Annotated in this window: 108 protein-coding genes and 1 pseudogene (1 of these 109 cut by a window edge); 63 read left to right on the top strand and 46 right to left on the bottom strand. The window is 71.3% G+C overall.

The genetic code is table 11. The features are described 5' to 3' along the window. The first annotated feature begins 4 nt into the window (after positions 1-4). The 4 genes from uvrC to whiA are packed head-to-tail and all read left to right on the top strand — an operon-like array spanning position 5 to position 4,851. On the top strand, positions 5-1,966 hold the full coding sequence (gene uvrC / locus QSK39_RS40170; RefSeq protein WP_285483066.1) for an excinuclease ABC subunit UvrC: 1,962 nt from the start codon (positions 5-7) through the stop codon (positions 1,964-1,966). 41 nt (positions 1,967-2,007) lie between these two features. Continuing rightward, complete coding sequence (gene rapZ, locus QSK39_RS40165; RefSeq protein WP_003101350.1) at positions 2,008-2,865, top strand: RNase adapter RapZ; 858 nt, start codon at positions 2,008-2,010, stop codon at positions 2,863-2,865. Position 2,866: 1 nt separating this feature from the next. Next, the gene (locus QSK39_RS40160; protein WP_285483619.1) at positions 2,867-3,859 is read left to right on the top strand and encodes a gluconeogenesis factor YvcK family protein; all 993 of its coding nucleotides are present in this window, start codon (positions 2,867-2,869) and stop codon (positions 3,857-3,859) included. Further along, complete coding sequence (gene whiA / locus QSK39_RS40155; RefSeq protein WP_285483065.1) at positions 3,859-4,851, top strand: DNA-binding protein WhiA; 993 nt, start codon at positions 3,859-3,861, stop codon at positions 4,849-4,851. Before QSK39_RS40160 ends, whiA begins: the two co-directional genes overlap by 1 nt. Here the strand turns inward: whiA and QSK39_RS40150 are convergent. After that, entirely contained in the window at positions 4,817-5,683 is an 867-nt protein-coding gene (locus tag QSK39_RS40150) for a hypothetical protein (RefSeq protein ID WP_285483064.1), read from the bottom strand. The genes whiA and QSK39_RS40150 overlap by 35 nt on opposite strands. After that, positions 5,680-6,090 (bottom strand): DUF6086 family protein, encoded by a 411-nt coding sequence (locus QSK39_RS40145; RefSeq protein ID WP_285483063.1) that lies wholly within the window; start codon positions 6,088-6,090, stop codon positions 5,680-5,682. The genes QSK39_RS40150 and QSK39_RS40145 overlap by 4 nt, the downstream gene beginning before the upstream one ends. 177 nt (positions 6,091-6,267) lie before the next feature. On the opposite strand from QSK39_RS40145, the gene QSK39_RS40140 reads away from it, so the two are divergent. Further along, positions 6,268-7,302: a glucosyl-3-phosphoglycerate synthase gene (locus tag QSK39_RS40140; RefSeq protein WP_285483062.1), complete on the top strand. Its 1,035-nt coding sequence runs from the start codon at positions 6,268-6,270 to the stop codon at positions 7,300-7,302. Between the two features lies 1 nt (position 7,303). On the opposite strand, the gene QSK39_RS40135 is transcribed toward QSK39_RS40140, so the two are convergent. Next, complete coding sequence (locus QSK39_RS40135; protein ID WP_285483061.1) at positions 7,304-8,173, bottom strand: sterol desaturase family protein; 870 nt, start codon at positions 8,171-8,173, stop codon at positions 7,304-7,306. A gap of 70 nt (positions 8,174-8,243) precedes the next feature. Here QSK39_RS40135 and QSK39_RS40130 point away from each other — a divergent pair, with 70 nt between their 5' ends. Beyond that, positions 8,244-8,852, top strand: coding sequence for a TetR/AcrR family transcriptional regulator (locus QSK39_RS40130; protein ID WP_285483060.1), 609 nt, complete (start codon positions 8,244-8,246; stop codon positions 8,850-8,852). A gap of 10 nt (positions 8,853-8,862) precedes the next feature. Here the strand turns inward: QSK39_RS40130 and QSK39_RS40125 are convergent, their stop codons facing one another. Together QSK39_RS40125 and QSK39_RS40120 are read right to left on the bottom strand one after the other, a co-directional pair. Beyond that, entirely contained in the window at positions 8,863-9,291 is a 429-nt protein-coding gene (locus QSK39_RS40125; protein ID WP_285483059.1) for a hypothetical protein, read from the bottom strand. 158 nt (positions 9,292-9,449) lie between these two features. After that, entirely contained in the window at positions 9,450-9,686 is a 237-nt protein-coding gene (locus QSK39_RS40120) for a hypothetical protein (RefSeq protein ID WP_285483058.1), read from the bottom strand. Positions 9,687-9,782: 96 nt separating this feature from the next. Between QSK39_RS40120 and QSK39_RS40115 the strand changes: the two genes are divergently transcribed. Further along, positions 9,783-10,151 carry a hypothetical protein gene (locus QSK39_RS40115; protein WP_285483057.1) on the top strand — a complete coding sequence of 123 codons (369 nt, stop codon included), beginning with the start codon at positions 9,783-9,785 and terminating at the stop codon, positions 10,149-10,151. A 54-nt stretch (positions 10,152-10,205) separates the two neighbouring features. On the opposite strand, the gene QSK39_RS40110 is transcribed toward QSK39_RS40115, so the two are convergent. The 3 genes from QSK39_RS40110 to QSK39_RS40100 all read right to left on the bottom strand — a co-directional run bounded on the left by QSK39_RS40110 (position 10,206) and on the right by QSK39_RS40100 (position 14,298). Continuing rightward, on the bottom strand, positions 10,206-12,776 hold the full coding sequence (locus tag QSK39_RS40110) for a PQQ-dependent sugar dehydrogenase (protein WP_285483056.1): 2,571 nt from the start codon (positions 12,774-12,776) through the stop codon (positions 10,206-10,208). 204 nt (positions 12,777-12,980) lie between these two features. After that, the gene (locus tag QSK39_RS40105; protein ID WP_285483055.1) at positions 12,981-13,820 is read right to left on the bottom strand and encodes a coproporphyrinogen III oxidase; all 840 of its coding nucleotides are present in this window, start codon (positions 13,818-13,820) and stop codon (positions 12,981-12,983) included. Positions 13,821-13,860: 40 nt separating this feature from the next. Then, positions 13,861-14,298, bottom strand: coding sequence for a PPOX class F420-dependent oxidoreductase (locus QSK39_RS40100; protein WP_285483054.1), 438 nt, complete (start codon positions 14,296-14,298; stop codon positions 13,861-13,863). Positions 14,299-14,360: 62 nt separating this feature from the next. Here QSK39_RS40100 and QSK39_RS40095 point away from each other — a divergent pair, with 62 nt between their 5' ends. From QSK39_RS40095 to QSK39_RS40075, 5 genes are read left to right on the top strand one after another with little or no spacing between them, the layout of a single operon-like run. Next, a complete protein-coding gene (locus QSK39_RS40095; RefSeq protein WP_285483053.1) occupies positions 14,361-15,836 on the top strand; it encodes a hypothetical protein in 1,476 nt (491 codons plus the stop codon). After that, positions 15,836-16,636, top strand: coding sequence for a hypothetical protein (locus QSK39_RS40090; protein ID WP_284747237.1), 801 nt, complete (start codon positions 15,836-15,838; stop codon positions 16,634-16,636). The genes QSK39_RS40095 and QSK39_RS40090 overlap by 1 nt, the downstream gene beginning before the upstream one ends. Positions 16,637-16,647: 11 nt before the next feature. Then, positions 16,648-21,102: a coiled-coil domain-containing protein gene (locus tag QSK39_RS40085; RefSeq protein WP_285483052.1), complete on the top strand. Its 4,455-nt coding sequence runs from the start codon at positions 16,648-16,650 to the stop codon at positions 21,100-21,102. 37 nt (positions 21,103-21,139) lie between these two features. Then, the gene (locus QSK39_RS40080; protein WP_285483051.1) at positions 21,140-21,928 is read left to right on the top strand and encodes a TIGR03620 family F420-dependent LLM class oxidoreductase; all 789 of its coding nucleotides are present in this window, start codon (positions 21,140-21,142) and stop codon (positions 21,926-21,928) included. Then, entirely contained in the window at positions 21,925-22,251 is a 327-nt protein-coding gene (locus QSK39_RS40075; RefSeq protein ID WP_285483050.1) for an ArsR/SmtB family transcription factor, read from the top strand. Before QSK39_RS40080 ends, QSK39_RS40075 begins: the two co-directional genes overlap by 4 nt. Here QSK39_RS40075 and QSK39_RS40070 read toward each other — a convergent pair. Next, complete coding sequence (locus QSK39_RS40070; RefSeq protein ID WP_285483049.1) at positions 22,232-22,876, bottom strand: LysE family translocator; 645 nt, start codon at positions 22,874-22,876, stop codon at positions 22,232-22,234. The two genes, QSK39_RS40075 and QSK39_RS40070, sit on opposite strands and share 20 nt — an antisense overlap. 71 nt (positions 22,877-22,947) lie before the next feature. Between QSK39_RS40070 and QSK39_RS40065 the strand changes: the two genes are divergently transcribed. The 6 genes from QSK39_RS40065 to QSK39_RS40040 all read left to right on the top strand — a co-directional run bounded on the left by QSK39_RS40065 (position 22,948) and on the right by QSK39_RS40040 (position 28,328). Next, positions 22,948-24,126 carry a winged helix DNA-binding domain-containing protein gene (locus QSK39_RS40065; protein WP_285483048.1) on the top strand — a complete coding sequence of 393 codons (1,179 nt, stop codon included), beginning with the start codon at positions 22,948-22,950 and terminating at the stop codon, positions 24,124-24,126. A 385-nt stretch (positions 24,127-24,511) separates the two neighbouring features. Next, complete coding sequence (gene gap / locus QSK39_RS40060; protein ID WP_285483047.1) at positions 24,512-25,513, top strand: type I glyceraldehyde-3-phosphate dehydrogenase; 1,002 nt, start codon at positions 24,512-24,514, stop codon at positions 25,511-25,513. A 5-nt stretch (positions 25,514-25,518) separates the two neighbouring features. Beyond that, positions 25,519-26,733 (top strand): phosphoglycerate kinase, encoded by a 1,215-nt coding sequence (locus QSK39_RS40055; protein WP_285483046.1) that lies wholly within the window; start codon positions 25,519-25,521, stop codon positions 26,731-26,733. Next, a complete protein-coding gene (gene tpiA, locus QSK39_RS40050; protein WP_285483045.1) occupies positions 26,733-27,518 on the top strand; it encodes a triose-phosphate isomerase in 786 nt (261 codons plus the stop codon). Before QSK39_RS40055 ends, tpiA begins: the two co-directional genes overlap by 1 nt. Before the next feature lie 127 nt (positions 27,519-27,645). Next, positions 27,646-27,876 carry a preprotein translocase subunit SecG gene (secG, locus tag QSK39_RS40045; RefSeq protein ID WP_086845181.1) on the top strand — a complete coding sequence of 77 codons (231 nt, stop codon included), beginning with the start codon at positions 27,646-27,648 and terminating at the stop codon, positions 27,874-27,876. A 107-nt stretch (positions 27,877-27,983) separates the two neighbouring features. Then, positions 27,984-28,328, top strand: a complete 345-nt coding sequence (locus tag QSK39_RS40040; RefSeq protein WP_086671261.1) for an RNA polymerase-binding protein RbpA — start codon at positions 27,984-27,986, stop codon at positions 28,326-28,328. Positions 28,329-28,994: 666 nt separating this feature from the next. Here QSK39_RS40040 and QSK39_RS40035 read toward each other — a convergent pair. Beyond that, complete coding sequence (locus QSK39_RS40035) at positions 28,995-30,194, bottom strand: sensor histidine kinase (protein ID WP_285483044.1); 1,200 nt, start codon at positions 30,192-30,194, stop codon at positions 28,995-28,997. Positions 30,195-30,485: 291 nt separating this feature from the next. After that, positions 30,486-31,577 carry an FAD-dependent oxidoreductase gene (locus QSK39_RS40030; RefSeq protein WP_285483043.1) on the bottom strand — a complete coding sequence of 364 codons (1,092 nt, stop codon included), beginning with the start codon at positions 31,575-31,577 and terminating at the stop codon, positions 30,486-30,488. A gap of 125 nt (positions 31,578-31,702) precedes the next feature. Between QSK39_RS40030 and QSK39_RS40025 the strand changes: the two genes are divergently transcribed. Beyond that, on the top strand, positions 31,703-32,266 hold the full coding sequence (locus tag QSK39_RS40025; RefSeq protein WP_285483042.1) for a TetR/AcrR family transcriptional regulator: 564 nt from the start codon (positions 31,703-31,705) through the stop codon (positions 32,264-32,266). A 104-nt stretch (positions 32,267-32,370) separates the two neighbouring features. On the opposite strand, the gene pgl is transcribed toward QSK39_RS40025, so the two are convergent. From pgl to tkt, 6 genes are read right to left on the bottom strand one after another with little or no spacing between them, the layout of a single operon-like run. Beyond that, positions 32,371-33,150 (bottom strand): 6-phosphogluconolactonase, encoded by a 780-nt coding sequence (gene pgl / locus QSK39_RS40020; RefSeq protein ID WP_285483041.1) that lies wholly within the window; start codon positions 33,148-33,150, stop codon positions 32,371-32,373. Beyond that, entirely contained in the window at positions 33,147-34,148 is a 1,002-nt protein-coding gene (gene opcA, locus QSK39_RS40015; protein WP_285483040.1) for a glucose-6-phosphate dehydrogenase assembly protein OpcA, read from the bottom strand. The genes pgl and opcA overlap by 4 nt, the downstream gene beginning before the upstream one ends. Beyond that, on the bottom strand, positions 34,145-35,668 hold the full coding sequence (gene zwf / locus QSK39_RS40010) for a glucose-6-phosphate dehydrogenase (protein ID WP_285483039.1): 1,524 nt from the start codon (positions 35,666-35,668) through the stop codon (positions 34,145-34,147). Before zwf ends, opcA begins: the two co-directional genes overlap by 4 nt. Then, entirely contained in the window at positions 35,665-37,287 is a 1,623-nt protein-coding gene (locus tag QSK39_RS40005) for a phosphoglucose isomerase-related protein (protein ID WP_285483038.1), read from the bottom strand. Before QSK39_RS40005 ends, zwf begins: the two co-directional genes overlap by 4 nt. A gap of 8 nt (positions 37,288-37,295) precedes the next feature. Further along, the gene (gene tal, locus QSK39_RS40000) at positions 37,296-38,408 is read right to left on the bottom strand and encodes a transaldolase (protein WP_285483037.1); all 1,113 of its coding nucleotides are present in this window, start codon (positions 38,406-38,408) and stop codon (positions 37,296-37,298) included. 11 nt (positions 38,409-38,419) lie between these two features. Next, positions 38,420-40,528: a transketolase gene (gene tkt, locus QSK39_RS39995; RefSeq protein WP_285483036.1), complete on the bottom strand. Its 2,109-nt coding sequence runs from the start codon at positions 40,526-40,528 to the stop codon at positions 38,420-38,422. 295 nt (positions 40,529-40,823) lie between these two features. On the opposite strand from tkt, the gene QSK39_RS39990 reads away from it, so the two are divergent. From QSK39_RS39990 to QSK39_RS39965, 6 genes are all read left to right on the top strand, one after another. After that, positions 40,824-41,804, top strand: a complete 981-nt coding sequence (locus QSK39_RS39990; RefSeq protein WP_285483035.1) for a heme o synthase — start codon at positions 40,824-40,826, stop codon at positions 41,802-41,804. Positions 41,805-41,845: 41 nt separating this feature from the next. Continuing rightward, complete coding sequence (locus tag QSK39_RS39985; RefSeq protein ID WP_285483034.1) at positions 41,846-42,292, top strand: hypothetical protein; 447 nt, start codon at positions 41,846-41,848, stop codon at positions 42,290-42,292. Continuing rightward, positions 42,289-42,906 carry a hypothetical protein gene (locus QSK39_RS39980; RefSeq protein ID WP_285483033.1) on the top strand — a complete coding sequence of 206 codons (618 nt, stop codon included), beginning with the start codon at positions 42,289-42,291 and terminating at the stop codon, positions 42,904-42,906. Before QSK39_RS39985 ends, QSK39_RS39980 begins: the two co-directional genes overlap by 4 nt. Before the next feature lie 62 nt (positions 42,907-42,968). Next, positions 42,969-45,212 (top strand): HelD family protein, encoded by a 2,244-nt coding sequence (locus QSK39_RS39975; protein ID WP_285483032.1) that lies wholly within the window; start codon positions 42,969-42,971, stop codon positions 45,210-45,212. Between the two features lie 10 nt (positions 45,213-45,222). Further along, a complete protein-coding gene (locus QSK39_RS39970; protein WP_285483031.1) occupies positions 45,223-45,789 on the top strand; it encodes an FKBP-type peptidyl-prolyl cis-trans isomerase in 567 nt (188 codons plus the stop codon). Position 45,790: 1 nt separating this feature from the next. Next, positions 45,791-46,804 carry a hypothetical protein gene (locus QSK39_RS39965; protein WP_285483030.1) on the top strand — a complete coding sequence of 338 codons (1,014 nt, stop codon included), beginning with the start codon at positions 45,791-45,793 and terminating at the stop codon, positions 46,802-46,804. Here QSK39_RS39965 and QSK39_RS39960 read toward each other — a convergent pair. Continuing rightward, the gene (locus tag QSK39_RS39960) at positions 46,794-47,762 is read right to left on the bottom strand and encodes a quinone oxidoreductase family protein (RefSeq protein ID WP_285483029.1); all 969 of its coding nucleotides are present in this window, start codon (positions 47,760-47,762) and stop codon (positions 46,794-46,796) included. The two genes, QSK39_RS39965 and QSK39_RS39960, sit on opposite strands and share 11 nt — an antisense overlap. 93 nt (positions 47,763-47,855) lie before the next feature. Between QSK39_RS39960 and QSK39_RS39955 the strand changes: the two genes are divergently transcribed. Beyond that, positions 47,856-48,155, top strand: a complete 300-nt coding sequence (locus tag QSK39_RS39955; protein ID WP_285483028.1) for a hypothetical protein — start codon at positions 47,856-47,858, stop codon at positions 48,153-48,155. Continuing rightward, positions 48,152-49,012 (top strand): ATP-grasp domain-containing protein, encoded by an 861-nt coding sequence (locus QSK39_RS39950; RefSeq protein WP_285483027.1) that lies wholly within the window; start codon positions 48,152-48,154, stop codon positions 49,010-49,012. The genes QSK39_RS39955 and QSK39_RS39950 overlap by 4 nt, the downstream gene beginning before the upstream one ends. Here the strand turns inward: QSK39_RS39950 and QSK39_RS39945 are convergent, their stop codons facing one another. Then, positions 49,013-49,135, bottom strand: a complete 123-nt coding sequence (locus QSK39_RS39945) for a hypothetical protein (protein WP_285483026.1) — start codon at positions 49,133-49,135, stop codon at positions 49,013-49,015. A gap of 166 nt (positions 49,136-49,301) precedes the next feature. Here QSK39_RS39945 and QSK39_RS39940 point away from each other — a divergent pair, with 166 nt between their 5' ends. Then, a complete protein-coding gene (locus QSK39_RS39940; protein ID WP_285483025.1) occupies positions 49,302-50,426 on the top strand; it encodes a hypothetical protein in 1,125 nt (374 codons plus the stop codon). 40 nt (positions 50,427-50,466) lie between these two features. On the opposite strand, the gene QSK39_RS39935 is transcribed toward QSK39_RS39940, so the two are convergent. The 3 genes from QSK39_RS39935 to QSK39_RS39925 form a co-directional block, all read right to left on the bottom strand. Continuing rightward, on the bottom strand, positions 50,467-50,646 hold the full coding sequence (locus tag QSK39_RS39935; RefSeq protein ID WP_285483024.1) for a hypothetical protein: 180 nt from the start codon (positions 50,644-50,646) through the stop codon (positions 50,467-50,469). A gap of 95 nt (positions 50,647-50,741) precedes the next feature. Further along, entirely contained in the window at positions 50,742-51,671 is a 930-nt protein-coding gene (locus tag QSK39_RS39930; RefSeq protein WP_285483023.1) for an acyl-CoA desaturase, read from the bottom strand. Between the two features lie 63 nt (positions 51,672-51,734). Next, positions 51,735-52,694, bottom strand: coding sequence for a COX15/CtaA family protein (locus tag QSK39_RS39925; protein WP_285483022.1), 960 nt, complete (start codon positions 52,692-52,694; stop codon positions 51,735-51,737). 590 nt (positions 52,695-53,284) lie between these two features. On the opposite strand from QSK39_RS39925, the gene QSK39_RS39920 reads away from it, so the two are divergent. After that, positions 53,285-54,136 carry a hypothetical protein gene (locus QSK39_RS39920; protein WP_285483021.1) on the top strand — a complete coding sequence of 284 codons (852 nt, stop codon included), beginning with the start codon at positions 53,285-53,287 and terminating at the stop codon, positions 54,134-54,136. A gap of 34 nt (positions 54,137-54,170) precedes the next feature. Here the strand turns inward: QSK39_RS39920 and QSK39_RS39915 are convergent, their stop codons facing one another. The 3 genes from QSK39_RS39915 to mptB are packed head-to-tail and all read right to left on the bottom strand — an operon-like array spanning position 54,171 to position 57,511. Then, on the bottom strand, positions 54,171-54,956 hold the full coding sequence (locus tag QSK39_RS39915) for an ABC transporter permease (protein WP_285483020.1): 786 nt from the start codon (positions 54,954-54,956) through the stop codon (positions 54,171-54,173). After that, a complete protein-coding gene (locus QSK39_RS39910) occupies positions 54,953-55,879 on the bottom strand; it encodes an ABC transporter ATP-binding protein (protein ID WP_285483019.1) in 927 nt (308 codons plus the stop codon). Before QSK39_RS39910 ends, QSK39_RS39915 begins: the two co-directional genes overlap by 4 nt. 6 nt (positions 55,880-55,885) lie before the next feature. Further along, positions 55,886-57,511 carry a polyprenol phosphomannose-dependent alpha 1,6 mannosyltransferase MptB gene (gene mptB, locus QSK39_RS39905; RefSeq protein ID WP_502873361.1) on the bottom strand — a complete coding sequence of 542 codons (1,626 nt, stop codon included), beginning with the start codon at positions 57,509-57,511 and terminating at the stop codon, positions 55,886-55,888. A gap of 166 nt (positions 57,512-57,677) precedes the next feature. Between mptB and QSK39_RS39900 the strand changes: the two genes are divergently transcribed. Genes QSK39_RS39900 through QSK39_RS39870 form a run of 7 tightly spaced genes read left to right on the top strand, consistent with a single transcriptional unit; the run spans position 57,678 to position 64,060 of the window. Further along, entirely contained in the window at positions 57,678-58,454 is a 777-nt protein-coding gene (locus QSK39_RS39900) for a helix-turn-helix transcriptional regulator (protein ID WP_285483617.1), read from the top strand. Then, entirely contained in the window at positions 58,451-59,899 is a 1,449-nt protein-coding gene (gene sufB, locus QSK39_RS39895) for a Fe-S cluster assembly protein SufB (protein ID WP_285483018.1), read from the top strand. The genes QSK39_RS39900 and sufB overlap by 4 nt, the downstream gene beginning before the upstream one ends. Positions 59,900-59,901: 2 nt before the next feature. Continuing rightward, positions 59,902-61,074, top strand: a complete 1,173-nt coding sequence (sufD, locus tag QSK39_RS39890) for a Fe-S cluster assembly protein SufD (protein WP_285483017.1) — start codon at positions 59,902-59,904, stop codon at positions 61,072-61,074. 27 nt (positions 61,075-61,101) lie between these two features. Continuing rightward, the gene (sufC, locus tag QSK39_RS39885; RefSeq protein WP_285483016.1) at positions 61,102-61,872 is read left to right on the top strand and encodes a Fe-S cluster assembly ATPase SufC; all 771 of its coding nucleotides are present in this window, start codon (positions 61,102-61,104) and stop codon (positions 61,870-61,872) included. Between the two features lie 54 nt (positions 61,873-61,926). Next, positions 61,927-63,216, top strand: coding sequence for a cysteine desulfurase (locus QSK39_RS39880; RefSeq protein WP_285483015.1), 1,290 nt, complete (start codon positions 61,927-61,929; stop codon positions 63,214-63,216). Then, on the top strand, positions 63,213-63,662 hold the full coding sequence (gene sufU, locus QSK39_RS39875; protein WP_285483014.1) for a Fe-S cluster assembly sulfur transfer protein SufU: 450 nt from the start codon (positions 63,213-63,215) through the stop codon (positions 63,660-63,662). Before QSK39_RS39880 ends, sufU begins: the two co-directional genes overlap by 4 nt. After that, positions 63,659-64,060, top strand: coding sequence for a metal-sulfur cluster assembly factor (locus tag QSK39_RS39870; protein ID WP_285483013.1), 402 nt, complete (start codon positions 63,659-63,661; stop codon positions 64,058-64,060). The genes sufU and QSK39_RS39870 overlap by 4 nt, the downstream gene beginning before the upstream one ends. Before the next feature lie 54 nt (positions 64,061-64,114). Here QSK39_RS39870 and QSK39_RS39865 read toward each other — a convergent pair whose 3' ends face one another. Next, positions 64,115-64,783, bottom strand: coding sequence for a hypothetical protein (locus QSK39_RS39865; protein WP_285483012.1), 669 nt, complete (start codon positions 64,781-64,783; stop codon positions 64,115-64,117). Then, the gene (locus tag QSK39_RS39860) at positions 64,731-65,567 is read right to left on the bottom strand and encodes a DUF4184 family protein (protein WP_285483011.1); all 837 of its coding nucleotides are present in this window, start codon (positions 65,565-65,567) and stop codon (positions 64,731-64,733) included. The genes QSK39_RS39865 and QSK39_RS39860 overlap by 53 nt, the downstream gene beginning before the upstream one ends. Positions 65,568-65,584: 17 nt before the next feature. On the opposite strand from QSK39_RS39860, the gene QSK39_RS39855 reads away from it, so the two are divergent. Genes QSK39_RS39855 through lepB form a run of 3 tightly spaced genes read left to right on the top strand, consistent with a single transcriptional unit; the run spans position 65,585 to position 69,402 of the window. Then, positions 65,585-65,917, top strand: coding sequence for a YnfA family protein (locus tag QSK39_RS39855; RefSeq protein WP_285483010.1), 333 nt, complete (start codon positions 65,585-65,587; stop codon positions 65,915-65,917). Between the two features lie 57 nt (positions 65,918-65,974). Continuing rightward, a complete protein-coding gene (locus QSK39_RS39850; protein ID WP_285483009.1) occupies positions 65,975-68,641 on the top strand; it encodes a hypothetical protein in 2,667 nt (888 codons plus the stop codon). After that, a complete protein-coding gene (gene lepB / locus QSK39_RS39845; RefSeq protein WP_285483008.1) occupies positions 68,638-69,402 on the top strand; it encodes a signal peptidase I in 765 nt (254 codons plus the stop codon). Before QSK39_RS39850 ends, lepB begins: the two co-directional genes overlap by 4 nt. Here the strand turns inward: lepB and QSK39_RS39840 are convergent. After that, positions 69,326-71,261 (bottom strand): annotated as a pseudogene (locus tag QSK39_RS39840) (ABC1 kinase family protein). The gene lepB and the pseudogene QSK39_RS39840 overlap by 77 nt on opposite strands. Positions 71,262-71,430: 169 nt before the next feature. Between QSK39_RS39840 and QSK39_RS39835 the strand changes: the two are divergent. Further along, the gene (locus QSK39_RS39835; protein ID WP_285483007.1) at positions 71,431-71,967 is read left to right on the top strand and encodes a snapalysin family zinc-dependent metalloprotease; all 537 of its coding nucleotides are present in this window, start codon (positions 71,431-71,433) and stop codon (positions 71,965-71,967) included. A 403-nt stretch (positions 71,968-72,370) separates the two neighbouring features. Here QSK39_RS39835 and QSK39_RS39825 read toward each other — a convergent pair whose 3' ends face one another. Further along, positions 72,371-72,937: a TetR/AcrR family transcriptional regulator gene (locus tag QSK39_RS39825; protein WP_285483006.1), complete on the bottom strand. Its 567-nt coding sequence runs from the start codon at positions 72,935-72,937 to the stop codon at positions 72,371-72,373. 80 nt (positions 72,938-73,017) lie between these two features. Here QSK39_RS39825 and QSK39_RS39820 point away from each other — a divergent pair, with 80 nt between their 5' ends. Genes QSK39_RS39820 through QSK39_RS39805 form a run of 4 tightly spaced genes read left to right on the top strand, consistent with a single transcriptional unit; the run spans position 73,018 to position 76,586 of the window. After that, positions 73,018-73,953, top strand: coding sequence for an NADP-dependent oxidoreductase (locus QSK39_RS39820; RefSeq protein WP_285483005.1), 936 nt, complete (start codon positions 73,018-73,020; stop codon positions 73,951-73,953). Positions 73,954-74,006: 53 nt separating this feature from the next. After that, positions 74,007-75,233, top strand: a complete 1,227-nt coding sequence (locus tag QSK39_RS39815; RefSeq protein ID WP_285483004.1) for a sensor histidine kinase — start codon at positions 74,007-74,009, stop codon at positions 75,231-75,233. Further along, positions 75,230-75,877 carry a response regulator gene (locus QSK39_RS39810; RefSeq protein WP_285483003.1) on the top strand — a complete coding sequence of 216 codons (648 nt, stop codon included), beginning with the start codon at positions 75,230-75,232 and terminating at the stop codon, positions 75,875-75,877. Before QSK39_RS39815 ends, QSK39_RS39810 begins: the two co-directional genes overlap by 4 nt. Before the next feature lie 4 nt (positions 75,878-75,881). After that, positions 75,882-76,586, top strand: a complete 705-nt coding sequence (locus QSK39_RS39805) for a class I SAM-dependent methyltransferase (RefSeq protein WP_285483002.1) — start codon at positions 75,882-75,884, stop codon at positions 76,584-76,586. A 3-nt stretch (positions 76,587-76,589) separates the two neighbouring features. Here the strand turns inward: QSK39_RS39805 and QSK39_RS39800 are convergent, their stop codons facing one another. From QSK39_RS39800 to cysD, 4 genes are all read right to left on the bottom strand, one after another. Next, on the bottom strand, positions 76,590-76,997 hold the full coding sequence (locus QSK39_RS39800) for a hypothetical protein (protein ID WP_285483001.1): 408 nt from the start codon (positions 76,995-76,997) through the stop codon (positions 76,590-76,592). Positions 76,998-77,055: 58 nt separating this feature from the next. Next, positions 77,056-77,631, bottom strand: coding sequence for a hypothetical protein (locus QSK39_RS39795; RefSeq protein ID WP_285483000.1), 576 nt, complete (start codon positions 77,629-77,631; stop codon positions 77,056-77,058). Positions 77,632-77,692: 61 nt separating this feature from the next. Next, entirely contained in the window at positions 77,693-79,501 is a 1,809-nt protein-coding gene (gene cysC, locus QSK39_RS39790; protein WP_285482999.1) for an adenylyl-sulfate kinase, read from the bottom strand. After that, positions 79,501-80,433 (bottom strand): sulfate adenylyltransferase subunit CysD, encoded by a 933-nt coding sequence (gene cysD, locus QSK39_RS39785; RefSeq protein ID WP_285483616.1) that lies wholly within the window; start codon positions 80,431-80,433, stop codon positions 79,501-79,503. Before cysD ends, cysC begins: the two co-directional genes overlap by 1 nt. Positions 80,434-80,472: 39 nt before the next feature. Between cysD and QSK39_RS39780 the strand changes: the two genes are divergently transcribed. The 4 genes from QSK39_RS39780 to QSK39_RS39765 are packed head-to-tail and all read left to right on the top strand — an operon-like array spanning position 80,473 to position 84,090. Further along, the gene (locus tag QSK39_RS39780) at positions 80,473-80,952 is read left to right on the top strand and encodes a nuclear transport factor 2 family protein (RefSeq protein WP_285482998.1); all 480 of its coding nucleotides are present in this window, start codon (positions 80,473-80,475) and stop codon (positions 80,950-80,952) included. Then, positions 80,949-82,139: a hypothetical protein gene (locus QSK39_RS39775; RefSeq protein WP_285482997.1), complete on the top strand. Its 1,191-nt coding sequence runs from the start codon at positions 80,949-80,951 to the stop codon at positions 82,137-82,139. Before QSK39_RS39780 ends, QSK39_RS39775 begins: the two co-directional genes overlap by 4 nt. Then, positions 82,136-82,924: an SDR family oxidoreductase gene (locus tag QSK39_RS39770; protein WP_285482996.1), complete on the top strand. Its 789-nt coding sequence runs from the start codon at positions 82,136-82,138 to the stop codon at positions 82,922-82,924. The genes QSK39_RS39775 and QSK39_RS39770 overlap by 4 nt, the downstream gene beginning before the upstream one ends. An 8-nt stretch (positions 82,925-82,932) precedes the next feature. Continuing rightward, on the top strand, positions 82,933-84,090 hold the full coding sequence (locus QSK39_RS39765; RefSeq protein WP_285482995.1) for a sulfotransferase family protein: 1,158 nt from the start codon (positions 82,933-82,935) through the stop codon (positions 84,088-84,090). On the opposite strand, the gene QSK39_RS39760 is transcribed toward QSK39_RS39765, so the two are convergent. Together QSK39_RS39760 and QSK39_RS39755 are read right to left on the bottom strand one after the other, a co-directional pair. Continuing rightward, complete coding sequence (locus QSK39_RS39760; protein WP_285482994.1) at positions 84,084-84,470, bottom strand: nuclear transport factor 2 family protein; 387 nt, start codon at positions 84,468-84,470, stop codon at positions 84,084-84,086. The two genes, QSK39_RS39765 and QSK39_RS39760, sit on opposite strands and share 7 nt — an antisense overlap. A 9-nt stretch (positions 84,471-84,479) precedes the next feature. Further along, positions 84,480-85,670 (bottom strand): glycosyltransferase, encoded by a 1,191-nt coding sequence (locus QSK39_RS39755; RefSeq protein ID WP_285482993.1) that lies wholly within the window; start codon positions 85,668-85,670, stop codon positions 84,480-84,482. A 41-nt stretch (positions 85,671-85,711) separates the two neighbouring features. Here QSK39_RS39755 and QSK39_RS39750 point away from each other — a divergent pair, with 41 nt between their 5' ends. Beyond that, complete coding sequence (locus tag QSK39_RS39750) at positions 85,712-86,338, top strand: TetR/AcrR family transcriptional regulator (RefSeq protein ID WP_285482992.1); 627 nt, start codon at positions 85,712-85,714, stop codon at positions 86,336-86,338. A gap of 12 nt (positions 86,339-86,350) precedes the next feature. Here QSK39_RS39750 and QSK39_RS39745 read toward each other — a convergent pair whose 3' ends face one another. Continuing rightward, the gene (locus QSK39_RS39745; protein WP_285482991.1) at positions 86,351-86,782 is read right to left on the bottom strand and encodes a GNAT family N-acetyltransferase; all 432 of its coding nucleotides are present in this window, start codon (positions 86,780-86,782) and stop codon (positions 86,351-86,353) included. A 9-nt stretch (positions 86,783-86,791) separates the two neighbouring features. Beyond that, positions 86,792-88,456 carry a GGDEF domain-containing protein gene (locus QSK39_RS39740; protein WP_285482990.1) on the bottom strand — a complete coding sequence of 555 codons (1,665 nt, stop codon included), beginning with the start codon at positions 88,454-88,456 and terminating at the stop codon, positions 86,792-86,794. A 146-nt stretch (positions 88,457-88,602) separates the two neighbouring features. On the opposite strand from QSK39_RS39740, the gene QSK39_RS39735 reads away from it, so the two are divergent. Continuing rightward, the gene (locus QSK39_RS39735; protein WP_285482989.1) at positions 88,603-88,950 is read left to right on the top strand and encodes an ArsR/SmtB family transcription factor; all 348 of its coding nucleotides are present in this window, start codon (positions 88,603-88,605) and stop codon (positions 88,948-88,950) included. Then, positions 88,947-89,582, top strand: coding sequence for an SRPBCC family protein (locus QSK39_RS39730; RefSeq protein ID WP_285482988.1), 636 nt, complete (start codon positions 88,947-88,949; stop codon positions 89,580-89,582). The genes QSK39_RS39735 and QSK39_RS39730 overlap by 4 nt, the downstream gene beginning before the upstream one ends. A gap of 219 nt (positions 89,583-89,801) precedes the next feature. On the opposite strand, the gene QSK39_RS39725 is transcribed toward QSK39_RS39730, so the two are convergent. Further along, a complete protein-coding gene (locus QSK39_RS39725) occupies positions 89,802-90,131 on the bottom strand; it encodes a PASTA domain-containing protein (RefSeq protein ID WP_285482987.1) in 330 nt (109 codons plus the stop codon). Between the two features lie 71 nt (positions 90,132-90,202). Between QSK39_RS39725 and QSK39_RS39720 the strand changes: the two genes are divergently transcribed. From QSK39_RS39720 to QSK39_RS39700, 5 genes are all read left to right on the top strand, one after another. Further along, positions 90,203-91,774, top strand: a complete 1,572-nt coding sequence (locus QSK39_RS39720) for a deoxyguanosinetriphosphate triphosphohydrolase family protein (RefSeq protein WP_285482986.1) — start codon at positions 90,203-90,205, stop codon at positions 91,772-91,774. A 345-nt stretch (positions 91,775-92,119) separates the two neighbouring features. Beyond that, the gene (locus QSK39_RS39715; protein WP_285482985.1) at positions 92,120-94,996 is read left to right on the top strand and encodes a S8 family serine peptidase; all 2,877 of its coding nucleotides are present in this window, start codon (positions 92,120-92,122) and stop codon (positions 94,994-94,996) included. A 72-nt stretch (positions 94,997-95,068) separates the two neighbouring features. After that, positions 95,069-95,740 carry an acVLRF1 family peptidyl-tRNA hydrolase gene (locus tag QSK39_RS39710; protein ID WP_285482984.1) on the top strand — a complete coding sequence of 224 codons (672 nt, stop codon included), beginning with the start codon at positions 95,069-95,071 and terminating at the stop codon, positions 95,738-95,740. 145 nt (positions 95,741-95,885) lie between these two features. Beyond that, positions 95,886-97,514 carry an ABC-F family ATP-binding cassette domain-containing protein gene (locus tag QSK39_RS39705; RefSeq protein WP_285482983.1) on the top strand — a complete coding sequence of 543 codons (1,629 nt, stop codon included), beginning with the start codon at positions 95,886-95,888 and terminating at the stop codon, positions 97,512-97,514. Between the two features lie 178 nt (positions 97,515-97,692). Beyond that, entirely contained in the window at positions 97,693-97,902 is a 210-nt protein-coding gene (locus tag QSK39_RS39700) for a helix-turn-helix domain-containing protein (RefSeq protein ID WP_003071237.1), read from the top strand. Here the strand turns inward: QSK39_RS39700 and QSK39_RS39695 are convergent, their stop codons facing one another. Together QSK39_RS39695 and QSK39_RS39690 are read right to left on the bottom strand one after the other, a co-directional pair. Beyond that, on the bottom strand, positions 97,903-99,132 hold the full coding sequence (locus QSK39_RS39695) for a glycosyltransferase 87 family protein (protein WP_285483615.1): 1,230 nt from the start codon (positions 99,130-99,132) through the stop codon (positions 97,903-97,905). Between the two features lie 144 nt (positions 99,133-99,276). After that, positions 99,277-100,128 (bottom strand): LLM class flavin-dependent oxidoreductase, encoded by an 852-nt coding sequence (locus tag QSK39_RS39690; RefSeq protein WP_285482982.1) that lies wholly within the window; start codon positions 100,126-100,128, stop codon positions 99,277-99,279. 73 nt (positions 100,129-100,201) lie between these two features. Here QSK39_RS39690 and QSK39_RS39685 point away from each other — a divergent pair, with 73 nt between their 5' ends. Further along, entirely contained in the window at positions 100,202-100,630 is a 429-nt protein-coding gene (locus QSK39_RS39685; protein WP_285482981.1) for a MarR family winged helix-turn-helix transcriptional regulator, read from the top strand. A 97-nt stretch (positions 100,631-100,727) separates the two neighbouring features. Then, positions 100,728-102,602 carry an ABC transporter ATP-binding protein gene (locus QSK39_RS39680; RefSeq protein WP_285482980.1) on the top strand — a complete coding sequence of 625 codons (1,875 nt, stop codon included), beginning with the start codon at positions 100,728-100,730 and terminating at the stop codon, positions 102,600-102,602. 125 nt (positions 102,603-102,727) lie between these two features. Here the strand turns inward: QSK39_RS39680 and QSK39_RS39675 are convergent, their stop codons facing one another. Together QSK39_RS39675 and QSK39_RS39670 are read right to left on the bottom strand one after the other, a co-directional pair. After that, a complete protein-coding gene (locus QSK39_RS39675) occupies positions 102,728-103,888 on the bottom strand; it encodes a serine hydrolase domain-containing protein (RefSeq protein WP_285482979.1) in 1,161 nt (386 codons plus the stop codon). 107 nt (positions 103,889-103,995) lie between these two features. Beyond that, on the bottom strand, positions 103,996-104,724 hold the full coding sequence (locus QSK39_RS39670) for an SIS domain-containing protein (RefSeq protein ID WP_285482978.1): 729 nt from the start codon (positions 104,722-104,724) through the stop codon (positions 103,996-103,998). 118 nt (positions 104,725-104,842) lie between these two features. On the opposite strand from QSK39_RS39670, the gene QSK39_RS39665 reads away from it, so the two are divergent. The 5 genes from QSK39_RS39665 (at position 104,843) to QSK39_RS39645 (ending at position 109,280) form a co-directional block, all read left to right on the top strand. After that, on the top strand, positions 104,843-105,535 hold the full coding sequence (locus QSK39_RS39665; RefSeq protein ID WP_285482977.1) for an alpha/beta hydrolase: 693 nt from the start codon (positions 104,843-104,845) through the stop codon (positions 105,533-105,535). Positions 105,536-105,629: 94 nt separating this feature from the next. Further along, on the top strand, positions 105,630-106,877 hold the full coding sequence (locus tag QSK39_RS39660) for an SAM-dependent methyltransferase (RefSeq protein WP_285482976.1): 1,248 nt from the start codon (positions 105,630-105,632) through the stop codon (positions 106,875-106,877). 97 nt (positions 106,878-106,974) lie between these two features. Further along, complete coding sequence (locus QSK39_RS39655; RefSeq protein WP_285482975.1) at positions 106,975-108,186, top strand: LCP family protein; 1,212 nt, start codon at positions 106,975-106,977, stop codon at positions 108,184-108,186. A gap of 42 nt (positions 108,187-108,228) precedes the next feature. Further along, entirely contained in the window at positions 108,229-108,762 is a 534-nt protein-coding gene (locus tag QSK39_RS39650; protein WP_285482974.1) for a GNAT family N-acetyltransferase, read from the top strand. Continuing rightward, the gene (locus QSK39_RS39645; RefSeq protein WP_285482973.1) at positions 108,759-109,280 is read left to right on the top strand and encodes a GNAT family N-acetyltransferase; all 522 of its coding nucleotides are present in this window, start codon (positions 108,759-108,761) and stop codon (positions 109,278-109,280) included. The genes QSK39_RS39650 and QSK39_RS39645 overlap by 4 nt, the downstream gene beginning before the upstream one ends. A gap of 248 nt (positions 109,281-109,528) precedes the next feature. Here the strand turns inward: QSK39_RS39645 and QSK39_RS39640 are convergent, their stop codons facing one another. From QSK39_RS39640 to QSK39_RS39625, 4 genes are all read right to left on the bottom strand, one after another. Beyond that, positions 109,529-109,990, bottom strand: coding sequence for a peroxiredoxin (locus QSK39_RS39640; protein ID WP_284747160.1), 462 nt, complete (start codon positions 109,988-109,990; stop codon positions 109,529-109,531). Between the two features lie 89 nt (positions 109,991-110,079). Continuing rightward, positions 110,080-111,897: a putative bifunctional diguanylate cyclase/phosphodiesterase gene (locus QSK39_RS39635; RefSeq protein ID WP_285483614.1), complete on the bottom strand. Its 1,818-nt coding sequence runs from the start codon at positions 111,895-111,897 to the stop codon at positions 110,080-110,082. Between the two features lie 237 nt (positions 111,898-112,134). Beyond that, the gene (locus QSK39_RS39630; protein ID WP_285482972.1) at positions 112,135-113,595 is read right to left on the bottom strand and encodes a cytochrome P450; all 1,461 of its coding nucleotides are present in this window, start codon (positions 113,593-113,595) and stop codon (positions 112,135-112,137) included. Between the two features lie 254 nt (positions 113,596-113,849). Next, positions 113,850-114,193, bottom strand: partial view of an AraC family transcriptional regulator gene (locus tag QSK39_RS39625; protein ID WP_285482971.1) — the 3' portion only. Its footprint extends 562 nt past the window's final position; the window shows 344 of its 906 coding nt (coding positions 563-906); its start codon lies off the right edge, out of view; the stop codon is at positions 113,850-113,852.

Below are 114,193 nucleotides of genomic sequence, written 5' to 3'. Positions count from 1 at the left end.
GGTGGTGGCTGACCCGACCACCTACCGACCCGCTCCGGGAAGCATCCCGGAGGCCCCTGGCGTGTACAAGTTCCGCGACGCGACCAAGCGGGTCATCTACGTCGGCAAGGCGAAAAGCCTGCGCAGCAGGCTGAACTCCTACTTCGCCGACCTCTCCGGCCTGCACCCGCGCACGCGCCAGATGGTCACGACGGCCGCGAGCGTCGAGTGGACGGTCGTCACCACCGAGGTCGAGGCGCTGCAGCTCGAGTACAACTGGATCAAGGAGTTCGACCCCCGGTTCAACGTCCGCTACCGCGACGACAAGAGCTACCCGGTGCTCGCGGTGACGCTGAACGAGGAGTTCCCCCGCCTGCACGTCTACCGCGGCGCGCGCAAGAAGGGCGTCCGGTACTTCGGGCCGTACTCGCACGCCTGGGCCATCCGCGAGACGCTCGACCTGCTGCTGCGCGTCTTCCCGGCGCGCACCTGCTCGGCCGGGGTGTTCCGGCGCCACGGCCAGATCGGCCGCCCGTGCCTGCTCGGCTACATCGACAAGTGCTCGGCGCCGTGCGTCGGGCGGGTCTCGGCCGACGAACACCGCGACATCGTCGAAGACTTCTGCGACTTCCTGGCCGGCAAGACCGACGTCATGATCAAGCGCCTCGAGGCCGAGATGGTAGCGGCGTCCGAGGACCTCGAGTTCGAGCGCGCCGCCCGGCTGCGCGACGACCTCGGCGCGCTCCGGCGGGCCATGGAGAAGCAGGCCGTCGTGTTCGGTGACGGCACGGACGCCGACGTCGTGGCGTTCGCCCACGACGACCTCGAAGCCGCGGTCCAGGTCTTCCACGTCCGCGGCGGCCGGGTCCGCGGCCAGCGCGGCTGGGTGATCGACAAGGCCGAGGAGATGGACGTCCCGGCGCTGGTCGACCACTTCATCACGCAGTTCTACGGCGACGAGGCCGAGCTCGACGCCCGCGACGACGTCGACTCCGGCCCGGTCGTGCCGCGCGAGGTCCTGGTGCCCGAGCTGCCTGCCGACGCGGACGCGCTCGCCGAGTGGCTCACCGGGCTGCGCGGGTCGCGGGTGCAGGTCCGCGTCCCGCAGCGCGGCGACAAGAAGGCACTGGCCGAGACGGTGGAGCGCAACGCGGGGGAGGCGTTCACCCAGCACAAGCTGCGCCGCGCGGGCGACCTGACGGCGCGCTCGGCGGCGCTCACCGAGCTGCAGGAGTTCCTGGCGCTCGACAGCGCGCCGCTGCGCATCGAGTGCATCGACATCAGCCACATCCAGGGCAGCGACGTCGTGGCCTCGCTCGTCGTCTTCGAAGACGGGCTCGCGCGCAAGTCCGAGTACCGGCGCTTCGCGCTGCGCGAAGCGGCCGAAGAGGGTGACGTCGCGTCGATCGCCGAGGTCGTGCGCCGGCGGTTCCACCGCTACCTCAAGGAGACCGCCGAGAGCGCGGCGGAGGACTCGTCGAAGCCGGGCCTCGACCCGGAGACCGGCCGGCCGAAGAAGTTCGCCTACCCGCCGAACCTGCTGGTCGTCGACGGCGCGGGCCCGCAGGCCACCGCGGCCGCGGACGTGCTGGCCGAGCTCGGCATCACCGACATCTCGGTGATCGGGCTGGCGAAGCGGCTCGAAGAGGTGTGGCTGCCGGCCGACCCGGACCCGGTGATCCTGCCGCGGACCTCGGAGGGGTTGTACCTGCTCCAGCGCCTGCGTGACGAGGCCCACCGGTTCGCCATCACCTACCACCGCGAGAAGCGCTCCAAGCGGCTGCAGACGTCCGAATTGGACAGTGTGCCCGGGCTGGGGCAGGCTCGCCGCACCGCCCTGATCAAGCACTTCGGCTCGGTGAAGAAGCTCAAGCAGGCCAGGATCGAAGAGATCGAGGCGGTGCCCGGCTTCGGCAGGCGCACCGCGGAGGCCGTGGTCGCCGCGCTGGCCGGGGAGTCCGGTGCGGGTCCGAAAGCAGGGGAGTAGGGAACACAGTGAGTGCGCAAGAAGAAATCCGCGGGTCCGGCATGGAGGTCGCGGTCGTGTCCGGGCTGTCCGGGGCGGGCCGCAGCACGGCGGCCAAGTGCCTGGAGGACCTGGGCTGGTTCGTCGTCGACAACCTGCCCCCGGAGCTGATCGCCACCATGGTCGAGCTGGGTGCGCAGGCGCGCGGCGCGATCACGAAGGTGGCGGTCGTCATGGACGTGCGCTCGCGTGCGTTCACCGACGACCTCGCCTCGGTGATCAAGGACCTGGACGCCCGCGGCTACAAGCCGCGCGTGCTGTTCCTGGAGGCGACCGACGCGGTGCTGGTGCGGCGCTTCGAGGCGGTCCGCCGCGGCCACCCGATGCAGGGTGACGGCCGGCTCGCCGACGGCATCACGGCGGAGCGGACGCTGCTGGAGCCGCTGCGCGAAGAGGCCGACCTGGTGCTCGACACGTCGTCGCTGTCGGTGCACGACCTGCGCGCCAAGATCGAGGACGCGTTCGGCTCCGAGGCGAGCACGCAGACCCGCGTCACCGTGCTGTCCTTCGGCTACAAGTACGGCCTGCCGATGGACGCCGACCTGGTGATGGACGTCCGGTTCCTGCCGAACCCGTTCTGGATCCCGGAGCTGCGCGAGCACACGGGCCTCGACGGCGAGGTCCGCAACTACGTCCTTTCGCAGGAGGGCGCCGAGGAGTTCCTCGACCGCTACCACCAGCTGCTGCGGCTGATCGGCGCCGGCTACAAGCGCGAGGGCAAGCGGTACCTGACGCTGGCCGTCGGCTGCACCGGCGGCAAGCACCGCAGCGTGGCGCTGTCCGTGGAGCTCGCCCAGCGTCTGTCCAAAGAGGACGGTATGGCCGTGAAGGTGGTGCACCGCGACCTTGGTCGTGAATAACGTGCGGGCGGTCGCCCTCGGGGGCGGCCACGGGCTGCACGCCACGTTGTCCGCGGTGCGGCGGGTGACCCCCGACGTCACCGCGGTCGTCACCGTGGCCGACGACGGCGGGTCGTCCGGCCGGCTGCGGCGCGAACTCGGGCTGCTGCCGCCGGGCGACCTCCGGCAGGCCTTCGCCGCGTTCGCCGCCGAAGACGGCGGCACGCTGTGGGCCGAGGTGTTCCAGCACCGCTTCGGCGGCGACGGCGCGCTGGCCGGGCACGCGGTGGGGAACCTGCTGCTGGCCGGGCTGTTCGAGGTCCTCGGCGACCCGGTCGCCGCGCTCGACGAGGCCTGCCGCCTGATGGGCGTCTCGGGCCGGGTGCTGCCGATGTCGCCGGAGCCCCTGGAGATCGTCGGCCAGGTCAGCGGCCTCGACAGCGAGGACCCGGCGGCGCTGCGCACCATCCGCGGGCAGGTCGCGGTGGCGTCGACACCGGGGCAGGTGCAGCGCGTCAGCCTGCACTCGACCCGCCGCCCGGGGCGGCCGCCGCAGGCGTGCGAGGAAGCGGTCGAGGCGGTCCTGAACGCCGATGTCGTCTTCCTCGGCCCGGGTTCCTGGTTCACGAGCGTTTTACCCCATCTGCTCGTACCCGGCCTGCACGACGCCCTCGTGAAAACCACCGCGACGAAGGTGCTCGTGCTCAACCTTGTCCCCCAGCCGGGGGAAACCGCCGGGTTCTCCCCGGAGCGGCACCTGGACGTACTCTTCGAGCACGCGCCCGATCTGCGGGTCGACGCCGTGATCGCGGACCGCGATTCCGTGCCCGACCCGGCGAATCTCCGGCGCGCGGCGGAGCGGCTCGGCGGGCGCGCGCACCTGGGGGCGGTGGGCGACCCGGAAGTGGCGGGACGGCATGATCCTGATGCGCTCGCGCGATGCATGCGGGAGGCTCTCGGTCTCGGCAGGGACGGGGAGCACGGGGGAGGAGCGAAAGGCAGGGAGGGGCAGTAATGGCGATGACCGCCGCGGTGAAGGACGAACTGAGCCGGCTGGAGATCACGAAGGTCGGGCCGCGCCGGGCGGAGGTCGCGTCGCTGCTTCGCTTCGCCGGCGGGCTGCACATCGTGGCCGGCCGGGTGGTCGTCGAGGCGGAGCTGGACACGGGCTCGGTCGCGCGACGGCTGCGCAAGGAGATCCACGAGCTCTACGGCCACCATTCGGACGTCCACGTCATCACCGCCAGCGGGGGGCTGCGCAAGGGCACGCGGTACGTCGTGCGCGTGGTGAAGGACGGTGAGGGCCTGGCCCGCCAGACCGGGCTGATCGACCAGCGCGGCCGCCCGGTGCGCGGGCTGCCCGCGGCCGTGGTGTCCGGGGGAGTGGCCGACGCGGAAGCGGCGTGGCGGGGAGCGTTCCTCGCGCACGGGTCACTGACGGAACCGGGGCGCTCGTCGTCGCTCGAGGTGACCTGCCCGGGCCCGGAGGCGGCGCTGGCTCTGGTGGGCGCGGCCCGCCGGATGGGCATCCAGGCGAAGTCCCGCGAGGTCCGCGGCGCCGACCGCGTGGTGGTCCGCGACGGCGACGCGATCGGCGCGCTGCTGACCCGCCTGGGCGCGCACACGAGCGTCCTGCAGTGGGAAGAACGCCGCATGCGCCGCGAGGTCCGCGCGACGGCCAACCGCCTGGCGAACTTCGACGACGCGAACCTGCGCCGCTCGGCCCGCGCGGCGGTGGCGGCGGCGGCCCGGGTGGAGCGAGCGTTGGAGATCCTCGGCGACACGGCCCCGGACCACCTGCTGGCGGCGGGCAAGCTGCGGTTGTCGAACCGGCAGGCGTCGCTGGAGGAGCTGGGCCAGCTGTCGGACCCGCAGATGACGAAGGACGCGGTGGCCGGGCGCATCCGCCGCCTGCTGGCGATGGCGGACAAGCGGGCCAAGGACCTCAACATCCCGGACACCGAGTCCGCGGTCACGCCGGAGATGCTGGAAGAAGAAGACGCCTGACGAGGTCCCGCAGCCACGGCTCGGCGATGGCCGGTTCACGGCTCAGCACGCGAGCCAGCCGCTTCCGCACCGCGGGCGAGCGCCCGGCCTCGACGACCGCGACCGCTTCGGCGAGGGCTCGCCGGGTGCGGCCGTCGTGGGCGGGGGAGCGGACTTCGCCGGCCGCCCACAGGTCCCGGCTGAACGACCGGGTGAGCTTCGGCTGGTCGTTGGCGAGATAGCTGAGCACCGCCGGCTCGACGGACACGTTCCGGATCGTGCCGGTGGGCAGTTCGCGCACCCACTCGGCGCGCTGCTGCCAGCGCGGGGTGTTCGGGCTGGTGGGCCGGCGCCAGGTCAGGCCGACGATCCGCAGCCGCCGGAGCACGGCGGGCCAGTCCGCTCGCTCGTCGGCCGCCCAGTCGCGCAGGATTCCGGTGAACTGCTGCAGGGTCCGGCCCGAAGACACGGCGTCGACCAGGGTGACGGGCCGGGAACCCCGGCCGAGGGTGCCCGGGCTCAGGCCGTGCGCGGCGAGGTTCGCCCGCAGCTGCGCCACCTCCGCCGGGTGCAGCCGGTCCAGCAGCGGGTGGTCGATCAGCCCGGTGGACAGCGGCACCTGGTGCAGCCGGCCCGGCTCCGGGAGGGCGCCGCCGAGCAGGTCGAACACCGAGTCCCCGGACCGCCCGACGAAGTACAGCTCGCCGTCCCCGGACCGTGCGAGCACCTTCGCGGCGGTGTCGGTCAGCTCGTCGAGAAACCACAAGTCGGGTTCGGGGAGGCCGTCGAGCAGGGAGCCGAGGTGGTCGGGCCGCACCAGGTCCCAGCGGAACGGGCGAATCGGCTCGATCACCGTGGCATGGCTCGGTCGTACTCGGCCACCAGCTCGGCCAGGCGGTCCGGTCCGGCCGCGCCGCCACCCGGGATGTCGTGCGACGAGGTCCCGGCCGGGCCGTCGAGCGCGGGCAGCGCACAGCCGCCGCGGCGGGCCAAGACGGCCGCCGTCGCCACGAATCCTTCGAGCAGCGCCCGCTGGATCGGGTGCGAGGTCGCGCGGTGTCCGGCCACCAGCGCGTCGACGAACTCCGCGAAGACCGCGCCGTCGATCGGGTGGTCGTCGGGGTCGCCGGGTGCCACGCCGATCCCGGACGGCCGCCCGGCGTGCGGGACCAGCGCCTCGGCCAGGCGCGCGAACAGCCGCCCGGGCCCGTTCGAGGGGTTCCAGACGTCCTGGCCGTCGATGCTGAAGTACTGGCTCATCGGCGGCGAGCCTAGAGCGCGCGGCGTCGCCGGTCAGCCGGTTTTCCGCCGGTGCGGTTAACGGGATCGGTGCCGCCGGGGCGATCTCGTAACACCGCGGTAGCACCGCGGAGCGGCGGGCGAAACGCGGCGCGTCGAACCTCGGGATGGATACGCCGAACGAGGGAAGGGGTACGCATGCGCACGAGCACGAACGGCGCGCGGCTGCAGGTGTCGCCGGAGGTCGGCACCTGGCTCGCCCGGCGCAGCAGCAAAGCGGGGGACTGGACGGCGGAAGACCTGGTCGAGGCCAAGCGCGGCACGACGGTCTCGGTCGTCATCCCCGCGCGAGACGAAGAAGCCACCGTCGGGGCGATCGTCACCGCGATCCGCGAGGAACTCCAGGAGCACCACCGGCTGGTCGACGAGATCCTCGTCGTCGACAGCCACTCGGCCGACGCGACCGCCGAGGTGGCCGCCGCGGCCGGGGCGCGGGTCGCCGCGCAGGACGCCGTCTTCCCCGCCCTCGAAGGGCTGCAGGGGAAGGGGGAGGCCCTCTGGAAGGGCGTCGCGGCCACCACCGGCGACCTCGTCGTCTTCGTCGACGGCGATCTCTACGACTTCACCACGAGCTACGTCACCGGGCTGCTCGGCCCGCTGCTCACCGACCCGTCCGTCGCGTACGTCAAGGGCTTCTACCACCGCCCGCTCAACGGCGCGGCGGGCAGCGAGCCCGAAGGCGGCGGCCGCGTCACCGAGCTCGTCGCCCGGCCGCTGCTCAACATGTTCTGGCCGGAGCTGTCCGGGTTCGTGCAACCCCTCGCCGGCGAATACGCGGGGCGGCGCGAGGTGCTGGAGAGCATCCCGTTCGTCGTGAACTACGGCGTCGAGATCGGGCACCTCATCGACCTGGTCGAGCTGCGCGGCCTCGACGCGCTGGCCCAGGTCGACCTCGGCCACCGCGTCCACCGGCACCAGAGCACGCAGGCGCTGGGCCGGATGTCCGGGCAGATCATGCAGACCCTGTTCGACCGCCTGGAGCGCTACGACCGGCTGGTCACGGCCATCCCGCCGGCCACGATCCTGGCGCAGTTCCAGCGCGGCGCGTCCGCGGACGGCGTCGAGCGCGAGCTGGTGCTGACCGATCTGACGTCGCGGCAGCGCCCGCCGCTGGCGGGCCTGCCGGTGACGTTGCGGCCGGAGAACGAACGCACCCTGCAGGACACCGCGTAAGTCACCCGGCGAGCGCGCGGGCTTCGACGGGCTGCCAGCCGGGCGGCCCGAACACGTACCCCGCGCGCTCGCGCCACGTCCGCGCCCCGCGGAGGTCGCGCAGGATCGAGCCGTACTCGTGGAAGCCGACCTTCAGCAGGTTGTACGTCCCGATGTTCTTCGTCAGCCCGTACGTCGGCCGCTTGCCTTCGGGCACGAAACTGCGGAACAGCCGGTCCCAGATGATCAGGATGCCGCCGTAGTTGGCGTCAAGATATTCGGCGTCGCTGCCGTGGTGGACGCGGTGGTGCGACGGGGTGTTGAAGACGTACTCGAACCAGCGCGGCAGCTTCCCGACCTTCTCGGTGTGCACGAAGAACTGGTAGACGAGGTCGATCGAGAGCCCGGTCAGGATCATCCAGGGCGGGATCCCGCACAGCGCCAGCACCGACCAGAACGGCAGCTGGAAGTACGGGGTCCACTTCTGGCGCAGCGCTGTCGAGAAGTTGTAGTGCTCGCTCGAGTGGTGCACCTGGTGCCCGGCCCACAGCAGCCGCACCCGGTGGCTGGCGCGGTGGTAGGCGTAGAAGACCAGCTCCTGGCCGAGCAGCATGAGCACCCACGTCCACCAGTCGCGCGGGTCGAACCTGACCGGCGCGAGCTCGAACAGCGCGGCGAACACGAAGAGCATCACCAGGCGGAACAGCGCGTTGACGCCGACCGCGACGGTGCCCATCAGCATGCTCGTGCGGGTGTCGGCCGGGCTGTAGCCGATGACGTTGTCGTCGTGCCCGAGCACGTGCACCGCGACGATCTCGATCACCACGAACAGCACGAACACCGGGATCGCGAACAGCACGGGGTCGCGCAGGTGCGCCAGGAACTCGGCCACGTCGCCTCCTCTGATCTGACCTGACGGTAACTTACCCTAGGGTCACTTTACGCACGGTAGGCTCTCCGGCGTGACGGAGTCAAGGGCGGTCGGGACCAAGGGCATGCCCCGCGAAGAGCGGGAGGCCCAGCTCGTCGTGGCCGGCACCGAGGAGTTCGGCCGGGCGGGCTACGCGGGCGCGTCGATGGTCGAGATCGCGCGCCGGGTCGGCGTCACGAAGCCGTTGCTGTACCAGTACTTCGGCTCCAAGGACGGGCTCTACCTGGCGTGCCTGCACCGCGCGGGCGACCGGCTGACCGAGGGTGTCGCGACGACCATGGCGGCCGGCGGCGAGCCCGAGCAGATGCCGCTGAAGGTGCTTTCGGCGATCTTCACGACGTTCGACCACGACCGGTACGCGTGGCGCCTCCTGCGCGACGAGACGGTCCCGGGCAGCGGCGACATCGCGGCCGCGGCGGCGGACTACCGGCGCCGCCTGGACGCGTTCGCCCTGCTCGGCGCGACGCAGCTGATGACGGCGCGCGGGCTGGCCGACCCGGTCGACATCGAGGCGATCGCGCAGGTGTGGACCGGCGTGGTCGACTCGCTGATCAGCTGGTGGATCGACCGCCCGGACGAGGACGCGGGGGCGATGACGGCCCGCTGCGCGCGGATCATGGAGGGCCTGTTCGGCTGGTGACCCGGCCGCTTCAGTCCGCCAGCACCTCGCGTGCTTCGGTGAAGAACGCCGCTCCTTTGTCGCCGAACGTCACCGCGGCCGCTGCCGGCGTGCGGCTCAGCGCCTCTTCCTCCGCCGCGCCGAAGATCGCCGGGAAGGCCATGGCCTGCGGCACCGCGGGATCCGACAGCAGGCGATCACACGCGGATTTCCCGTTGTCGAACGGCGGGGGCAGCGGTCGCCCCTCCTCGGGCGCGCGCAGCCCGTCCGCGATCCAGCCGACTCCGGTCAGCTCCGCCCGCTCGGGCGTCCGCCGCGCCACCCAGTGGGCCGGCGCACGCCGGGCTTCGGGTGACGCCGCCGGCACGTCACCGGCCAAACCCCGCTCCCGCTTGGTGAACTCCCGGAGAAACCCCGGCCGCAGGGCCGGAATCCGCTCGTTCGGCAGGGTGCCGCCCACTCGCGTAGCAGCCGCTCGTGCTCGGCCTTCGCGCGTGCCTCTTCGCCGGCTCGCTGCTGTGCTTTCCGGGCTTCGGCGAGTTCTTCGGGTGTCGGCGGCGGAGAGCAGCTCTCGGGCGACGCCGTGCCAGTACGCGGCGGCCGCGCTCAACTGCCGGATCACCGCATCGGGTGACGGCGGCGCGGGCCGGACTTGCAGCAGGTAGCGGTCCCGCTCGAGTTCGCCGTCGACGCGGGTGTCCTGCTCGCGGCCGAGAGGCCGCCTTCGAGCTGCTCACCGCCCTCGCGGTGGGCGTAGATCTGTCCACAGTGGACAGAAAGGGCGCCGTGCACCACGGTTCGCACGCCGGCCATCCCGGCCGGGGGCGCCGCCGGTTGTCCGGCGTTCAAGACCACGGAGAGTGCTCCTCCGCGAAACTTTTCCCGAATGGCGTAGCGAAACCGGTACGGTTTGCGATTAATCAGGGAAGCCATCCTGCCGAGAGGTGTCCCATGCCCGAACCAGCCGCTCCCGTCCCGGTCGATCCCCGGCTCGCCGCGCGGTTCACCGAGGACCTGCTCGACGGCTGCCGGGTCCTGGCCAAGGACTACGGGTACCGGCCCGCCCAGTTCGAACGGATGGTGCGCGAGCACGGCGGCGTCGAAGCGGCCCGCCTGCTGCTGCGCGGCGCCGGGACCGCCGGCGGGTTCACCGTGCTCTGGGAGAAGAACCAGCTCGGCCGCAGCTCCGAGGCGACGATGCTGCGCGACGAGTACGCCGAGCTGTTCACCCCCGACGAGCTCCTGCTGGCCCGGCGGCGGCTGGAGGAACACGGCTTCGACGTCGACGCCCACCTGCGCAGCATCGCCGGACCGAGCTGAGGGGGAGCAGGGCGGCAGGGGTGACCGGCGCCGCTCCGGTCACCCCTGCCGCGGCTACTGGGCCGCCGCGCTGGACTTCCCGCGCAGCACGACGCTGCCCGCCGAGGCGCCCTTGACCGCCGTTTCGACCTGGGCCATCGTCGAGGACGAGCTCAGGCCGGGGACCGTCGCGGTGGTCAGGGCGTAGAGCGTGAACGTGTACGGGTGGCTGGACCCGCCCGGGCAGGGGCCGAAGAACTTCTGCGCGTTCGCCCCACTGCCCATGGCCTTCTGCTTCGCGCCACCCTGGTCCGGCACGGTGTACCCCGCCCCGAGCCCCTCCGGCAGCGACCGGGCCGACGCCGGGATGTCCCAAATCGCCCAATGCAGCTTGGTGCCGCTGTTGGCGACGTCCGCGAACACGACCGCGTAGCCCTTCGCGCCGGTGGACGCGCCCCACGCGAGCGGCGGCGACGGGTCCTGGCCCGCCGTGCCGTCGCCGGCGCAGGTGTACTTGTCCGGGATGGTCGCGTTGTCGGCGAAGGCGGAGCTGGTCAGCTTGAAGTCACCCGGCGTGGCGCCGCCGGGGAACTTCAGCCGCACGATCACGTTGTCCAGCACCGACGGCGTGCCGCCGTTCTTGTCGTTGTTCGTCGAGGTCAGCCACAGCCCGCCGTCCGGGGTCTTCGTGACCGAGCGCAACCGGCCCCAGCGGCCGGAGAACAGCGTCGACACCGTGCCGACGCCGGTGCCCGCGGCGTTGATCTGCGTGGCGAACATCTGCTCGCCGGTGACGCCGGCGATGTAGATCCAGTCGTTGACGATCTCGACCCCGCTCGGCCCGGCCTGCGACGTCGACCACGTCTTCTTCGGGGCGATGAAGCCGCTGCAGCTGCCCTGCGTGCCTTCGCAGCTCGGCCAGCCGAAGTTGCCGCCCTTCTGGATCAGGTTGAGCTCGTCCTGGCTGCTCTCGCCGAACTCCGCCGCCCACAGCTGCCCCCGGGAGTCCCAGGCCAGGCCCTGCGGGTTGCGGTGGCCGTAGCTCCAGACGTACCGCGCGTTGCCGCCGGTGGCGTAGAACGGGTTGTCGCTCGGTGCGGAGCCGTCCGGGTTGAGCCGGAGGATCTTCCCGTTGAGCGAGCTCTTGTTCTGCGCGTTGTCGCTGTTCTTCGCGTCGCCGACGGTGGCGTAGAGTTTGCCGTCCGGGCCGAACTTGATCCGGCCGCCGTTGTGGTAGCGGTTCTTCGCGATCCCGGTCAGCACCGGCGTCGACGTCGAGGACAGCGTGGTGCCGTCGTAGGTCATCTTCACGATCCGGTTGTCGCCGGAGGCGGTGTGGTACAGGTAGATCGCGTGGTCGCTCGCCCAGTTCGGCGAAATCGCCAGGCCGAGCAGGCCGCCTTCGCCGTTTGTGCCGACCGCGCCCGGCACCTTGCCCAGCGTGGTCTTCTGCCCGGACGGCGTCACCAGCAGGATCTCGAACCGGTCCCGCTCGGTCACCAGCGCGTTGCCGTTGGGCAGGAAGTCCACCGCCCAGCCGAGGTCGACCTTCGCGATGTCCTTGTCGTACTCCGGGATGCCCCCGGCGCCGCCCGGGGCGCTCGTCTTGGCGGTGACCGCGTTGCTCGCCGCGGAGCTGTTGCCGTCGGGGTCACGGGCCTTGACCGTGAAGGTGTAGGAGGTGCTCGGGTTCAGGTTCGTCACGGTCGTGCCGAGCGACGTCGTGGTCGCGACCTTCGTGGCGCCCTGGAAGACGTCGTACCCGGCGACCGTGCCGCCGTTGTCGGTGGAAGCGTTCCACGCCAGGGAAACGCTGTTGGCGGTGACGCCGGTGGAGCGCAGGTTGCCCGGCACGGTGGGCGGGGTGGTGTCGTCGCTCGGCGGCGTGGTGAAGGTGACCACGTTGCTCTGCTGGGACGGGTTGCCCGCGGCGTCGAACGCGCCGACGGAGATGTCGTAGGCGGTGTTCGGGGTCAGGTTGTCGACGGTCGCGCTCGTCGTGGTCCCGTCGACGGTCTTGAGGATGTTGCCGCCGCGGTTGATCTCGTACCGCACGACGCCGACGTTGTCGGTCGCGGCGGTCCAGGAGAACGTCGCCGCGGTGGGGAGGATGGTGCTCACCGCGAGGTTCGACGGCGGCGACGGCGGTTCGCTGTCGCTCGGCGCGGTGAAGGTGTCGGTGAGCTTGTCGGCGTTCGGGCCGCCGTTGGCGGTGGTCGCGGTGGTGCGGATCTTGTTGACGCCGGCGGTCAGCTGCACGGTCGCGGTGGCGGTCTTCCACGTCGTCCACGCGCCGGTGCCGGGGAAGTCGACGGTGCCCTTGTCGCCGCCGTCGACGACCAGCTGCACCGGCCGGTTGTCGGCGGTTCCGTTGGCGTAGCGGAAGGTCAGGGTGTGCGTGCCCGCCTGCGCGGCGTTCACGGAGTATTCGACGTAGCTGCCGGCGACGTTGTCGAAGTTGACGAACCCGGTGCCGGAGTAGCCGGCGTGGTTCGATTCGACGACGCCCTGGGAGATCACGGCGTTCTCGGACTCGTAATCCGTTGCGGCGGCGGCGAAAGCGCTTACCGGGCTGAGCGCGGTGAGGCCGAGCGCCGCGACGGCGGTACCGGCCAGTACCACGCGCCACGGTGGACGGGGTGCCACTGGGAGCCTCCTGCGTGGGTCGGGGGACAGGGGGTGACCGGGGCGGAACTGGTCGGCGGACCACCGGAACTGGACCTAATAGTTAGGAAAGTTTCCTATCTATAGGGTCAGATCTCACACCCTCCGAGCGGGCCGTGTCAATACTCGACACGGGCGCTCACCCTTGGTGAAGAAGGGTTTCCCGCTCAGCGGTGCGCCCGGGCGTCAGCTGACCGTGGCGGCGGTTTCGCCGGCCCAGTCGCGCGGCTCGAGGAACGACGCGAGTTCCGCTTCCGGGCTCCCCGGCTCCGGCGCGCCCCCGGAGTCCCACCGCGCCAGCGGCGGCAGCGCCAGCAGGATCGCCTCGGCGTCGGCCCGCCCGGCGGACGCGGCGCGGAAGAGGGCGGACTCGGCGTACCGGCCGCGGCGGTGGAGCTGCCACTGCCGCTCGCGCTCGCCGTGCGGCAGGTCGCGGCGCCGCCGCACGAGCGGCAGGTACGCGGGCGCGAGCGTGGCGATGCCCGCGGCCGTGAACGCGGCACCGCGCCGCCAGCCGTGCGGGCCGGCCGGGCGCAGGTGGTCGTAGGCGATGCCGCCGAGCCCGTGCGGCTCATCGCGGTGCGGCAGCCGGAACCGGTCGTCGGCGGTGCGCTTCGCCTGGGCGTGGAAGGCCGGGTCGAGGGTGTCGCAGTGGTGCCGGAGCGCCCGGTGGAAGTGCGCGGCGTCCTCGGCGAAGCCGTAGCACGGCAGGAGTTCCACGGTGCCGCCGAACCACCAGGCGTCCCCGGATTCGCAGTACCGGAAGTGCGCCTGGAAAGCGGGAACGTAAGGGTTGCGCGGGTGGATTACGACGGACAGCCCGCTGGTGAAGAACTCGCCGTCGGCCATGGTCGTCACGCAGACCCCGGCGCGTTCGAAGACGTCCCCGTCATCCAGCACGCGCGCCCGCCCGCGGCCGAACCGGGCCCCGCCGTCGAGGCGTTCCAGCTCCGCGACCAGCTCGCGCTGGCCGGAACTCATGATCGCCTTGACGGCGTCGCGTCTGCTGTCCTCACCCGAAAGCATGACCCCCACCCCCGGGTTCGAGGGTACCGCGAAACCGAGGTCAGCCGGCGATCTCGGCCCGCGCGATCACCTTGGTGATCTTCGCCCGGACGAGCGATTCCTCGGGGACGGCGTTGCGCTTCCCGTACTCCTCCGCCCGCTCGGCGCCCATGTACCGGCCACCCAGCCGGGTCGCCCAGGCGAGCATCTCGTCGTAGTCGTGCGTCAGCCGCGCCTCGGCGGTGAACTGGATGTACGAGTACGGCGGCTCCTGGTCGTCGACCACCAGGGAGATCCGCGGGTCGCGGGCGATCGCCTTGCCCTTGAGGGTGTCGGTGCCCGTGGTGAAGACCAGCTCGTCGCCGTCCGGGGTCTCGTCCAGCAGGAACCAGATCGGGGTGACGATCGCGGCGCCGTTGGCCCGGACCAGGCCGAGCTTGCCCGTCCGGGTGCCTTCGGAGGCGAACTTCCACCACTCGTCGCGGCTCATTTCACGCATACCGGCGACGTTAGCCCGTCACCCGCGCGTGCGCAGAGGGTGGCCGACTAGCCTGGCCTGCTGTGCGAGACGACGAGACCGGGGGACCGGGCCTGGCCGACGAGGGGCTGACCCGTCGGCTCAAGGCGCTGGCCTGCACCGCGCCGCTGCACGACCTCGACGCGCGGAAGGCGAAGCTCGACTGGGCCGACGCCACGATCTACCAGATGGCCGAGATCGCGCTGCACACGATCGACCAGGTCACCATCGCGATGGACTTCGACACCGGCGCCGGCCACGACGAGGTCATCGACCGGCTGCTGCCGTTCATCGCGGCCCAGGCACCGTCGCGGATGCCCGAGGAACACGTCCGCGTGGCCAAGTGGGTCCTCGACAACCTGATCAACGTCGGCACCACCGAGCGCGGCTTCCGGCGCGTCTACGGCTCGATGGGCCCGGGCGGCTACCAGCGCCGCCAGTTCGACTTCAAGCTGCTCGTCGAGCTGGCCGCCCGCGACGGCGAGGTCTACCTGCGCGCCACCGACGAGGCGATCAACGTCCTCGTCGGCGCCCTCGACACCGACGTCGAGTCCGCGCAGATCGCCGCCGAGGTCAAGCTCGAGAACCTGATCAACCGCGGACGTCTCGCCGACGCGAAACTGGCCGCCGAGCAGGCCCGCTACCGGACCGTCCAGTACGGCGAGACCCTGCGCGCGAAGCTCGACGCGACCCGCCGCGACGTCCGGTCGGTCGACTGGGAACGCGAGGTCCCGGAGCTGCTGGACAGCGCGCTGAGCCACATCGAAGCCCGCTTCCGCGCCGAGAACGCCATCCTCAAGAACATCACCACCGCCCGCGACGAGACCGAGGACCTCGACCGCAAGCGCCGCGCCGCCGAGCTCGTCGACATCGTCGGCGACTGCATCCGCCGCCACACCCGCCTGCAGTCGCGGCTGGCCGACGCCGGCGCCGTCTTCCGCGCCGAGCAGGACCGCCAGCAGTTCTCCGGCCCGCCCCAGCGCGCGACGCTCGACCTGTTCGGCCAGCTCCTCGTGCCGACGCTCGGGCTGCCGCTGGCCGACGCCGTCGCGCCCGCCGAGCACTTCTTCCACGCCGCCGCCGGGATCACCGCGCCGGTCGTGCCGTCGCTGTCGAGCCTGGTGTCCCTGCTCCTGCGGCCCGCGCCCGAACGCGACCAGCTCGTCGGCGAGATCCCCGAGCCCGAGCTCATGCCCGCCGACACCACCGACAAGTTCGGCGACGACGTCTGGCGCCGGGCCGACGAGCTGCTCGACCTGCCGGAGGTGCCGCGGCGGCTGTCCGGCCTGCTCGAAGAGGCCCGCCGCAGCCGCCAGCCCGGCCTCGCCGCCCTGGTCGCGCTGCGCGCCGTCCACGCCTACAGTCCCGGGGTCGGCGCGGCCCGCCGCCAGGGCGACCGGCACGTGCTGCTGGCCGTCGACGACGGCACGCTGCTCGACGACCCGGAGTTCGGCGGCGCCGACCTCCTCCTGTCCACCGCCGCCGTAGAGCGGGCCGACGAAGAAGAGGAAGTCGCGTAATGGCGCTGTCCCACAGCAGCGTGGACGCCGAGGCCGCGGCCCGGCTGGTCGCCTTCGGCATGCGGCCGAAGCAGCTGCCCGCGCGTGACGTCGTCTACGGCGACCTCGTGCGCCGCTACGGCGAGGACAACGCGTTCAAGGCGCTCACCCACGCCGTCGCGGCCGGGCTCGGGCTGATGGTCCTCGAAGTCAACCAGCAGGCCGGCGCGGTGCTGGCGGCCACCGACGAGTCCGTCTTCGAGATCAAGATGGACTCCTACGCCCGCCAGGCCAAGATCCGCGAGCGCCGCGAGACGGAGAAGGTCCTGCACGGCCTCATCCACCTCGCCACTGCCGCGCTGGGCTACCCGCGCCCGGACGACCTCGCCAACGACACCTACATCGGCCGCGTCAGCGTCGAGCAGGTCGACGCGATGGTCCGCGAGGCCGCCCGCATGCTCGACGAACGCGCCGCGGCGGCCGAGGCCAACAACGACCCCCTGGCCGACGCGCCCGAGCTCGAACAGGCCTGGCGCGCCTACGCCCGCCGTCCCGCGGCCGCGGCCACCAAGGACGGGCGCCTGGCCGCCGACACCACCCGCGGCATGGTCAGCCGCGCCCTGCGCTTCCTCGCCGACCAGGGCTTCCTGGTCCCGGTGAGCGACGAGCAGGGCGGCACCTACCGGACCACGCCGCGCTACCAGATCCAGGTCCGCGAGCTCGCGGCCGACGCCGCCTTCGACGACCTGCTCGCGCTCGACGTCGTGGCCGTCGCGAACGACGGCGGTTCGCTGCGGGCCGCTGCTTCGGACACGCTGTAAAAGGGGAGTAGATGTACGAGCTTTCGCGGGTGCGCCTGCATTCGGTGGGCCCGGCGGGCGCCCGCTACCAGGACGTCGTGCTCGACTTCAGCGGCGTCGGCGCCAAGATCACCGCACCCCAGCAGGACGCGCTGTTCAGCGCCGGCATCCACGCGACCGGTCCCGCCGAGCTGCGCCGCCCGTCCCCGGCGAGCGTGCTGTTCCTCGAAAACGGTGGCGGCAAGTCCGTCCTCATCAAGCTGATCTTCTCGGTCATGCTGCCCGGCCGCCGCCAGGTCGTCGGCACCACCAGCACCAAGGTGCTCGAGAAGTTCGTCGCCGCCAAGGACGTCTCGCACGTCGTGCTCGAGTGGCTGCACGTCGAGAGCGGGCACCGGATCATCACCGGCAAGGTCTCCGAATGGCGCGGGCACGTCGTGTCCGCCGACTCCGAGAACCTCGCCGACTCCTGGTACTGCTTCCGCCCGACCGCCGCGCTGGGGCTCGATTCCCTGCCGATGACCCAGGACGGCCGACTGCTCACCATGTCCGGCTTCCACGACAAGCTCGCCGCCGCCCAGCTGGCCGAGCCCGAGCTGGAACTGTCCTGGACCCGCCGTCACCACGAGTGGACCGGCCGGCTCGACGGGCTGGGCCTCGACACCGAGCTGTTCCGGTACCAGCGGGCGATGAACGCGGGCGAAGGGGAAGCGGCGGACGCGTTCGCGTTCGGCACCGACGACGCGTTCGTCGAGTTCCTGTTGAAGGCGGTCATTTCCGAGGATGAGCCGAAGGACCTCGCCGAGGTCGTCTCGACGTACTCGCACAACCTGGCGCAGCGCGGGGATCTGCTGTCCGAGCGTGATTTCGTCGCCGGCGCCCTGGATCTGCTGGGGCCGCTGGCCACCGAAGAAGGCGTCGCCGCGGAGTCGCGGAAGATCGCGGAGTCCGCGAAGGCCGACATGGCGTCGCTCGCCGGTCGTGTGGTCGCGCGCAACGAGCTGGAGAACGCGCGGCTGTCCGGGCTCGAGGAGCACGTCACCGAGGTCAAGTCCGCGGAGAAGCTCGCCGAGGGCGACCACCGGCGGCTCGCCGCGGCCGTCACGGAGCTGCGCCGGCTCGTCGCGGTGCTGCGCCTGGACGAGGCCCAGGAGGCCCGCAAGCGCGTCGACGCCGAACTCGCCGAAGCCAAGACCGCGGCCGAAGCCTGGCGTGAGACCGCGACCGTGCTCAACCAGCTCAACGCGGCCCGCAAGGCGAAGGACCTGCGCGAGCTCGTCGGCAGCCGCGAGGAGAAGGCGCGTCCCGCCTTGCAGGCACGCAACGACGCGGCGGGCGCGCTGGCCCGCGGGTTGCATTCGCTGGCGCAGGACGCCCAGCGTCAGGCCGACAAGGCCGAGGCGCACGCGGGCGCGTTGCGAGCCGAAGCCGAGAAGGCGCAGACCGAACGCGACGAGGCCGCCAACCTCGCGGCCGGGCGCCGGGCCGAGGCGCGCGGGCTGACCACGCGGATCACCGAGCTGCGCGAAGAAGTCCAGAACGCCGTCCGCGCCGGGCTGCTGCCGTCGGGCGCCGACGTCGCGGAGGCGTCACGGGCTTCGCGGGCCGCGGCCGAGTCCGCCACCGCCGAGCTGACCCGGCGCGAGCAGGAACTCGACCGCGTCGCGACGGATCTCCAAGCCGCGCAACGGGCCGTGAACGAGGCGCACCAGCTCGCGGGCACCACGCAGGACCGCTTCGAGCGCGCCACCGAGGACCTCGACCGCGCCCACCGCCGCACCGACGCTCTCGCCGTCGAAGGTCGGCTGGTCGAGCTGCTCGGCGCCGACGACGTCGCGCTCGAAAGCGACCTGCCGGTGCTGCTGGAACGGCTGCGCGAAGCGAGCGCGTCCGTCGAGAAGGAGCAGACCGCGCTGCGGATGGAAGAATCCGCCGACGAACGCGCCCTCTCCGCCCTCGGCTCCGGCGGGTTGCTGCCGCCTCCCGAAGACGTCCAAGCCGCCTTGGACGCCTTGGAAGAGGCCGGGATCACCGCGTGGTCCGGCTGGCGGTATCTGTCCAAACTGGACGCCGGTCGCCGCGCCGAAGTGCTCGAAAGCCTGCCACAGCTGGTGTCCGGCGTGCTCCTCAACGAGGCCGCACACGTCGACCGCGCCCGCGAAGTCCTCACGAAGCGGCGGCTGCTGCCGTCCGCGACCATCGCCGTCGGCACCACCGAAGCACTGTTGGCCGAGGCACCCGCCGCGCCCGGCGTCGAGTTCCTCGTGCCGCCGAACCCCGCGATGTACGACGAAGAAGCCGCCGACGCCGAGCGCGAAGCCGTCGCGCGGCGCAACACCGAGCGGCAGCGACGGCTGGAAGCCCTGTCCGCCAAGCTGTCCGCGGACGGCGCCTTGACCTGGAAGCTCACCACCTGGCGCGAGGACTACCCACCCGGCGCCGTCGCGACCCTGGCCGAGCAGGCCCAGGCCGCCCGGACCGCGCGCGAGACCGCGCGCACCGCGCTGGAGCAGGCCGACGCGGAATTCGCGCGGTTGAGCGAAAAAGCGGCGTCGCTGCGCGAGCGCGTCCCGGAACTGCGGGCCGCCGCGACCGAAGCCGAGGAGAAAGCACGACGGCTCGGTGAGCTGGGCGCCCGCAGCGCGCGGATCGCCGAGTGGACCGAAGACGTCGAGCGCGCCACCGAGGTCGCCGAACGCGCCGACCTGCAGGCCGCCGACGCCGCGGGCAAGGCCGCGCGGCTGCGCGAACAGGCGGGGGAGGAACAGCGCACCGCCGACGGTCACCGCCGCACCGCGACCACCGCCCGCGCCGAGCTGGCCGAGGTCCCGGGCGCGGCCGAAGCGGCCGATGGCCCGGTGCCGGCCGAGCCCGTCGACGCGCTGCGCCGGACCTACCTGTCGGCGTCCGAGTCGTACGCGAAGGTCGAGGTCGGCAGCGACCTGCGGGCCGAGCTGGAGCAGGCCGAGTCCGCCGAAGCCGCCGCCGGGTCGGCCGTCGAGTCCCTCGACGAGGCCGTCCGGAGCCGCGCCGCCGAACTGCTGGAGACGCCGGACGGCTCCGACGCTTCGGCGCGTGCGGCCGCGCTGGCGCGCGCCCGCCGGGTCGTCGACGGCCTGGAGGACGAGCGCACCGAAGCCATCGGGCTCGTCTCGACCCGGCGAGCCGAGCTGGACGCGCTGCCGCTGCAGAACGGCGTCAACGGGGAGAAGCCGCGCGACATCGAGCACGGCCTCGAGCTGATCGACGCGGCCGGGCTGGAGGCTTCGGCGGCCGCGCGGAAGTGGGAAGAGCTGCAGGAACGCCGGGCGGCGGCCGAAGCCACGCTGGAGTCCGCGAAGAACTCGGCGTCGGGCTTCTCGCTGCTGGCCGAGTCGATGGCCCACCTGGTGACCGACCAGGACGCCGTCGCCTACGACGGCGACGTCGACACCGCCCGTGCCCAGCACGGCCGCCTCAACGCCACGTTCACCGAGGCCCAGGAAGCCGCCGACGCCGGTGACCGCCGGGTGCGCGCGGCGGCCGACCAGCTCGCGCAGTACGCGACGGAGAAGCGGTTCGAGAAGCTGAGCACGCCGGTGCGCCAGCAGGTCATCTCGGTCAAGCGCGACCAGCTCCCGGCGCACGCCGCCGAGTGGGCCGAGGCGCTGCGGCCGCGGCTGCGGTCGCTCACCGACGACCTCGCGCAGATCGACCGCCACCGCGGCGGCATCATCACGCGCCTGCAGGGCATGGTCGACGGCGCGCTCCGGACGTTGCGCTCGGCCCAGCGCGTCTCCCGGCTCCCCGACGGGCTCGGCGACTGGTCCGGGCAGGAGTTCCTCCGCATCCGCTTCACCGAGCTGGAGGACAACGCGCTCACCGAGAAGCTCGGCGAGGTCGTCGACGAGGCCGCCGTGGGCAAGACCGCCGACGGCCGCGACGTCAAGCGTGACGGGCTTTCCCTGGTGCTGCGCGGAGTCCGGGCCGCGGCGCCCAAGGGCTTCCGCGTCGACATGCTCAAGCCGGACTCGGTGCTGCGGACCGAACGCCAGCGCGTCTCGGAGATCCGCGACGTGTTCTCCGGCGGCCAGCAGCTGACCGCGGCGATCATCCTGTACTGCACGCTGGCCGCGCTGCGGGCCAACAACCGCGGCAAGGCCCGCAACCGGCACTCGGGCGTGCTGTTCCTGGACAACCCGATCGGCCGCGCGTCGGCCGGCTACCTGCTGGAGCTGCAGCGGGCGGTGGCCGAGGCGCTGGGCGTGCAGCTCATCTACACGACGGGCCTGTTCGACGCGGGCGCGCTGGCGGAGTTCCCGCTGATCGTGCGGCTGCGCAACGACGCCGACCTGCGAGCCGGCCGCAAGTACCTCTCGGTGGACTCGACGATCCGCAACTCCCTGGACGACCTGGGCGACCCGGACGGCGTCGCGCGGCTGTCGGCGACGCGGATGTTCAGCCGGCCGGCCGAGCCGGATTCCGCTGAGGACGAACAGACGGCGTGACGGGAACATCGGGCGGCAGGCGCGGGTTGCTCCGCGCATGACGAACCTGGGGGCGCTGGGCGCCACATTGGGCACGACCGGACCGGAGACCGTCACGGCGGCGGCCGAGCTGGAGGAGCTGGGCTACGCCACGCTGTGGCTGGCCGGCGGGCAGGGCAACAACCTGCCGCTGATCACCGACGTGATCCGCGGGACCGCGACGATCCCGGTGGCCAGCGGCATCCTGCCGGTCGACCGGGTGCCCGCCGCCGACGTGGCGCGGGCGTACTCCGACCTGCCTGCCGGCCGGTTCGTCGTCGGCCTCGGCGGCGCCCACGGCCCGCGGCCGCTGGCCACGCTGAATGACTACCTCGACGAGCTGGACGACACCGTCCCCGCGTCGGAGCGCATCCTTTCGGCGCTGGGCCCGAAGATGCTGGAGCTTTCCCGGGACCGCGCGTCCGGCGCGTACCCGTTCCTGGTGACGACGGACTACGTCGCCTCGGCGCGGGAGATCCTCGGTGTGGGCAAGCAGCTGGTCGTGCTGCTGAGCGTCGTCGCGGAGTCCGACGCCGGTGCCGCCCGGGAGAAGTCCCGGAACGGCTCGCTGCGGTTCCTGGCCGGGATGCCGGGCTACGCGAACAACTTCCGCCGCATGGGCTTCACCGACGCCGACATCGCGGACCTCTCGGACTCCCTCGTCGACGGGCTCACCGTGCGCGGCGACCTCGACGCGGTCGTGGCGCGCCTGCGCGAGTACCGGGCGGCGGGGGCGGACCAGGTCGTCGTCCCGGCCGGTGACCTGCCCCGCGAGTGGTGGCCGGCGCTGGCGGAGGCCGTGCGGTGACCACGGCCCGGGCCCGCGGGCTCACGCACGGCGTCCCGGCGGAGGTGTCCCTGCAGGACGCCCTCGCCGCGGTCGCCGACCCCGTGCGCCGCAGCATCCTGCGTGAGCTCGCGGCGGTCCCGGAGTGGACGAAGGCGTGCGGCACGTTCGACCTGCCGGTGGCGAAGGCGACGCTCAGCCACCACTTCTCGGTGCTGCGCGCGGCGGGCCTGATCGAGCAGCGCGACGCGGGCCCGCGGCGGCTGAACCGCTTGCGGCGCCCCGAGTTCGACGCGGCCTTCCCGGGGTTGCTGGACCTGGTGCTCAGTCACCCCGGCCGGTGAAGGCGAGGGTGGTGCCGAGGCCGATCATGACGAGGCCGCCGGTGCCGCCGACCATTTCGAGGCGCTTCGGTGAGCGGGCGAACCACGCGCGGGCGGTGCCCGCCACCAGCGCCCACGCGGTGTCGGTGGCCAGCGCGATCGCCGGCAGGCACAGGCCGAGCAGCAGCATCTGGACCGCGACGGACCCGGCAGCCGGGTCGACGAACTGGGGCAGCAGCGCCGCGAGGAACACGATCGACTTCGGGTTCGCGAAGCCGACGACGAACCCGTCGCGCAGCACGGTCAGGACGCGGCCGGGCTCGGCGGGCACCTTCGCGGCCATCGCGTCGGTGAGCTTCCGCCGGTGCCGCAACGCCTGGACGCCCAGGTACACGAGGTAGAGCGCGCCGGCGATCTTGATCGCGGTGAACACCGCGGCCGACGTCGTCACGAGCACGCCGAGGCCGAACGCGACCGCGACGACCTGCGTGTAGACGCCCGCGGAGTTGCCCACGACGGTGAGCAGCGCGTCGCGCCGCCCGACCGTGAGCGCGCGGCTGATCGTGAAGAGCACGCTCGGACCGGGGACGACGACCATGAGGAACGTCAGTGCGGCGAAGGCCGCGAAGTGCGCACCGGAGACCATGCGGCGAGCCTAAACGGCCCCCGGCCGGGCGACCAGGCGTTTTTGTCGGTGCCGGGTGGTATCAACAGCGGGTGCCTCCGAAGATCAGCACCCAGCAGCGCCGGGCCCGCCTCGCCGTCCGGCACCACCTGGCCGCGCCCGCGGCCACGGTGGAAGCCGCCGTGGCCGGGGTCGTGGCCCTGCACGCCACCGACCCGGCGACCGTCCACCTTTCGGCGTGCGCGCGGCTCGCCGCGCCGGGGATCGCCGCGGTGGAACGGGCGTTGTACGAAGACCGCAGTCTGCTGCGGCTGCTCGGCATGCGCCGCACGGTGTTCGTCACCGGGCTGGACACCGCGGCGCTCGTGCAGGCCGGGTGCTCCGCGGACATCGAGGTCAAACAGCGGAAGCTCCTGGAGCAGCACCTGGGGCAGCAGGGGCACCCGGAGAACGTGCCGGAGCCGGGGAAGTGGCTGCGTGACGTCGAAGCGTCGGTCGAGGCGGCGCTGCGGGCCCGCGGTTCGGCGACCGCGCAGCAGCTGAGCGAGGACGAACCCCGGCTGCGGCAGCAGCTTCTGATGGCGGCGGGCAAGCCGTACGAGGCGATCGGGAACGTCACCAGCCGGGTGCTGTTCCTGCTCGCGGCCGGCGGCCGGATCGCGCGGGGGCGGCCGCGGGGGAGCTGGATCAGCAGCCAGTACGTCTGGCACCCCCTGGACTCCTGGGTGCCCGGGTTGCCGGCGTGGGACGCGGAGGAAGCGCGGGCGGAACTGGCCCGGCGCTGGCTGCGGGCGTACGGCCCGGCACCGGCATCCGACCTGCGCTGGTGGACGGGCTGGACGGCCGGGCAGACGAAGAAGGTCCTGGCCGTGGTGAAGCCGGCGGAGGTCGACCTCGACGGCGTGCCGGGGCTGGTGCTGGCGGACGACCTCGAGCCGGTGCCGTCGCCACCGCCGTGGGTGGCGTTCCTGCCGGCGCTGGACCCGACCCCGATGGGCTGGCAGGAGCGCGACTGGTACCTGGGCGCGCACCGCCCGGCGCTGTTCGACCGCAGCGGCAACGTCGGCCCGACGATCTGGCTGGACGGCCGCGTGGTCGGCGGCTGGGCCCAGCGCGCGTCGGGGGAGATCGCGTTCCGGCTGCTGGAGGACGTGGGGAGCGAGGCAACGGGCCTGGTCGAGGCGGCGGCGGACCGCTGCGCCGGGTGGTATGGCGAGGTCCGGGCGGTGCCGAGGTTCCGGACGCCGCTGGAGCGGGAGCTGACGGCGTGAGCGGGTCGCTGGATCGGTCGAGTCATCGACCTCACGTCCCGCCCGCGGGCTCCGCGAAAAGCACCGCGAGAGCCGCGATTCCGGAAGATCCACTGAACCGTTCCAGTGGCGGGCCGGCGCCGTCGGCCGGACCTCGGGCGCATCCTGATCTCCCAGCGGAAACAGGGGGATCGCGGGCCTCGCCGGACCACCGTGGTCCACATGTCGATCAGGTGAACGGGACCCCGGTTTCGGCCCCGGCTTCTTAATCGATTCTTGACCCGTTCGCCAAGTGGTGGAAGTCTCGTCAGGGCAGTCAGGGACGCGCATGCCCGCACGCTAGGGTTGCCGCGAGCCCGCAAGTCACGGCCGGACGCCCCGGCCGATCCTCAGAGGAGTGGCAGCAGTGACCGTTCGCGTAGGTGTCAACGGCTTCGGCCGGATCGGCCGCAACTTCTTCCGCGCCGTCAAGGCGAGCGGCCACGACATCGAGGTCGTCGCCTTCAACGACCTCGGCGACGTCGCGACCATGGCCCACCTGCTGAAGTACGACTCCATCCTGGGCCGGTTCCCGGGTGAGGTCAGCGTCAGCGACGAGGGCATCGTCGTCGACGGCAAGACCATCAAGGCCCTCGCCGAGCGCGACCCGGCCAACCTGCCCTGGGGCGACCTGGGCGTGGACGTCGTGGTCGAGTCGACCGGCTTCTTCACCAACGCCGACGCCGCCAAGGCGCACATCGCCGGCGGTGCCAAGAAGGTCATCATCTCCGCGCCCGCCAAGGGCGAGGACCTGACCGTCGTCCTCGGCGTCAACGACGAGAAGTACGACGGCTCGCAGGTCATCATCTCCAACGCCTCGTGCACCACCAACTGCCTCGGCCCGCTGGCCAAGGTCCTCAACGACGCCTTCGGCATCGAGCAGGGCCTGATGACCACGATCCACGCGTACACGCAGGACCAGAACCTGCAGGACGGCCCGCACAAGGACCTCCGCCGCGCCCGCGCCGCCGCCCTGAACGTCGTCCCGGCTTCGACCGGCGCCGCCAAGGCGATCGGCCTGGTGCTGCCGGAGCTGCTGGGCAAGCTGGACGGCTACGCGCTGCGCGTCCCGGTGCCGACAGGCTCGGCCACCGACCTCACGGTGACCCTGAAGAAGGCCGCCACCGTCGAGGAGATCAACGCCGCCTACAAGGCCGCCGCCGACGGCCCGCTCGCCGGCATCCTGCGCTACTCGGTCGACCCGATCGTGTCCTCGGACATCGTCACCGACCCGGCGTCCTGCATCTACGACTCGCCGCTGACCAAGGTCATCGGCAACCAGGTCAAGGTCGTCGGCTGGTACGACAACGAGTGGGGCTACTCCAACCGCCTCGCGGACCTGATCAAGCTCGTCGGTTCGAAGCTCTGAGCCGGATGACCGTCAAGAACCTCGACGACCTGCTGGGCGAGGGCGTTCAGGGCCGCTACGTGCTGGTGCGCAGCGACCTGAACGTCCCGCTCGACGGGGAGCGCATCACCGACGACGGCCGGGTCCGCGCCGCGCTGCCGACGATCAAGAAGCTCGCCGACGCGGGCGCGAAGGTCGTCGTCACCGCGCACCTCGGCCGCCCCAAGGGCGAGCCGGACCCGAAGTACACCCTCGCGCCCGTCGCGAAGCGGCTCTCGGAGCTGCTCGGCGCCGAGGTCACCCTCGCCGGTGACCTGGTCGGCGAGTCCGCGAAGGCGCTGACCGGCGGCCTGGCCGACGGCGGTGTCGTCCTGCTGGAGAACGTGCGCTTCGACGCGCGCGAGACCAGCAAGGACGCCGTGGACCGCTCCGAGCTGGCCGCCGAGCTGGGCGCGCTCGTCCCGGGCGGCGCGTTCGTCTCCGACGGCTTCGGCGTCGTCCACCGCAAGCAGGCCTCGGTCTACGAGGTCGCTTCGGTGCTCCCGGCGTACGCCGGTGGCCTGGTGCTGGCCGAGCTGGACGTGCTGAAGAAGCTGACCGACGACGTCCAGCGGCCCTACGTGGTCGTGCTCGGCGGCGCGAAGGTGTCCGACAAGCTCGGCGTCATCGCAAACCTGCTGACCAAGGTCGACCGGCTGCTCGTCGGCGGCGGCATGGCGTACACGTTCCTCAAGGCCCAGGGCCACGAGGTCGGGCAGTCGCTGCTGCAGGCCGACCAGCTCGACCAGGTGAAGGGCTTCCTCGCCGAGGCCGAGAAGCGCGGCGTCGAACTGGTCCTGCCGGTCGACGTGCTGGCCGCCACCGAGTTCGCGGCCGACGCCGAGAACGAGGTCGTCGACGCCACCGCCATCCCGGCCGACCGCCAGGGTCTCGACATCGGCCCGCGCTCGCGCGAACTGTTCGCGAGCAAGCTGGCCGACGCCAAGACCGTGTTCTGGAACGGCCCGATGGGCGTGTTCGAGTTCGAGGCGTTCTCCGGCGGCACCCGTGCCGTCGCGGAAGCCCTGGTCAAGAGCGACGCGTTCACCGTGGTCGGCGGCGGCGACTCGGCCGCGGCCGTCCGCCAGCTGGGCCTGCCCGAAGACGGCTTCTCGCACATCTCCACCGGCGGCGGTGCCTCGCTGGAGTACCTCGAGGGCAAGGAACTGCCGGGCGTCACGGCCCTGGAGGAGAAGAACTAGTGGCACGCAAGCCGTTCATCGCCGGCAACTGGAAGATGAACCAGAACCACCTCGAGGCGATCGCGCTCGTCCAGAAGATCGCGTTCGCGCTGCCGGAGAAGTACTACGCGAAGGTCGACGTGGCGGTGCTGCCGCCGTTCACCGACATCCGCAGCGTGCAGACCCTGGTCGACGGCGACAAGCTGTCGCTCACCTACGGCGCCCAGGACATCGCGCCGCAGGACTCCGGCGCCTACACCGGTGACATCTCGGGCCTGATGCTGGCGAAGCTGGGCTGCAAGTTCGTCACCGTCGGGCACTCGGAGCGGCGCGAGTACCACGCCGAGACCGACGAGCTGGTCAACAAGAAGGTCAAGGCCGCGCTCAAACACGGCATCACGCCGATCCTCTGCATCGGGGAGAAGCTCGAGGTCCGCGAGGCCGGCGAGCACATCCACCACACCACGACGCAGCTGGTCGACGGCCTGAAGGGCCTCAAGGCCGAGCAGATCAAGGACGTGGTCGTCGCGTACGAGCCGGTCTGGGCGATCGGCACCGGCAAGGTCGCCTCCTCGGCCGACGCCGAAGAGGTCTGCAAGGCCATCCGCGCCACCCTCCAGGAGAAGTACGGCGACGAGATCGCTTCGTCCGTCCGGGTGCTCTACGGGGGATCGGTGAAGTCGGGCAACATCGGCGAACTGGTGAGCTGCGAGAACATCGACGGTGCCCTGGTCGGCGGAGCGAGCCTCGACGGTGAAGAGTTCACGAAACTCTGCGCACTCGCCGCGGGCGGGCCGCTGCCCTGATCGAGGCCACGACCGGGTAACCTGTGTATCCGGTCCGTCACACAGCAGTGGACGAGTCCAGGGGTACGGTGGTGGTCGGAAACGACCATGCCGTACCCCTGCATTCTCCTAGAGCCCAGAGGATGACATGAAGCTGTTCCTGCAAATCCTGTTGATCGTCACCAGCGTCTTCCTGGTGGTCGCGGTGCTGCTGCACCGGGGCCGGGGCGGTGGCCTGTCGTCGCTGTTCGGCGGCGGGATGCAGTCGAGCCTGGCCGGGTCGAGCGTGGCCGAGAAGAACCTCGACCGCATCACCCTGCTGCTGGGCGCGGTTTGGCTGATCAGCATCGTGGGCCTGGGTCTGCTGCTCAAGGTGTGAGGCGTCCGGCGCCCCACCGTCGATCGCGACCGGGTCACGACGGCAGGGCGCAGCGATTCGGCGTGCCTATTGGGGGGCGCGCCGCCGATTCCTAGGTGTGAGGATTCATGGTTGGCGGTAACGCGATTCGAGGCACCCGGGTGGGTGCCGGTCCTACGGGCGAATCGGAACGAGGTGAATCGGCGCCACGGCGCCGGGTCGGCTACTGGTGCGCCAACGGGCACGAAGCCCGCCCGTCGTTCGCGCTCGACGCGGAGATCCCCGACGAGTGGGACTGCCCCCGCTGCGGGCTCCCGGGCGGGCAGGACGAAAAGAACCCACCAGCCGCACCACGGACCGAGCCGTACAAGACGCACCTGGCGTACGTGAAGGAGCGACGCAGCGACGCCGACGGCGAGGCCATCCTGGCCGAAGCCCTCGAGCGCCTGCGCCAGCGCCGGGAGATCATCTAAGCGTTGCCGGCCGAAAGCCACCCCGGGACACCTCGGGGTGGTTTTTCGCGCGCCCACCCAGCCACCTCCCGCACCCCGGCTGCCGTGTCGACCCCCCAATCACGCGAGCCGACCCCTCAATCACACGTGCCGACCCTCCAGGCACGCGAGCCGACCCTCCGGGCACGCGAGCCGACCCTCCGGGCACGCGAGCCGACCCTCTGGGTACGCGAGTCGGCCGTCGGGGTACGCGAGCCGACCCTCCAGGTACGCGAGCCGACGCTCCGGGTACGCGAGCCGACCCTCTGGGTACGCGAGTCGGCCGTCGGGGTACGCGAGCTGGCCCTCTGGGTACGCGGGCCGACTTCGAAGTACGCGAGCCGACCCCTCCGAGTCCGTGAGCCGACTCTCGGGGCACGCGGTCCGACCCTCCGGGCACGTGAGCCGACCCTCCAGGTGCGCGATCCGACCGTGCGCGCAAGCATTTCCAGCGGGCGCGCACCTTCCCGCGCCTGAGCAGCCCCCGTTTTCCACGCTACGGGAGACCACCGACAGTCCCCGGACGAGAAAGCCGCGAGCGGCGGATTCCGGCCGTCACAGCCCGGAATCCGCCGCTCGCGGCTCCTGCGAATCCGAAATCGTCAGCCCCCGCCGGTAAAATGGATACCGGGGGCCGGACGGCCGCCCTCAGCGATCCAGCGGGTACCGGGCCCGCACCCGGAAACCGCCGTCCTCCATTCCGGACGTCTCGAAACTTCCGCCCAGCAAACGAGCCCGCTCGGCCAGGCCCGTCAGCCCATGGCCGCCCGAGGGCAACATCTCCGACGGCCGGTTCGCGCGCTCGTTGCGGACCTCGATCTTGAGCGCGCCGTGCTCGCCCTGGATGCGGATCGTCGCCGTTGCGCCCGGGGCGTGCTTGTGGACGTTCGTCAGGCACTCCTGCACCGTCCGGTACGCCGCCGCCGACACCTGGTTCGGCAGGGCCTCCGGCAGGTGCTCCACCGACAGGTGCACCGGGACCTCCGACGTCCGGATCAGCCGGTCGAGGTCGTTGATCCCGGGGCGCGGGCCGTCGTCGTCGGCGCCCGCGCGCAGCACGCTCAGCAGCGACCGCAGCTCTTCGAGGGTCCGCTTCGACAGCGTGCGGATGACCTGGGCGGTCTCCTGCGCGTGGTCGTCGGAGGTCTGGGCCTGCAGCGCGCCGGCCTGCATCGCGATCAGCGTGATCTGGTGCGAGACGACGTCGTGCATCTCGCGCGCCAGCCGGGCGCGCTCCTCGGCGCGGACGGCGTCGGCGTGGAAGCGGCGCTCGCGGTCGCGGCTCGTGGCCAGCTCGGCGAGCTTGTTCGCGACCTCGGCCCGCGCTCCGATGAGCAGGCCGATCGCGATCGGCATGCCCGCGACGAGCACGCCGTAGATGCCGTCGAGGATGTGCTCGCGCCAGCTGAGCTCGGCGAAGTCCTCCAGCGGCCACTGCACGAACCGGCAGCACCACACCAGCGCCGCGCCGACCCACACCTGCCAGTGCAGCTGGCGGCGGGTGGCGAGCATGCCGAGCGTGATCATCGACGCGAGCTGCGCCCAGCCGGCCAGGAAGCCGGGGACCGCGACGAGCACGGCGAGGAACGGGAACTTCCGGCGGAACACCACCGCAAGACACGCGGCGCCGGACAGCCAGATCGAGTAGGGCTGGGCCTTCTCGGGGATCACCAGCCAGACGTCGAGCACGGCCAGGATGACCGCGGCCGCCTCGATGGCGAACGTGACCACAGCGGGCCGGGGCACCGAGCCGAACAGGCTCAGCCCGCGCTTGCGCACCCGCTCGGCGGCCGATGGCCCCGAGCCGGCGATCGAGATGCCTGGAATCGAGAGTCCCTCTGTACTCATCGCTGGCGACCCCATTCGTCTTGTGGACTTGTTGGTGAGAGGTGCTCAGGGCCCGATCGGGACGCGCAGCAACGGACAAATGTGCGGATGCTAACGAGGTCGCGTAGAAAGACGGTAAGTTTCACCCGTTGTCGGAGTTCCGGCGTCCGAATTCCGTAGTCGACTGGTCCGTCCGGAGGATAGCCGCGGAGGGGTGCTACCGAGAGTGGGAGTGCTACTCCCCGCTGTGCACCGAGACGACCACATCGTGGGAATCATGTTACCCACGTGTGGACGTCCGGCGGTAGGTCATCAGGCTGCCATGGACCTGAGATCGTCGCTGAGCAGGTCGTGCAGGCCGGTCGCGCAGGCCTTCGCCGTCTCGATCGACCGCGGCAGCATCCCGGCCTCGTACGTCCGGACGGCCTCGCCGACGCTCGGCGCGGTGGCCAGCGCGGTCGCGAGCTCGGTGCCGTCCAGCAGGGCCAGGTTCGCGCCGACGCCCAGCGGCGGCATCAGGTGCGCCGCGTCGCCCAGCAGCGTGAGCCGGGGCGTGTGGGTCCAGGCGTGCGGCACCGGGAGGACGTGCAACGGCCGGTTCGTGAACCCGCCGTCGAGCTCGTGCAGGAACGCGAGCAGGCTCGGGTGCCAGCCGGCGAAGCGCTCCAGCAGGTGCGCGCGCACCGCCGCGGTGTCGGCGAAGTCGAGGCCGGCGGCCCAGTCTTCGGGTGCGTAGAAGATGGCGTAGCAGCGGATGTGGCCGTTGCTGTTGCGCTGCGCGACGAGCGCCTTCCCGTCGATCTTCGTCATCATCGTCCCCTGACCGGTCAGCGCGGCCAGGTCCGGGTGACGGCGGTCGGCGTCGTCGAGGCCGAGTTCGACGAACGTGACGCCGCTGTACTCGGGCCGGACGCCGGTGAGGGCGCGGCGGACGCGGGACCACGCGCCGTCCGCGCCGACGACCAGGTCGAAGTCGCGGGCGGTCCCGTCGGCGAAGGTCAGCCGGCCGGACGTGGTGACCTCGGTGATCGAGGTGCCCCACTGGACGGTGCCGGGCTTCAGGGAGCCGAGAAGGAGGCCGCGGAGCTGGCCGCGGTCGATTTCGGGGCGGAAGTCGTCGCCTTCCGCGGGGATCTCGTCCATGACGACTTCGGCGCTGTGCGGGTCGAGGGCGCGCATCTGCTGGCCTTCGGGACGGGCGAGCGCACGGAACTCGTCGTGCAGGCCGGCGGTGCGGAGGGCGACCTGGCCGGTGTCGCCGTGCAGGTCGAGGGTGCCGCCCTGGGTGCGGGCGCCGGCCGAGACTTCTTGCTCGAAGACGGTGACGTCGAGGCCGTGGAGCTGCAGGACGCGGGCGCAGGCGAGTCCGCCCAGGCCGGCGCCGACGATGGCGATGGAGTTCATGACTTCCCCCTGGAAGTTCGGTGCCCCCGGCTGGTCCGGCGGCCTGGATCCAGAAAAGCACAGTGACTCAAAAAGTGCAACGACTCAACTTTTGAAGTGAGTCCACCATCACGTAGGCTGAGGGCATGACCGAACTGATCGGGCGCCGCGAGCGCAAGAAGGCGCAGACCCGGCAGGCGCTGGCCGATGCCGCGCTGGCGCTGTTCCTGGAGCGCGGGTACGACGAGGTCGGGGTGAAGGACGTCGCGGACGCCGCGGACGTCTCGGTGACGACGTTGTTCAAGTACTTCCCGAGCAAGGAGGCGCTGCTGTTCGACCAGGACGACGACATCGAGGCGGCGCTGGTCCTGGCGGTCCGCGGCCGGCCACCGGGCGACACGATCGTGGACGCGCTGCGCGAGCACATGCTGCGAGACAGCGCGGACGGCGGCCCGAGTGACGAGTTCATCCGGCTGATCGAGAGCACCCCGGTGCTACGCGACTACGCCCGCCGCATGTGGATGCGCCACGAGACGGCGCTGGCCCGCGCGATCACGGAGGAGATGGGCGCGGCGGAGGGCGACGTGTCGTGCGCGGCGCTGGCCCGGTTCGCGCTGGCGTCGCGGGAGCTGATCGTGGGCGCGGAGAGCCCGCGGAAGGCAGCGGAGGAGATCTTCGGCAACCTGGGCCGCGGCTGGCGGGTGAAGTAGGACCCGGCGGCGAGACAGGCGGCGACCGGCAACCCCCGACAGTTCCACCGACCAAAAAGAAAAGGCCCCCTCGGCGCGAACCGAGGGGGCCTTCAGCAATCGACTCAAGCCGTGGGCGGCTGATAAACCTTCGTCAGCTTCCCGGCAGCAGCACGATCCAGCAGCCACAACGTCCGCCGGTGTCCGCGAGCGCCGGCCACCGGCAACTGCACCTCGCCGGCCCCGGCCAACGCCAAAGCCACCGCGTCGGCCTTCGCCGACCCGGCCGTCATCAACCACACGTCGCGAGCCCGGCGGATCGCCGGCAGCGTCAGCGAAACCCGCGTCGGCGGTGGCTTGGGGCAGTTGCGGACCGCCACCACCGAGCGCTCGGTCTCGTACACCGCCGGGGACTCCGGGAACACCGAGGCCGTGTGGCCCTCGCCGCCCAGGCCCAGCAGCATGATGTCGAACGACGGCACGTCGCCGTGGTCCTCCGGGCCCGCCTGCGACGCCAGCACCGACGCGTACGAAGCCGCCGCCGCGTCCACGTCGTCGCCGAACTCGCCGTCCGACGGCGCCATCGCGTGGATGCGTTTCGGGTCCAGCGGGACGTGATCCAGCAGCGCCTCGCGGGCCTGCTTCTCGTTCCGCTCGTCCGAATCCGCCGGGACGAACCGCTCGTCGCCCCAGTAGATGTCCAAGCGCGACCAGTCGATCGCGTCGCGGGCCGAGGAGGCCCGCAGCTCCGACAGCACCGCGATGCCCGTGCCGCCGCCGGTCAGCACCAGCGACGCCGACCCCTTGGCCGCCTGGACGTCCACCAGCCGCGTGACCAGCCGGGCGGCCGCCGCGGCCGCCAGGAGGTCCTGGTTCGCGTAGACGACTACTTCCGTCTTGCTCATTTCTTCGAACCGGAAGCGACCGCCGCGGCTGCCGGGGACGTGACGTCGGCCTTGGCCGGCGTCGCCGTCTTGCCGTTCGTGCCCGACGTGATCTTGCCGAGGCCGTGCAGCGAAGCCTCGTAGACCTCGTCCGGGTCGAGCCGGCGCAGCTCTTCGATCAGGCAGTCCTGGGTGGTGCGCCGCTGGAGGGCGATCCGCCGGGTCGGCTGGCCCGGCTGGGTCAGCGTGCCGACCCGCCCGTCCGGCCGGTGCAGCTCCACCGCGCCCGAGCGGCGCTCCAGGTTGACCGAAATGATGCCCGCGGCACCGGAGCTCTTGACCCGCTTGACCGGCACCTTCAGGTACTCGGCCAGCCAGGCGGCCAGCAGCTCGGTGGACGGCGAGTCGGCCTCGCCGGTGACCGTCGCGGCGGTGACCTTCTCGTACGGCGGCAGGTCCAGCGCCGACACGAGCTGGGCGCGCCAGTGCGTCAGGCGCGTCCAGGCCAGGTCGGTGTCGCCCGCCACGTACGCCTTCGCGCGCGTGGTCAGGGCCCGGACCGGGTTCTTCTCCGCGGCCGAGTCGGTGATCCGGCGCTGGGCCAGCTCGCCGAGCGGGTCCTTGTCCGGGTCCTTCGGGCCGGCCCCGGGCCACCAGCAGACGATCGGCGCGTCCGGCAGCAGCAGCGGCACCACCGCGCTCTGGCCCTGCGCGGCCAGCGGGCCGTAGAGCCGCAGCACGATGACCTCGCTCGCGCCGGCGTCGCCGCCGACCCGGATCTGGCCGTCGATCCGCGGCGCCGCGGTGCGCGCGCCCTTGGCCACCACGATCACCCGCGACGGGTGCTCGCGGCTCGCGCCGTTGGCCGCTTCGATGGCGTCTTCGAGGTTGGCGTCGTCGTCGGCCACGATCACCAGCGTCAGGACCCGCCCGAGCGCGACTTGCCCGCCCTGTTCGCGGATCTCCACCAGCTTCTTGTTCAGTGCCGAGGTCGTGGTGGACGGCAGGTCGATGATCACGGGCGCCTCCATTTCCGGCCGGTGCGCTCCAGCATTTCGTCGGCGGACGGCGGGCCCCAGGTGCCCGGCGGGTACTGCTCCGGCGAGCCTTCCTTGGCCCAGTGCTCCAGGATCGGGTCGAGGATCTTCCAGGAGAGCTCGACCTCTTCGTTGACCGGGAACAGCGACGGCTCGCCGAGCAGGACGTCGAGGATCAGCCGCTCGTAGGCCTCGGGGGAGGACTCGGTGAACGCGTGCCCGTACCCGAAGTCCATCGTGACGTCGCGGACCTCCATCGTGGTCCCCGGCACCTTCGAGCCGAACCGCAGTGTGATGCCCTCGTCCGGCTGGACCCGGATGACCAGGGCGTTCTGTCCCAGCTCCTCGGTCGAGGTCGAGTCGAACGGCAGGTGCGGCGCCCGCTTGAACACGACGGCGATCTCGGTGACGCGGCGGCCCAGCCGCTTGCCGGTGCGCAGGTAGAACGGCACCCCGGCCCAGCGGCGGCTCTGCACCTCCAGGGTCACCGCGGCGTAGGTCTCGGTCTTCGAGTCCTTCGCGAAGCCCTCTTCCTGCAGCAGGCCGGGCACCTTCGTGCCGCCCTGCCAGCCGCCCGCGTACTGGCCGCGCGCGGTGGTCTTGCTCAGCGGCCCGATCGCGCCGGTGCCCGAGAGGACCTTGATCTTCTCCGCGCGCAGGGCCCGCGGGTCGAACGACAGCGGCTCCTCCATCGCGGTGAAGGCGAGCAGCTGCAGCAGGTGGTTCTGGATGACGTCGCGAGCGGCGCCGATGCCGTCGTAGTACCCCGCGCGGCCGCCGAGGCCGATGTCCTCGGCCATGGTGATCTGCACGTGGTCGACGTAGTTGGCGTTCCAGATCGGCTCGAACAGCTGGTTCGCGAAGCGCAGCGCCAGGATGTTCTGCACCGTCTCCTTGCCGAGGTAGTGGTCGATGCGGAACACCGACTCCTCGGGGAAGACGTCGTTGACGATCGCGTTCAGCTCTTCGGCGCTCTTGAGGTCGTGGCCGAACGGCTTCTCGATGACCACGCGCCGCCACGTCTTCTCGTCGGCGTTCGCCAGCCCGGAGCGGGCCAGCTGCTTGGTCACCACCGGGAACGCGCCGGGCGGGATCGACAGGTAGAACGCGGTGTTGCCGCCGGTGCCGCGTTCCTTGTCGAGGTCCTTGACCGTCTGCGCGAGCCGGTCGAAGGCGTCGTCGTCGTCGAAGGTGCCCTGCACGAACCGGATGCCTTCGGCGAGCCGGTTCCACACCGACTCCTTGAACGGCGTCCGGGCGTGCTCCTTGACCGAGTCGTGCACGAGCTCGCCGAAGTCCTGGTGCTCCCAGTCGCGCCGGGCGAACCCGACGAGCGAGAAGCCGGCGGGCAGCAGCCCGCGGTTGGCCAGGTCGTAGATGGCGGGCATCAGCTTCTTGCGGGCCAGGTCGCCGGTGACCCCGAAGATCACCAGGCTCGACGGCCCGGCGATGCGCGGGAGCCGCTTGTCCCGCGGATCGCGCAGCGGGTTGCTCCAGGTCATGCGCTCACCTCCTGTACCGCGCGGACGACGGCCGCGAGACCCGCGGCGCGGTCGGTCAGGTGCAGGCGCAGCACCGGGCGGCCGTGCTCGGCGAGCACCTGCCCGTCGCCCAGTGCCTGGGCGTGCTGCAGCTGCCCCAGGGTGTAGGGCCGGTCCGGCACGTCGAGGTCGTGCTCGACGGCGCCGGACAGCTGCAGGAACACGCCGTTCTGGTGCCCGCCCTTGTGGTACTGCCCGGTGGAGTGCAGGAACCGCGGGCCCCAGCCGAACGTCGTCTGCAGGCCGGTGCGCTTGGCGATCTCGCCGCGCAGCAGCTCGGTCGACGCGTCGTCGAGGCGGTCCAGGTAGGCCTGCACCGCGATGTAGCCGGCTTCCGGCGCCGACGCGAAGAACGCGCGGAGCACGTCGGTCAGGCTGCCTTCGGTGGCCACGCCGGCGGACCCGAAGATCTCGACCGGTCCGTCCACATTGGACGCCGTCTCGCCGCCCTTGAGCTTCTCCGGGTCGTCCAGCAGCGCGCGCGCCGCCTTCTTGGCCGCTTCCACGTCGGGCTGGTCGAACGGGTTGATCCCGAGCAGCCGGCCGGCCAGCGCCGTCGCGAACTCCCAGAGCAGGAGCTGCGCGCCGAGCGAGCCGGTGACGGCGATCTTCGCCGCGCCCTGCGGGCTGCCGATGGCGACCGCGGTGGCGTCGGACTTCGCGTCGTCGAACCCGGGCGCCGCGGTGCTTTCGACCGCCACCGGCAGCAATCCGGTGCCCTGCTTGCCGGTGGACTCCGCGATCAGCTGCTCGGCCCAGTCCGGGAAGCCCTTGATGCCGGAACCGGAGTCGGCCAGCACGACCTTCTCCGCGCCCGCCTCGTGCGCGGCGGCCCACGCGGCGGCCAGCTTGACCGCCGGGTTGGCCGCGTCGTCGGCCGCGAGCTCCTCGGCCGCCGAAGCGGCCTGGTCGAGCAGGCGGGCGACGTCCGCGCCGGCGAGGCCGGCCGGGACGAGCCCGAACGCGGTCAGCGCCGAGTAGCGGCCGCCGACGTGCGGGTCGGCGAGGAAGGTCTTGCGGTAACCCTCCTTTTCGGACAGTTCCTGGAACGGCGAGCCCGGGTCGGTGACGACCACGATCCGCCGCGCCGCGTCGATCCCCGCGTCGGCGAAGGCCTTCGCGAAGATCCGCCGGTGGCTGTCGGTCTCGACGGTGCCGCCCGACTTCGACGACACCACGATCACCGTGCGCTCGAGGTCGCCGGCCAGCGCGTCCGCGACCTGGCCGGGGTCGGTGGTGTCGAGCACCGTCAGCGCGACGCCGTCGGTGCCGGTGATCACCTCCGGCGCCAGCGACGAGCCGCCCATGCCGGCCAGCACCACGCGGTCGACGCCCTCGGAGCGCAGTTCGGTCCGCAGCGCCTCGATCTCGCCGATCAGCGGCCGGGACGACTTGTGCAGCGTCGTCCAGGACAGCCGGATCGACGCCTCGGGCTCGGCGTCCGGTCCCCAGAGCGTGGCGTCCTGGGCCGCCAGCTTCGAAGCGGCCTGGTCCGCGACCAGCCGCTGCACCAGGGGCGCAGCGCGCTCCGCCAGTTCGGCGTCGACGATCTCGACGCCGGTCTTTTCCCCTGTCGTCATGTCGTGCTTCAGCCCTTCGCCTTTTCGAGCTGGCCGTTCACGGTCTCGAGCAGCTCCACCCAGGACTTCTCGAACTTCTCGACGCCTTCGTTCTCCAGCACCAGGAACACGTCGGTGATGTCGATGCCGACGGCCTCGAGCTTGTCGAAGACTTCCTGCGCCTCGGCGCCGCGCCCGGAAACCTGGTCACCCTTGAGGTCGGAGTGCTCCGCGACGGCGTCGAGGGTCTTCTCCGGCATCGTGTTGACGGTGTCCTTCACGACGAGGTCGTCGACGTAGAGGGTGGGGGAGTAGTCCGGGTTCTTCACGCCGGTCGACGCCCACAGCGGGCGCTGCGCGTTCGCGCCGTCGGCCGCGAGGGCCTGCCAGCGGTCGGTGGCCGACAGCTCCTCGAAGGCCGCGTAGGCGAGCCGGGCGTTGGCGACGGCCGCCTTGCCGCGCAGGGCCTTGGCCTCGTCGGTGCCGATCGCGTCGAGCCGCTTGTCGATCTCGGTGTCCACGCGGGAGACGAAGAACGACGCCACCGAGTGGATGCCGCGCAGGTCGTGGCCGTTGGCCTTCGCCTGCTCCAGCCCGGCGAAGTAGGCCTCGATGACCTTCTTGTACCGCTCGACGGAGAAGATCAGCGTGACGTTGACGCTGATGCCCTCGGCGAGCGTGCGGGTGATCGCCGGCAGGCCCTCTTCGGTGGCCGGGATCTTGATCAGCGTGTTCGGCCGGTCGACGGTCTTCCACAGGTCCTGGGCCTCGGCGACCGTGCGGTCGGTGTCCTTGGCCAGGCGCGGGTCGACCTCGATGGAGACGCGGCCGTCGACGCCGTTCGTGGCGGCGTAGACGTCGCGGAACAGGTCCGCGGCGTTGCGCACGTCGGTCGTGGTCAGGTCGCGGATGGTCGCCTCGACGTCGGCGCCCTGGGCGGCCAGCTCCTTCGTCCGCTCGTCGTAGGCGTCACCCTTCGACATCGCGTTGGCGAAGATCGTCGGGTTGGTCGTCACGCCGACGACGTGCTTGTCGCGGACCAGCGCCGCGAGGTTGCCGGTGTTCAGGCGTTCGCGCGAGAGGTCGTCCAGCCAGATCGACACACCGGCCTCGGACAGCTGCGCGAGCTTGTCGTTGCTCATCAATGTCCCCTTCAGTTCTTGGTGTTGGCGATCGAGCGGCGGGCCGCGTCGACGACTGCCTCCGTGGTGAAACCGAACTCACGGAACAGTGTGGCGGCATCGGCGGAGGCGCCGAAGTGCTCGATCGAAACGTTCACCCCGGCGTCACCGGTGAAGCGGTGCCACGACTGGGCGATGCCCGCCTCGACGGACACGCGGGCCTTCACACCGGCCGGGATGACGGATTCGCGGTAGGCCGCGTCCTGCGCGTCGAACCACTCGACGCACGGCATCGAGACGACGCGCGCCTTGACGCCGTCGGCCTCGAGGACCTTCTTCGCCTCGACGGCGAGCTGGACCTCGGAGCCGGTGGCGATCAGGATCACGTCCGGCGTGGCAGTAGCGTCTTCGGAGTCCGCCAGGACGTACCCGCCCTTGGCGACGCCTTCGGCGCTGGTGCCCTCGAGCACCGGCACGTTCTGGCGGGTGAGCGCCAGGCCGGACGGGTGGTGGATGTCCTCCAGCACGGCCTTCCACGCGTACGCGGTCTCGTTGGCGTCCGCCGGGCGGACGACGTTGAGGCCCGGGATCGCGCGCAGCGCGGAGAGCTGCTCGATCGGCTGGTGCGTCGGCCCGTCCTCGCCGAGGCCGATCGAGTCGTGCGTCCACACGTAGGTGACCGGCGCCTTCATCAGCGCGGCCAGCCGGACCGGCGGGCGCATGTAGTCGGAGAAGATCAGGAACGTCGCGCCGTACGGGCGGGTGCCGCCGTGCAGCGCGATCCCGTTGAGGATCGAGCCCATGGCGTGCTCGCGGATGCCGAAGTGCAGCGTCCGGCCGTACGGGTTGGCCTGCCACATGTCCGTGGCGGCCTTCTCGGGACCGAACGAGTCGGCGCCCTTCATCGTGGTGTTGTTGCTCTCGGCCAGGTCGGCCGAGCCGCCCCACAGCTCCGGCAGCGGGTCGGCGAGGGCGTTGAGCACCTCACCGGAGGCCTTGCGGGTCGCGACGCCCTTGGCGTCCGGCTCCCACTTCGGCAGGTTGTCGGCGAAGCCCTCGGGCAGCGTGCGGGTGGCCATCCGGTCGCCGATCTTCTTGCGCTCCGGGTTGGCCTTGCCCCACGCCTCGTACTTCTCCTGCCATGCGGCGTGGGCGGCCTTGCCGCGCTCGAGCGCCTGGCGGGTGTGCTTGAGCACGTCGTCCTCGACCTGGAACGACTGCTCCGGGTCGAAGCCGAGGATCTTCTTGACCGCGGCGACCTCTTCGCCGCCCAGCGCGGCGCCGTGCGCCTTGCCGGTGCCCATCTTCTTCGGCGCCGGGTAACCGATCACGGTCCGCAGCGCGATGAAGGACGGGCGGCCCGTCTCGGCCTTCGCGTTCTCGATGGCCTCTTCGATCGCGACGACGTCTTCGCCGCCCTCGACGACCTGGGTGTGCCACCCGTAGGCCTCGTAGCGCGCGACCGTGTCCTCCGAGAGGGCGATGTTCGTGTCGTCCTCGATGGAGATCTTGTTGTCGTCCCAGAAGACGATCAGGTTCCCCAGCTCCTGGCGGCCCGCGATGGACGAGGCCTCGGAGGTGACGCCCTCTTCGATGTCGCCGTCGGAGGCGACCGCGTAGATGTAGTGGTCGAAGATGCTCTCGCCGGGCGCGGTGTCCGGGTCCAGCAGGCCGCGCTCGCGGCGGGCGGCCATCGCCATGCCCACGGCGTTCGCCAGGCCCTGCCCCAGCGGGCCGGTGGTGGTCTCGACACCGTCGGTGTGCCGGTACTCCGGGTGACCCGGGGTCTTGGAGCCCCACTTGCGCAGCTGCTTGAGGTCCTCGAGCTCGAGGCCGTAGCCGGCGAGGAACAGCTGGATGTAGAGCGTCAGGCTGCTGTGCCCGGCCGACAGCACGAAGCGGTCGCGGCCCGGCCAGTGCTGGTCGTTCGGGTCGTGCCGCAATGTGCGCTGGAACAGCGTGTAGGCCAGCGGCGCCAGGCTCATCGCGGTGCCGGGGTGGCCGCTGCCACAGTTCTCGACCGCGTCCGCGGCGAGCACCCGGACGGTGTCCACGGCGCGGGTGTCGGTCTCGGTCCAGTCGGCGGGGACGTTACGCCGGAGGAGTGGGTTGTTCTCGCTGGTAGGGGCGGTTTCGGACACTGAACTCCAACTCCCGGTCATGATGGTTGCGGCTGGTCTTCCTCGTTCCGGTTACCCGTGCGCGCGGCTACCTATCTCAATCGATCCCGAAGGGACGATATTCCTGCTCGCGGCCATGCGCAGGGGCAATCGCGGCCCGTCGCGGCCAGCCTAGTGCTTGGACCCGTTCCAGACCCGCGATCACCCACGGGATTCACCACGTCTAACATCGTTCGAGGGTTCAGCCCGGCGGTTTTCAGCGGCTCCACCACGTCCGCCGGAGCAGGGCCCACCCGAACCTGACGCAGGGAGTGAAATGTCGTTGGTGAACGCTGCGCACGGACGCAGTGACGACACCAGCGCCGTGCACCCGACCGGTGATCGACCGCACGGTGACCGGCGAAGCATCCGCCGGGTCGTCGGCGCCTACGCCGCGCTGGCGAAGCCTCGGGTGATCGAGCTCCTGCTGGTGACCACCATCCCGGCGATGTTCCTCGCCGGCCGCCAGATCCCCTCGCCGTGGCTGGTCCTGGCCACGCTGGTCGGCGGGACGATGGCCGCGGGCAGCGCGAACGCGCTCAACTGCGTGATCGACGCGGACATCGACAAGGTGATGAACCGCACGAAGCGCCGCCCGCTGGTGAAGGACTCGGTGCCCCGCCGCGGCGCGCTGATCTTCGGCTTGGTGATGGGTGTCGCCTCGGCCGTGGTGCTCTATTTCACGGTCAACCTGCTGTCGGCGATCCTCGCGGTCGCGACGATCCTCTTCTACATCTTCGTCTACACGCTCGGCCTCAAGCGGCGCACGTCGCAGAACGTGGTCTGGGGCGGCGCGGCGGGCTGCATGCCGGTCGTCATCGGCTGGGCCGCGGTCACCGGCACCGTGCAGTGGCCGGCGTTCGTGATGTTCGGCGTCATCTTCTTCTGGACGCCGCCGCACACGTGGGCGTTGGGCATGAAGTACCGCGACGACTACGAGCGCGCGGGCGTCCCGATGCTGCCGGTGGTGGCCACCGCCCAGCACGTCGCCCGCCAGATCGTCATCTACTCGTGGGTGATGGTCGCGTGGACGCTGCTGCTGCTCCCGGTGACGTCCTGGCTGTACGGCACGTTCGCCATCCTGGCGGGCGGCTGGTTCCTCTTCTACGCGCACAGCCTGCAGGCCGCGGTGCGGCGCGGTGAAGAGACGAAGCCGATGGCGTTGTTCCACCGGTCCAACACGTACCTGATGATCGTGTTCGTGGCGCTGGCGGTCGACTCGGCGATCGGCCTGCCGACCCTCGGCCTCCCGTTCTGAGCCCGGCGGAGTTCTTCGCCGACGTCATCGAGTCGGGCACCGTGCTTGGGGCCGACCACACGTGGTCACCCGAGCGGGTGGCCGATCTGCTCGGCGACGACTACGGCGACAACCCGTCGGACTACTCGCTCGGCCGTGACCACGGCCTGGCCGAGTTCTTCTGGCAGCGCTCCGGTCCCGGGCAGCCGTGGGCCGGGACGCACTTCTCGGTCCAGGCACACCGGCTCCGGTACCGCGACCCCGAGCTGGTCGACGGCGTGATCCGCGAGCGCTACGGCGCCTTTCCCGGTCCGGTGACGTTCGACGAGGTGAGCGCGCTGCTCGCCGATCGAGGCGTGCCCCTGGCCGAAGTCCCGTACCCGGCGGACCCGGACGAGATGCGCACGTACTGGCAGCCGGGCTCGGGGACCAAGGTCTACGTGGTGGCGGGGTCCTACTACGGGACCGCCGGCGATGTGTACAAGGTGATCAGCCCGGACCGGCCGTGATGCCGCGTCTGGGCAAGGACCGGGTGCTGGTGGTGCTGGCGGCCGTCGTGGTCCTCGGCCTGCTGGCGTTCCTCGGCCGCGGCAAGGTGTCGCTCGACACGAACGCGCTCCTCGGCAGCGGGTGCGCCATTCCCGCGCGGATCACGGCACCGCCGGGTGCGGCCCCGGACGGCGGCGTGGTGCGGGTCGCCGAACAGGGGCCGGGTGCCGCTGTGCTGGAGAACACGAGTGCGCTGGCCGCCTACCACGTCGTGGTGACGTCCGGTTCGCGGTCCGTCGAGGTGCCGCTGCTCACTCCCGGGCAGCGCGCCGGCGTCGCACTGGACCGGCCCACGCCCGGCCCGGCGGTCTGGCTGGCGCCCGAGGCACTGGGCGGCTTCACCCCGGTGACCGCGACCGTCGTCCCGGGTGGCGTCCGCTACCACTCGGCGAACTGCCGGGCGCTGACCAGCCACGGAGCCGCGGTGCTCCACCGCGACGCGGCCGGCCGCATCACCGGCGGCGAGCAGCTGCCGGCGGCGAGCGTGTCGTGCGCGGTGGGGGAGAAGGAGCTGCCGGCCGCCCTCGCTCCCGGCAGCGAGGTCTCCCCGTACTGCGACCTCGCGCCGGAATGATCGCGCCGCGTGCGCCGTTAAACTTGGCTGGCTCTTTTCCTTGAGGCGAAAGCAGGATCCTCTTGTCCGTGTCCTCGGACGGCTTCACCGCCGAGCTCGCCCGCGAGCAGGCCTACGTCACCACCCTCTACGCGAAGCTCGACGCCGAACGCGCCGAGGCCCAGCGGCGCCTCGACGAGACCCTCCGCCAGACCGGCGGCACCCCGCAGGCCCGCACCGAACGCGACGTCGCCACCACCCTCTACACCGACCGGCTCGCCCAGCTCGGCTCCGTCGAGCAGGGGCTGGCCTTCGGCCGTCTCGACTTCGTCCCCGGCACCGCCGAGGAGACCACCTACATCGGCCGGCTCGGGCTCTTCGACGAAGACGACGACTACCGGCCGCTGCTCGTCGACTGGCGGGCACCCGTCGCGCGGCCGTTCTACCTCGCCACCGCCGCGTCACCCGAAGGGGTGCGGCGGCGCCGGCACCTGCGGTCGCTGACCCGCAAGGTCACCGGCTTCGACGACGAGATCCTCGACCTCACCGCCGCCGACCAGGGCCAGGACCTCGGGCTGGCCGGCGAGGCGGCGCTGCTCGCCGCGCTCGAACAGCGGCGCACCGGCGAGATGAGCGACATCGTCGCCACCATCCAGGCCGAGCAGGACCGGATCATCCGCGCCCCGCTGGGCGGCGTCATGGTCGTGCAGGGCGGGCCCGGCACGGGCAAGACCGCCGTCGCGCTGCACCGCGCGGCCTACCTGCTCTACACGCACCGCCAGCAGCTCACCACGCGCGGCGTGCTCGTCGTCGGGCCGAACAGCACGTTCCTGCGCTACATCGGCCAGGTGCTGCCGTCGCTCGGCGAGACCGGCGTGCTGCTCGCCACGATCGGGCAGCTCTACCCGGGCCTGGACGCCGTCGGCGTCGAGCCGCGCGAGACCACCGAGGTCAAGGGGCGGCTCGTGATGGCGGACGTCCTCGCCAACGCCGTCCGCGACCGCCAGCGCGTGCCCGAACCGGTCCTGGAGATCGAGTACGAGCACGACGTGCTGCGGCTGGACCGGAAGACTTGCACCGACGCCCGGACCCGCGCCCGCCGTTCGCGGCGGCCGCACAACCCGGCGCGGCGGCTGTTCGTGTCCGACGTCCTCGACGCGCTGACCCGCCAGGCCGCCCGGAAGCTGGGGGACGACCTGCTCGACGGGCAGGACCTGGCCGACATCCGAGCCGAGCTGGCCGCCGACGAGAACGTCGCGGCGGCGCTGAACTCGCTCTGGCCGGTGCTGACCCCGGAAGGCGTGCTCGACGACCTGTTCGCCGACCGCGAACGGCTCTCCGTCGCCGCCCGGAAGCTGCTCTCGGAGGAGGACCGCGCGCTGCTCGAGAGCGGCCGCGACGCGAAGTGGACGCCGGCCGACGTGCCGCTGCTCGACGAGCTGGCCGAGCTGATCGGCGTCGACGACACCGAGGCCCGCGTCGAGCGCAAACGCCGTGAGCGCGAGGACCGCGCGTACGCCGAGGGCGTGCTCGACATCCTCGAGCAGGACGAGGAGATCATCGACGAAGAGCTGCTGCGCGTCTCCGACGTCCTCGACGCCGAGCTGTTCGCCGAACGCCAGGTGGAGCGCAGCGAGCTGACCGCGGCCCAGCGCGCCGCGCAGGACCGGACCTGGACGTTCGGGCACGTGATCGTCGACGAGGCCCAGGAGCTGTCGGCGATGGACTGGCGGCTGCTCATGCGCCGGTCGCCGAACCGGTCGATGACGCTGGTCGGGGACGTCGCGCAGACCGGCGCGGCCGGCGGCGCGCGGTCGTGGGACGAGGCGCTCTCGCCGTACGTCGCGGACCGGTGGCGGCTCGAGCAGCTGACCGTGAACTACCGCACGCCCGCGGAGATCATGGCGGTCGCCGCCCGCGTGCTCGCCGAGGTCGACCCGGCGTTGTCGGCGCCGTCTTCGGTGCGGGAGACCGGGGTGCCGCCGTGGTCGGCGCGGCCGGCTTCCCTCGCCGCTGAGCTGCCCGGGCTGGTGGCGCGCGAGCTGTCCGAAGTGGACGGTGGCACGGTGGCGGTCCTGGTGCCCGCGCACCGGTTCGACGAGGTGTCGTCGTGGCTTGCGGAGCACGACGAGCGGCTGAGCGTGCTGACCGTCGAGCGGGCGAAGGGCCTGGAGTTCGACTCGGTGGTGCTGGTCGCGCCGGACGAGGTCGTGGCGGGCTCGCCGCGCGGGCTCAACGACCTGTACGTGGCCCTGACGCGGGCTACGCGGCGGCTCGGCGTGGTCGCCACGGGTGACGACGTCCCGGCACTCTCCGTGCTTGGCTAGGGTGCCCGGCATGCAGAAGATCGGGAAGATCGTGGTCGTCGCCGCGGCGGCGCTGTCGCTGGCCGCGTGCGGCCAGGACGCCAAACCCCAGACGGCCGCCCCGGCGGGCCCGCCCGTCCCGTCGTCCGGCGCCGCCCAGGCGACCCAGAGCAAGGGCCGCGAGTGCACCGCGGACGACATCAAGACGACGGGGAAGTTCGGCGAGGTGCCGACGATCACCATCCCCGACGACTGCGACCCGCCGAAGAAGCTGGTCACCAAGGACCTGTCCGAGGGCACCGGCAGCCCCGCGAAGGCCGGGCAGAAGCTGAAGATGAACTACCTGCTCGTGACGTGGTCGGACAAGCAGAAGCTGGACAGCTCGTTCGACCGCGGCGAGACGTTCGACCTGAACCTCGGCGCGGGCGAGGTCATCCCGGGCTGGGACCAGGGCCTGGCGGGCATCAAGCAGGGCGGCCGCCGCCTGCTGATCATCCCGCCGGACCTCGCGTACGGCGAGGGCGGCCAGGGCATCAAGCCGAACGAGACACTGGTCTTCGTCACCGACGCGGTTTCGGTCCCGTCCGACAAGGGCTGAGGTGCTTTCCCCGACCGACCAGGGACACTTCCGGAAGTACTTGACGACGCTCGGTGTCGCGATCGTGGTCGCCTCCCTCGGCATCGGCGGCTTCCTGCTGCAGACCCAGAGTGACCTGCTCGTCGAGCAGGACAAGCTGGCGAAGCTGACCCCGGCCGCCCGGGCCGCCATCGAGCGGAAGCAGCAGATCGTGCTCGCCGCGACGCACTGGGCACCTTGGGTGCTCGGTGCGCTCGCGGCGCTCGGAGTCGGGCTCGCGGCGTGGGGACTGGTCGGCTGGCAGAGAAAGCAGCTGGAGCTGGACGCCAAGGACCGTGCCGAGCTGGGCAAGATCGAGGGCGAGCGGGACAAGATCCACGCCGAGCTGGCCGCGATGCAGATGACTGCCGCCGAAAAGGCCGAGGAGCTGGAACAGGAAGCCGAAGAGCTCGTACGGGACGACAGGTCACATCACCGGGAGGACGGTGACGAGGAGGCCGCGGAAGAACCCGAAACGGCCGAACCCGAACCCGAAGAGCCGGCTCCGCCGGTGGATGAACCGCCCGTCGCGACCGGGCGCGATGTCTTTCGCTGGATCGCGCGGGTCGAGGATGCCCTTGTGTCCCGGCTCGCATCGGCGTGGCCGGAAGCTGAACTGCTTCGGGATGTCCGCCCGGAGTTCACGGCAGTCGATGTCGTGCTCGACGATCTGCAGCGCGACCAGCTCACGCTGTTCGAGCTGAAGATCACGGACGCGAAGAACTTCGGCAACCGCATTCGCGAGAGCGCGTCGGCGGTCTCGACGGTCGCCGAACAGCTCACTCAGCGGTATCCGGCTCGCACGATCCGGTCCGCCGTGATCCTGGTGGTTCGTGAAGGCAGCCGGTTGCCCGAGAACCACCGGCGCCGGATCCGCGAAGCCGTGTCCGGACTCAAGCACCGGCCGATCGTCGTCCTCTACGGGGAGTCGGAATGGCAGGCGCTCGAACCGGCCACGCTTCGCGGAGACCTCGAGCGGCGCTGGGCTAAGGGATGAGCAGGAGCTTGCCGGTCGTGCGGCGGGCCTGCAGGTCTTCGTGGGCCTGGCGCGCGTCGGCCAGCGGGTACTTGCCGCCGATGCGGATGGTGAGGTCGCCCGCCTGGACCGCGTCGAACAGCTCCTTGGACCGCCAGTCGATCTCCTCGCGGCTGCGCGTGTAGTGCGCCGATGTCGGGCGGGTCAGGTACAGCGAGCCGCCGGAGTTGAGGCGTTGCGGGTCGATCGGCGGGACCGGGCCGCTCGACGCGCCGAACAGCGCCAGCAGGCCGCGGATCTTGAGGCTGGCGAGGCTGCCGTCGACGGTGTCCTTGCCGACGCCGTCGTACACGACGTCGACGCCGTCGCCGCCGGTCAGCTCGCGGGTGAGCTTCGCGAAGTCGTCGCGGTCGTAGCGGATCACCTCGTCGGCGCCGGCTTCGCGGGCGAGCTTCTCCTTCTCCTCGGTCGACACGGTGCCGATCACCCGGGCGCCGCGCGCCTTCGCCAGCTGCACCAGCAGCAGGCCGACGCCGCCCGCGGCCGCGTGCACCAGCACGTCGTGGCCGGGCTTTACCTCGAACGTCGAGGCGACCAGGTAGTGCGCCGTCATGCCCTGGAGCATGGTCGCGGCGGCGGTCTCCAGCGAGACACCTTCGGGTACCTTCACGGCGATTTCCGCCGGCACGATCTTGCGCGCCGCGTAGCTGCCGAGCGAGCCCTGCCAGGCGACGCGGTCGCCGGCCTCGAACCCGGTCCCGGGCGCGGCCTCGACGACCGTGCCCGCGCCCTCGAGCCCGAGGACGAACGGCAGGTCGATCGGGTAGATGCCCTGACGCTGGTAGGTGTCGATGTAGTTGACGCCGGCCGCGGCGACGTCGACCAGCAGTTCGCCGGCCTCCGGGGCGCGGACGTCCACTTCGGCCGCTTCGAGCACTTCCGGGCCGCCGGTCTTCGTCACCTGCACTGCGGTGGGCATGCGTCCTCCTCGGGTCGGTGTTCTCCCCGGCACAACTATGGCCGACGCCACGCTGTTCCGCGTTCCGGCCGGTCTTTGGTTATCGTTCGGGACGTGTCTGATTCCGAAGAGACTGTCTCGCCGACCAGCGCGCAGCTGGGCGCGGCCCGCAAGTTCGTGAAGGCGCACGGCAAGCCGTCCCGCGCGGTGGTGGAGAACATCGGCCGGGCCGGCGCGCGCGTGGTGCTGGTCGGCGCCGACGGCGCTCTCGGCGACGTCGTGGTGCCCTCGGTGGCGACGGGCGAGGCGCTGGTCGAGGCGGTCGAGGACCTCTCACCGGCGACGTGGGACGCGGAGACGGTCAAGCGGACGAAGATCGGCCCGGAGCACCGCCGCAAGATGGCGGGCCGGTGAACCGCACGGCGATCCTGGTCGGCTGCGCGGAGTTGCCCTCGGGCGACGGCGACGACGACGCCCTGGTGCCTGCTTTGTCGTCGCTGGGCTTCTCGGTCTCGTGGGCGGCGTGGGACTCTTCGGCCGACTTCGAGTCGGCGGACGCGGTGATCCTGCGCGCGACGTGGGACTACGCGGCCCGGCGCTCGGAGTTCCTCGCGTGGTGCGAGTCGGTGCCCGCGTTGTACAACCCCTTTGGCGTCGTTCGCTGGAACACGGACAAGTCGTACCTGCTCGAGCTGCTGGACGCGGGTGTGGCGGTGGTCCCGACGGTCTTGGCCGCACCGGGTGAGACTGCCCGTTTCCCCTCGTCGGACTTCGTGGTGAAGCCCTCGGTGGGCGCGGGTTCCCGCGGCGCAGCCCGGTTCGCGGCTGGCGCCGACGCATCCGCGCACGTGGCGGCCTTGCACGCCGACGGTCACACGGCGCTGATCCAGCCGTACCAGTCCAGTGTGGACACGTCCGGTGAGCTGGCTTTGGTTTACCTGGGCGGGTTCTACTCGCACGCGTTCTCGAAGGCCGCGATGCTGGGGTCCACGATGGACTCATCGGGGCTGTACCTGTCGGAGAAGCTGGAGCCGGCTTCGCCGCCGGCCGACGCGGTGGCGCTGGCCGAGGACGTGCTGGACGCGGCTTCGGCGTTGCTGGGGATCCTGCGGGCCGAGCTGCTGTACGCGCGGGTGGACGTGGTCCGCGGCGCGGACGGGAAGCCGTTGCTGCTGGAGCTGGAGCTGACGGAGCCGTCGCTGGGCTTCCGCCAGACGGACGAGGCGGCAGCGCTGCGCTTCGCTTCGGCGGTGCGGCAGCAGCTGGCGTAGTTATTTGGCGGTTCGTTGCGCCGCGGCGAGCGCGAGAGCCACGACCGCGCCGATCGCGGTCACGGCCAGCGAGCCGGTGATCAGGTAGAGCCCGCCGATTCCGCTCAGACCGACTTTGATCAATTCCCGCAGGCTGCGGCCCGGAGCAGGTTCGCTTGTCTTCCCCTCGGTCACTGTGCTACCCCTTTATCGGTGTACTAGTACGCCACGGGGCAAATGGTGACCGGTGGCAGGCCACGGCTCGCCGTTGTCGAGAATTGTTGATCTTCGTCGGGTAGCGGAGGAAGCCATGACCATCGGCATGGGCAGCGAGCCGGTTGACGATGCGGCTTCGTCTGGGGCAGTCGAAGCCGCGCTGCGCTGGTTGGCGAGACGCAAAGACGGCGAGCCGCTTCACTTCCTCCGTGACGCGATCGAAAATCCGGCGGGCGAACCGGCGGCGGTGCTGCGCTCCCTGGTGGCGCCGACGGCGTCATTGGTGACCGAGTCGCGCGCGTTCGCCGTGTGGGGCCTGCTCGTCGACGAGATTGGCTTGGCTGCGAATTCCCGCCGCCGCACCACGTTGAGGGCGGCGTTCCGGGTCCCGCCGCCGGGCGGAACCGCGTGGAAGGCCACGCTGGGCGACCGCTTCCGGCAGTTGATGGTGCTGCCGGGCGTCTTCGGCGATCCGCCACCCACCACCACGACGCCGATGCACCATGCCTGGCGGTGGTCGCTCACGGCGTTGGCGGGCCGCTTGGCGGAGAAGCTGGTCTCGGTTCCGGACTGGCGGCCGTACCTCGACATCGGCCGGGCGGCGGTGGAGGTTCCGAACGAACGCGTCGCCTGGCGGGCCCGGGCGGCTTCGGAAGGGGCGCAGCCGGTGTTCGTGGAACGCATGCTCGTTACGGCGGTGATGCACCGCCGGACGGTGCGCCGCCGGATCACCGAACGCGACGTCATCGCCTGCGAGGACGGTGTCGACGGCTACGACGTCCACGCGGCGACCGGCTGGACGCACGACCCGGAAGACCTGCCAGTGTCGGCGCTCTGGGCGTGCCGGGTCATCACTGACCACCTGGGTGACCCACTACTGGCGCGCCTGCGTTTTCGCCGGCCCCTGCGCAAGGGCGAGCGCTACACGTTCGTCTCCGAGGCCCTCGACGGGCAGCTCGAGGAGGAACGTAAGTGGGTCAACGTCGACGTCGACCACCACGGCATCGCGCCGGGCGGCCTGACCATCCAGCTGACCTTCGATTCGAAGCAGCTTCCCGAGGCGTGCTGGTGGTATGCGGAACAACTCGAATTCGAGCGGCCGCGGCAACCTCCGGAGGGTGACCCGCACCTGCTTCCCGTCGGGGACGGTTTCGTCCGGCACACCTTCCGCGAAGGCTGCCATCCGCGCGAGGATTACGGCATCGCCTTCAAGTGGTGATTCGTGACCGACGTGAGGTCATGTCGGTCACGAGACTTCCTCAATCGACGGTGACCGTGTTGCCGGTGTTGCCGCCACCGCCGCCAACTGCCACCGTGGCCGCCGGTTTGTGGTCGTTCCATGCGAAAGTGATCGCTGCGACCACTACGACGACCAGCGCGCCTGCCGCGGCGATCCACGGCTTTTTCCCACGCGGGTTGTTGGTGCTGTGATTGCCCATGAGTCTCCTTCGGTGTTCGGAAGTCGGCTCACCGTAAGAGAAAGGGGGCGACACGATCGAGTGCGTCAGCTCTCTTTTGTGTCGCCGTGGGCATATTAGGCTTCTGCGGTTGCCCGCTTCGCGGCCAGACGATCAGCCCGCGGCCACCGCACATCGGTCGCCCACCCGAGTTGCTCGAACGTCCGAATCACTCGAGCCGAAATATCGACCTGCCCCCGCAGCACCCCATGCCGCGCGCAGGTCGGGTCCGCGTGGTGCGAGTTGTGCCACGACTCACCCATCGAAAGCACCGCCAACGGCCAAAAGTTAGCCGCCTTGTCGCGGGAAGCGAACGGCCGTTCCCCGATCAGGTGACAAATCGAATTCACCGACCACGACACGTGGTGCAGGAAAGCGATCCGCACAAGACCAGCCCAGAAGAAAGCCGTCACGACGCCCCACCAAGACCACGAAAGCAACCCGCCCAGCGCGGCCGGCAAAGCCAAGCTCAACGTGATCCACAGCCAGAAGTACCGGTTCACCACCCGCAGATCACCATCGGCCACCAGGTCCGGGGCGAACCGATCGGCGTTGGTCACCTCGCGGGAAAACATCCACCCCATGTGCGCGTGCCAGAAACCCCGCAGCAACGCCGACGGCGACGTCCCGAACAGCCACGGCGAATGCGGGTCGCCCTCGCGGTCGGCGAAAGCGTGGTGCCGGCGGTGGCTCGCCACCCAGAAGATCACCGACCCCTGGACCGCCATGCCCCCCGCCACAGCCAAGGCGATCCGCAACGGGCGGGATGCCTTGAACGCGCCGTGGGTGAAGTAGCGGTGGTAGCCGACCGTCACGCCGAGCGTCGCCAGCACGTAGAACGCCGCCGCCAGGGCCAGGTCGATCCACGTCATGCCCCAGCCCCACACCAGCGGGACCGCGACCAGGAGCGCCGCGAACGGCACCAGGAGGAACGTCTTCAGCACCAGCATCTCGCCCGTGCCGCGGCGGTGGGAGATCAGCGGCTTGGGGGCGGCGCGCGAGGTCATGGCGCGAACAGTAACCCACGGGCGAAACGGGCACGCCGACGCCGAGTTAAGCCCGCGTTGCCGTCAGGCGGCGGCGAGTTCCCGCGGGGCCGGCTCCAGCGACGTCACCGGGCCGCGGTCGCGGCTGCCCGTCCACAGCGTCGCCGTCGCGACGATCACCGCCATCGCGCCGAGGACGTGGAACGACACCATCGCCTCCGGCACGCCCAGCGCGTACTGCAGCGAGCCCAGCCCGCCCTGCGCGAGCGCGACCACCCAGACCCCGATGTAGCGCTGCCACAGGCTCTTCGGCGCGCCGGCGCGCAGCAGCTGCAGACCGAACACCGCGAGCAGGAGCATGTACAGCACGAGCAGTCCGCCGTGGACCTGGGCGAGCGTCTCCACCGAAACGGCCAGGCGGTGCGTGTTGAGGTCGCCGCTGTGCGGGCCGGCGCCGGTCACCGTTGTGCCCGCCGCGAGCACCAGCCACATCACGACGGCCAGCGCGACCAGGACCGAGCGGCCGGGCACCAGCGGCCGCGCGGGTTCGTCGCCTTCGCGGAACGCGCGCAGCAGCAGGACCGCGAGCCAGACGAGGGGAGTGGTGGCGAGGAAGTGGATCGCGACGGTCCACCACTCGAGCTTGGCGAGCACGGTCATCCCGCCGACGACGGCCTGCAGCACGACGCCGCCGGGCATCGTCCAGGCCAGCTTGACCAGGCGGGTGCGGCTCGGGTGGTCGATCTGCACGCGCCACGCCGTGAGGACGGCGATCGCGGCGACGGCGATGACGACGCCGGTCAGCATCCGGTTGCTGAATTCGATCCACTGGTTGAGGGCGTGGATGCCCGGGTGGTCCACCGGGACCAGGCTGCCGGCGACGCACTGCGGCCAGGTCGGGCAGCCGAGGCCCGAGCCGGTGACGCGCACGATGGAGCCGGTGACGCCGATCAGCGCCTGCGCGAGGACCGCGGCGATCCCGACGGCCCGCTGCACGGTGGCGGAGGGATACGGCAAGCGGGCGACGAGGCTGGTGAACGGCACCCATCGATGGTAGAGCGCCGGGAAACGCGGCTTTCGGCAGGTCCCCGCGCCCAGAACGACGCCGCGGCCACAAGGGACCTAGGTCACGCACGCGGAGTACCGAACGTCGCAGGCCCTTCGTGCGTTGCCTCGGTCCACGGGGTTGACTCTGTCAGGCTCGGCGTCGTTTGTCGGTTCGCCCTTTCGCGCTCTTCTCCCGTTCGTGCGATCTGTGAGGGGGCGCGTCGTCACGCGGGTGGCTTGCCAGGAAAGTCGCGACGGCGACCAGAGCGTTCAACAACGCCGCCATCGCTGCTCCGGAGGTGAGGACCGCGACTGTGAGCGACTCCCCATTCATCCATGCGATCAGGCAGGCTGCCGAACCCAGGGATACGACCGCTGCCCCGCCGACCTCGACCAAAGTTCGCGGCCGTCCGGCACGTGATGTGGATCGGCTCGACTTCGGCATAGGTACTTCCTTGTCCCAGCAGACGTGTGCGAACCACCATGGCGGCAACCACGAGATCACGTAAAACTAATGCCGTTACAGCGGTTTACGGTGGCTTTACATCTTCTTACGATGTTGGTGACGCGTCGAAGGAGGTGTCCTGGTGACGCCTGAAGAGTCACTGGCGTCGGCACTGCGCAGGTTGCACCTTCGAGCCGGGAGACCCAGCACTCGGAAGATCGCGAGTGAGGTGGGCGGCGTCAGTCACACGACGGTCAACGAGATGCTCCGAGGGTCTCGTGTCCCGGCCTGGGATTTCGTCAAAAAGGTCGGCCGCTATCTGAATGGCGATGAGGGCGAGTTGTGGTCGCTGTGGTCGGCGGCCCAGAAGACGCCGCTGCCGCGTGGTGAAGCACACAATGATCTCTGGGATCCGGTGTACCTGGACCGTTTGGTCGTCACCTCGTTCGTCAGTGCAAGGGGCACGAGGGAGACCCGCACGGTCGAGCGCTGGATCAGAGCTACGGGCGACGGGGTGGACCGTTATGTCGTCAGGGCCGCGGCGCGGAAGGGGGTGACTCATTCCGGCGGCGGAAAAGTCAATGTCGAGCCTTACCTCAATTGTACGATCGGCAAGATCAGGCCGGTTTCCGTTTCGGACGAGGGTGATGCGTTGCTCGTCGATGTGATGCTGGCCGCCCCGCTCGACGAGGGCGAGTACGGGTTCTTCGCCACGAGAGGCCGCTATGTGCATCCCGCTCAGTACACAAGCTTCTCCGAGAGTGTGATCACCGGTCAGGGAGCTCGGGAGGTGCTGGTTCGGGCGCAGTTCTCGGGTGACAGCGTTCCGCGCAAGTGCTGGAAAATCGTCGGTGCCTCCGACGATGCCATGTACGACGAGCCACCGCCTGGTTCAAGGCGAATGCTGACCGTTTCGTCGTCGAGGTACGTGGAGCTGCGTGCTCAGGCCCTGACACCGGGATCGCGGATCGGAATAGCCTGGACCTGGGGATGAGCGCTTCCCTGGCCGAGTGTCGCCCTGGCTTGGGTCAGGTGAGCTTCGTCGTGCGGGACGCGAGAGCGCCCGCGAGGACCGCCCAGACCGCCAGTACCGCCATCGGCCCCGGGGCGAACGAACCGTCGACCAACGCCGACCGCATCCCCTCCGCCAATGCCCCCGACGGCAGCAGCTCCACCACGCGCGCCAGCCCCGCAGGCAGCGACGACGGCGCCAGCAGGATGCCGCCCGCCAGGAGCAGCACGAACCACACGATGTTCGCCAGCGCCAGCACGGCTTCGGCGCGCAACGCCCCACCCAGCAGCACGCCGAGTGCCCCGAACGCCAAGGTCCCGAGTACCAGCAGCAGAACAGCCGAAGCCAGGCCCGAGAACGAAGGCGACCACCCCAGGAACGCCGCCACCACGCCGATGATCACCGACTGCAGCACGACCACCACCAGCGCCGCGATCAACCGACCCGCCACCAGCAGCCACCGTGGCAACGCCGTCGCCGAGAGGCGCTTCAGCACGCCGTAACGCCGGTCGAAACCCAGTGCGATCGCCTGGCCCGTGAACGCCGACGACATCACCGCCAGCGCCAGGATGCGGGGCGTGATCCAGTCCACTTTGGACGTCGTACCCAGCTGGGACGCGGGCAGGATGTCCAACAATGACAACCCGATCAGCAACGCCAAGGGGATGAGCAGCGTCAGCAGCACCTGCTCGCCGTGGCGGAGCGTCAGGCTCGCCTCGACCCGCGCGTGCGTGCGCAGCATCCGGCCCAGGGACCCGCGCCCGGGGGCCGGAGCAAAAACACCCGGCTCGAAAACGCTCATGCCCGCAGCTCCCGTCCGGTCAGCTCCAGGAAGACCTCTTCGAGCGTGCGCTTGCCGACCTGCAGCTCCTCCGGCAGCACGCCCTGCTGCGCGCACCACGCCGTGACCGTCGACACGACCTGCGGGTCGACCGAGCCCACCACGACGTACGTGCCCGGCGCCGCCTCGCGCACCGCGTAGCCCTCCGGCAGCGCCGCGGTCAGCAACGCCGTGTCCAGCCGCGTGCGCGCCTTGAACCGCAGGCCCGCGGTGCCGCTCTCGTCGACCGTCAACGACTGCGGTGCTCCCGAGACGACGACCTTGCCGTGGTCCATGATCACCACGGTGTCGGCCAGGGCTTCGGCCTCCTCCATCAGGTGCGTGGTCAGCAGCACCGAGACGCCGTCGCGGCGCAGCGCGCCCAGCAGGTCCCACACCAGCCGCCGGGCCTGCGGGTCCATGCCCGCGGTCGGCTCGTCGAGGAACACCAGCTCCGGCCGCCCGATCAGCGCGCACGCCAGCGAAAGCCGCTGCTGCTGCCCGCCGGAAAGGCGCTTGAACGGCGTCCGCCGCACCGACGCCAGCCCGAGGATGTCCAGCAGCCACGCCGGATCCAGCGGGGACGCCGCGCAGGAGGCCACCAGCCCGAGCATCTCGTCGGCGCGGACTCCGGGGTAGGCACCGCCGCCCTGGGGCATGATCCCGACGCGGGGGCGCAGCGCGGCCGACTCGCGCACGGGGTCGAGGCCGAGCACGCGCACCGAACCGGCGTCAGGCTTCAGGAAGCCTTCGCAGATCTCGACGGTGGTGGTCTTGCCGGCCCCGTTCGGGCCGAGCAGGGCGAGCAGGCTGCCGCGCTCCATCCGCAGGTCGAGACCGTCGACCGCGCGGGTGGAGCCGTAGCTTTTCACCAGCCCGGTGATCTCGACGGCGGGGGCACTCACATCGGGTCACGATACGGCGTCGGCCCGCGCGGGCACCCGCGGGGACGGCCTGGAGAGCAGGACGGGGGCGAGTCGCCGCACGACCAGCATCCCGCCGCCGCACACGACGATCGCCGCGACGTAGGCGAAGGGGAGCACGTACGGGCGGCCGTCGAAGGTGCTGCCGGTGGGCGGCAGCAGGAACGGCAGGGCGGCGGACAGCACCGCCGCGGCCACCCGGAACCGGGACGTCCCGGCCGCGGCGGCCAGCGGGATCACCGCCCACAGCACGTACCAGGGCTGCAGGTTGATCTGCAGGATCATCACCGCGCCGAGGGAGACGCCGAGGCCGATGATCGGCCGGTAGCGCCACTTGAAGCTGTCCCACAGGAACTTGACCGTGATGGCGACGGCGACGAGGTAGCCGAGCGCGCCGAGGATGGGCACCAGGCCGTTGGTGTGGTTGCCGAGCCCGAGCGCGATGCCCAGGACGCCGGAGAGGTTGGCGAGCTCGGCGGTGGGGGAGATCCAGGAGCGGACCAGGCCCGGGGTGTCGAACGTCGCGCCGACCCAGCCGAAGCCGAGCCCGGTGCCGAAGCAGACGGCGACCAGCACCAGCCCGAACCACAGCGCCATCGGGGCCCCGGCGACGAAGAGGTCCTTGAGCCGGCCGTGCCAGCGCCGCGCGACCATCACGGCGAAGAACGGCAAGGCGAACAGGGCGGGCAGCTTCACCGCGACGCCCAGGGTGATGATCGCCACCCCGAGCCCGATGTAGAGCAGCTCCCCGCGCGCCAGTGGCGGTGGCGTGTCGCCCTTCACCCGGATCGGCAGCCGCCGGATGCCGACCTCCAGCCCGGCGAGCATCAGGCCGATGGCGAGCGCGTCGTTGTGGGCGCCGGCGATGAAGTGGAAGATCAGCAGCGGGTTCAGGGCGCCGAGCCACAGCGCCGTCGCGGGCTGGACGCCGAAGCGGCGGGCGAGCCGGGGCAGCGCCCAGACGATGAGGACCACACCGGCCAGGGCGAGCACGCGCTGCAGGAGCACGCCGACGGCGATGCTGTTGCCGGACAGCGGCGCGAGCCAGCCGCCGAGGCGCAGCACCAGGGGCCCGTACGGCGCCGGCGTCTCGCGCCACATGTTCGACACGCCCATCGTGAACGGGTCGGCGACGCCGAGGGCCTGCGCCGGGCCGAGGACGTAGGGGTCCATGCCGCGGTGCACGATCTCGCTCTGCGCGAGGTAGCTGTAGACGTCGCGGGAGAACAGCGGCGGGATGACCAGCAGCGGCAGCACCCACAGCGCGATCGTGCGCGCGAGCTGGCCCTGCGACGCGAGCCGGGCGCGGTCGGGCCGGGCGAACTTCCCGAGCATCAGCCAGCTGAGCACGAGGATGCCCATCCCGGAGATCGCGATGGCCAGCGACACCGTCGGGATGCGGGTGAACAGCCGCAGCACCGGGATCTCCTGCACCGGGTTGATCACCGGGGCGGCGCCGGCGCCGAGGGAGCCGAGGGCGAGGAAGAGCGAGCCGATCGTGCCGAACCGGCGGACGACGTTCAGCCCGCGTTGCTCGTCGGCTTCGAGGGGGAGGGGCTCGCGGGGCCGGACGGGCGAAAGCGTCACGGGGTGGGCGTGCTCGGTCTCGAGCACTGTCCCTTGCTGGTCCTGTTCACCCTCTGCCACGGGAGCAGGGTATCGCCGCCCCCGCGGAGTGAGTCGGGTCACTGCCGAAGACCCCGCCTTTGCCGACCGCCGGGAAATAAGACACACTTGTGTTGTGAAAAAGACGGAGGCGGGTGACCAGGCGGGCGGCGACATGCCCCGCGCCACGGTCAACGCTGTCCCGTCGCAGGTCAGCGCCGAGGGCAAGACCCGCAGCGAGGTCGCCCGGCTGCTCCTGGAACAGGGTCCCATGACCGCCGTCGTGGTCGCCGAGCAGCTCGGGATCAGCCCGGCGGCCGTCCGCCGGCACCTGGACGCGCTTCTCGCGGACGGCGAAGCCGAGACGCGCGACGCGCCCCGCCGCGGACCCCGGGGCCGGGGCCGCCCGGCCAAGCTCTTCCTGCTGACCGAGGCCGGCCGCGCCCGGTTCGGGCACGCCTACGACGACCTGGCCGTCTCCGCCATCCGCTTCCTGGCCGAGCACGCCGGTGAAGACGCCGTGCGCGCGTTCGCCGAGCAGCGCATCGAGAAGCTCGTCGGGCCGCACCGCTCCGCGATCACCGGATCGAGTGATCCGGCGACGCGCGCGGAGGCCCTGGCGACCGCCCTGACCAGGGAGGGCTACGCTGCGTCGACCCGTCAGGTAGGCACTCCGGCACCCGGTCAGAACGTCGGCGCTCAGCTCTGCCAGCACCACTGTCCGGTCGCCCACGTGGCCGCGGAGTTCCCGCAGCTGTGCGAGGCCGAGACGGAGGCGTTCGCCGAGTTGCTGGGCACCCACGTCCAGCGGCTGGCGACCATCGCACGCGGTGACTCCGCGTGCACCACCCACGTACCCGCCACGGCGGGTCCGCCGGCCCATCCCGAGCCGGTCAGAACGGTGCCCTCAGGGCGCACAGCACGGATCCCGAATGGAGGGAAACCCGCATGACTGCCGCTGCCGAGCAGCGCACTCCCACCACCGCGCCACTGAGCCAGGAAGAGACCATCGAGTCCCTTGGCAAGTACGCGTTCGGCTGGGCCGACTCCGACGAAGCGGGCGCCAGCGCCCGTCGCGGGCTGAACGAGGATGTCGTCACCGACATCTCCGGGAAGAAGTCCGAACCGGAGTGGATGCGCGAAGCGCGACTGAAGGCGCTCAAGCTCTTCGAGAAGAAGCCCATGCCCAACTGGGGGGCCGACCTCTCCGGGATCGACTTCGACAACATCAAGTACTTCGTCCGCTCCAGCGAGAAGCAGGCTGCGAGCTGGGAAGACCTGCCCGAAGACATCAAGAACACGTACGACAAGCTCGGCATCCCCGAGGCGGAGAAGCAGCGCCTCGTCGCGGGTGTCGCGGCCCAGTACGAGTCCGAGGTCGTCTACCACTCGATCCGCGAGGACCTCGAGAAGCAGGGCGTGCTCTTCCTCGACACGGACACGGCGCTCAAGACGCACCCGGAGCTGTTCGAGGAGTACTTCGGCTCGGTCATCCCGGCCGGCGACAACAAGTTCTCCGCGCTGAACACGGCGGTGTGGTCCGGCGGTTCGTTCATCTACGTGCCCAAGGGCGTCAAGGTGGACATCCCGCTGCAGGCCTACTTCCGGATCAACACCGAGAACATGGGCCAGTTCGAGCGCACCCTGATCATCGTCGACGAAGACGCCTACGTGCACTACGTCGAGGGCTGCACGGCGCCGATCTACCAGTCCGACTCGCTGCACTCGGCGGTCGTGGAGATCATCGTCAAGAAGGGCGCCCGCTGCCGCTACACGACCATCCAGAACTGGTCGAACAACGTCTACAACCTGGTCACCAAGCGCGCCAAGTGCGAAGAGGGCGCGACCATGGAATGGATCGACGGCAACATCGGTTCCAAGGTGACCATGAAGTACCCGTCGGTCTTCCTCATGGGCGAGCACGCCAAGGGTGAGGTCCTCTCGGTCGCGTTCGCGGGCGAGGGCCAGCACCAGGACGCGGGCGCCAAGATGGAGCACCTCGCGCCGTACACCTCCTCGACGATCGTGTCGAAGTCGGTGGCGCGCGGCGGCGGCCGCACCTCGTACCGCGGCCTGGTCCGCGTGGCGAAGCGGGCGCACCACTCGCGCTCCAGCGTCGTGTGCGACGCCCTGCTGGTCGACACGATCTCGCGCTCGGACACCTACCCGTACGTGGACATCCGCAACGACGAGGTGTCCATGGGCCACGAGGCCACGGTGTCCAAGGTCAGCGAAGAGCAGCTGTTCTACCTGATGTCGCGCGGTCTCGACGAGGCCGAGGCGATGGCGATGATCGTGCGCGGGTTCGTCGAGCCCATCGCGCGTGAGCTGCCGATGGAGTACGCGCTCGAGCTGAACCGCCTGATCGAGCTCCAGATGGAAGGGTCCGTCGGCTAGTCATGTCGGTTACCGAGAACAACGTTTCCGAAGCTCTTCGCGAGGGGGCCGTCATTCCGGCGGCCTCCCGCGCGGAGCGCTTCACCTCCTACGACGTCGAGGCCTTCGAGGTCCCGGGCGGCCGTGAGGAGAACTGGCGCTTCACGCCGATGAAGCGGCTGCGCGGCCTGCACGACGGGTCCGCGGTCGCCACCGGCGAGATCACGCTGGAAGCCGACGCCGCCCCCGAACTCATCATCGAGACCGTCGGCCGCGACGACTCACGGCTCGGCCAGGCGGGTGTCCCGAGCGACCGCATCGCCGCGCAGGCGTACTCCTCGTTCACCAAGGCCACCGTCGTGACGGTGCCCAAGGAGACGAAGGCGTCCAAGCCGTCCGTGCTGCGCATCCACGGCCCGGGGGTGGACCAGGTCGCCTACGGGCACCTGCAGGTCCGCGCCGAGGCGTTCGCCGAAGCCGTCGTCGTCCTCGACCACGTCGGCTCGGGCACCTACGCCGACAACGTCGAGTTCGTCATCGGCGACGGCGCCAAGGTCACCGTGGTCAGCGTCCAGGACTGGGCCGACGACGCGGTGCACGTTTCCGAGCAGCACCTGAAGCTGGGCCGCGACGCCGCGCTGCGGCACACGGTCATCACCCTGGGCGGTGACCTGGTCCGCGTCTCGCCGACGGCGACCTTCACCGACAAGGGCGGCGACGTCGACATGCTCGGCGTCTACTTCGCCGACGGCGGCCAGCACCAGGAGCACCGCCTCTTCGTCGACCACGCGGTGCCGAACTGCAAGTCGCGCGTGGGCTACAAGGGCGCGCTGCAGGGCGAGGGCGCGCACACGGTCTGGATCGGCGACGTGCTGATCCGCGCCGCGGCCGAGGCCACCGACACCTACGAGTTCAACCGCAACCTGGTGCTCACGCCCGGGGCGCGCGCGGACTCCGTGCCGAACCTGGAGATCGAGACCGGCGAGATCGAAGGCGCCGGCCACGCGAGCGCGACGGGAAGGTTCGACGACGAGCAGTTGTTCTACCTCCAGTCGCGTGGGATCGCCGAAGAAGCCGCCCGCCGCTTGGTCGTGCGCGGGTTCTTCCACGAGATCCTGGTGAAGATCGACGTCCCCGAGGTGCGGGAGCGCCTCGAAGCCGCGATCGAGGCCGAGCTCGAAGCCGTTGGCGCCTGACCGCTCTCTGACTTAGGAAACGAAGAAATGGCTACCCTGGAAATCAAGGACCTGCACGCCTCGGTCGAGACCGACGAAGGCGCCAAGGAGATCCTCAAGGGCGTGAACCTGACGATCAAGTCGGGCGAGACCCACGCGATCATGGGCCCCAACGGCTCCGGCAAGTCCACCCTGTCCTACGCGATCGCCGGCCACCCGAAGTACCAGGTGACCTCCGGCGAGGTGCTGCTCGACGGCGAGAACGTCCTCGAGATGAGCGTCGACGAGCGGGCCCGCGCCGGCCTCTTCCTGGCCATGCAGTACCCGGTCGAGGTCCCCGGCGTCTCCATGTCCAACTTCCTCCGCACCGCGGCCACCGCGGTCCGTGGCGAGGCCCCCAAGCTGCGCCACTGGGTCAAGGAGGTCAAGGAGGAGATGGGCAAGCTCGAGATCTCGCAGGAGTTCGCCGAGCGTTCGGTCAACGAGGGCTTCTCCGGCGGCGAGAAGAAGCGCCACGAGATCCTGCAGCTGGCGCTGCTCAAGCCGAAGTTCGCCATCCTCGACGAGACCGACTCCGGTCTCGACGTCGACGCCCTGCGCGTCGTCTCCGAGGGCGTGAACGCGTACAAGGCTTCGAGCGAGGTCGGCGTCATGCTGATCACGCACTACACCCGGATCCTGCGGCACATCACGCCGGACTTCGTGCACGTCTTCGCCGGCGGCAAGATCGTCGAGTCGGGCGGCAAGGAGCTGGCGGACGAGCTCGAGGAGAACGGCTACGTCAAGTACGTCGGCAAGCCCGAGCCGGCCGCGCTCTGACGTTCGTCCTGTGAGTCACGACTACACCGAGAAAGAAAGAGAGGAGCCGGCCCGATGACCACCACCTCGGCTAGCTCTGTTCCTTTGGACGTCGCCGCCCTGCGCGCCGACTTCCCGATCCTGTCGCGCACCGTCCGCGACGGGAAACCCTTGGTGTACCTGGACTCCGGGGCGACGTCGCAACGCCCGACGCAGGTGTTCGACGCCGAACGCGACTACGTCTTCACGTCGAACGCCGCCGTCCACCGCGGTGCGCACCAGCTGTCCGAAGAGGCCACCGACGCCTACGAGTCCGCGCGCGCGAAGATCGCGGAGTTCGTCGGCGCCGACCCCGAGGAGCTGGTGTTCACCAAGAACGCGACCGAGGGCATCAACCTCGTCGCGTACTCGATGAGCAACGCCGCCACGGCCGGCCCGGAGGCCGAGCGCTTCCGGGTCGGGCCGGGCGACGAAATCGTCATCACCGAGATGGAGCACCACGCGAACCTCGTGCCGTGGCAGCAGCTGTGCCAGCGCACCGGGGCCACGCTGAAGTGGTTCAAGGTGACCACCGGCGGCAGGCTCGACCTGTCCGATGTGGACGAGCTCATCACCCCGAAGACCAAGGTCGTCGCGTTCGCGCACCAGTCGAACGTGCTCGGCACGGTCAACCCCGTTTCGCTGCTGGTCGAGAAGGCCAAGGCCGTCGGCGCGCTGACCGTGCTCGACGCCTGCCAGTCGGTTCCTCACTTCCCGGTGGACTTCCACGCGCTGGGTGTCGACTTCGCGGTGTTCTCCGGGCACAAGATGCTCGGCCCGTCCGGCATCGGCGTGCTCTACGGGCGCACCGAGCTGCTGTCGGCCATGCCGCCGTTCCTCACCGGCGGGTCGATGATCGAGATGGTCCGCATGGAGGGCTCGACCTTCGCCCCGCCGCCGCAGCGGTTCGAGGCCGGCGTGCCGATGACGTCGCAGGCCATCGGCCTCGGCGCGGCCGTCGACTACCTCTCGGCCATCGGCATGGACCGCATCGCGGCGCACGAGCACGAGCTCGCCGCGGCGGCCCTCGACGGCATCGGCGCCATCCCGGGTGTCCGGATCGTCGGGCCGACGGACCTGAAGGACCGCGGCGCGACCGTGTCGTTCGTGATCGACGGCGTGCACCCGCACGACGCCGGCCAGGTGCTCGACAGCCTCGGCATCGCGGTCCGCGTCGGCCACCACTGCGCGTGGCCGCTGCACCGGGCCTGCAACGCGCAGGCGACCGTGCGCGCGTCGTTCTACCTCTACAACACGCTGTCCGAAGTGGACGCCCTGGTAGCGGGTGTTCGCGAGGCCCAGAAGTTCTTCGGGGTGGCCCAGTGAACCTGGAAAGCATGTACCAGGAGATCATCCTGGACCACTACAAGAACCCGCACGGGCGCGGCCTGCGCGACCCGTTCGACGCCGAGTCGTTCCAGGTCAACCCGACCTGCGGCGACGAGGTGACGCTGCGGGTCAAGGTCGACGACGGGAAGGTCGCCGACGTCTCCTACGACGGCCAGGGCTGCTCCATCAGCCAGGCTTCGACGTCGGTCTTGACGGATCTCGTCGTCGGCCACACGCTTGAGGAGGCGTTCACCACCATGGACGCCTTCGTGGAGCTGATGCAGGGCAAGGGAAAGATCGAGCCGGACGAAGACGTGCTGGAGGACGGGATCGCCTTCGCGGGCGTGGCCAAGTACCCCGCCCGCGTCAAGTGCGCCCTCCTCGGCTGGATGGCTTTCAAGGACGCCGTCGCCCGGACCACCAGTGGAGCTGAGAAAGCATGACCGAAGACACCGCCACCGACGCTCGCGAGGGCCGGACCGCCGCCGACCTCGACGCCGAGACCACCGCCACGCAGGACCTCGATCTCGCCAAGCTCGAGGACGTCGAGGAAGCCATGCGCGACGTCGTCGACCCGGAGCTCGGCATCAACGTCGTCGACCTGGGCCTGGTCTACGACATCCGCGTCGAGCAGGACAACACCGCCACCATCGACATGACGCTCACCTCGGCGGCCTGCCCGCTGACCGACGTCATCGAAGACCAGACGTCGGCCGCGCTGACGTCCGGCGGCCTCGTCAAGGACTTCCGGATCAACTGGGTCTGGATGCCCCCGTGGGGCCCGGAGAAGATCACCGAGGACGGCCGCGAGCAGCTGCGCGCCCTCGGCTTCACCGTCTGACTTCCGGCACATCGAGCGGGTCACCTTCCGAGGTGGCCCGCTTTGTGTATAAGCTCAGAAGAACAGGGCCCAGACACCTGCTTCCGGATGCCATGCGGAAAGCGATGCATCCAGGACATTTGCTCGACAGCTAATGATCAGATCCAGGTCTGGATTGCCGTGGCCGTCGTCGTTCGCGAACGTCATGGAGAAAGACGGATGCTGAACTCCGGCAGCTAAAGCGAGGATTGGGCCGGGGAACTCAAAGGTTCCGGCTGGGCTGACGTAGAACTCGAAGTAGTGTCGTCTTGCCCAGAGTTCCTCGGGCACGTTCAAGACTATCGTTCGTGCGCCGGCTCGGGAAGGTGATTTGTGGTAGGTCGGCATCTCCTTGGGAGGTCGGCTGATGTGCAATGAAATGAGCTTGGGTGCGGAGATTTCCACGACGCTACCAAAATGGACGTCTTTCGTGAGATGCTGTCCATCCGAAGTCGAGTTTACGTGCATCACGCCAGACTTGTGATGGGACACCTTCCAGTTTTGCAGTGGGAGCGAGTCGAGGTCGTCAGGCACGGTGATGGTGAACTTCGAGAAGTCTGTCGACGTGACCCAGTTTGTGGCGCGGCCTGGCGTACCGGGGCCCCAATACAGATCAGAATTTCGCACTGAAAACCAGGCAATCAGGCAAAGTTCATCCGTTCGAGTGTTTCGAAGGAGAAGCTTGATTCTGCGCTCTTTGTTCACCTCTTAAGTGTCGCTCCTTTCGCAAGTGATTAAGCGGGAGTTTTGTGTATAACGCCCTATACCGCGCGTGCCAGGCCAGCGCGTGCAGGACGAGCGCGGCGAGAAAACCGCTGCCGGCGCCGGTGACCGCCAGGTAGGTCGCGTTGCCGACGACGCCCGCGTCCGTCATCGGGTCGTGGTGGGCCAGGAAGGGCAGGACTTCCGCCAGGACGCCGGTCAGGGTGCCCGCGGCCAGGAAAGCGATCACGGGCCCGCGGTGGCGGGTGGACGGCGGCGCGGGTTCGGTGGGCGCCGTGCGGTACCAGCGCACCAGCCACCAGGCGAGGACCCCGGCTCCGGCGATCGTGCTGACGAGCTGGATCAGCCGTCCGACGTCGACGCCGGTGACGAGCGGGGTCCGCAGGAACGCGAACCCGTCGTTCTCGTGGGTGAAGGCGTCCCAGCCGACGTGCGTGGCGGCACCGAGGACCAGCGACAGGGCGATCCACCCCGGCCGCCGCCAGCCGAAGTGGCGGGGGAGCCGCTCGGCCAGGTTTCTCGGCGCCAGGGCGAGCAGCGGCCGCTTCAAGCCGAGCTGGAAGACCGCCAGCAGGACGAGCGCGAGGAGCGGGTCGAGCCAGAGGACGGACGCGAGCTCGTGGGTCTTGGTCAGGCCGATGCCGGGCAGCCGCGGCACGAACCAGAAGACGTCCGGCGCGACCGACCCGGCGACGAGCGCGGCCGGCACCAGCGGTCGTCTCGCCAGGGGGAGCACGGCGGCGGGATGACTCAGCGTGAACGGCACGGAGCTAGTATCCCGGCGTGGTCCTGCGCTCGATCCTCCTGTTCCTCGCGGCGGCGGTCTGCGAGATCGGCGGCGCGTGGCTGGTGTGGCAGGGCGTCCGCGAACACCGCGGCTGGCTGTGGATCGGCGGCGGCCTGCTGGCCCTCGGCGTGTACGGCTTCGTGGCGACACTCCAGCCGGACGCCCACTTCGGCCGCATCCTCGCGGCGTACGGCGGCGTGTTCGTGGCGGGCTCGCTGGCCTGGGGGATGGTGGCGGACGGTTACCGCCCGGACCGCTACGACGTGCTCGGCGCTCTGCTGTGCCTGGCGGGCGTCGCGGTGATCATGTACGTCCCCCGAACGGGGTAACCCGTAACGTTCGCCGGCCCCCGTCGATACATCGGTGCACTCGTCAGGGGGGAACGTATGCGCACCTTTGTCCTGCTTCCGGCTGTCCTGGTAGCCGGGTCCATCTCCGTCCTCACCGCTCCGGCGGCTTCGGCCGCGGACGGGTTCGTGCCGTCCGCCACCGTCGCGCGAGCGTCCTGGGGGTACGTCGAAGCGGCGACGCCGACGACCGCCCACGCCGGCGGCACCGGAACCGCCCCGGTCGGCACCACCGTGCGCGGCGCGACGGCCGCCCGGTCGTTCTTCACCTTCGACGTCGCCCGGTTCAAGGGGACGCACGTCGTCTCGGCCGCGGTGACGGCGAAGGAAACCCGCGCCGCGGACTGCGGTAAGCGCTCCCTGGAGCTGTGGCGCACCGCGCCGTTCACTTCGCGCTCGTCGTGGGTGAAGCCACCGGCCGAGCTGGAACGCCTGGCCACCGCGGGGAAGCCGGCGTCGGGTTGCGTCGTCGCCGACGCCCGGTTCGACGTCACCGCCGCCCTGTCCGCGGCGGCCGCGCGCGGCGACAAAACCGTGACGCTGGAGCTGCGGGTCCCGGCCGGGCAGGAGTTCGACCCGCGCTACGCCCGGGACTTCGCCGACAACGTCGCGCTGCAGGTCGGCTACAACACGGCGCCCGCCGCGCCCACGGCCCTCGAGAACAACGACGTCGCCTGCACACCCGGCGCGCCGGGCACCTACCTCAACCCGAACCACCGCGACTTCACCCCGTCGGTCGTCATGAGCGGGAACTTCACCGATCCCGACGCGGGTGACGAGCTGACCGCGCGCTACGAACTGTGGCCGGCCGACCAGCCCGCGGCGAAGCGGCAGCTGGACGCCCCGGTGTACGAGGGCGGGTCCGGCTCGGTGCTGGTGAAGAGTGAGGACCTCACCGAGGGCGCCACCTACGCCTGGCACGTGCGGGGTGACGACGGCACGGACGTCTCGCCGTGGAGCACCACCTGCTACTTCACCGTCGACCGCGTCGTGCCGAACGCGCCTGCCGTCACCTCCGACGTCTACCGGACCGACGTCGGCGGCGTGCAGGGTGACGTCGGCGTGCCGGGGCACTTCACCTTCGACGCCAACGGTTCCGGCGACGTCGTCTCCTACGAGTACTCCATCGCGACGGGTGGCTGGACCGACCCGCACACCGTGACCCCGGACCACCCGGGCGGCCCGGTGACGGTCACGTGGGCCCCCACGGACTCGGGCTGGACCTACATCTACGCCTTCGCGATCGACCGCGCGGGCAACCGCTCGCAGTCGCTGTCGAGCGGCTTCTACGTCAACGAGTCGCGGCCCGACATCTGGTCGGTGCAGTACCCGCAGGGCTGGACGAACCTCGACGGCGGCGTCGGCATCCCGGGTGTCTTCACCTTCTCGCCGATGACGCTCGAGAACGTCGTCGAGTACCAGTACCGGCTCGACGACGGACCGACGCTGAGCGTGCTCGCGGGGGACGACCACAAGGGGGCCGCGACGATCACCCCGCCGACCGGCGGGTTCCACGACGTGTACGTGCGCAGCAAGACCGCGTCGGGCTACATCGGGGCGGAACGCGGGTACCACTTCCAGGTCGACGACATGCCGACGGTCACCGGCGCGGACGGCGTGCTCCTGCTCGGCGCGCCGCGGACCCTGACCTTCGCGCCGCGCGCGGCCGGTGTCACGTCGTACGACTACTCGTTCATCCTCAACGGGGGTTCGCCGGGCACGGTCAAGTCGGTGCCCGCCGGCCCGGACGGCACGGCCACCATCACCTGGACGCCCGACCGCACCGACTACATCCAGGTCCGGATCCGCAGCCACAGCGGGACGGCCGAGCCGACCCTCGAACGGTCCGTGTCCCTGACCATCGACGGCGCCGCGCCGAAGGTGACGGTGACCGGGGGATCGCACCCGGGTGAGGCCGCGCACGCCGTGTTCAGCAGCAAGGTGCCGGACGTCGCGCGGTACGAGTACTCGATCGGTTCCGAGCCGCCGCACACCATCGCGGCCCGCGCCGACGGCACCGCCGAAGTCACCTGGACCCCGGCCACCGGCGGCTGGCAGACGGTCTGGGCCCGGGCGACCACGGCCGGCGGGATCACCACCGACCAGGGGTACGGCTCCGTCTTCGTCCACGACGAGCCGGACGTCACCTCGGCCGAGTTCCCGAAGAACGGCACCACCGCCGGGCACCCCGGCCGGTTCGACCTCGTGGCGCACCAGCCGGGCGCGGTCGAGTTCGTCTACCGGCTGGCGGGCCAGGAGGTGACGGTGCCGGTCGGCGCGGACGGCCGTGCTTCGGTCGGCTGGACCCCGCCGGGCTACGACAGCTACCAGCTCTCCGTCCGGACCCGCGATGCCGCGGGGACGCTTTCGACCGAGACGAGCTACTCGTTCTCGGTGTTCAGCCAGGCGATCATCACCTCCGACGACTACCCCGAAGGGCGTTTCGGCGGGGGTCCGGGCGTGCCGGGGACGTTCCACTTCTCCTCGGCGTCGGACTCGGTGGCGAGCTACGACTACACCTTCTCGGGCCCGTCGGAGGACGAGAGCGGCACGGTCGCGGCGGGTCCGGACGGCCAGGCGACGCTGACGTGGACGCCCAAGGAGCCGGGGTACTACTCGCTGACGGTTTCGCACCGCTACGGCACCGGCGGGTACCGGACCGACCGCTACTATTCGTTCTTCGTCCGGGAAGGCGCCTCGTCGTGACCGAGCTTTCCTTTCCCCCGGCACCGCCCGAGCCGGCGAAACCGCGCTCGAACCTGCGCGTGGTGCTGGTGATGGTGGCCTTGATGCTGCTCGGCGTCGGCGCCGGTGCGTACGGCCTGGGCACGATGCTGTTCGGCTACGACGCGTACGTGACGCAGAGCGGGAACATGAGCCCGACCCTGGCGCCCGGAGACCGGCTCGTCGTGCGCCAGGCCGACGACGCCGGGGTGCACCGCGGGGACGTCGTCGCCATCGACATGAGTGCGTACGCCGATTCGAGCCGCGCCGGAGTCAGTGTCGTCCGCGTGGTCGGGGTCGCCGGGGACAAGGTCGCCTGTTGCACCGACGACCACCTCTCGGTCAACGGCAAGCCGCTCACCGAGCCCTACATCACTCCCGGCTACGAAGGTCTCTTCGAGTTCTCCGCCGAGGTGCCCGAGGGCGCGATCTTCGTCGAGGGCGACAACCGGGGCAACTCCGACGACTCGCGGTTCAGCGGCCCGGTGCGGCTGTCCGGTGTCGTCGGGGTCGTGGTCGCCACCGGCACGGTCGTCACGCCGAAGCCGCTGACGCCGGTCACCGCGTTCACCGACGCGGGCCTGCCCGGAACGCCTTACGCCGACGGCACTCTGACCACGCTGCGGTGGTGGATCCTCGGCGGGTTCGTGCTGTTCGTCGCCGGGTTCACCGGGCTGATCGTGTCCGTCGTCCGGAACGCCGGAAGACGACGAAGAGCAGCCGCAGCCCCACCAGTGCGCTGATCACCAGCAGGTTGTAGCCGAACACCTGGTGCAGGGTCAGGTCCGCGGCGATGCGCGGGCCGCCCGTGCCGGTCAGCAGGAGCACGGCCATCAGGCCGGTCGCCGCTCCGACGAAGGCCAGCAGGACCTCGTGCACCAGGCTCGTCACGACGTCGCGGTCGCGCTCGTCGGAGAAGAGCCGGACGTTCACCGACAGCCGACCCTCCTCCAGGGCCGCGCCGATGCGGTCGACGCGGCGGGGGATGCGGCGCAGCACCGGCAGCAGCGCCATGACCTCGGTGAGCGCGGTGTGGCGCACCGAGTCCGGCCGCAGCCGGGCGCCGACCTGCTCGACGGCGAACGCGCGCGACTCGGCCACGACGTCGAACGCGGGATCCAGCGCGGCCAGGGTGCCTTCCACCGTGGCCAGCGACCGGAACACCGCGGCGACCGGCGGCGGCACGCTCAGCCGGAAGTCCGCGACCACCCGGAACAACCCGGTGAACAGGTCGAGCCCGGCGGCGCGGCCGGGCCCGAAGTGGCGGGCGACCAGGGCGCCGAGGGCGCGTTCGAGGCGTTGCTCGTCGATGTCGCCGGTGCGGTCGACGATCTCCAGCAGCCCGTCGCGCAGGGCCGCCGGGTCACCGCGGTCCAGCGCCAGGACCAGGTTCTGCAGGCCGCCGCGCAGCCCGGCGTCGAGCCGGCCGACCGAGCCGAAGTCGAGCAGCCCCAGGCGGCCGTCGGGCAGGACCATGAGGTTGCCCGGGTGCGGGTCGGCGTGGAAGACGCCGCCGATCATCACCTGGTCGAGCAGGCACCGCAGGAGTGAGCGCGCGAGCCGCTTGCGGTCGGCCGCCGGCGCCGTCCCGAGCGGCTTTCCGTCCAATCGGGACATGACGAGGACGCGTTCGGTGGACAGTTCTTTGTGGACGGTCGGCAGGACGACGTCCGGGGACGAAGCCGTGGCCACGGCGGTGATGTTGCGGGCCTCGATGGTGAAGTCGAGCTCCTCGGCGAGTGCTTCGGCGAACCCGTCGGCGAGCTCGGCGACCCCGAGCGACCGCGCCCAGTCCGCCCGCTCCTCCAGCGCCGCGGCGACGCGCCGGACGATGTCGATGTCGCGTTCGGCCTGCTCCCGCACCCCCGGGCGCTGGACCTTGACCACGACGTCCTCGCCGCTGTGCAGCTTCGCCCGGTAGAACCTGCGCGACCGACGCGGCGGCCAGCGGTTTCGGGTCGAACTCGGCGAAAGCGTCGTCGGGCGAGCCGCCCAGCTCTTCGGTCAGCACCGCCCACACGGCGTCGGCTTTCGCGGGCGCCACCTGGTCCTGCAGCTTGCCGAGCTCGTCGACGAACACCGGGGGCAGCAGGTCCGCGCGCGTCGAAAGCAGCTGGCCGAGCTTGACGAAGGTGACGCCGCCCTCTTCCAGCGCGCGGCGCAGGGAGCGGGCGAGCTTGGCGGGCCGGCCGGGCGCGAGATCGGGGTCGCGGCGGCCGGCGAGGTAGCGCCCGAGGCCGTGCTTGATGGCGATCCGGCTGATCTGCGAGTACCGGCGGGCGCGCGTGATCTTGGCGCCGACCGCGCGCAGCCGGAAGCCGCCCGGCAAGGCCATCTCGGCGACGAGGAGGAAGATCAGCGTCGCGAGGAAAGCGCTGCCCGCCAAGGGGATCAGCAGGCCGATGGCCGCGCCGCCGTTGTGCAGCAGGGAAACCGGGAACGCCTGGCCGATGCCGCCCGCGACGAGCCAGCCGAACGCGGCGCCGCCCAGCGCGCGGACGGCGCCGATCCGGACCCCGAGCACCCGCCGCGACGCGACCACCAGCGGCCACAGCACGAGTGCGTAGAGGGGGAGGGTCAGCAGGCCCAGCAAGACGTCCATGCCGCCGAGCAGACCACGCGGGCGGGGCCGGACGGCTCCTGCGGCGGCGGGACCGGGCTCCCTCGCGGGAGGGAGCTACTTTCGGCCGTGGCCCGGGCCGCTCGTGGACTTCTAACCTGATCGCGCGAACCACGGTTGGGTGTTCTCTAAACGGACATAAGGAGACACGATGAACGGACGCGTGATCGGCCGGATCGTGGCACTGGCCACGGCGGTCGCGGCCCCGCTGGGCGTGGGGCTCGCGGTCGCCCCCGGCGCTTCGGCGGCCGCCGTCACGACGCTGTACTACAGCTCCTCGGGCGCGCCGGACTACTTGACCCAGATCGACCAGGGTGCGGCCAACTGGAACGCCGCGGTCACCGACGTGAAGCTGGTCAAGCGGACGTCCGGGGCGACGATCAAGTTCCACGAGATCCACAGCGGCGGTTCGTACACGAACACCGACGGCCACGGCCGCGGCGACATCTACCTGGACACGAGCCAGGTGGCGGAGGGCTTCGACCCGACCCGCATCGCGGCGCACGAGCTGGGCCACAACCTCGGGCTGCCGGACCACTACACGGGCCCGTGCACGGAGCTGATGTCCGGCCACGGCCCGGGAACGGCGTGCAAGAACGCGAAGCCTTCGGCAGCCGAAGCGGCGAAGGTGCAGTCGTTGTGGGTGAACGGTTTCGCGGCTTCGGAACTGCGCAAGGTCGCTTACTAGCCGGTTGACGCCTGGTCGCCCACAGCTCGGCCGGGTTGTGGGCGACCAGGCGTCCCGCCGCGGCGTTTGCGGTGCCCGGCCTGATCGGGGATCACGGCGGTGATGCCGCGGGTGCGCAGGTGTCCGCGGATCGCCCTCGAGGAACAGGCCTTGTCGCCGCGGACGCGGTCAGGCAGCTCGGTGCGCAGATCCGGGTAGTTCGAACCGGCCCCCTGTGGGGCGGGTGATGGTGGTGGCGTGGTGATGCGCCCGGGCGATCGCCGAGTCCACCGGCACCGACCAATCCATCAGGCCGGCAGCTTCGGCCTCGGCGAGCAGGCGTCGCAGCACGGTGTCGCAGATCCCTTCGACCGTCGCTCGCGCGTCGGAGAACGGGCGTCCGCTGCCGCCGGTGTGAGGCGGCTCAGCCCGGCGGTGGCCGGAGGCCGTCGCTCAGGAGGTTCAGCAGGCGGCCGGCCTTGGCCTCGTTTGCGGGCGGGGGAGCCACGGTGAAGATGCCGATGAGGGCGGCGGCGATGTCTTCGGCGGTGACGTCGGAGCGGAGGTCGCCCGACGCGCGGCCGGCGTCGAGGATCGTGGTGATGGCCGCCAGCAGCTCGGTCCGGGTCTGCGCGTGGGCGATCTCGCCCGACTCGATCATCGCGAGCAGCGTGTCGAGCATGCCGTTCTTGGTCGCGATCCAGTCCCCGAACAGGTCCATCCAGCGCCGCATCGCCGCGGCCGGGGGCAGCCGGTCGAGCAGGTCGCGGGCGCCGGCCGTCAGTCGCGTGACCTGGTCCTGGTAGACCGCGTCGACCAGCGACTCGCGGGTCGGGAAGTGCCGGTAGAGCGTGGCGATGCCGACGCCGGCCTCGCGCGCGACCGCCCGCAGCGACGGCTCGGCGTCGGCCGCCACGAACAGGCGGGTCGCCACCGCGAGCAGCTGGTCGCGGTTGCGGGCCGCGTCCGCCCGCTTCTCCCCTTCGGCCAAAACGGATCACGCTCCGGTTGTGCTACGGTCGGGTCAGGTAAACGGAGCATAGTCCGTTTCCTCGACTTCAGGAGACCTTCATGCAAGAACACCGGAGCAGGGCGGTCCGGCTCGAGTCCTTCGGCGGCCCCGAAATGCTGGAAGTCCAGGAGGTGCCCGCACCGCAGGCCGGCCCGGGACAGCTCCGCGTGCGGGTCACGGCCGCCGGCCTGAACCCGATGGACTGGATCATGACCGCCGACGCGGACACGGCCGCCCGATTCGGCCTGAGCCTCCCGGCCGGGTTCGGGACCGACTACGCGGGCGTGGTCGACCAGGTCGGCGCCGGGGTGACCGGCTTCGCGCCCGGTGACCGGGTGTTCGGCGGTGCCCTGTCCCGGGCGGTCGCCGACTTCGTGGTGATCGACGCGGCCGGCGGGATCGCGGCGAACGAGGCCCGGCACACTCCCGACGGCGTCGACGACCGCACGGCCGCCGCTCTCTCGATCGCCGGCCGCACGGCATCCGCCGCCCTCGCCGTCGTCGATCCCGGCCCGGACGACACCGTGCTGATCGGCGGCGCGGCGGGCGGGGTCGGCGTGTTCGCCGTTCAGCTGGCCCGCATCGCGGGAGCACGCGTGATCGGGACGGGATCGGCGAGTTCGGCCGGGTTCCTGCGCGACCTCGGCGCCGAGCCGGTCGGCTACGGCGACGGCCTGGCCGACCGGGTCCGAGCCCTCGCGCCCGGCGGTGTCACCGCCGCCATCGACCTGCACGGAACGGAGACAGTGCACACCGCACGGGAACTCGGCGTCCCCGACGGCCGCATCTGCACCATCGCCACGCAAATCGACGGTGTGAAGGCGGCCAACGGCGCGAACGCTCCTGCCGGCGCTCTGGAAGAGATCGCGCGCCTGGTCGCGGCGGGTCGGCTCCGCGTGCCGGTCGCGGCGAGCTTCCCGATCGAGCGGATCCGCCAGGCGGCCGAGCTCCAGGCCGGCCGGCACGTGCACGGCAAGGTCGTCATCGACCTTTAGCGCTCCATCCCGAGAGGGAGGCGTCCGCAGGCGCTGCCTGCGAAGATCGACCCGTGCGCGTTCTCTGCCCCCTGACGAGCAAGGCGACCTACCGCCGGTGGGTGTACCTCGTCCTGGGCGGCGCCATCAGCGTTCCCTACCTGCTGTTCTCCGCCGTGGCCGTGCCGTCGCTGCTGCCCTTCGTCACCACCCTCGAACGCGCCACCCTCGTCGGCGGGCTGTTCACCCTGGTCGTCCTCGTCGCCACCGCCTTCCTGCCCGCCGTGCACGTCCTCGAGTCCACCGCCGTCCGCGAACTGCTCGACGATCCCGTGCCCGGCGCCCCCGCGAAACCGCGGACCCGGCCGGGCCGGCGGCGGGCCGCCGGGATGTTCGTGGTGCACGTCGTCGCCGGGTTCGCCGTCAGCTTCTTCAGCCTCGCCGCGCCCGTGGCCGTCGGGCTCTCGGTCGGTGCCGTGTTCACCGGGCACTTCCTCCAGACCTCCGGGGGCGACGAGGTCACCGTGCCGACGGGCTGGCCGTCGGTGTGGCTGCCCGTCGTGTTTCTCGCCGCCGTGGTGCTGCTGATCTACGCCGTCGCGGCGATCGGCGCCGGGCTGCGGCGGGCCGCGGTCCGGCTGCTCGGGATGACCGCCGCCGACCGGATCGCGCAGCTGGAACGGCGGACCGGGCAGCTCGCCGAACGCAATCGCCTCGCCCGGGAGCTGCACGACTCGGTCGGGCACGCGCTGAGCGTCGTCACCGTCCAGGCCGGTGCCGCCCGGCGGACGCTGCGCACCGACCCGGAGTTCACCGAACGCGCGCTCGGCGCGATCGAGGAGTCCGCCCGCACCGCGCTCGACGACCTCGACCACGTCCTCGGGCTGCTGCGCGACGAGGCGGCGGGCCGGGCACCGCAGCCGGGGCTGGCCGACCTGGAGACGCTCCTCGCAACGACCCGGCGCGCCGGCACCGACGTCACCGCGGAGGTGACCGGCGACCTGGCCGCGGTGCCCGCGGTGGTGTCGCGCGAGGTGTACCGGATCCTGCAGGAATGCCTGACCAACGCGGTGCGGCACGCCGGTAGGGTCCCGGTGACGGTGGTCGTCGACGTCGCGGCGCACGGCCTGCTCGCCCGGGTCGCCAACCCGCTGGGGGCCGGCTCCGCCCGCACCGGCGGCGGCCGCGGCCTGCGCGGGATGACCGAGCGGGTCGAGGTGCTCGGCGGCACGCTGTCGGCCGGGCGGGTGGACGAGCGGTGGGAGGTCGTGGTGCGGGTGCCGTGGGGGAGCGGGCGATGAGCGCCGGGGTGCTGCTGGTCGACGACGAGCCGCTGATCCGCGCCGGGCTGCGGGCGATCATCGACAGCGAGGCCGACCTTTCGGTGCTGGGTGAAGCCGCCGACGGCGCCGAGGTGCCCGGGCTGGTGGCCCGGCTGCGCCCGGACGTCGTGCTGATGGACGTGCGGATGCCCGCGGTGGACGGGATCCGGGCCACCACGCACCTTATGTCCACAGTGGACAGTCCGCCGAAGGTGATCGTGGTGACCACCTTCGAGAACGACGACTACGTCTACGACGCGCTGGTCGCCGGAGCCAGCGGGTTCCTGCTCAAACGGGCGCGCCCGGAGGAGATCGTCGCGGCGATCCGGACGGTGGTGACGGGCGAGTCCCTGCTCTTCCCGGCGGCGATCCGCCGCCTCGCGGCCCAGCACGCCCCGTCCGGCGACGGCCTGGCGAGCGCCGGCCTGACCGACCGCGAGCGCGAGGTGCTCCGGCTGATGGCGAGCGGCCTGTCCAATGTGGAGATAGCGGGCGAGCTGTACCTGGGGATCCAGACGGTGAAGACCCACGTGGGCAACGTACTGGCAAAACTGGGCGCGCGCGACCGGACCCAGGCGGTGATCCGGGCGTACGACTCGGGGTTCGTGATTCCGGCAGGATGAAAAGATGACCGCCGACTACGACAGCTTCGCCGGGGCCTACGCGGCCGAGAACGAGACCAGCCTGATGAACGCCCACTACGAGCGGCCCGCCGCGCTGGCGCTGGCCGGGGACGTGGCCGGGCGCCGCGTGCTCGACGTGGGGTGCGGGTCCGGGCCGCTCTTCGCCGCGTTGCGTGACAAGGGTGCGGTCGTGTCCGGGTTCGACCAGAGCGCCGGGATGCTCGAGCACGCCCGGCGGCGGCTCGGGGACGGCGCCGATCTGCGCGTCGCCGACCTCGCCGGGCCGTTGCCCTTTCCCGACGCCGCCTTCGACGACGTCGTCGCCTCGCTCGTGCTCCACTACCTGCGGGACTGGACGGTGCCGCTTGAGGAGCTGCGCCGCGTGCTCAAGCCCGGTGGCCGCCTGATCGCCTCGGTCAACCACCCGATGATGGTCAACGTCACGCACCGCCACGAGGGACCGCGGCCCGACTACTTCGCCGCCTACACCTGGACCGACGAGTTCCCGATGCCCGGCGGGACCGCCCGGATGACCTTCTGGAACAAGCCGCTGCACGCGATGACCGACGCCTTCACCGCGGCCGGTTTCCGGATCGCCGTCATCCACGAACCGCGCCCGGCACCGGCGGCGCGGGAGCTGTTCCCCGGCGACTTCGAGCTGCTCGACACCTTCCCGGCGTTCCTGTTCTTCGTGCTGGAAGCCGAGTAGGCACTACTGCTGGTACGGCCCGCGCGGCGGCTGGTACCCCGGTGGCGGAGGTTGCCGAAACCCCTGTGGCGGGGCGAATCCCGGCTGCTGCTGCGGGAATCCCTGCGGCGCGTACCCCGGCGGCGGAGCGAAACCGGGCTGCTGCGCGGGCCCGGCCCGGCGCCGGACCGCGACGACCAGCCGCCACCCGCACAGGGCCCCGATCCCCGCGCCGATCCCGAACGTGACCCAGCGGCCGCCGTTCTTGAAGGTGTTCGCGGTGTCGATCGAATCCTGGCGCTTCTGTTCGTAGGTCTCGCTGGTCGTCTGCCCGTACTGGGTCCGGTCGCAGGTCTGCCCCGGCCGCATCTCCTCGCTGCCGCACAGCACCTTGCCGCTGGGCTCCCCGGAGCCGAACAGGCCGAGCGCCACCAGTCCCAGCCCGAACAGCAGGCCCGGCGGATTGGCCGCTTCCGGACACTGACCGGTTTCAGAGCCGGCCGGCCAGCAGCTTCGCGATCTTGGTGTAGCTGTCTTCACTGCCCGACGAGCCCAGGAACAGGGTCGCGGTCCGCACCTGGCCGTGACTGTGCTTGGCGACGGCGATCTCCAGGCCGACGTCCTTCTTGTCGCAGTGCATCGCGGCTTCACCGATCCCGGGCAGCGGCACCACGTTCGCACAGTCCTTTTTCGACCGGGCGAGGAACTGCGCGGGCGAGGTGGAATCCACGGCGACGTAAAGGCTTCCCGTCTGCCCGCCGCCGTAGTCGCAGGCGTAGGCCTTCCCGGCACCGGTCTGCACCGGGTCGCTCTCGGCCGATCCGCCGGCGAGCCCGTGGTCGAGCGCCTGCATGATCTCGTCGGCGTTGAGGAACGGGCAGGCCGCGGTCACGGCCGCCGGCGAGGCCGCCGGCGTGAAGGTCGGAGCCGTCGTGGTCGGCTTGCTCACCGTGCTGGACGGCGGCTTCGACGTCGACGGCGGCGGTGCCGCCGCCGGCGTGCCGCCCGAACACGCGGCGACACCGGTCAGCAGGCAGGCAGCGAGGATCCCCCCGAGAAAGCGCATGCCGGCAATCTAACGTTTGATCACCTTCACGCGGTCTCGATCATGCATCGAGCCGATCTCGTCAGTCGAGACCTTCGAGCAGCGCCTCGATCGCCGCGGCCATCGTGGCGGGGTCGCCGTCGGCCGGGCGCAGCACCAGGTCCGGCGACGACGGGCGCTCGTACGGCGCGTCGATCCCGGTGAACCCCCGGATCTCGCCCGCCCGCGCCTTCGCGTACATCCCCTTCGGGTCGCGCGCCTCGCACACCTCCAGGGGCGTGTCCACGAAGACCTCCACGAACGGCAGGTCCCCGGAGACCGCCCGTGCCGAGGCACGGTCCTGCTCGTACGGGCTGATCAGCGAGGCGATCGCGACCACGCCCGCGTCCGCGAACAGGCGCGCCACCTCGGCCACCCGCCGGACGTTCTCCGCGCGGTCCTCCGGGCTGAACCCCAAACCGGCGTTCAGCCCGTGGCGCAGGTTGTCGCCGTCCAGGAGGTACGCCGGACGGCCCGCCGCCACCAGGCGGCGCTCCAGCTCCACCGCCACCGACGACTTGCCCGACGCCGACAGCCCGGTCAGCCACACCGTCGCGCCGCGGGTCGGCCGGTCCTCCCGGCGGACCGCCGCCGTGTGCCAGACGACCGGGGACACCGGCGCGCCGGTGATCATGCCCGCCGCGACCGTGTCGCCCGTGTGCTCGTCCACCAGCAGGAACCCGCCCGTGGCGCGGTTGCGGCGGTACGGGTCGAACAGCAGCGGCGCGCGCGTGCGCAGCCGGATGCGGCCGATGTCGTTCAAGGACAACGATTCCGCGGAGTCGCGGTGCAGCGTCGTCACGTCGAGGCGGTACTCCAGCCGCTCCACCGACCCGCGTGTCTCGGTGGTCGTGTGCCGGACGACGTACGAAGAACCCGGCGTCAAGGACGCGCGCTCGGAGAACCAGCAGACCAGCGCGTCCACCTCGCGGGCGGACTCCGCGCGGTTGCCGGGCCGGCACAGCATCGCCCCGCGGCCGAGGTCGAGGTCGTCGGCCAGCTCGACCGCCACCGCCTGCCCGGTGAACGCCTCGGACAGCCGTGTCCCGCCGGGGCCCCACACCGCGCGCACCTTCGAGGTGAACCCCGACGGCAGCGCCACGACCTCGTCACCCGGCTTGAACACCCCGCCGGCGATGGTGCCCGCGTAGCCGCGGAAGTCCGACCGGCGGATCACGTACTGCACCGGGAACCGCGCGTCGATCAGGTTGCGGTCGGACGCGACGTGCACCTCCTCCAGCTGGTGCAGCAGCGAAGTCCCTTCGTACCACGGCATGCTCGCGCTGCGGTGGACGACGTTGTCGCCGTGCAGCGCCGAGACCGGCACGAACGTCAGGTCGGCGATGTCCAGCTTCATCGCGAACCGGCGGAAGTCCTCGCGGATCTCGTCGAACCGCTCTTGCGACCAGTCGACGAGGTCCATCTTGTTGACGCACACCACGAGGTGTCCGATGCCCAGCAGGGACGCGAGGAACGCATGCCTTCGCGACTGCTCCCTCACGCCCTTGCGCGCGTCGACCAGCACCAGCGCCAGGTCGGCCGTCGACGCGCCGGTCACCATGTTCCGCGTGTACTGCAGGTGCCCCGGTGTGTCCGCGATGATGAACTTCCGCTTGGGCGTGGCGAAGTAGCGGTGCGCGACGTCGATGGTGATGCCCTGCTCGCGTTCGGCGCGCAGGCCGTCGGTGAGCAGCGCGAGGTCCGGGTAGTCCTCGCCGCGTTCCCGGCTGGCGCGTTCGACGGCGGCGAGCTGGTCGGTGAAGATCGCCTTCGAATCGAACAGCAGCCGGCCGATCAGCGTGGACTTGCCGTCGTCCACGCTGCCCGCCGTGGCGATCCGCAGCAGCTGCATCAGAAGTAGCCTTCCCGCTTGCGGTCTTCCATGCCTGCTTCGGAAATCCGGTCGTCCGCCCGCGTCGCACCGCGTTCGGTGACGCGGGTGGCGGCCACCTCGGCGACCACTTCGGACGGTGTCGCTGCCGACGACTCGACGCACCCGGTGCAGGTCGCGTCGCCGACCGTCCGGAAGCGCACGGTCGCCTCGTACGGCGTCTCGCCGTCCACAAGGGACAGGAACCGGGTCGCCGCCAGCAGCATGCCGTCGCGCTGGACCACCGGGCGCCGGTGCGCGTAGTACAACGGCGGCAGGGCGATCCGCTCGTCGCGGATGTACTGCCAGATGTCCAGCTCGGTCCAGTTCGACAGCGGGAAGACCCGGATGTGCTCGCCGCGCCGGTGCCGCCCGTTGTAGAGGTTCCACAGCTCCGGGCGCTGCGCCCGGGGATCCCACTGGCCGTGCTCGTCGCGGAAGCTGAAGACGCGCTCCTTCGCGCGGGCCTTCTCCTCGTCGCGGCGGGCGCCGCCGAACACGGCGTCGAAGCCGCCTTCGCGGATCGCCCGCAGCAGCGTGACCGTCTGCAGCCGGTTGCGGCTGGCGCCCGGGCCGGTGTCCTCGACGACGCGGCCGGCGTCGAGGTCGTCCTGGACGCTCGCCACCTCCAGCCGGAGGTTCAACGCGGCGACGGTCTCGTCGCGGAAGCGCAGCACCTCGTCGAAGTTGTGGCCGGTGTCGACGTGCAGCACCGGGAAGGGGAGCGGCGCGGGCCAGAACGCCTTGGCGGCGGCGTGCAGCATCACCACGGAGTCCTTGCCGCCGGAAAACAGCAGCACCGGGCGTTCGAAGGTCGCCGCGACCTCACGGAAGACGTGCACGGCCTCCGCTTCGAGCGCGGCCAGGTGCGAGAGCTCGTACGAGGTCACGGACACCGGAAAAAAGTAGAACATGTTCTTGTCATCGGTCAAGCGGTGCGAGACCCTGGGGGCATGGACCTGGTCGTACTCGAAGAGATCCGCCGGCTGAAGTACCGCTACCTCCGCGCGGTCGACCTGAAGCAGTGGGACGAGGTGGCCGACACCTTCACCGCCGACGCCACGGCCGACTACGGGACCCGCGCGACCGGCGAGGACGGGAAGCACTTCGAAGGGCGGGACGCCATCGTCGCGTTCCTGACCGAGAGCCTCGGCAACGGCATCATCACCGTGCACCACGCAGGTCAGCCCGAGATCGAGGTCGACGGCGACACCGCGACCGGGCGGTGGTCGTTCACCGACAAGGTCATCGTGCCCGAGCACAAGGTGATCATCGAGGGTGCCGCGTTCTACGAGGACACCTACCGCCGCGAGGCCGACGGCGCGTGGCGGATGACGCACATCGGGTACGTCCGGACCTACGAGTCGATGCTCTCGTGGGCGGACAACCCGGGCTTCCGGCTGCTCGCGAACCGCTGGGCCGTGCCGGCATGATCGAGAACGAGTTCTCGTTGACCGGGTCGCTCGCCGACGCCATCGCCGAAGCCGAGAAGCTGATCGCCGCGGCCCCGCCGGCGCAGACCGAGCTGGGTCTGCTCGAGGGCTACGACTACCTCGCCGGGAGCATCCGCGCGTCGCTGCAGATGGCCTGGGCCTACCAGCGCGACTTCCCGTACTTCACCGCGTCCACCGGGCCGTACACGAAGATGGGCCTGGACAACCCGGACACGCTGTACTTCAACGCGAACATCCGCGCCGACCGCGAGTACCTGGTCACCGGCGTCCGGGGGACCACCGCCGACCTGAGCTTCCAGATCCTCAACGGCGACTATTCGCCGGTCGTTGTGCCCGACAGCCTCGCCGCGTTCGACGACCGCGCGATCGAAATCGGCGAAGACGGCCGGTTCGAGCTGCGCTTCGGCCCGGCCCGCGAAGACCCGGGGCCGAACTACTTCGTCCTCGGCGAGGGTTCCTCGATGCTCGTCGTCCGCGAGGTCCACAGCGACTGGGCGACCGAGAAGCGCGGCGAGATCCGCATCCAGTGCGTCGACACGGCGGGCCAGGCGCCGCCGGTGCCGGACCGCTCGGCGATGGCCAAGCGCTACGGCGTCACCGGCAAGATCCTGCTGAGCCGGCTCAAGACGTTCCTGGCCTTCCCGAAGTGGTTCTACGACAACCTGCCGGTGAACACGATGACCGAGCCGCGCTCGACGCCGGGCGGGCTGACCACGCAGTTCTCTTCGGCCGGGCACTACGAGCTCGGCGACGAAGAGGCGATGGTCGTCACCGTGCCCCGCTGTGCCGACGCGCCGTACCAGGGCATCCAGCTCGGCAGTCTCTGGTACATCTCGCTCGACTACATCAACCACCAGACGAGCCTCACCGCCGACCAGGCGCGGGTCGACCCGGACGGCAAGATCCGGTTCGTCATCAGCGAGCGCGACCCCGGCGTGGCGAACTGGCTGGAGCGCACCGGGCACGACCGCGGGTACGTCCAGATCCGCTGGCAGCGGCTCGCGCGGGACCTCGGCCCGGATGACGGCCCGGTCGTCGAGATCGTCAAGGTGGACGAGCTGCCCGACCGGCTGCCCTACCACGAGGAAGCACGCGTGACGCCGGCCGAGTGGTCGGCGCGGATCGCGGCCCGGCAGGACGCCGTCGCCGCCCGGATGCTGGGGTGAGCGTGGAGAACCTGTTGCAGGGCAAGGTGGTCGTGGTCTCCGGGATCGGCCCGGGGCTCGGCCGGTCGATCGCCGTGCGCAGCGCCATGGCCGGAGCGGACGTGGTGCTCGCCGCGCGCACGGAGTCACGCCTGACGGAGGTCGCGAAGGAGGTCACGGACCTCGGGCGGCGCGCCGTCGCGGTCCGGACCGACATCGACGACGAGGACTCGTCGGCGAACCTGGTGAGCGAGGCGGTCGAGGCGTTCGGCCGGGTGGACGCGTTGGTGCACAACGCCTTCGCCGTCCCGCCGCTGACCGATCTGGCCACTGTGGACCTCGACGCCGTCCGCAAGGGCTTCGAGACCGCGGGGATCTCCGTGCTCCGGCTGACCCGGCTGTTCCTGCCCGCGCTCAAGGAGAGCAAGGGCTCGCTGGTGATGATCAACTCGGCGGTGCTGCGGCATTCGCGGCGCACGTTCGGCGCGTACAAGATGGCGAAGTCGGCGCTGCTGTCGCTCTCGCAGAGCCTCGCGAGCGAACTCGGGCCGGACGGCGTCCGGGTCAACACGGTCGCGCCCGGCTACATCTGGGCACCGAACCTCAAGTGGTACTTCAACTACCTCGCCAAGGAACGCGGCATCACGCCCGAAGAGGTCTACGCCGAAACAGCGTCCACAATAGACCTGCGGAAGCTGCCGGAGCCCGACGAGATCGCCGACGCGGTGGTGTTCCTCGCCTCACCGATGGCGCGCGCGATCACCGGGCAGTGCCTCGACGTCAACGGCGGCGAGTACCACCACTAGGAGGATCCATGCTCCCCGGCCGCGAAGACGTCGGCACCGTCGAGGACCTGCACGCGTCGGCCACGAAGCTCACCGGGCTCGGCGACTTCGGCGGCGACGAGTACCTCGAAGGGCTGCGCGTGCTGCTGGAGGCGTACGAGGCCGACGAGGACCTCACGCCGTTCGGCAACAAGGTGCACCGCGCGATGCTGCGCGGCGCGCTCGTCGCCCGGCTGCTCAGCGAGGCGGGCTGGAAGCAGCACCCCGCTTCGGCCGACGTCCCGGTCCGGCGGCCGATTTTCGTCACCGGCCTGCCCCGCACCGGCACCACCGCGCTGCACCGGCTGCTCGCCGAAGACCCGGGGCACCAAGGCCTCGAGGTCTGGCTCGCCGAGGTCCCGCAGCCGCGGCCGCCGCGGGAGACCTGGGCGGACAACCCGGTGTACCAGGGGATCCAGGCCGGCTACGAGCGTCACCACGTCGAGCACCCGGAGTTCATGGGTGTCCACCACATGTCCGCGGACCAGGTGGAGGAGTGCTGGCAGCTGCTGCGCCAGTCGATGCGCTCGCTGTCGTTCGAATGCCTCGCGCACGTGCCGCGCTACTCGCGCTGGCTGGCGAAGCAGGACTGGACGGACGCCTACGCCCGGCACCGGCGCAACCTGCAGCTGATCGGGCTGCCGGACGCGGGCAAGCGGTGGGTACTCAAGAACCCGAGTCACCTCTTCGCCCTGGACGCGCTGATGGCGGCGTACCCGGACGCGCTGGTGATCCAGACCCACCGCGCGCCGCGCACGATCATGGGCTCGATGTGCAGCCTCGCCGAGAAGGCCGCCGACGGCTGGTCGACGAAGTTCCGGGGCGAGGTGATCGGCAAGTCCCAGCTCGACCTGTGGGCCCGCGGTGCCGACGAGTTCCACGCGGCTCGCGCCCGGTACGACGCGGCCCAGTTCTGCGACGTGCGCTACGAGGACTTCGTCGCCGACCCGATCGGCACGGTGTCCACTGTGTACGACCACTTCGGACTGACGTTCTCTGACAACGCGCGGGCGGCGATGACCGCACTCCACACGGAAAGCCGTTCGGGGGAGCGGAAACCGGTGCACAAGTACAGCCTCGCGGACTTCGGCCTGACGTCCGAGGAGGTCGACGAGCGGTTCGCGGGCTACCTGCGCGCGTACTACTGATCGGCCGGGATCGGCTCCGCCAGCGCCGCGCGTGCGGGAGCGGCCGGGAACGGATCGGCGAAGTACTGCGTCTCGTGCGTGACGAGATCGCCGTAGAACTCCATGATGCTCACCGTGCGGGTCGGCACGCCGTCGTAGGTGATCACGCACTCGCTGACCCAGAGGTCACCACTGCCCTGGATGCGGCGGATCTCGAAGTGGCGCTCGGCCGGGTGGCCGCCGCGTTGCGCCCGGATCTTCGCGCGGCCGCGGAAGCGCTCGCCGGACTGCGGGTAGTCCAGGACCGCGTCGTCGGCGTAGATCGCGTGCTCGCGGTCCACGTCGCCTTCTTCCGAAGCGGTCCAGTGCTCGACGATCGCGGCGTGGATCTCGGCGTCCATGCCGGAACCCTACGCCGTGATCAGCTCGACCACCTCGGCCATCGAGGGCCCGGCGGCCATCTCGGCGGCCAGTTCCTTCGCCCGGTCGCGGTAGCGCGGCTCGTCCAGGACCGCGCGCACGTCCCGCCTGATCGCGCGCGGGGAGGCCGAAGCGCGGGCGCGGCCGATCCCGGCGCCGGACCAGGTGACCCGGGCGGCGACGTCGCGCTTGTCCTCGCTGGCCCCGACGACGACCAGCGGTACGCCGTAGCGGAGGGCGTGGTTGACGCCGCCGTACCCGCCGTTGCCGACCATCGCGGCGCAGCGGGGGAGCAGCTCGTCGTAGGGCAGGAACTCGGCGACGCGGACGTTCGCCGGCAGCGGGCCCGGGCTCAGCCGCCCGCCGCACGTCGTCGCGACGACCAGCACGTCCTCCTCGGCGAGGGCGGCGATCGTGGGTTCGACGAGCCGGCCGAGGTCGTCGTTCGCCACCGTCCCCTGCGTCACGTGCACCACCGGGCGGGAGCCGTCGAGGTCGCCCCACCACGGCGGCAGCGGGTGCTCGCTCGCCGCGCTGACCGTGGTCGGCCCGATGAAGTGCAGCGGGGCGTTCGCGCGGGGGTATTCGAAGCCGGGGCAGGTCATCTGCAGCACGCCGTCGCTGTGCAGCGGCCAGTCCGCGAACAGCAGGCCGGGGTCTTCGCCCAGCGCCTCCCGGGCCTGCTTCTGCGCCGGCCCGAGCACCCACGGTGCGAGCGCTTTGAGGATGGCGGTGCTGAGGCGGTGCGAGGGCGGGCCGCTCGGCACCGGGGGCATGAACGGGAGGAAGCCCAGCACCAGCACGCGGGGCCGGTGCTCGCGGCGCACCAGTGCCAGGCCCGCCATGAAGAGGGGGTCGCACAGCACGACGTCGACGTCGAGGTCCAGCACGCTCAGCTGGGCGGGCATCGCGCGGACGAAGGTGGCCAGCTCGAACCGGGCGAGCCGCAGTCCCTTCCGGCCGGCGCGGCCGGGGATCGAGCCTTCGAGGTCGGTTTCGTCGAAGTCGGCCTCCGGCGGCAGGACTCGCACGGTGGCGCCGAGCTGCTCGAACGCCGCCCGGTAGCGCGCCCCGGTGACGACGCTGACGTCGTGCCCGGCGGCGAGCAGGGCTTCGACGATCGGCTTGGTCGGGCCGACGTGGCCGCGAGCGGGCTGGACGCAGACGAGTACGCGGGTCATGGCTCCCCCTTGATTGACCGATACGCTGTACTATCCAATTGATGACGATACCGGAATCCGGCGGCGAGCGGCGCCGCTACGAGTCACCGGTGCGCGAGGCCCGCGCCCGGCGCACCCGCGAGCACGTGGTGGCGACGGCCGGGCGGCTGTTCGCCGAGCGGGGTTACGCGGGCACGAGCGTTAGGCAGATCGCCGGGGCGGCCGGGGTGAGCCTCGAGACCGTGACGCAGGCCGGGCGCAAGGCGGACCTGCTGCTCGCCGCGTTCCAGGACGTGTTCGCGGGCGACCCGGACGCGGTGAACCTGGACGCGCTGGTGGGGCCGGCCGGACCGGCGGACCTGCCGGCGGTGGTGGCGCTGCTGGCCGAAGGGCTGCGCCGGTCGTTGCCGATCTGGCGCGCGTTCACCACCGCGGCGGCGGCCGACCCGGCGGTGGCGGCGGTCCGCGCGGAGCTGGCGGTGGCCCGCCGCGCGGAGATCGTGGCCCGCCTGGAGGCGGCGGGGCTGGCTCCGGAGGGGGACTGCGGCCGCCTGGCGGACGCGATCGGGCTGCTGACGTCCCACGAGGCGTACGACCACCTGGTGAACGTGTGCGGCTGGCCGCACGAGGACTACGTGACGTGGGCGGCGGCGGCGATCCGGGCCCAGCTCACCCTCGGCCGGCCGTGAGCTCCCCGGCCGTCAGCGCCGGTAGGCGTAGTGGATGAGTCCTTTGTGGAACTTGCCCACCTTGTCGTAGAGCGCCCGGGCCGGGGCGTCTTCGAGCGTGTTCCAGTAGAGGCTCGGGAAACCGTGCTCGTCGGCGTCCCGCGCGACCCACTCGATCACGGCCGTCGCGACACCCCGGCGCCGGACTTCCGGGTCCACGAAGAGGTCCGCCAGATAGCACTTCCCGGAGTACCAGACACTCGCGTGGAAGAGGTAGTGCGCGATGCCGACCATCCGGCCGTCCAGCCGGGCGGCGATGCCGCGGATCCGGTCGTCGTCGAGCAGGCGCCGCCAGGTCCGTTCGTAGGCGTCGTCGCCGCGCTCGACGGCGAAATACGCATCCTTGGCCCGGGCCAGCGGTTCCCAGGACGCACGGTCGGATTCGGCCAGGAAGCGGATCTCCACCACCCCACCCTAACCGGCGGCGGCCTGCAGACCGCGCGTTCCGATGCCGCGCAACACTTCCACCCGGTCCGCGCCCGGCCGGCCGAGCACCCAGCTCGACCCCGGGACCGCCTTGGCCCGCTTCTTCAACGGCGCCAGCAGCCGGGAAACCTCCTGGTACGACCGGATCGAGCCGCTCGCGCAGACCAGCGTCGCCAGGGACACCGTCACCGGCATGCCGTCCGCCGACCAGCGGCGGTCCAGCAGGGCGCCCGCCACCGTGGCGATCTCGTCCACGTCGCAGACCACCAGGAAGTCGTCGCCGCCGACGTGGCTCACCCGCATCCGGCGCAGGCCGCCGCCCAATGCCGTCAGGGCCGCGCCCAGCTCGCGGATCAGGTCGTCGCCCGCGGCGAACCCGGCCGTGTCGTTCACCGCCTTGAACGCGTCGATGTCCAGCCACGCCGCCACGAACGGCTCGCCGATCGTGATCCGGCGGGCGACGTCGCGGGCGACCGTGTCGCTGCCCGGCAGCCGGGTCAGCGGGTTCAGCGCCGCTGCGGCCTCGACCTTCGCCTCCGCCACGCCGCGCACCACCTCGGTCACCAGCACCACGCCCAGGCAGCGGCCGACCTCGTCGACCACGACGACGTCGTCGCCGGTGCGGCCCCAGTCGGCGTCGGTGACCAGCTCGAGGAACTCCATCGCGCCGGCGCGGGCCTCGATCGTGTGCGGGGTGTCCGCGAGCCGCGCCGCCGGGCGCTTCGCGTGCAGCGCGTGCCCGTACGGGCCGGTGACCGCGACGAGGAACCGCGTCCGGTCGACCGACCAGCGCGGCCGGTTCAGCTCGTCGACCCCGATGACGCCGCTGGGCGCGTCCGCCGCCGCCAGCACCTCCCGGACCTCGTCGCAGGTCGCGGTTTCCGGCAGCGTCGTGGCCGGGCGGAGGAAGTCGCCGACGCACTGCGCCGGACCCGGCGCCCGCGGGGTCGCCTGCGGCCGGGTGAGCAACGCCGGGGCGGGGCCGGCGGCGGTCGGCGGGGCGAGCAGGTTGCCCTGCGCGATCCGGATGCCGAGGCCGCGGACGGCGTCGAGCTGGGCGTCGGTCTCCACGCCGGTCGCGACGAGCCGGATGTCGGTCCGGTTCGTGTAGTGCAGCAGCGCCTCGACGATGGCGGCCGACGCCGGGTCGTCCGGCAGCCCGCGCAGCACCGTGCGGTCGAGCTTGACCAGGTCGACCGGTGCCTCGACGAGCAGGCCGAGCGGCAGGTCGCCGCGACCGAGGCCGTCGAGCGCGAGCCGGAAGCCGAGCTCGGTGAGCGTCCGCATCCCGGCGAGCGCGCGCTCGGCGGGCAGCGGCGCGAACGGCGGGCCGATCTCGAGGACGACGTCGCGGGTGCGGCGCCCGGCATCGCCGAGCTCTTCGAGGAGGTCGTCGTACATCGCCTGCGGCGCGGCGAGCGTGCGGGCGGAGAGGTTGAGGTGCAAGGGGAGCGACGACTCGTCCTGCCGGACGGCGGCGATGGCGAGCCCGAGGTCGACCTGGGCGAGGCGCCCGTCGCGGCGGGCCTGGGTGAGCAGCTCGGGGACGGTGCCCTGGCCCGGCCTGGCCAGCGCTTCGTGCGCCACGACGCCTCCCGTGTGGAGGCTGTACAGCGGCTGGAATGCGAAGCGGACCGCTCGGGGCGACGTCACGTCCCCGATCGTCGCGGGTCGGGCGGCGAAACGAAACCGATGTCGACTGATGTTCACCGCCGATACCCGAATCGGAGTAACGCAGGGTGACGCCGGCCACTTGTTCAGAGTTGACTTATATAAGTCCGTACTTGTAGTTTGGCCGGGTGCACGCGTTCGACGTCCTCGGTGATCCGGTCCGCCGCCGGATCCTCGAGCTGCTGGCCGACGGCGAGCGGGCGGCGGGCTCGGTGACCGACGTGATCCGGGCCGAGTTCGGCATCTCGCAGCCCGCGGTGTCCCAGCACCTGAAAGTGCTGCGCGAGAACGGCTTCGCGGTCGTCCGCCAGGACGGGACGCGGCGGCTGTACGCGGTCGGGCACGCGCCGCTGCGCGACGTCGACGCCTGGCTCGACCGGTTCCGCCGGTTCTGGACCCCGCCGCTGGACGCACTGGCCACCGAAATCGCCCGCGGCAAGCGCGCGCGGCGCCTCACCGAAGGAGACTCCCCGTGATCGACGTCAGCCACCAGATCAGCGCCGTCCGCCGGACGCTCGGCGACCGGGTGCTCGAAGGGAAGGAGGCCCGCGTCCTGACCATCGGCCAGGTCTACGACACCGACGTCGACGACCTGTGGGACGCCTGCACGAACCCCGAGCGCATCCCGCGCTGGTTCCTGCCGGTCAGCGGCGAGCTGAAGCTCGGCGGGAAGTACCAGTTCGAGGGCAACGCCGGCGGCACGGTCGAGCGCTGCGACCCGCCGAAGAGCTTCGCGGCGACGTGGGAGTTCGGCGGCAACGTCAGCTGGATCGAGGTCCGGTTGACGCCCGAAGGGTCCGGGACGCGGTTCGAGCTGGAGCACGTCGCGCACGTCGACGAGCGCTGGGAGGAGTTCGGCCCGGGCGCGGTCGGCATCGGCTGGGACGGGGCGCTGGTCGGCCTGGTCCTGCACCTGGCCGACCCGGGCAAGGCCGTCGACCCGGAGGCGGCGATGGCCTGGATGATGTCGCCCGAGGGCATCCGCTTCATGACGGCGTCGAACGAGGCCTGGTACGAGGCCGACGTCGCGGCGGGCGCGAACCCCGAGCAGGCCCGTGCGGCGGCCGACCGCACCCTGAAGGCCTACACGACCCCGCCGGAGGCCTGACCCGCCGCCGTGTCGACCCTTCAATCACGCGAGTCGACCCTCTGATCACGCGTGATGCCCCTTCAATCACGCGTGATGCCCCTTCAATCACGCGAGATGCCCCGCGGATCACGGGTGTGACCTCGCGGCGCACCGGGGCCGGACGGGCTTCTCGCGTGATCAGAGGGGCATCACGCGTGATTGGGAGGGCATCACGCGTGATTGGAGGGTCGACACGGGTCAGCGGTCGGTGTACTTGATCGCCGTCAGGGTGATCACGGCGTCGGCTGCGACCTCGGTGCCGGCCGGTGGGTCCTGGGCCGTCTGGACCCAGTTGCGGTCCAGGACCAGCATCCGGCCCTGGCCGGTGCCGTCGACCTCGCGCAGGTTGTAGAGCCCGGCCTTCTGCATCGCGTCCTGGGCGTCCTGGTGGTTCATGCCGGACACGTCCGGGACCTTGACCCGCTTGGCTGTCGCCGAAGCCGAGGTCGACGTCGAGGCCGGTGTCGAAGGACCGGGCGCGCCGCACGCGACCAGGGCGAACGCGAGTGCTGCCAGCGTCGTGACCATCGCTCGGGGCATACCTGAAGGTACCCACGCGCCTGCCCGCCGTTCGGGTGAAGCCGGATAAGGTCGGGCGCATGGATCAGGGCAGCGAGCAGACCGACCCGAGGGTGGTGCGGCGGGACCCCGTCACGAACGCCGGCGGCTTCACCGACCTGGCGAGCAGCCCGTTCCGGATCGACCGCGACCGCATCGCCGCGTCCCCGTTCTTCGCCCGGCTCGGCGGGGTGACGCAGGTGGTCAGCGCCGGCGGCGCCGGCCTGCTGCACAACCGCCTCACCCACAGCCTGAAGGTCGCGCAGGTCGCCCGCGCCATCGCCGAGCGCATCACCACCGGGGACGACGCCGGCCTCGTCGACAAGCTGGGCGGCTGCGACCTCGACGTCGCCGAGGCCGCCGCGCTCGCCCACGACCTCGGGCACCCGCCGTTCGGGCACCTCGGCGAGCAGACGCTCGACCGCATCGCCCGCCACCGCTTCGGCCTGGCCGACGGCTTCGAGGGCAACGCCCAGACCTTCCGCATCATCACCACTACCGATGTGCGCGGGCCGTCGGCGATCGGGCTCGACCTGACCACCGCGGTGCGCGCGGCCGTCCTGAAGTACCCGTGGCTGCGGCTGCACCACCCGGCGCCGCACCCGTCCGAGATGGCCGTGCCGCCGCGCGGCGCCGGCGAACCGGACGAGGCGCCCGGCACCGGCGCGGCCAAGTTCTCCGCCTACGCCACCGAGCTCGACGACTTCGAGCAGGCGCGCGCGGCGTTCGCGGGACGCGTCGAAGGCTGGCAGCAGACGGTCGAAGCGTCCGTGATGGACACCGCCGACGACATCGCCTACGCCATCCACGACCTGCAGGACTTCCACCGCATCGGCGTCCTGCAGCACGCGCCGGTGGCGGCGGAGCTGGGGGAGTGGCTCGAGCACGCGGGCGAGCTGGCCGCCCTCGACGACGAGACGCTGCACGCGGAGCTGCGCCGCCCGGGCCGGTCGCTCGAGCGCGTCCGCCGCCGCATGCACGTCAAGGACGCGTGGATCGTCGACGACGACGCGTTCGCCGCCGCGGTGGCCCGGGTCCGCGCGGAGCTGGTCGACGGCCTGCTGGCCGCGGAGTTCGACGGCTCGATCGAGGCGGAGCAGGCGACGGCGGCGTTCTCGGCCAACTGGACGGCGCGCCTGGTCGACGGCGTGTTCGTGCTGGCCTCGCCGTCCACCCGCACCGGCCACGTGTCGCTGCGCCCGGCCCAGTGGCACGAGGTCCAGGTGCTGAAGTTCGTGCACCGCCGGTTCGTGCTGCTGCGCCCGGACCTGGCGTTGCACCAGCGCGGGCAGGCCGGGGTGGTGTCGAGCCTGGTCGACGCGCTCGACGCGTGGCTGTCCGACCGCGACGAGGTTTCCCGGCTGCCGCGGCGGCTGCACGACCTGGTGGAGCTGGCGCACGCGGAGTACACCGGGCTGGCGCGGTCGGCGCCGGAGCTGCTCGTCGGGGCGACGGGGGAGCCGGTGTCCGGCCCGGACGCGGTGCGCGGCCTGGCCCGGGGCCGGGCGGTGGTGGACTTCGTGGCTTCGCTGACGGACAAGCAGGCGGTGACGCTCTTGGACGCGCTGTCCGGGCGGGCCGCCCAGCCGTGGTCGGACTCCTTCGTCCTCTGAGCGCCCGGCGGTAACGCGATCGCCCCGCCGGGCCACGCGCTGCACGGTCCCCGACCGGCTCAAGTGGACATCCCACCCCTCGGAATGCCGGGCGAACGCCGTTTGTCCTGCCGCTGTCCCGTGGGAAATTCACCGTTGCGCCGACCGGCCTACGACCTCCGGACGGTTCGGGAAATTATCCGTCCTTTGTCACTCGAACGGCGGGTTTTTACGGAGAACTCACCGTACTTGACTGGCACTCGTCGGTGATCACCGGCGATCGGTCAGCGTGAGTCGGGGCACGCGCCTGGAGATAATCGGAGGGCGCACGTGCGTCGTACCCGTTCCACGAGATCGAGATCCACTGTGCTCACAGCCGGGGCTGCGGCGCTGCTCGCCGCCCTCGGCCTCGTGTCGCCGCCCGCCGCGGGCGCCGCCACAGCATCCACACCGGACACCTTCAGCGAAGTCGCACAGCAGCAGATCGCCGCCCTGCAGGCGGTCAAGGCGGGCCGCACCGCCGCCGAGTCCAAAGTGGACAGCAATCTGCTCGCCGCCCAGAAGGGCGTGACCAAGCAGCTCAACGCGCTGCAGTCGGGGGCTCAGGTTTCCGCGGCCGGGACAGTCCTGGTCGACATCCGCGCGAGCAAGGTCTCGCCGGACCTCATCAGCGGGCTGACCAAGGCCGGGGCGGGCATCCGCGCGGTGTCCGACCGCTACGCCAGCGTCCGCGCCGAGGTGCCGCTCAACCAGCTCGCCGCGATCGCGGCCCGCGGCGACGTCAAGCGCGTCGAGCAGGCCGACCAGGCCATGACGGCCCGCGAGCTGGCCACCCCGGCGACGACGCCGGCCAAGACCGAAACCAAGCAGCAGAAGGCCGACCGCATCGCCGGCGAGCTGCAGAAAGCGGTTGCGAGCAAGTCGCAGCGCAGCGCTGCCGCCGCCGCGACCCTGACCAGTGAGGGCGACCGGGCCCACAACGCCGACATCGCCCGCCAGCAGTTCGGCGTCACCGGCGTCGGCGTCAAGGCGTGCGCCCTGTCGGACGGCGTCGACTCCCTGGCCGCGTCGCAGGCCAAGGGCGAGCTGCCGCCGAACGTCGACGTCATCGCCGGGCAGGAGGGCGACGGCGACGAGGGCACCGCGATGCTGGAGATCATCCACGACCTCGCGCCCAACGCCGCGCTCGGCTTCGCCTCGGCGTTCAACTCCGACGCCAGCTTCGCGGACAACATCCGCAAGCTGCGCTTCGAGTCGCACTGCGACGTCATCGTCGACGACGTCATCTACTTCAAGGAATCCCCGTTCCAGGACTGGATCATCGCCCAGGCCGTGAACGACGTGACCGCGGACGGCGCGCTGTACTTCTCGTCGGCGGGCAACGAGGGCAACGTCGCCGACGGCACCGCCGGGCACTGGGAAGGCGACTTCGTCGACTCCGGCAAGTCGGTCGGGAAGTTCGCCGGCACCGCGCACAACTTCGCCGGCGCCGCGGGCAACCAGATCTACGAGCCCGTCTCCGACGCCTCGTCGGCCGGTGTCCCGGTGACGCTGCACTGGTCCGACCCGCTCGGCGCGTCGTCGAACGACTACGACCTCTACCTGCTCAACTCCGCGGGTGCCGTGGTCAGCTTCAGCCAGAACGTCCAGGACGGCACGCAGGACCCGTACGAGATCCTGCAGACGCCGGCCTTCGGCGGCACCGGGCTGCGCCTGGCCGTCGTGAAGTTCTCGGGCCAGAACCGCTACCTGTCGCTGTCCGCGCTGCGCGGCCGGTTCAAGGACTCGGCGGACGGCCTCAAGGCCTACAACACCCCGGGTGTCACGGTCGGCCACTCGGCCGCGCGGGACGCTTTCAGCGTGGCGGCCACTCCGGCGGCCGCGGCGTTCGGACGGCCCTTGGAGCCGGGTGACCCGGCCAACCCGACCGGCCCGTTCCCGGGTGCGTTCAGCAGTGCGTCCAAGGCCGAGCGGTTCACCTCGGACGGCCCGCGGCGCGTGTTCTACGAAGCCGACGGGACCCCGATCACCCCGGGCAACGTGTCTTCGACCGGTGGTGAGGTCCGGAACAAGCCGGAGATCACCGCGGCCGACGGCGTGAAGACCAGCGTGTCCGGCTTCAGCCCGTTCTTCGGCACCTCGGCCGCCGCCCCGCACGCCGGGGCCATCGCGGCGCTGGTCCTCTCGGGCAACCCCGGCCTGCCGCCGTCGGAGGTCCGCGAGGCGCTGATCAACACCGCGGTCGACATCGAAACCCCGGGTCGCGACAACTTCACCGGGTCCGGCGTCATCCTCGCGGACAAGGTGCTCGCCTACACCGGTGCCAGCCCGCAGCCGCTCGCGGTGGCGAAGCAGCCGACGGTCACGCCGACCGACGGCGGTTCCGCGCTCGACCCGGGCGACACGGCCAAGGTGACGCTGCCGGTGACCAACGACGGTGACGGCACCGCGGTGTCCACCAGCGTCGTGCTCACCAGCCCGACCCCGGGCGTCACGGTGGCGCCGCGGTCCAAGTCCTACGGCACCATCAGCCCGGGACAGACCGGCGTCAACGACTTCACCATCACCGTCCCGGCGACGCAGCAGCTCGGCGCGCCGGTCGTCCTGAACGCCCGCGTCAGCTTCGCCGGTGCGCACTCGCCGACGACGTCGACGTTCTCGCTGCCGGTCGGCACCCCGTCGCCGGTCGCGCAGGACTTCGCCTACACCGGTGCCCCGGTGGCGATCCCGGACAACAGCCCGGTCGGCGCGTCGGTGACCATCCCGGTCACCGGGGTCGGCCGCGCGTCCAAGGTCGGGTTCTCCGTGGACGGCACCAGCTGCAGCACGGGGACCGCCTCGACCACCGTGGGGCTGGACCACACCTACGTCGGTGACCTGGTCGGCTCGCTCACCGCGCCGTCCGGGGCCAAGGCCACGGTGTTCCAGCGCAACGGCGGCTCGGGCAAGAACCTGTGCCAGGTCGTCTTCGCCGACAACGCGGCGACCGCGTTCAGCACGGTGACCTCGGCCAACGCGCCGTTCACCGGCACGTGGCGGCCGACGCAGTCGCTGACCGCGGGCCTGACCGGCGCGGCGGTCGACGGCACGTGGACGTTCTCCGTGGTGGACGTCGCCGGCGGTGACGTCGGCTCGATCCGCTCGGTCGCCCTGCACATCAACGGGTTCGTGCAGCCCCCGGCGGCCGGAGCGCCGTCGAACGTGCGGGGGTACACGAACAACGGGCCGGTGCACCCGCTGTAACCGGCACTGAGTGAACCGAACCACCCGTACGGGGCCGTCGCGGCGACGCGGCGGCCCCGTACCGTTCTTCCCATGGCGAAGCCCCGGCAGGTCGCGGGCGGCGGCCGCGCGGTGGAGGTGCCGCCCGACCGGCTGGCGGGCTGGTTCGACCGCTTCTGCGCCCGTCACGAAGGAGCCGAGACGACCGAGGTCGCGGAGCGCGCGGTGCGCGTGGTCGCCGTCGACGGGGCCGCCGCGACCGCGACCGTCCCTTTCGGACCGCTCGAAGCACCGCCCGGGACGTTCGAGGGCCTGGTCGTCGACGCGCTCCTGGCCCACGCGCTGGTGCCGCGGCGGATCGCGCTGGTGCTGGTGCGGCTGGGCGGGCACAGCCTCGGCATCGCGCGCGGGGGCCGGGTCGAGCTCTCGCGCACCGACCGGCACCTCGTGCAGGGCCGCTCCGCCGCGGGCGGCTGGTCGCAGCAGCGCTTCGCCCGGCGTCGCGCGGGCCAGGCGCGCCACGCGCTCGAGGACGCCGCGAAGGACATCTTCGAAGTGCTCCTGCCCCGGCTGTCCGAAGTGGACGCCGTGGTGCTCGGCGGGGACCGGCGGGCCCTGGGCGCCCTGGCCCGGAACCGCCGGCTGGCCCCGCTGTTCGCCCGGGCCGAGCCGCGCGTGCTGGAGGTCGGCGAGCCGAGCCGGGCCGTGCTGGAAGAGGCCGCCGTGCGGGCGCTGTCGGTGCAGGTCACGCTGCACGACGGGTGAGACCGCACACGTCCGGAAAATCCGGTGGACCGCGGCCCGTACACTGGTCTCCGTGGATATCCAGCTGGAGTGACGCCGGCGCCGGTCACCACCGACCGGCCGCTCGACGCTGTCCTCCATTCACCCCCTTCCACGGGAGTTTCCCTTGATCACGGCCACCGGCCTTGAGCTGCGCGCGGGTTCGCGCATCCTGCTCGACGGCGCGACCATCCGCATCCAGTCCGGCGACCGGATCGGCCTCGTCGGCCGCAACGGCGCGGGCAAGACCACCTCGCTGAAGGTCCTCGCCGGCGAAGGCGAGCCGCACGCGGGCGACGTCCGCCGCACCGGCGAGCTCGGCTACCTGCCGCAGGACCCGCGCGAAGGTGATCTTTCGGTCACCGCGAAGGACCGCGTGCTTTCCGCGCGGGGCCTCGACAAGCTGATGCGCGACATGGAGAAGGCGCAGGCCACCATGGCCGAGCTCGTCGACGACGCCGCGCGCGACAAGGCCATCAACCGCTACGCGCGGCTCGAAGAGCGCTTCTCGTCGCTCGGCGGGTACGCCGCGGAGAGCGAAGCGGCGCGGATCTGCTCGAACCTCGGCCTGGCCGACCGGATCCTCGCGCAGACGCTGCAGACGCTCTCCGGCGGTCAGCGCCGGCGCGTCGAGCTGGCGCGCATCCTGTTCGCCGCGGCCGAAGCCGGCGCCGGCGGCAAGTCCGAGACGATCCTGCTGCTCGACGAGCCGACCAACCACCTCGACGCCGACTCCATCAACTGGCTGCGCGGGTTCCTCAAGCAGCACGACGGCGGCCTGGTCGTGATCAGCCACGACGTCGAGCTGCTGGCCGACGTCGTCAACAAGGTCTGGTTCCTCGACGCCACGCGCGGCGAGCTCGACCTCTACAACATGGGCTGGCAGCGCTACCTCGACGCGCGCGCGACCGACGAGAAGCGCCGCCGCCGTGAGCGCGCCAACGCCGAGAAGAAGGCGTCTGCGCTGCAACAGCAGGCCGCGAAGCTCGGCGCGAAGGCGACGAAGGCCGTGGCGGCCAAGAACATGGCCCGCCGCGCCGAGCAGATGCTCTCGGCGCTCGACGAGACCCGGGTGGCCGACAAGGTCGCCCGGATCAAGTTCCCGGAGCCCGCGCCGTGCGGCCGGACCCCGCTCACCGCCGAGGGCCTCTCGAAGTCGTACGGCTCACTGGAAATCTTCACCGGGGTCGATCTCGCGATCGACCGCGGTTCGAAGGTCGTCGTACTCGGGCTGAACGGTGCGGGAAAGACCACTTTGCTCCGCCTCCTCGGCGGAATGGAAACTCCGGACACCGGTGAGATCGTGCCGGGTCACGGAATGCGTTTGGGCTATTACGCACAGGAACACGAAACTCTTGATCATGATGCGTCGGTGTGGGAAAACATCCGACATCTCTCACCGGACACCGGTGCTCAGGAGTTGCGGAACCTGCTCGGCTCGTTCCTCTTCACCGGCGAACAACTCGACCAGCCCGCCGGCACCCTTTCCGGCGGCGAGAAGACCCGGCTCGCGCTCGCCGGCCTGGTCTCCAGCGCTGCCAACGTCTTGCTCCTCGACGAGCCGACGAACAACCTGGACCCGGCCAGCCGCGCCCAGGTCCTGGACGCTTTGCGGAGCTTCGCCGGTGCCGTCGTCCTGGTCACGCACGACCCCGGCGCCGTGGAGGCGCTGGAGCCCGAGCGGGTCATCCTGCTGCCCGACGGCACCGAGGACCACTGGTCGGCGGACTATCTGGAACTTGTCCAGCTTGCGTGACTCTCTGCGTCCATTCGGGTGCAAGATCGCTGTGGCCGAGCACTGGAATGGCCCAATGTGATCGCAGTTTCGGCTGTTTTACGTCTGTCGTCTGGCATTCCGGCGCTCAGTGTTCGATCATTGCCCCGGCAGGGGTCAATATGTGGCCCAGAACACTCTCGGCGGGAAGGCGATCGACGTGGCTGATCTCAAGAAAGGCGCGCGGATCACCGGCAACACGCGCGACAAGCTGGCCGCTGACCTGAAGAAGAAATACGAGAAGGGCTCGAGCATCCGGGCGCTCGCGGAGTCGACGGGGCGTTCCTACGGGTTCGTCCACCGCGTGCTGTCGGAGTCCGGGGTCCAGTTGCGGGGGCGCGGCGGGGCCACGCGAGTCAAGAAGAAGTAGTCACGAACTGCTGCGCGGGGGGCGCGCAGTGGAAGCTTCGGCCACGCGGAACGTCAGGTGGGCTCCGAGCAGGACCAGCGGGTACACCAGGTAGCCGTAGCGGGTGGCCGGGGTGAGCAGGATCAACGCGCCGAGTCCGACGGCGATGCGCAGCAGTGCGCCGGAGCCGTTCGCGGGGGGCCGGCGCACCAGCCAGACGATCATCGCCACGGCCGCGGCGCCGACGAGCACGAACGCCGCGACCTGGCCCACCGGGCCGGTTTCGGCGATCAGGTGGCCCGGCAGCGGGCTCGCCGCGGGCGATCGCACGGCGCCCATCCCGAGGGGAAAGCGGAAGACGTGCTCCACGAACGCCGCCGGGTCCACGAGGTACACGGGCAGGTGCAGCGCGGCCGTGGTGGCCACCAGCGCTGACCCGAAGCGGCCCACGGCCGGCCAGTCGAGCCCGGTTTTGCGGCGAACCAGCACGAACACGACCAGGACCGCGGCGGCGGGCGCGACGATGAGCTTCGCGCTGACGACCAAAGCCAGCACCAGGCCCGCCCAGGCGGCCCGCCCGGTGGCGGCGAGTGCGCAGGAGAGCACCAGCAGCCCGACGATCGCCAGGTCCGGCCCGGCGACGGCCCAGGTGAGCGCGGTGAGCGGGCAGGCCAGCGCGAGCTGGGCGGCGCCGACCGGGACCCGGGGCCACTTCAGCAGCTTCAGCGTGCCCAGCACGCAGGCGCAGGCGGCCAGGGCGAACATCCAGCGGGCATCGGTGAGGGCGTTGCCCAGCGGGGTGCCGCCGAAGAGTGCGCGCGGCAGCCCGAAGACGGCCATGACCGGGCCGTACGGGGTGTAGTCGTTGACTTCCGGCGCCCGGCCGAGCGCGGTGACGTCGACGTACGGGGTTCCGTGGTGCAGCAGCAGATCCGCGGACCGCTCGATCACCCAGACCTCGGGCTGCGCGGCCCACGAGAACGGCGTGATCAGCCAGTCCACTCCGGTCAGTCGGCGGATCACCAGGAGCAGCAACGGAAGGATCATTGCCAACAGGGCGACGGCGGCGATCCCGCACCAGCGCGAGCCGAGTGCGCCGCGTGGCGTACGCCCGGTTCGTGCGGACAGCAGCAGCCACCCGCTGTGCAGCGCGCCGAGAGCGTAGGCGACGGTCGCGAAGTTGCCCCAGACGCGGTAGCCGTAGAACTCGGACTTGAGCGCGGTCGGCAGGGCGAAGGCCAGGCAGGCCAGGTAGAAGCCGAGGTCCCACCGGAGCGGAGCCTGGTCGAGCGTGGCCGCGGGGGCCGTGAAGAGCCGTGCCGCGCGCCGCCATGCGGGCGCCCGGCCCACCTCCGTTTCCACCTCGCCAGGCTACCGACGGCCCCGACGCCCGCTTCAGCCGAGTTCCCGCAGGCGGGGGAGCAGCTTCGCGGCCGCCTCCGAAGCCGTGACAACGTCGTCACGGCCGGTCGGCATGAGGACCAGCTCGGTGAACCCCGCCTCGACGTGACTGCGCGCGAGCCGCACGGCACTGTCCGCATCGGACGGCAGCCGGAACTGCGCCGCGCGGCGGACCGTCGCCGGGTCGCGGCCCACCGCCGCGCAGTGCTCGTCCAGTACCCGCGAAAGCCGTTGCAGCTCGGTGACTTCCGTGCCCGGCAGCGCCGCGTTCAGCCACACGTCGGCGTGCTGGGCGACGACCCGAAGGCCGAGCTTCTCGCCGCTGCTGCCCAGCCACAGCGGCGGTTTCGGCTGCCGCGGCTTCGGGTCGCTGCGCGCGCCGGTCAACGTGTAGTGGGTGCCCGGGTAGTCGGTGACCGGCCGGGTCCACAGCAGACTGAGGATTTCGCAGGTCTCCGCCAGCCTTTCGACGCGTTCGACCGGTGACGGCGTCGGCGTGCCCATCATCGCGTCGGTGACCGCGTCGCCGCCGGCGCCGAGGCCGACGTCGAGCCGGCCGCCGGAGAGGTGGTCGACCGTCGCCGCGATCTTCGCGAACGTGCCCGGGTGGCGGTTGGTGGCGCCCGACACCAGGCATCCGATGCGCACGTGCTTCGTCGCCTCGGCCATCGCCGCGAGGAGCGTCCAGCCGTCGAAGACGTCGCCGGTGCGGTCCGGACCCATCGGGGCCAGGTGGTCGAAGACCCAGCAGCCGTCGAAGCCGGCGTCGTCGGCGATGGCCCAGATCTCGCGGAGCGCCGCTATGCCGACGTGCTGCTGGGGTGGCTTGATTCCGATCGTGACCATGATGCTCTCCTGATTATCAGCGTGACAAATCATCAGTAAGACTGACGATCAGCTTAAGTGTAGAGTTCTCCCCATGTCCAGCGACCTCGCTGTCACCCGACGGCTCGGCTACCTGCTCAAGCACGCCCAGCTGCGGCTCGCCGAGCTGGCCGAGCCGCTGTACGCGCCGCTCGGGGTCACCGGCCGGCAGCTCGCGCTGCTCACGTTGTTCGGCGACGGCCCGGCGCTGTCGCAGCAGGAGGGCGCCGCGCGGCTCGGCATCGACCGGACGACGATGGTCGCGCTGGTCGACGAGCTGGAGGACAAGGACCTGGTCCGGCGCGAGGTCGCGCCCGGCGACCGCCGCAAGCGCCTGGTGACCCTGACCGCCGAAGGCGAACGGGTTCGCGCGGCGGGCGAGGACGCCACGCGGCAGGCCGAGTCGCGGCTGCTGGAGCGCCTCGGTGAGGATGACGCGGAACGGCTGCGCGCCGCACTGCACCGCGTTGTTCGCGGGGAGTGAACGGCGGCGGGAAGCAAACGGACGGCGGTGGCGTTGTCCAGGTCATATCCGGAGAAAACCTCAGCTATGGTAGAGGTTTTGACACTGGGGGTTTCCCATGGACAACACCTGGGCGCTGCTGAGCTCGGCGATGCGCGCCAACGACGTCCCGAAAGGGCTGAGCCGCGGCACGCTGAAACGCGTCGCGCGGTTCGCCCGCCCGCACTGGCGGCGGCTGGTCGCCTTCCTCGTGCTGACCGTCGTCTCGGCGGTGCTGGCCGTGTCGACACCCGTGCTGGCGGGCAAGGTGGTCGACGCGATCGTCGGCGGCGGTGACCTGCCGCTGGTCGTCTGGCTCGCGGTCGTCATCGCCCTGCTCGCGGTCGCCGACGCCGGGTTCGGCCTGATCGAGCGCTGGCAGTCGGCGCGCATCGGCGAAGGCATCATCTACGACCTGCGGCGCGCGGTGTTCGAGCACGTGCAGCGGATGCCGATCGCGTTCTTCACGCGCACCCGCACCGGTGCACTGGTTTCCCGCCTGAACAACGACGTCATCGGCGCGCAGCGGACGTTCACCGCGACGCTGTCCGGCCTCGTCACCAACACGATCCAGCTGGCGCTTTCGCTGGCCGTCATGCTGACGCTGTCGTGGCAGGTCACGCTGCTCGCGCTGGTGCTGCTGCCGATCTTCGTGCTGCCCGCGCGCCGGCTCGGCCGCCGGATGGCCGGGCTGCAGCGCGAAGCCGCGAACCTCAACGCCGGCATGACCACGCAGATGACCGAGCGGTTTTCCGCGCCGGGCGCGACGCTGGTGAAGCTCTTCGGCCGTCCGGTCCAGGAAGCGGACGACTTCGGGCTGCGCGCGGGGCGCGTGCGCGACATCGGCGTGCGGACCGCGATGCTGACCCGCTGGTTCATGACCAGCCTGACCCTGGTTTCGGCGCTGGCGCAGGCGCTCGTCTACGGCCTCGGCGGGTACCTCGCGCTGACCGGCAAGCTCGCGCCGGGCACCGTCGTCGCGCTCGCGCTGCTGCTCACCCGGCTTTACGCGCCGCTGACCGCGCTGGCCAACGTCCGCGTCGACGTCATGACGGCGCTGGTGTCGTTCGAGCGGGTCTTCGAGGTCCTCGACCTGAAGCCGATGATCGAGGAGAAGCCGTCCGCGCGGGCATTGCCGGCGTCTTCCGACGGTGTCGCCGTCGAGTTCTCCGACGTCCGCTTCGGTTACCCCGCGGCGGATCGGTACTCGCTGGCGTCGCTGGAGGACGTCGCGACGCTCGACCACCGCGGCGGGGACGAGGTGCTGCACGGGATCTCGTTCCGCGCCGAGCCGGGGCAGATGGTCGCCCTGGTCGGGTCTTCGGGCGCGGGGAAGTCGACGATCGCGTCGCTGCTGCCGCGGCTCTACGACGTCGACTCCGGGTCGGTGCGGCTGTCCGATGTGGACGTCCGGGACCTGACTTTCGCTTCGCTGCGGGAGACCGTCGGCGTCGTGACCCAGGACGGGCACCTCTTCCACGAGACGATCCGCGCGAACCTGGCCTACGCGCGGCCGGGCGTCACGGACGACGAGATCTGGGCGGCGCTGGAGCGGGCCCGGCTCGGTGAGCTGGTGCGTTCCCTGCCGGACGGTCTCGACACGACGGTGGGGGAGCGCGGCTACCGCCTCTCCGGCGGCGAGCGTCAGCGGCTGACGATCGCGCGGCTGCTGCTGGCGCAGCCCAAGGTCGTCATCCTGGACGAGGCGACCGCGCACCTGGACTCCGAGTCCGAGGCGGCGGTGGGCGAAGCCCTGACCCACGCGCTGGCCGGTCGCACGGCCCTGGTCATCGCGCACCGGTTGTCGACGGTCCGCGCGGCCGACCAGATCCTGGTCCTGGAGCACGGCGAAATCGTCGAGCGCGGCACGCACGAGCAACTCCTGGCCGCCAACGGCCGCTACGCAACCCTCCACGCAACCCAGTTCGCAGAAGAAGAACCCGCCGTGGCGTGACCTGGAGGGTCGGCTCGCGTACCCAGGGAGTCGGCTCGCGTACCTGGAGGGTCGGCTCACGAACCGACCGTCTGGGTACGCGAGCCGACCCTCCGAGTACGCGAGCCGACCCTCTGGGTACGCGGTTACGTGGTCGGGAGGGACTTGTAGAGGGCTTGGACCAGGGCCATCTTGCGGGGGTCGTCGCGGATCAGGGGGCCCAGCTGGTTGAGGGTGTAGCCGAAGGCGATGCCGTTCTCCGGGTCGGCGCCGCCGGTGGAGCCGCCGAGGCCGTCGTGGCCGAAGGCCGTGGGGTTGGGGCCGAAGCCGCGGGCGTCGCTGCCGAGGTAGAAGCCGAGGCCCCACTCGTTGGGCAGGCCGAGCACCGCGTCGACCTCCTTGCCCTGGCTCTCCCGCGCCCGGGCGAGGCCCGCGGGGGACAGGAGCGTCCCGTCGACGAGGCCGCCGTAGATCGTCGCGATCGCGCGGGCCGTGCCGTGGCCGTTCAGGGCCGGCATGACGGCGTGGCGGAAGGCCGGTTCGTTCGCGTGGTGGCCGGCCAGCCGCGGGTTGGTCAACGCCGCCTGCGCGACGGGACCGGCCGCGGCGAACGCCGTGGCCAGCGCGTTCGCCATCTCCTCGCTCATCACCGGATCGACGAGGGTGGCGCAGCGGTCCAAGTCCGTTTCCGAAGAAAGGCCGATCGAGAAGTCCGCGCCGAGGGGCTCGGCGACCTGCTCGGCGAAGAACTCGCGGATGCCCTGCCCGGCGATCCGCCGGACGACCTCGCCGACGAGCCAGCCGTACGCCAGCGCGTGGTACCCGCCCGCGGAACCCGGCTCGTACAACGGTTCCTGGGCCGCGTACAGCGACGTCATCAGATCCCAGTCGTACAGCTCCTCGACCGCCACCGGCCGCTCGATGCCGATCCCCGGCACGCCGGAGCGGTGCGAGAGCAGCCACCGGACCGGGACCTCGCCCTTGCCCGCGGCGGCGAACTCGGGCCAGTACTTCGCGACCGGCGCGTCGACGTCCAGCTCGCCGGCGTCGGCAAGCCGGTGCGCGCAGATCGCGGTCATGCCCTTGGTCGTCGACCAGACGTTGGCCAGGGTGTCCGCCTGCCACGGACGCGCGTGGTCCGGGTCGGCCCAGCCGCCCCACAGGTCCACCACGACTTCGCCGTGGCGGAGGGCCGTGAACGCCGCGCCCAGCTCGCCGCGCTCGCGGAAGTTCGCTTCGAAGGCTTCGCGCACCGGCTCGAACCCGGGAGCGCACTCGCCCTGCACCGTCACCGTGGCACCGTCCACCGGACCTCCTCGGGGAGCGACCGGTCCACACCGACCAGTCGGTATGTCGACGCTAAGGGGGCCGGGCACGCCCGTCAAGGCGTGCCCGGCCGGTGCTTTTCCACGAACTACTTCAGCCGCGGCACGATCGCGCCGTACTTCTCCAGCAGCGCCGCGTTCGCCTCGTCGCCGCCTTCCACATTGGAGCTGCGCCACAGCGGGACGTCGAGGCCTTCGGCCGTCCCGCGGTCGTAGACCTGCGCGAGCACGAGGTTCCACAGGAACGCGTTGACCACAGTGGACAGCGGCGCGGTGCGCGGCGCGTCCGGCGGGTAGCTCGCGTCGCCGGGGATGACCAGCGAGTCCAGCACGACCGTGCCCTGCTCGACGAGGTTGCTCGACGACCGCTTCGGCGCCGCCGCCACGCACGCCCGGGACGTGATCGCGATGACCGCCGCCCCGCGCTCGCGTGCCTCGATGCACAGCTCGACCGGGTACGGGTTCGACCCGGACGTCGAGAACACCACCAGCACGTCGTCCGGCCCCGGCGCGCGCCCGGCCAGCACCTCGGCGGCCAGGCCGGTGCGCCGCTCGGTCTTCGTGCTGCTCACCGCGCCGTGCAGCGGGAGCAGGTCCGGGTGGTACAGCGGGTACACACAGGCCAGGCCGCCGGCCCGGTAGAACGTCTCGGCGACGGCCGCCAGCGAGTGCCCGGCGCCGGCGGTATAGACCAGTGCGTCGGCTCGGATCACCCCCAGCACCAGATCCGCCGCTTCGCGCACCGCCTCGGCGTTGGCCTGCTCGACGTCCGCCAGTTGCTTCGCGACGCTGCCCGAGATGTCCGTGGCGCTCACCACACCCACCCTTCCGTAGGGGACCGGGCGCCGAATCTACCGCGAAGATGGTGGTACGCGGTGGAATAGCCCGGTGGGCGGGCGCGGTTGACCCGGATGCGGGGCCGACAGGAGGACACGGGTGAGCGAAGCGGAACCGGCGGTGTCCGTGTGGCGGGCACGGGGGCGGACCGAAGCGGTCGTGCTCGTGCTGCACGGCGGTGCCGAGCACGGCACGGGCAGCGTGCCACCCTGGAAGCTGGCCTTCCTCCGGATGGTCCCGATCGCGCGTGCCCTGCACCGGGCCGGCCGCCGGGACGGCGTCGAGGTGCGGCTGCTGCGCAACCGCCGCTACGGCTGGAACGCCCCCGCCATGGACCCCCTCGACGACGCCCGCTGGGCTCTCGAGCGCATCCGCGCCGACCACCCCGGCCTGCCGGTGGTGCTGGTCGGGCACTCCATGGGTGCCCGGGTGGCGCTGCGCGTGGCCGACGACCCGGCGGTGCGCGGGGTCTGCGCGCTGGCGCCGTGGACGCCGCGGCGCGAGCCGGTGGACGCCGTCGCCGGGCGTTCGGTGCTCATCGTGCACGGCACCCGCGACCGGATGACCAGCCCGGTGGAGTCGCACGCCTTCGCCGAACGCGCCGAGGGCGTCGCCGCCCGCGTCGCCCGGTTCGAGATCGCCAACGAGGGGCACGCGATGCTCCGCCGGTCGTCCGTGTGGACCCGGCTGACGATTGCTTTCACACTGGAAGTGCTCGCCGGGGACCCCGCCGACGAGTTGCGCGGCGCGTGGGCCGCGCCGGGGCCCGAGCGGCTCCGAATACCCGTGTAGCACCGCCCCGAACAGGGCATACAGCGAAACGCGCCGCGGGGGTGCGGCGACTAGGATCGATCACCGGCGTACCAGGCCGGCCGGAGGGAGAACCGTGACCACGTCGAGTGTTGACCGCGCCCAGGACATTCCCGACGAGTCCCGCTGGCCGGGGCTGGCGAGCCCGCCGCGGTCCGCGCTGCGCGCTCGGATCGCCGCCTCGCTGTTCCGCCGTGCGGTCCGCCCGCTCGACGTGCGGGTGACGTTCCCCGACGGCACCGTGCTCGGCGCCGGCGGGCCGGAATCGCCCGAAATGCGCATTTTGCGCCCGGAAGCGTTCTTCCACCGCCTCGGTGTCGACGCCAAGATCGGCTTCGGCGAGTCCTACATGGCCGGTGACTGGACGGCGTCCGACCTGGCCGAGGTGCTGACGCCGTTCGCCGAGCGGATGGCCACGCTCGTGCCGCCGGTGCTGCAGAAGTTCCGGCGGATCGCCGAGCGCACGCAGCCGCCGCAGGAGGAGAACACCCTCGAGGGCGCGCGGGCCAACATCCACCGGCACTACGACCTGTCCAACGACCTGTTCGGCGCCTTCCTCGACGAGTCGATGATGTACTCCTCGGCGCTGTTCGGCCCCGGCGAGGACCTCACCGCCGCCCAGCACCGCAAGATCGACAGCGTGCTGGACTACGCCGGCGTCCGCGCGGGCAGCGAGGTGCTCGAAATCGGCACCGGATGGGGTGAACTCGCCATCCGCGCCGCGGCCCGCGGCGCCCAGGTGACGTCGCTGACCATTTCGGAGGAACAGCGGGCGCTGGCCACCGAGCGGATCGCCGCGGCCGGGTTCTCCGACCGCGTCGAAGTGAAACTGTGCGACTACCGCGAGTCGAGCGGGCAGTACGACGCCGTGGTCAGCGTCGAGATGATCGAGGCCGTCGGCGCGTCCTACTGGCCGACGTTCTACGCCACGATCGGCGAGCGGCTGCGCCCCGGCGGGCGGTTCGGCCTGCAGGCCATCACCATGGACCACGACCGGATGCTGGCCGCCTCGCGCGCCTACACCTGGATCCACAAGTACATCTTCCCCGGCGGCATCATCCCGTCGGTCCGCTCGATCGAGGACGGCCTGGTCGCGAACACCCGGCTCAAGCTGGCCGGGATGCGCGAGTTCGGCCAGGACTACGCGAGCACGCTACGGTTGTGGCGCGAACGGTTCCTGCACCGCTGGACCGACATCGCCGGGTTCGGGTTCGACGACGTCTTCCGCCGGATGTGGGAGTTCTACCTGGCCTATTCCGAGGCCGGGTTCCGCTCCGGGTACCTCAAGGTCCACCAGTTCGGCTACGAGGCGACCGGCAAGTAACCGCCGGCGGCCAACCCCTACCCGGTGCCGCACGTCCTCCTTTCGAGGACGTGCGGTCTACTGACGGCGACACGTTTGTCCGAATCGGGATTGGGTGATGGTGATGACGTACCGTGGCGACGACGGCGGGCGCCGGATGCCGCCGCCCCGGCCCGGCGGGCGCTCCCGCGACCACCAGCGCGCGCAGATGATGCCGCTGCCCGGGCGCGGCCAGAGCCCGTACGACGAGCGCACCCGCCCGATGGGCACCCGCGAGGACGAGCGGCAGTACGCGCCGCCCCCGCCGCGCCAGGACCCGCCCCGGCGCCCGGTGGACGACGACTACCCGCCGTCCCGGCCGCCGCGCCGGCGTCGCTGGAGCTTCGGCAAGATCCTGCTGACGCTGGTGCTGGTGTTCGTCGTCTTCCTCGCCGGCATCTGGGTCTACCTGGAGTTCTCCATCAAGCGCGTCGACGCGCTCGCCGACTACTCCGGCCGCCCGGTCGCCGCGTCCGGCACCAACTGGCTGATCGTCGGCTCGGACAGCCGCGAGGGGCTCACGGCCGAGGACGAGGAGCGCTTGGCCACCGGCGACGTCGCGGCGGCCGGCGGCGGGCAGCGCACCGACACGATCATGGTCGCGCACATCCCGGACAACTCCACGAAGCCGACGCTGCTGTCACTGCCGCGCGACTCGCAGGTGACGATTCCCGGCCACGGCAAGAACAAGATCAACGCGGCGTTCTCGCTCGGCGGGCCGAAGCTGCTCGCGCAGACCGTCGAAGGGGCCACCGGCCTGCACATCGACCACTACGCGGAGATCGGCTTCGGCGGGTTCGCCAAGATCGTCGACGCGATCGGCGGCGTCGACATGTGCATCGACAAGGACATGAACGACACGGTCACCGGGATCAGCATCAAGGCGGGCTGCCCCCAGACGCTCGACGGCCGCTCGGCGCTGGGCTTCGTCCGGATGCGCCACAGCGACGCGACGCCGCGCTCGGACCTCGACCGCGTCGCCAACCAGCGCAAGTTCATCGGCGCGCTGGTCAGCCAGATCGCCAGCCCCGGCACGCTGCTCAACCCGTTCCACTTCTTCCCGCTGCTGGGCTCCGGGCCGGACGCGCTGACGATGGACTCGGGCGACCACGTGCACAACCTGGCCGGCCTGGCGATCGCGATGCGCGGGATCTCCTCGGGCGGCGTGGTGACCACGACCGTCCCGGTCACCAGCGGATCCGCGGAGAACTGGGACAAGACCAAGTCGAAGCAGCTGTTCGACGCACTGAAGAACGACACGGAGATCCCGGACAGCGTCATCACCAATTAATTCGGGAGCGCCGCACGGCTCGGCCGGGGCACCATGGAACCCATGGAGACCCCGGCCGAGACTTTTGCCCGTGACGAGTTTTCGCTGACCCGCTGGACGTTCGCCGACGCCGGCGCGGTCCAGGCAGCGGTTTCGGGGTCCGGCGCGCACCTGGCCGACTGGGTGCCCTGGGCCGCGGGAGGCTACACGGACGAGGACGCCGCGGCCTTCTTGCGCTTGACGCGGGAAAACTGGGAGACCGGCCGGGCGTACGAGTGGGCGATCCGGGTGGACGGCTCACTCGTCGGTGCCGTCGGCGCGATGACCCGCGATGGCGGCGTCGAGATCGGCTACTGGCTCGCGCGGGCTTTCACCGGCCGCGGCCTGATCACCCGCGCGGTGACGCTGGTGGCCGACGACGCCTTCCGCCGTGGCGCGGAGTACGTCGAGATCCGGCACGACGAGGCGAACGTCCGCAGCGGAGCCGTTCCGGCGCGCCTCGGGTTTTCGGTGGTGCGCAAGGAACCCGAGGACTCCGGCGACCTTCCCCCGATGTGTTCCGGCGTCAAGCAGGTGTGGCGGAAGGAGCGGCCGTGAAGGAGACCTACGGCGCAGACGACTTCACCCTGACCCGCTGGACGTTCGCCGATGCCCCGGAGCTCACCGCGACGGTCGCCGGGTCCCTCGACCACATCGGGGCCTGGATGATCTGGGCGACCGACGGCTACAGCGCCGAAGACGGCGCCGAGTTCCTGGAGCGCACCCGGAAGAACTGGGAGACCGGGGAAACGCACGACTTCGCGATCCGCGTCGGCGACACCGTCGCGGGCGGCATCGGTGTGATGGCGCGCGAGGGCGGCGTCGAGATCGGCTATTGGCTCGCACGGGACTTCGTCGGCCGTGGCTTGATGACGCGTGCGGTTTCGCTGCTGACGGCGGAGGCGTTCCGGCTCGGTGCCGGCTACGTCGAGATCAAGCACGACGAGCGGAACGTCCGAAGTGGAGCGGTGCCCGCGCGCCTCGGCTTCACGAAGGTGCGCGAGGAACCGGTCGAAAAGCCGCTCGCCCCGGCCTGCGCCGGGACGAACCACGTGTGGCGGAAGGAAAAGCCGTGATGCAGATGCTCGCTTTCCCGCGCGGAGCCGAGCCGAGCCACCGGTGGTTGTGCGAGCGGCGTGACTTCACGAACCGGGCCGGGAAACGCGGGAACCGCGCGGACGCGCACGAGTACGCGATCCGGTGGCACGGCGGCGGGCGGCGTCGGCGGGACCGGCCGCGAGGGTGGCCGACGGCCGGTGTGCGCCGGCCGCCGGTCTGGCCGCCCCGCGGGTGGCGCCGCTGACCGCGGCGCCACCCGGGCGGCTCAGGAAACCTTGTTCCGCTCCCGCAGCACCTTGAGCGCCTGGTCGGCGTGGACCGTGAAGTTCAGCTCACTCTTGATCTTCTCGAGGATCTTCCGGTCCTCGCCGATCACGAACGTCGCGCGCTTGGCGTGCAGCGGCAGCAGCTTCCGCCAGACGCCGAACTGCTTGGCGACCTCACCCTCCACATCGGACAGCAGGGGGTAGTCGAAGCCGTTGGCCTCGGAAAACTGCCGCTGCTTGGTGACGCCGTCCGGGCTGATGCCGATCCGGTGCGCGCCGAGCTCGGCGAACTCGGCGGCCAGGTCGCGGAAGTGGCAGCTCTCGGCCGTGCAGCCGCCGGTCATCGCGGCGGGGTAGAAGAACAGCACCACCGGGCCGGTGGCCAGGAAGTCCGACAGCGTGCGGTCGGCGCCCTGGTCGTCGGGCAGCGTGAAATCGGGGGCGAGGTCTCCGGCGTCCATGGAGGTCCCTTCTCGTCGGCGGCAGAACCCATCCTGCCGGGTCTTCGGAGCCACCGAGGAACCGGCTTGGTGTTTCCCCGCGCGCCCGGTCAGCGGGCGGGGTGGCGGGCGATGAGCTCGTCGACCTCGTCGCCGGTGGCCGAGTCCGTCACGAACGGGCCCCGGGCCGCCAGCACGCCCAGCTGACGCAGCCGCGCCGCCTGCTCGTGCGTCCGGACGCCCTCCGCCCCCACCCGGAGCTTCAGCTCGCGGGCCCGCGTGACCAGCTGCGTCAGGTGCCGCAGCGCCGGCTCCGGCGGCGAGTCGGAGTCCAGCGCGTCGATCACCGCGCCCGAGAGGATCACGTGGTGGACCGGCAGCCGGCGCTGGGGGATCAGCTCCAGGTCCGCCGAGCCCGTGATGGTCAGCACCAGCTGCGTCCCCAGGTCGGCCAGCACCGCGAACGAGTCCAGCACCTCGCCGCGCGGGTCGAGGACCGAGGCGCGGTCGGTGCACAGCCGGAGCGCGTTGGGCGGCAGCTCGTGCTTGTCCAGCTGCTCCTTGACCAGCATCACCAGGTCCGGGTCGCTCGCCAGCCTCGTCGGCAGCTGGACGCACACGTCCGGCGCCGCCGCCCCGAAGCGCGACCGCCAGCGGGCCGTCGCCGCCAGGGACTCGGCCAGGAGCCAGCGGCCCAGCGGCACCGTCATGCCCGTGGTCTGGGCCAGCGGGTAGAACTCGTCCGAGCCGAGCTCGCCCTTCTCCGGGTGGTTCCAGCGCAGGCCCGCGTTGACCGCGGCGAGGCGGTCGGGATCGGCGAGCTTCACCGTCGGCTGGTAGACGAGCGAGAACTCGCCGTTCTCCAGCGCCCCGGCGATCACCGCGCCCAGCTGGTAGCGGCCGCGGTCGCGGGCGTCCAGCTCGGGGTCGAACAGCATCCACTGCGCCTTGCCGGCCTCCTTGGCCCGGTGCAGCGCGATCTCCGCCGCCCGCAGCAGCTCCGCCGCGCCACCCTCGACCGCCGCGCGCACCACGATGCCAGCGCTCGCGCTCACGCCGATGCCGTGCCCGCCCAGGTAGATCGGCTCGTTGAGGTCCTCCAGCGCGCGTTCGACGAGTTCGACGACCTCGGTGGCGGCCAGCTCGCCCCGCAGCAGCACCGCGAAGCCGTCACCGGACAGCCGCGCGACGAACCCGTCGTGGTGGCCCGTGAACACCGCCGAGAGCTTGCCCGCGACCCCGCGCAGCACCTGGTCCCCGACACCGGCCCCGAGGCCGTCGTTGACCACCTTGAAGCCGTCGACGTCGAGGTAGATCAACCCGATGTCGTCGCGCGCGCCGGCGCCGAGCGCCGCTTCGAGCTTCGTGGTGAACGACGACGCGTTGGGCAGCCCGGTCAGCGGGTCGTGCACGTTCTGGTGCAGCAGCCGCTCCTGCAGCAGGTGCAGCTCGTTCGCGTCGGACACCATCAGCACCGGGTAGACCGAGCCCGGCCGGTCGCCGGGCAGCCGGGCGAGGGTCACGTCGGTCCAGAGCTGCCCGTCTTCGGTGTGGTCGAGCAGCATCCGCTCCTGGTAGCGCTCACGTCCGCCGCGCACCTGCTCGAGTCCTGCCTTGAGCCGCGAGACGTCGTGGTCGGTCGAGCCGAGGTCGGTGAGGTGACGTCCGCGCAGCAGGTTCGGCGAGCAGCCGAGCAGCTGGCCGAGCGCGAGGTTGGCCTCCACGATCTCGCCGTCCGGGTCGGCCAGCGCGATCCCCATCGGCGAAGCGGCGTAGAGCGCCGTGAACCGGTGCAGGGCACCACCGTGCCCGGAGCCGGCGTGGTCGACCGCGTCGTGCGCGATCTCCAGCAGCAGCGGCTCCAGCTCTTCCAGGGGAAGTGTTACTCCTTTGGTGTCGGCCAACGTCGCCGCCCACCGGCGCGCCACGTCCAGCAGTCCTGGCGCGGCACCGGACTCAGGCACACTCCACCTCTTCACGCGCAAGTCAGGCCAGTTCAGCCGTGGTGCCAGGGGATCATGAAGCAACACCGGGTACCCCTCGCCCGCGACCGATGCCACGCCATCACGTGTGTCACGGGGTGTCTACCGGCTGAACGAGTGAACGAATCTCCACAAGCGGTAACTTTTTGTCACACGGTGTTCGCGGTGGCGGACAGTGTCGGGTCAGCGAGGCGCGAGACGCACGGGGAGACCGTCGGCGGGCACCGGCAGGGACACGTAATCCCACTTCGCGGTGTAACTCTCCGGAACCGACCAGCGATGGGCCCGCAGCATTTCGTGCATCAGCAACTTCACCTCGAGCCCGCCGAAGTGGAGCCCGATGCACTTGTGCGCGCCGCCGCCGAAGGGCATCCACGCCATCCGGTGGGACTTGTCCTCGCGGCGCGGCTCGGCGAACCGCTCGGGGTCGAACGCGAAGGGGTTCGTCCAGCACTCCGGCGCGAAGTGGTTCACCGTGGGCGAGACGCCGCACAGGGTGCCCGCGGGGATGTAGTGGCCGAGCACCTCGGTGTCCTTGACGGTCTGCCGGGTCAGCGACGGCACCGGCGCGACCAGCCGCAGTGCTTCCTTCATGACGAGGTCGAGGGTTTCGAGCCGGTCGATGGCGTCGATGTCGAGGATGTCGTCGCCGAGGGCGAGGGACTCCTCGCGGGCGCGTTCCTGCCACTCGGGGTGCTTGGCGAGGTAGTACGCCATCGCGCTGCTGGTGATGGTCGTCGTGTCGTGCGCGGCCATCATCAGGAAGATCATGTGGTTGACGATGTCGGTGTCGGTGAACCGGTCGCCGTCCTCGGTGGTGGCGTGGCAGAGCGCGGTGAACAGGTCGTCGCCGTCGGAATTCCGCTTCGCGGGCAGGGTTTCGCTGAAGTAGCGTTCGAGGACCTTCCGGCCGTGCAGCCCGGCCGACCAGCGCCCGCCGGGCACCGGGAAGCGCACCAGCGCGGTGCCGGCGCGCACGGAACTGACGAACGCGCGGTTGATCCGGTGGGAGTCGGCGCCGCTGCGCATGCCCATGAAGACGCGCGTCGCGACGTCGAGGGTCAGCTGCTTGAGCGCCCAGTACAGCCGCGGGCGCTCGGTCGATCCCCAGCTGGCGACGCCTTCGCGCAGTGCCGGGCCCATTTCGTTGACGTAGCCGGTGAGCCGGTCGCGGGTGAAGGCCTCCTGCATGATCCGGCGGTGCAGGTGGTGCTCGCCGAAGTCCATCAGCATCAGGCCGCGCTCGAAGAACTTCTCGATGAAGAACTTCCAGCCTTCCTGCGAGAACGCCTTGTCCTTGTTGACGAGCGCGATCTGCGTCGCCTCCGGCCCGGACAGCGCGACGATCCGCCTGCCGAAGCCGCCGGTCCACGACACGGGGCCGTAGAGCTCGTGGCGGCGCAGGCCGAAGGCGGGGCCGAAGCGCATCATCTCGAGCATGTGCCCGACGACCGGCGGGCCTTCGTCGCCGAGGACGGGCTTGAGGCCGCTGCCGGCGGGCGGCGTGGCGAGCTCCTTGACCGGCCAGCGCGACTGCAGCCAGCGTTCGTCGACGCGGTGGGGGAGGCGGAGCGAGGTAAGGGGCGGCACGCGTTCGCGCAGTGCTTCGGTGGCTCGGCTCACGGTGCCCGGCAAAGTGACCATCTCCCCGCTGAGATCGGCGACACCTCCACGATGCACCCTTGTTGACGATGTGACAACAGGTTGAGGTGTCCTCTTTTCGGGTGGCTTCTCAGCGCACCGCCGAGCGGCGGCGCGGGCTCGGTGACGCGTGGCGTGGATCGGCGTGATGCGGGCGTGCGTGGCGCGGCTGGAAGTCGCCCGAGTTCGCGGGTTCGCTCGGCTCGGCTCGGGTCGTGTCGGTGATGCATGGCGCGGCTCCGCGTGATGCCGGCGGATTACCGGACGTGCGCCGAGCGGCGGAAGTCGCTCGGGTTCGCGCCCCGGACCCGCTTGAACGCCGCGCTGAACCCGAACGCGTCCGAATACCCGACCGTGCGGGCGACCTCCGCCACGGTCTTGTCCCCGCTCTCGGCCAGCAGGTCGGCCGCGAGCGCCATGCGGCGGTGGGTGAGGTACGTCAGCGGCGGCTCGCCCACCAGGTCGGTGAACCGCTTGGCCAGCGTCGACCGCGACACGCCGGTGCGGCCGGCCAGCGATCCGACCGTCCACGGCGCCGCCGGTTCCGCGTGCAGGAGGCGCAGCGCGTGGCCCACCACCGGGTCGCGCTGGGCGGTCCACC

The organism is Amycolatopsis sp. NBRC 101858, assembly GCF_030269325.1.
In the GTDB taxonomy this organism is placed as follows: Bacteria; Actinomycetota; Actinomycetes; order Mycobacteriales; family Pseudonocardiaceae; genus Amycolatopsis; species Amycolatopsis ponsaeliensis.
The sequence above is the reverse complement of the archived record's forward strand: the minus strand, read 5'-3'. Positions and strand labels throughout refer to the sequence as shown.

Bases quoted from the DNA above. Each gene is read 5' to 3' on its own strand.
- rapZ (WP_003101350.1), top strand. From the start codon at position 2,008: ATGGAGGTCGCGGTCGTGTCCGGGCTGTCCGGGGCGGGCCGCAGCACG.
- whiA (WP_285483065.1), top strand. From the start codon at position 3,859: ATGGCGATGACCGCCGCGGTGAAGGACGAACTGAGCCGGCTGGAGATC.
- QSK39_RS40145 (WP_285483063.1), bottom strand. From the start codon at position 6,090: ATGAGCCAGTACTTCAGCATCGACGGCCAGGACGTCTGGAACCCCTCG.
- QSK39_RS40140 (WP_285483062.1), top strand. From the start codon at position 6,268: ATGCGCACGAGCACGAACGGCGCGCGGCTGCAGGTGTCGCCGGAGGTC.
- QSK39_RS40115 (WP_285483057.1), top strand. From the start codon at position 9,783: ATGCCCGAACCAGCCGCTCCCGTCCCGGTCGATCCCCGGCTCGCCGCG.
- QSK39_RS40105 (WP_285483055.1), bottom strand. From the start codon at position 13,820: ATGCTTTCGGGTGAGGACAGCAGACGCGACGCCGTCAAGGCGATCATG.
- QSK39_RS40100 (WP_285483054.1), bottom strand. From the start codon at position 14,298: ATGCGTGAAATGAGCCGCGACGAGTGGTGGAAGTTCGCCTCCGAAGGC.
- QSK39_RS40090 (WP_284747237.1), top strand. From the start codon at position 15,836: ATGGCGCTGTCCCACAGCAGCGTGGACGCCGAGGCCGCGGCCCGGCTG.
- QSK39_RS40085 (WP_285483052.1), top strand. From the start codon at position 16,648: ATGTACGAGCTTTCGCGGGTGCGCCTGCATTCGGTGGGCCCGGCGGGC.
- QSK39_RS40080 (WP_285483051.1), top strand. From the start codon at position 21,140: ATGACGAACCTGGGGGCGCTGGGCGCCACATTGGGCACGACCGGACCG.
- QSK39_RS40070 (WP_285483049.1), bottom strand. From the start codon at position 22,876: ATGGTCTCCGGTGCGCACTTCGCGGCCTTCGCCGCACTGACGTTCCTC.
- QSK39_RS40055 (WP_285483046.1), top strand. From the start codon at position 25,519: ATGACCGTCAAGAACCTCGACGACCTGCTGGGCGAGGGCGTTCAGGGC.
- secG (WP_086845181.1), top strand. From the start codon at position 27,646: ATGAAGCTGTTCCTGCAAATCCTGTTGATCGTCACCAGCGTCTTCCTG.
- QSK39_RS40040 (WP_086671261.1), top strand. From the start codon at position 27,984: ATGGTTGGCGGTAACGCGATTCGAGGCACCCGGGTGGGTGCCGGTCCT.
- QSK39_RS40035 (WP_285483044.1), bottom strand. From the start codon at position 30,194: ATGAGTACAGAGGGACTCTCGATTCCAGGCATCTCGATCGCCGGCTCG.
- QSK39_RS40030 (WP_285483043.1), bottom strand. From the start codon at position 31,577: ATGAACTCCATCGCCATCGTCGGCGCCGGCCTGGGCGGACTCGCCTGC.
- QSK39_RS40025 (WP_285483042.1), top strand. From the start codon at position 31,703: ATGACCGAACTGATCGGGCGCCGCGAGCGCAAGAAGGCGCAGACCCGG.
- pgl (WP_285483041.1), bottom strand. From the start codon at position 33,150: ATGAGCAAGACGGAAGTAGTCGTCTACGCGAACCAGGACCTCCTGGCG.
- zwf (WP_285483039.1), bottom strand. From the start codon at position 35,668: ATGACCTGGAGCAACCCGCTGCGCGATCCGCGGGACAAGCGGCTCCCG.
- QSK39_RS40005 (WP_285483038.1), bottom strand. From the start codon at position 37,287: ATGACGACAGGGGAAAAGACCGGCGTCGAGATCGTCGACGCCGAACTG.
- tal (WP_285483037.1), bottom strand. From the start codon at position 38,408: ATGAGCAACGACAAGCTCGCGCAGCTGTCCGAGGCCGGTGTGTCGATC.
- QSK39_RS39990 (WP_285483035.1), top strand. From the start codon at position 40,824: ATGTCGTTGGTGAACGCTGCGCACGGACGCAGTGACGACACCAGCGCC.
- QSK39_RS39970 (WP_285483031.1), top strand. From the start codon at position 45,223: ATGCAGAAGATCGGGAAGATCGTGGTCGTCGCCGCGGCGGCGCTGTCG.
- QSK39_RS39960 (WP_285483029.1), bottom strand. From the start codon at position 47,762: ATGCCCACCGCAGTGCAGGTGACGAAGACCGGCGGCCCGGAAGTGCTC.
- QSK39_RS39940 (WP_285483025.1), top strand. From the start codon at position 49,302: ATGACCATCGGCATGGGCAGCGAGCCGGTTGACGATGCGGCTTCGTCT.
- QSK39_RS39935 (WP_285483024.1), bottom strand. From the start codon at position 50,646: ATGGGCAATCACAGCACCAACAACCCGCGTGGGAAAAAGCCGTGGATC.
- QSK39_RS39930 (WP_285483023.1), bottom strand. From the start codon at position 51,671: ATGACCTCGCGCGCCGCCCCCAAGCCGCTGATCTCCCACCGCCGCGGC.
- QSK39_RS39915 (WP_285483020.1), bottom strand. From the start codon at position 54,956: ATGAGCGTTTTCGAGCCGGGTGTTTTTGCTCCGGCCCCCGGGCGCGGG.
- QSK39_RS39900 (WP_285483617.1), top strand. From the start codon at position 57,678: ATGCCCCGCGCCACGGTCAACGCTGTCCCGTCGCAGGTCAGCGCCGAG.
- sufB (WP_285483018.1), top strand. From the start codon at position 58,451: ATGACTGCCGCTGCCGAGCAGCGCACTCCCACCACCGCGCCACTGAGC.
- sufD (WP_285483017.1), top strand. From the start codon at position 59,902: ATGTCGGTTACCGAGAACAACGTTTCCGAAGCTCTTCGCGAGGGGGCC.
- sufC (WP_285483016.1), top strand. From the start codon at position 61,102: ATGGCTACCCTGGAAATCAAGGACCTGCACGCCTCGGTCGAGACCGAC.
- QSK39_RS39880 (WP_285483015.1), top strand. From the start codon at position 61,927: ATGACCACCACCTCGGCTAGCTCTGTTCCTTTGGACGTCGCCGCCCTG.
- QSK39_RS39870 (WP_285483013.1), top strand. From the start codon at position 63,659: ATGACCGAAGACACCGCCACCGACGCTCGCGAGGGCCGGACCGCCGCC.
- QSK39_RS39850 (WP_285483009.1), top strand. From the start codon at position 65,975: ATGCGCACCTTTGTCCTGCTTCCGGCTGTCCTGGTAGCCGGGTCCATC.
- QSK39_RS39835 (WP_285483007.1), top strand. From the start codon at position 71,431: ATGAACGGACGCGTGATCGGCCGGATCGTGGCACTGGCCACGGCGGTC.
- QSK39_RS39820 (WP_285483005.1), top strand. From the start codon at position 73,018: ATGCAAGAACACCGGAGCAGGGCGGTCCGGCTCGAGTCCTTCGGCGGC.
- QSK39_RS39810 (WP_285483003.1), top strand. From the start codon at position 75,230: ATGAGCGCCGGGGTGCTGCTGGTCGACGACGAGCCGCTGATCCGCGCC.
- QSK39_RS39805 (WP_285483002.1), top strand. From the start codon at position 75,882: ATGACCGCCGACTACGACAGCTTCGCCGGGGCCTACGCGGCCGAGAAC.
- QSK39_RS39795 (WP_285483000.1), bottom strand. From the start codon at position 77,631: ATGCGCTTTCTCGGGGGGATCCTCGCTGCCTGCCTGCTGACCGGTGTC.
- cysC (WP_285482999.1), bottom strand. From the start codon at position 79,501: ATGCAGCTGCTGCGGATCGCCACGGCGGGCAGCGTGGACGACGGCAAG.
- cysD (WP_285483616.1), bottom strand. From the start codon at position 80,433: ATGTTCTACTTTTTTCCGGTGTCCGTGACCTCGTACGAGCTCTCGCAC.
- QSK39_RS39780 (WP_285482998.1), top strand. From the start codon at position 80,473: ATGGACCTGGTCGTACTCGAAGAGATCCGCCGGCTGAAGTACCGCTAC.
- QSK39_RS39775 (WP_285482997.1), top strand. From the start codon at position 80,949: ATGATCGAGAACGAGTTCTCGTTGACCGGGTCGCTCGCCGACGCCATC.
- QSK39_RS39765 (WP_285482995.1), top strand. From the start codon at position 82,933: ATGCTCCCCGGCCGCGAAGACGTCGGCACCGTCGAGGACCTGCACGCG.
- QSK39_RS39760 (WP_285482994.1), bottom strand. From the start codon at position 84,470: ATGGACGCCGAGATCCACGCCGCGATCGTCGAGCACTGGACCGCTTCG.
- QSK39_RS39755 (WP_285482993.1), bottom strand. From the start codon at position 85,670: ATGACCCGCGTACTCGTCTGCGTCCAGCCCGCTCGCGGCCACGTCGGC.
- QSK39_RS39750 (WP_285482992.1), top strand. From the start codon at position 85,712: ATGACGATACCGGAATCCGGCGGCGAGCGGCGCCGCTACGAGTCACCG.
- QSK39_RS39725 (WP_285482987.1), bottom strand. From the start codon at position 90,131: ATGGTCACGACGCTGGCAGCACTCGCGTTCGCCCTGGTCGCGTGCGGC.
- QSK39_RS39720 (WP_285482986.1), top strand. From the start codon at position 90,203: ATGGATCAGGGCAGCGAGCAGACCGACCCGAGGGTGGTGCGGCGGGAC.
- QSK39_RS39710 (WP_285482984.1), top strand. From the start codon at position 95,069: ATGGCGAAGCCCCGGCAGGTCGCGGGCGGCGGCCGCGCGGTGGAGGTG.
- QSK39_RS39690 (WP_285482982.1), bottom strand. From the start codon at position 100,128: ATGGTCACGATCGGAATCAAGCCACCCCAGCAGCACGTCGGCATAGCG.
- QSK39_RS39685 (WP_285482981.1), top strand. From the start codon at position 100,202: ATGTCCAGCGACCTCGCTGTCACCCGACGGCTCGGCTACCTGCTCAAG.
- QSK39_RS39680 (WP_285482980.1), top strand. From the start codon at position 100,728: ATGGACAACACCTGGGCGCTGCTGAGCTCGGCGATGCGCGCCAACGAC.
- QSK39_RS39655 (WP_285482975.1), top strand. From the start codon at position 106,975: ATGGTGATGACGTACCGTGGCGACGACGGCGGGCGCCGGATGCCGCCG.
- QSK39_RS39650 (WP_285482974.1), top strand. From the start codon at position 108,229: ATGGAGACCCCGGCCGAGACTTTTGCCCGTGACGAGTTTTCGCTGACC.
- QSK39_RS39640 (WP_284747160.1), bottom strand. From the start codon at position 109,990: ATGGACGCCGGAGACCTCGCCCCCGATTTCACGCTGCCCGACGACCAG.
- QSK39_RS39630 (WP_285482972.1), bottom strand. From the start codon at position 113,595: ATGGTCACTTTGCCGGGCACCGTGAGCCGAGCCACCGAAGCACTGCGC.